Annotated in this window: 102 protein-coding genes and 3 riboswitches (1 of these 105 cut by a window edge); of the genes, 31 read left to right on the top strand and 71 right to left on the bottom strand. The window is 47.9% G+C overall.

Features of this window, described 5'->3' with window-relative positions; all coding sequences use genetic code 11:
* Positions 1–135: 135 nt before the first annotated feature.
* The 4 genes from ACFVS2_RS25010 to ACFVS2_RS24995 all read right to left on the bottom strand — a co-directional run bounded on the left by ACFVS2_RS25010 (position 136) and on the right by ACFVS2_RS24995 (position 3,269).
* A complete protein-coding gene (locus ACFVS2_RS25010) occupies positions 136–1,056 on the bottom strand; it encodes an RluA family pseudouridine synthase (protein WP_390238744.1) in 921 nt (306 codons plus the stop codon).
* 29 nt (positions 1,057–1,085) lie between these two features.
* Positions 1,086–1,397, bottom strand: a complete 312-nt coding sequence (locus tag ACFVS2_RS25005; protein ID WP_390238742.1) for a hypothetical protein — start codon at positions 1,395–1,397, stop codon at positions 1,086–1,088.
* 189 nt (positions 1,398–1,586) lie between these two features.
* A complete protein-coding gene (locus tag ACFVS2_RS25000) occupies positions 1,587–2,699 on the bottom strand; it encodes an aminopeptidase (RefSeq protein ID WP_390238740.1) in 1,113 nt (370 codons plus the stop codon).
* A 372-nt stretch (positions 2,700–3,071) separates the two neighbouring features.
* Complete coding sequence (locus ACFVS2_RS24995; protein WP_390238737.1) at positions 3,072–3,269, bottom strand: hypothetical protein; 198 nt, start codon at positions 3,267–3,269, stop codon at positions 3,072–3,074.
* On the opposite strand from ACFVS2_RS24995, the gene ACFVS2_RS24990 reads away from it, so the two are divergent.
* Both ACFVS2_RS24990 and ACFVS2_RS24985 read left to right on the top strand, forming a co-directional pair.
* Positions 3,268–4,515, top strand: coding sequence for an MDR family MFS transporter (locus tag ACFVS2_RS24990; RefSeq protein WP_390238735.1), 1,248 nt, complete (start codon positions 3,268–3,270; stop codon positions 4,513–4,515). The genes ACFVS2_RS24995 and ACFVS2_RS24990 overlap by 2 nt on opposite strands.
* A gap of 79 nt (positions 4,516–4,594) precedes the next feature.
* On the top strand, positions 4,595–5,242 hold the full coding sequence (locus ACFVS2_RS24985; RefSeq protein WP_390238733.1) for a hypothetical protein: 648 nt from the start codon (positions 4,595–4,597) through the stop codon (positions 5,240–5,242).
* Between the two features lie 54 nt (positions 5,243–5,296).
* Here the strand turns inward: ACFVS2_RS24985 and ACFVS2_RS24980 are convergent, their stop codons facing one another.
* Positions 5,297–8,011: a DUF4855 domain-containing protein gene (locus tag ACFVS2_RS24980; RefSeq protein ID WP_390238730.1), complete on the bottom strand. Its 2,715-nt coding sequence runs from the start codon at positions 8,009–8,011 to the stop codon at positions 5,297–5,299.
* Positions 8,012–8,174: 163 nt separating this feature from the next.
* Entirely contained in the window at positions 8,175–9,332 is a 1,158-nt protein-coding gene (locus ACFVS2_RS24975) for a THUMP domain-containing class I SAM-dependent RNA methyltransferase (RefSeq protein WP_390238727.1), read from the bottom strand.
* A 205-nt stretch (positions 9,333–9,537) separates the two neighbouring features.
* Here ACFVS2_RS24975 and ACFVS2_RS24970 point away from each other — a divergent pair, with 205 nt between their 5' ends.
* Complete coding sequence (locus ACFVS2_RS24970; protein WP_390238726.1) at positions 9,538–10,344, top strand: Fpg/Nei family DNA glycosylase; 807 nt, start codon at positions 9,538–9,540, stop codon at positions 10,342–10,344.
* An 18-nt stretch (positions 10,345–10,362) separates the two neighbouring features.
* Here ACFVS2_RS24970 and ACFVS2_RS24965 read toward each other — a convergent pair whose 3' ends face one another.
* Positions 10,363–11,271, bottom strand: a complete 909-nt coding sequence (locus ACFVS2_RS24965; RefSeq protein WP_390238724.1) for a GNAT family N-acetyltransferase — start codon at positions 11,269–11,271, stop codon at positions 10,363–10,365.
* Positions 11,272–11,414: 143 nt separating this feature from the next.
* Between ACFVS2_RS24965 and ACFVS2_RS24960 the strand changes: the two genes are divergently transcribed.
* Positions 11,415–11,825 carry a 2Fe-2S iron-sulfur cluster-binding protein gene (locus ACFVS2_RS24960; RefSeq protein WP_390238721.1) on the top strand — a complete coding sequence of 137 codons (411 nt, stop codon included), beginning with the start codon at positions 11,415–11,417 and terminating at the stop codon, positions 11,823–11,825.
* 33 nt (positions 11,826–11,858) lie between these two features.
* On the top strand, positions 11,859–12,500 hold the full coding sequence (locus tag ACFVS2_RS24955) for a thiamine diphosphokinase (RefSeq protein ID WP_390238719.1): 642 nt from the start codon (positions 11,859–11,861) through the stop codon (positions 12,498–12,500).
* Between the two features lie 84 nt (positions 12,501–12,584).
* Here ACFVS2_RS24955 and ACFVS2_RS24950 read toward each other — a convergent pair whose 3' ends face one another.
* Entirely contained in the window at positions 12,585–13,280 is a 696-nt protein-coding gene (locus ACFVS2_RS24950; protein WP_390238717.1) for a uracil-DNA glycosylase, read from the bottom strand.
* Between the two features lie 223 nt (positions 13,281–13,503).
* Between ACFVS2_RS24950 and ACFVS2_RS24945 the strand changes: the two genes are divergently transcribed.
* The 3 genes from ACFVS2_RS24945 (at position 13,504) to ACFVS2_RS24935 (ending at position 15,516) form a co-directional block, all read left to right on the top strand.
* Positions 13,504–14,019 (top strand): stalk domain-containing protein, encoded by a 516-nt coding sequence (locus ACFVS2_RS24945; protein ID WP_173619770.1) that lies wholly within the window; start codon positions 13,504–13,506, stop codon positions 14,017–14,019.
* 203 nt (positions 14,020–14,222) lie between these two features.
* Entirely contained in the window at positions 14,223–15,116 is an 894-nt protein-coding gene (locus tag ACFVS2_RS24940) for an arylamine N-acetyltransferase (RefSeq protein ID WP_390238714.1), read from the top strand.
* Positions 15,117–15,192: 76 nt separating this feature from the next.
* Positions 15,193–15,516, top strand: a complete 324-nt coding sequence (locus ACFVS2_RS24935; protein ID WP_017252444.1) for an antibiotic biosynthesis monooxygenase family protein — start codon at positions 15,193–15,195, stop codon at positions 15,514–15,516.
* 66 nt (positions 15,517–15,582) lie between these two features.
* Here ACFVS2_RS24935 and ACFVS2_RS24930 read toward each other — a convergent pair whose 3' ends face one another.
* The 4 genes from ACFVS2_RS24930 to ACFVS2_RS24915 all read right to left on the bottom strand — a co-directional run bounded on the left by ACFVS2_RS24930 (position 15,583) and on the right by ACFVS2_RS24915 (position 20,974).
* Positions 15,583–17,037 (bottom strand): sigma-54 interaction domain-containing protein, encoded by a 1,455-nt coding sequence (locus ACFVS2_RS24930; RefSeq protein WP_390238712.1) that lies wholly within the window; start codon positions 17,035–17,037, stop codon positions 15,583–15,585.
* A gap of 26 nt (positions 17,038–17,063) precedes the next feature.
* Positions 17,064–18,272 carry a trans-sulfuration enzyme family protein gene (locus tag ACFVS2_RS24925; RefSeq protein WP_390238710.1) on the bottom strand — a complete coding sequence of 403 codons (1,209 nt, stop codon included), beginning with the start codon at positions 18,270–18,272 and terminating at the stop codon, positions 17,064–17,066.
* Positions 18,273–18,494: 222 nt separating this feature from the next.
* Complete coding sequence (locus ACFVS2_RS24920; protein ID WP_390238708.1) at positions 18,495–20,216, bottom strand: GMC family oxidoreductase; 1,722 nt, start codon at positions 20,214–20,216, stop codon at positions 18,495–18,497.
* Positions 20,217–20,230: 14 nt separating this feature from the next.
* The gene (locus tag ACFVS2_RS24915; protein WP_452101558.1) at positions 20,231–20,974 is read right to left on the bottom strand and encodes a gluconate 2-dehydrogenase subunit 3 family protein; all 744 of its coding nucleotides are present in this window, start codon (positions 20,972–20,974) and stop codon (positions 20,231–20,233) included.
* 156 nt (positions 20,975–21,130) lie between these two features.
* On the opposite strand from ACFVS2_RS24915, the gene ACFVS2_RS24910 reads away from it, so the two are divergent.
* Positions 21,131–21,826: a hypothetical protein gene (locus ACFVS2_RS24910; protein WP_390238705.1), complete on the top strand. Its 696-nt coding sequence runs from the start codon at positions 21,131–21,133 to the stop codon at positions 21,824–21,826.
* A 39-nt stretch (positions 21,827–21,865) separates the two neighbouring features.
* On the opposite strand, the gene ACFVS2_RS24905 is transcribed toward ACFVS2_RS24910, so the two are convergent.
* From ACFVS2_RS24905 to ACFVS2_RS24870, 8 genes are all read right to left on the bottom strand, one after another.
* Positions 21,866–22,714, bottom strand: a complete 849-nt coding sequence (locus ACFVS2_RS24905) for an alpha/beta fold hydrolase (RefSeq protein WP_390238703.1) — start codon at positions 22,712–22,714, stop codon at positions 21,866–21,868.
* Positions 22,715–22,730: 16 nt separating this feature from the next.
* The gene (locus ACFVS2_RS24900) at positions 22,731–23,519 is read right to left on the bottom strand and encodes an energy-coupling factor transporter transmembrane component T (protein WP_390238701.1); all 789 of its coding nucleotides are present in this window, start codon (positions 23,517–23,519) and stop codon (positions 22,731–22,733) included.
* 1 nt (position 23,520) lies between these two features.
* A complete protein-coding gene (locus ACFVS2_RS24895; RefSeq protein ID WP_390238699.1) occupies positions 23,521–24,336 on the bottom strand; it encodes an energy-coupling factor ABC transporter ATP-binding protein in 816 nt (271 codons plus the stop codon).
* Between the two features lie 125 nt (positions 24,337–24,461).
* Entirely contained in the window at positions 24,462–25,358 is an 897-nt protein-coding gene (locus tag ACFVS2_RS24890; RefSeq protein ID WP_390238697.1) for an energy-coupling factor ABC transporter ATP-binding protein, read from the bottom strand.
* On the bottom strand, positions 25,355–25,960 hold the full coding sequence (locus ACFVS2_RS24885; protein WP_390238695.1) for a QueT transporter family protein: 606 nt from the start codon (positions 25,958–25,960) through the stop codon (positions 25,355–25,357). Before ACFVS2_RS24885 ends, ACFVS2_RS24890 begins: the two co-directional genes overlap by 4 nt.
* Positions 25,961–26,626: 666 nt before the next feature.
* Positions 26,627–27,961: an APC family permease gene (locus ACFVS2_RS24880; protein WP_390238693.1), complete on the bottom strand. Its 1,335-nt coding sequence runs from the start codon at positions 27,959–27,961 to the stop codon at positions 26,627–26,629.
* Positions 27,962–28,082: 121 nt separating this feature from the next.
* Positions 28,083–29,750 (bottom strand): glutamine--tRNA ligase/YqeY domain fusion protein, encoded by a 1,668-nt coding sequence (locus tag ACFVS2_RS24875; RefSeq protein WP_217367747.1) that lies wholly within the window; start codon positions 29,748–29,750, stop codon positions 28,083–28,085.
* A gap of 79 nt (positions 29,751–29,829) precedes the next feature.
* Positions 29,830–30,447 (bottom strand): SET domain-containing protein, encoded by a 618-nt coding sequence (locus tag ACFVS2_RS24870; protein WP_173619784.1) that lies wholly within the window; start codon positions 30,445–30,447, stop codon positions 29,830–29,832.
* Positions 30,448–30,696: 249 nt separating this feature from the next.
* Positions 30,697–30,785: riboswitch (cyclic di-GMP riboswitch) on the top strand.
* Positions 30,786–30,966: 181 nt separating this feature from the next.
* Here ACFVS2_RS24870 and ggt point away from each other — a divergent pair.
* Entirely contained in the window at positions 30,967–32,685 is a 1,719-nt protein-coding gene (gene ggt / locus ACFVS2_RS24865; protein ID WP_390238689.1) for a gamma-glutamyltransferase, read from the top strand.
* A 119-nt stretch (positions 32,686–32,804) separates the two neighbouring features.
* Positions 32,805–34,793 (top strand): methyl-accepting chemotaxis protein, encoded by a 1,989-nt coding sequence (locus tag ACFVS2_RS24860; RefSeq protein ID WP_390238686.1) that lies wholly within the window; start codon positions 32,805–32,807, stop codon positions 34,791–34,793.
* 64 nt (positions 34,794–34,857) lie between these two features.
* Here the strand turns inward: ACFVS2_RS24860 and ACFVS2_RS24855 are convergent, their stop codons facing one another.
* Genes ACFVS2_RS24855 through ACFVS2_RS24825 form a run of 7 tightly spaced genes read right to left on the bottom strand, consistent with a single transcriptional unit; the run spans position 34,858 to position 41,093 of the window.
* Positions 34,858–35,577, bottom strand: coding sequence for a glycerophosphodiester phosphodiesterase (locus ACFVS2_RS24855; RefSeq protein ID WP_390238684.1), 720 nt, complete (start codon positions 35,575–35,577; stop codon positions 34,858–34,860).
* Between the two features lie 30 nt (positions 35,578–35,607).
* Positions 35,608–36,936 carry an ABC transporter substrate-binding protein gene (locus ACFVS2_RS24850; protein WP_390238681.1) on the bottom strand — a complete coding sequence of 443 codons (1,329 nt, stop codon included), beginning with the start codon at positions 36,934–36,936 and terminating at the stop codon, positions 35,608–35,610.
* Between the two features lie 32 nt (positions 36,937–36,968).
* Entirely contained in the window at positions 36,969–37,796 is an 828-nt protein-coding gene (locus ACFVS2_RS24845; RefSeq protein WP_007720517.1) for a carbohydrate ABC transporter permease, read from the bottom strand.
* Positions 37,797–37,823: 27 nt separating this feature from the next.
* Complete coding sequence (locus ACFVS2_RS24840) at positions 37,824–38,780, bottom strand: carbohydrate ABC transporter permease (RefSeq protein ID WP_390238678.1); 957 nt, start codon at positions 38,778–38,780, stop codon at positions 37,824–37,826.
* On the bottom strand, positions 38,780–39,847 hold the full coding sequence (locus ACFVS2_RS24835) for an ABC transporter ATP-binding protein (protein ID WP_390238675.1): 1,068 nt from the start codon (positions 39,845–39,847) through the stop codon (positions 38,780–38,782). Before ACFVS2_RS24835 ends, ACFVS2_RS24840 begins: the two co-directional genes overlap by 1 nt.
* Positions 39,848–39,853: 6 nt before the next feature.
* Positions 39,854–40,516, bottom strand: coding sequence for an HAD family hydrolase (locus tag ACFVS2_RS24830; protein ID WP_390238672.1), 663 nt, complete (start codon positions 40,514–40,516; stop codon positions 39,854–39,856).
* Positions 40,494–41,093, bottom strand: a complete 600-nt coding sequence (locus ACFVS2_RS24825; RefSeq protein WP_007720024.1) for a glycerol-3-phosphate responsive antiterminator — start codon at positions 41,091–41,093, stop codon at positions 40,494–40,496. The genes ACFVS2_RS24830 and ACFVS2_RS24825 overlap by 23 nt, the downstream gene beginning before the upstream one ends.
* Positions 41,094–41,391: 298 nt before the next feature.
* Here ACFVS2_RS24825 and ACFVS2_RS24820 point away from each other — a divergent pair, with 298 nt between their 5' ends.
* Positions 41,392–43,116, top strand: a complete 1,725-nt coding sequence (locus tag ACFVS2_RS24820) for a SulP family inorganic anion transporter (protein WP_390238668.1) — start codon at positions 41,392–41,394, stop codon at positions 43,114–43,116.
* A gap of 24 nt (positions 43,117–43,140) precedes the next feature.
* Positions 43,141–43,467 (top strand): ArsR/SmtB family transcription factor, encoded by a 327-nt coding sequence (locus ACFVS2_RS24815; protein WP_005827573.1) that lies wholly within the window; start codon positions 43,141–43,143, stop codon positions 43,465–43,467.
* A 326-nt stretch (positions 43,468–43,793) separates the two neighbouring features.
* Here the strand turns inward: ACFVS2_RS24815 and ACFVS2_RS24810 are convergent, their stop codons facing one another.
* The 7 genes from ACFVS2_RS24810 to ACFVS2_RS24780 all read right to left on the bottom strand — a co-directional run bounded on the left by ACFVS2_RS24810 (position 43,794) and on the right by ACFVS2_RS24780 (position 51,950).
* Entirely contained in the window at positions 43,794–44,519 is a 726-nt protein-coding gene (locus ACFVS2_RS24810; protein WP_390238664.1) for a nucleoside phosphorylase, read from the bottom strand.
* Position 44,520: 1 nt separating this feature from the next.
* Positions 44,521–45,186, bottom strand: a complete 666-nt coding sequence (locus tag ACFVS2_RS24805) for a sulfite oxidase-like oxidoreductase (protein WP_173623282.1) — start codon at positions 45,184–45,186, stop codon at positions 44,521–44,523.
* A 41-nt stretch (positions 45,187–45,227) separates the two neighbouring features.
* The gene (locus ACFVS2_RS24800) at positions 45,228–46,142 is read right to left on the bottom strand and encodes an ABC transporter permease (RefSeq protein WP_173619796.1); all 915 of its coding nucleotides are present in this window, start codon (positions 46,140–46,142) and stop codon (positions 45,228–45,230) included.
* Positions 46,129–47,199: an ABC transporter permease gene (locus ACFVS2_RS24795; RefSeq protein ID WP_390238661.1), complete on the bottom strand. Its 1,071-nt coding sequence runs from the start codon at positions 47,197–47,199 to the stop codon at positions 46,129–46,131. Before ACFVS2_RS24795 ends, ACFVS2_RS24800 begins: the two co-directional genes overlap by 14 nt.
* Positions 47,174–48,703: an ABC transporter ATP-binding protein gene (locus ACFVS2_RS24790; protein ID WP_390238659.1), complete on the bottom strand. Its 1,530-nt coding sequence runs from the start codon at positions 48,701–48,703 to the stop codon at positions 47,174–47,176. Before ACFVS2_RS24790 ends, ACFVS2_RS24795 begins: the two co-directional genes overlap by 26 nt.
* Positions 48,704–48,841: 138 nt before the next feature.
* Positions 48,842–49,870 (bottom strand): BMP family lipoprotein, encoded by a 1,029-nt coding sequence (locus ACFVS2_RS24785; RefSeq protein WP_390238656.1) that lies wholly within the window; start codon positions 49,868–49,870, stop codon positions 48,842–48,844.
* Between the two features lie 200 nt (positions 49,871–50,070).
* Positions 50,071–50,193, bottom strand: a riboswitch (SAM riboswitch).
* Positions 50,194–50,474: 281 nt separating this feature from the next.
* Complete coding sequence (locus ACFVS2_RS24780) at positions 50,475–51,950, bottom strand: methyl-accepting chemotaxis protein (RefSeq protein WP_390238653.1); 1,476 nt, start codon at positions 51,948–51,950, stop codon at positions 50,475–50,477.
* 156 nt (positions 51,951–52,106) lie between these two features.
* Between ACFVS2_RS24780 and ACFVS2_RS24775 the strand changes: the two genes are divergently transcribed.
* Both ACFVS2_RS24775 and ACFVS2_RS24770 read left to right on the top strand, forming a co-directional pair.
* Positions 52,107–52,724, top strand: a complete 618-nt coding sequence (locus tag ACFVS2_RS24775; protein WP_017252478.1) for a DUF3298 and DUF4163 domain-containing protein — start codon at positions 52,107–52,109, stop codon at positions 52,722–52,724.
* A gap of 201 nt (positions 52,725–52,925) precedes the next feature.
* Positions 52,926–53,339, top strand: a complete 414-nt coding sequence (locus ACFVS2_RS24770) for a MarR family winged helix-turn-helix transcriptional regulator (protein ID WP_390238649.1) — start codon at positions 52,926–52,928, stop codon at positions 53,337–53,339.
* Between the two features lie 50 nt (positions 53,340–53,389).
* Here ACFVS2_RS24770 and ACFVS2_RS24765 read toward each other — a convergent pair whose 3' ends face one another.
* The 3 genes from ACFVS2_RS24765 to ACFVS2_RS24755 all read right to left on the bottom strand — a co-directional run bounded on the left by ACFVS2_RS24765 (position 53,390) and on the right by ACFVS2_RS24755 (position 55,594).
* Positions 53,390–53,665 (bottom strand): hypothetical protein, encoded by a 276-nt coding sequence (locus ACFVS2_RS24765; protein WP_390238646.1) that lies wholly within the window; start codon positions 53,663–53,665, stop codon positions 53,390–53,392.
* The gene (locus tag ACFVS2_RS24760; protein ID WP_390238644.1) at positions 53,640–53,978 is read right to left on the bottom strand and encodes a hypothetical protein; all 339 of its coding nucleotides are present in this window, start codon (positions 53,976–53,978) and stop codon (positions 53,640–53,642) included. Before ACFVS2_RS24760 ends, ACFVS2_RS24765 begins: the two co-directional genes overlap by 26 nt.
* Positions 53,979–54,160: 182 nt before the next feature.
* Complete coding sequence (locus ACFVS2_RS24755) at positions 54,161–55,594, bottom strand: NAD(P)/FAD-dependent oxidoreductase (protein WP_390238641.1); 1,434 nt, start codon at positions 55,592–55,594, stop codon at positions 54,161–54,163.
* 52 nt (positions 55,595–55,646) lie between these two features.
* A riboswitch (purine riboswitch) is annotated at positions 55,647–55,746 on the bottom strand.
* 301 nt (positions 55,747–56,047) lie between these two features.
* Between ACFVS2_RS24755 and ACFVS2_RS24750 the strand changes: the two genes are divergently transcribed.
* Positions 56,048–57,235, top strand: a complete 1,188-nt coding sequence (locus ACFVS2_RS24750) for an amino acid deaminase/aldolase (protein ID WP_390238639.1) — start codon at positions 56,048–56,050, stop codon at positions 57,233–57,235.
* The gene (locus tag ACFVS2_RS24745; protein ID WP_390238637.1) at positions 57,223–58,539 is read left to right on the top strand and encodes a D-arabinono-1,4-lactone oxidase; all 1,317 of its coding nucleotides are present in this window, start codon (positions 57,223–57,225) and stop codon (positions 58,537–58,539) included. The genes ACFVS2_RS24750 and ACFVS2_RS24745 overlap by 13 nt, the downstream gene beginning before the upstream one ends.
* Positions 58,540–58,611: 72 nt before the next feature.
* On the opposite strand, the gene ACFVS2_RS24740 is transcribed toward ACFVS2_RS24745, so the two are convergent.
* Together ACFVS2_RS24740 and ACFVS2_RS24735 are read right to left on the bottom strand one after the other, a co-directional pair.
* Positions 58,612–60,021 carry an amino acid permease gene (locus ACFVS2_RS24740; RefSeq protein ID WP_390238634.1) on the bottom strand — a complete coding sequence of 470 codons (1,410 nt, stop codon included), beginning with the start codon at positions 60,019–60,021 and terminating at the stop codon, positions 58,612–58,614.
* Positions 60,022–60,093: 72 nt separating this feature from the next.
* On the bottom strand, positions 60,094–60,858 hold the full coding sequence (locus ACFVS2_RS24735; protein ID WP_173619809.1) for a dimethylarginine dimethylaminohydrolase family protein: 765 nt from the start codon (positions 60,856–60,858) through the stop codon (positions 60,094–60,096).
* A 352-nt stretch (positions 60,859–61,210) separates the two neighbouring features.
* Here ACFVS2_RS24735 and ACFVS2_RS24730 point away from each other — a divergent pair, with 352 nt between their 5' ends.
* From ACFVS2_RS24730 to ACFVS2_RS24710, 5 genes are all read left to right on the top strand, one after another.
* The gene (locus ACFVS2_RS24730; protein ID WP_390238631.1) at positions 61,211–61,951 is read left to right on the top strand and encodes an IclR family transcriptional regulator; all 741 of its coding nucleotides are present in this window, start codon (positions 61,211–61,213) and stop codon (positions 61,949–61,951) included.
* 58 nt (positions 61,952–62,009) lie between these two features.
* On the top strand, positions 62,010–63,647 hold the full coding sequence (locus ACFVS2_RS24725) for a M20/M25/M40 family metallo-hydrolase (RefSeq protein WP_390238628.1): 1,638 nt from the start codon (positions 62,010–62,012) through the stop codon (positions 63,645–63,647).
* A gap of 94 nt (positions 63,648–63,741) precedes the next feature.
* The gene (locus ACFVS2_RS24720) at positions 63,742–64,125 is read left to right on the top strand and encodes an OsmC family protein (protein WP_007720051.1); all 384 of its coding nucleotides are present in this window, start codon (positions 63,742–63,744) and stop codon (positions 64,123–64,125) included.
* Positions 64,126–64,143: 18 nt separating this feature from the next.
* Positions 64,144–65,808, top strand: coding sequence for a helix-turn-helix domain-containing protein (locus ACFVS2_RS24715; protein WP_390238625.1), 1,665 nt, complete (start codon positions 64,144–64,146; stop codon positions 65,806–65,808).
* Positions 65,809–65,876: 68 nt separating this feature from the next.
* Positions 65,877–66,851, top strand: coding sequence for an ABC transporter substrate-binding protein (locus tag ACFVS2_RS24710; RefSeq protein ID WP_390238623.1), 975 nt, complete (start codon positions 65,877–65,879; stop codon positions 66,849–66,851).
* A gap of 47 nt (positions 66,852–66,898) precedes the next feature.
* Here ACFVS2_RS24710 and ACFVS2_RS24705 read toward each other — a convergent pair whose 3' ends face one another.
* Positions 66,899–68,248: a uracil-xanthine permease family protein gene (locus ACFVS2_RS24705; RefSeq protein ID WP_390238621.1), complete on the bottom strand. Its 1,350-nt coding sequence runs from the start codon at positions 68,246–68,248 to the stop codon at positions 66,899–66,901.
* 205 nt (positions 68,249–68,453) lie between these two features.
* On the opposite strand from ACFVS2_RS24705, the gene ACFVS2_RS24700 reads away from it, so the two are divergent.
* The gene (locus tag ACFVS2_RS24700; protein ID WP_390238619.1) at positions 68,454–69,434 is read left to right on the top strand and encodes a Rieske 2Fe-2S domain-containing protein; all 981 of its coding nucleotides are present in this window, start codon (positions 68,454–68,456) and stop codon (positions 69,432–69,434) included.
* A gap of 80 nt (positions 69,435–69,514) precedes the next feature.
* On the opposite strand, the gene cls is transcribed toward ACFVS2_RS24700, so the two are convergent.
* Complete coding sequence (gene cls, locus ACFVS2_RS24695; protein WP_390238616.1) at positions 69,515–70,963, bottom strand: cardiolipin synthase; 1,449 nt, start codon at positions 70,961–70,963, stop codon at positions 69,515–69,517.
* A gap of 82 nt (positions 70,964–71,045) precedes the next feature.
* Entirely contained in the window at positions 71,046–71,990 is a 945-nt protein-coding gene (locus tag ACFVS2_RS24690; protein WP_173619817.1) for an aminopeptidase, read from the bottom strand.
* Between the two features lie 291 nt (positions 71,991–72,281).
* Between ACFVS2_RS24690 and ACFVS2_RS24685 the strand changes: the two genes are divergently transcribed.
* Entirely contained in the window at positions 72,282–73,565 is a 1,284-nt protein-coding gene (locus ACFVS2_RS24685) for a haloacid dehalogenase-like hydrolase (protein ID WP_390238613.1), read from the top strand.
* Positions 73,566–73,603: 38 nt separating this feature from the next.
* Here the strand turns inward: ACFVS2_RS24685 and ACFVS2_RS24680 are convergent, their stop codons facing one another.
* The 4 genes from ACFVS2_RS24680 to ACFVS2_RS24665 form a co-directional block, all read right to left on the bottom strand.
* On the bottom strand, positions 73,604–75,067 hold the full coding sequence (locus ACFVS2_RS24680) for a DUF4179 domain-containing protein (RefSeq protein ID WP_390238610.1): 1,464 nt from the start codon (positions 75,065–75,067) through the stop codon (positions 73,604–73,606).
* Positions 75,060–75,632, bottom strand: a complete 573-nt coding sequence (locus tag ACFVS2_RS24675) for an RNA polymerase sigma factor (protein WP_390238608.1) — start codon at positions 75,630–75,632, stop codon at positions 75,060–75,062. Before ACFVS2_RS24675 ends, ACFVS2_RS24680 begins: the two co-directional genes overlap by 8 nt.
* A 533-nt stretch (positions 75,633–76,165) precedes the next feature.
* Complete coding sequence (locus ACFVS2_RS24670) at positions 76,166–76,630, bottom strand: hypothetical protein (RefSeq protein ID WP_390238606.1); 465 nt, start codon at positions 76,628–76,630, stop codon at positions 76,166–76,168.
* Positions 76,631–76,976: 346 nt separating this feature from the next.
* Entirely contained in the window at positions 76,977–77,696 is a 720-nt protein-coding gene (locus ACFVS2_RS24665; protein WP_390238603.1) for a hypothetical protein, read from the bottom strand.
* Between the two features lie 198 nt (positions 77,697–77,894).
* Here ACFVS2_RS24665 and ACFVS2_RS24660 point away from each other — a divergent pair, with 198 nt between their 5' ends.
* Positions 77,895–78,845 (top strand): hypothetical protein, encoded by a 951-nt coding sequence (locus ACFVS2_RS24660; protein ID WP_390238601.1) that lies wholly within the window; start codon positions 77,895–77,897, stop codon positions 78,843–78,845.
* 113 nt (positions 78,846–78,958) lie between these two features.
* On the opposite strand, the gene ACFVS2_RS24655 is transcribed toward ACFVS2_RS24660, so the two are convergent.
* The 4 genes from ACFVS2_RS24655 to ACFVS2_RS24640 all read right to left on the bottom strand — a co-directional run bounded on the left by ACFVS2_RS24655 (position 78,959) and on the right by ACFVS2_RS24640 (position 81,948).
* A complete protein-coding gene (locus ACFVS2_RS24655) occupies positions 78,959–79,510 on the bottom strand; it encodes a YjgB family protein (protein ID WP_390238598.1) in 552 nt (183 codons plus the stop codon).
* Positions 79,511–79,806: 296 nt separating this feature from the next.
* Positions 79,807–80,205 (bottom strand): hypothetical protein, encoded by a 399-nt coding sequence (locus tag ACFVS2_RS24650; RefSeq protein WP_390238595.1) that lies wholly within the window; start codon positions 80,203–80,205, stop codon positions 79,807–79,809.
* A 502-nt stretch (positions 80,206–80,707) separates the two neighbouring features.
* Positions 80,708–81,091, bottom strand: a complete 384-nt coding sequence (locus tag ACFVS2_RS24645) for a hypothetical protein (protein WP_390238592.1) — start codon at positions 81,089–81,091, stop codon at positions 80,708–80,710.
* Positions 81,092–81,570: 479 nt separating this feature from the next.
* On the bottom strand, positions 81,571–81,948 hold the full coding sequence (locus tag ACFVS2_RS24640) for a hypothetical protein (RefSeq protein WP_390238589.1): 378 nt from the start codon (positions 81,946–81,948) through the stop codon (positions 81,571–81,573).
* Positions 81,949–82,063: 115 nt separating this feature from the next.
* Here ACFVS2_RS24640 and ACFVS2_RS24635 point away from each other — a divergent pair, with 115 nt between their 5' ends.
* Entirely contained in the window at positions 82,064–82,252 is a 189-nt protein-coding gene (locus ACFVS2_RS24635; protein WP_390238586.1) for a hypothetical protein, read from the top strand.
* Positions 82,253–82,297: 45 nt separating this feature from the next.
* Here the strand turns inward: ACFVS2_RS24635 and ACFVS2_RS24630 are convergent, their stop codons facing one another.
* The 20 genes from ACFVS2_RS24630 to eutL form a co-directional block, all read right to left on the bottom strand.
* Complete coding sequence (locus ACFVS2_RS24630) at positions 82,298–83,050, bottom strand: hypothetical protein (protein WP_390238583.1); 753 nt, start codon at positions 83,048–83,050, stop codon at positions 82,298–82,300.
* 271 nt (positions 83,051–83,321) lie between these two features.
* Complete coding sequence (locus tag ACFVS2_RS24625; RefSeq protein ID WP_390238580.1) at positions 83,322–84,653, bottom strand: helix-turn-helix domain-containing protein; 1,332 nt, start codon at positions 84,651–84,653, stop codon at positions 83,322–83,324.
* 184 nt (positions 84,654–84,837) lie between these two features.
* The gene (locus tag ACFVS2_RS24620) at positions 84,838–86,169 is read right to left on the bottom strand and encodes a helix-turn-helix domain-containing protein (protein WP_390238577.1); all 1,332 of its coding nucleotides are present in this window, start codon (positions 86,167–86,169) and stop codon (positions 84,838–84,840) included.
* Positions 86,170–86,376: 207 nt separating this feature from the next.
* Positions 86,377–86,667, bottom strand: a complete 291-nt coding sequence (locus ACFVS2_RS24615; RefSeq protein WP_390238576.1) for an aspartyl-phosphate phosphatase Spo0E family protein — start codon at positions 86,665–86,667, stop codon at positions 86,377–86,379.
* 252 nt (positions 86,668–86,919) lie between these two features.
* Complete coding sequence (locus ACFVS2_RS24610) at positions 86,920–88,290, bottom strand: helix-turn-helix domain-containing protein (protein ID WP_390238573.1); 1,371 nt, start codon at positions 88,288–88,290, stop codon at positions 86,920–86,922.
* A gap of 488 nt (positions 88,291–88,778) precedes the next feature.
* Complete coding sequence (mdh, locus tag ACFVS2_RS24605; RefSeq protein WP_015893779.1) at positions 88,779–89,720, bottom strand: malate dehydrogenase; 942 nt, start codon at positions 89,718–89,720, stop codon at positions 88,779–88,781.
* 20 nt (positions 89,721–89,740) lie between these two features.
* The gene (gene eutC / locus ACFVS2_RS24600; RefSeq protein ID WP_390238571.1) at positions 89,741–90,676 is read right to left on the bottom strand and encodes an ethanolamine ammonia-lyase subunit EutC; all 936 of its coding nucleotides are present in this window, start codon (positions 90,674–90,676) and stop codon (positions 89,741–89,743) included.
* Between the two features lie 20 nt (positions 90,677–90,696).
* Positions 90,697–92,058 carry an ethanolamine ammonia-lyase subunit EutB gene (locus ACFVS2_RS24595; RefSeq protein WP_007720091.1) on the bottom strand — a complete coding sequence of 454 codons (1,362 nt, stop codon included), beginning with the start codon at positions 92,056–92,058 and terminating at the stop codon, positions 90,697–90,699.
* Positions 92,059–92,078: 20 nt separating this feature from the next.
* Positions 92,079–93,539, bottom strand: a complete 1,461-nt coding sequence (locus ACFVS2_RS24590) for an ethanolamine ammonia-lyase reactivating factor EutA (RefSeq protein ID WP_173619833.1) — start codon at positions 93,537–93,539, stop codon at positions 92,079–92,081.
* 142 nt (positions 93,540–93,681) lie between these two features.
* Complete coding sequence (locus ACFVS2_RS24585) at positions 93,682–94,278, bottom strand: ANTAR domain-containing response regulator (RefSeq protein ID WP_452101556.1); 597 nt, start codon at positions 94,276–94,278, stop codon at positions 93,682–93,684.
* On the bottom strand, positions 94,244–95,704 hold the full coding sequence (locus tag ACFVS2_RS24580) for a sensor histidine kinase (protein WP_173619835.1): 1,461 nt from the start codon (positions 95,702–95,704) through the stop codon (positions 94,244–94,246). Before ACFVS2_RS24580 ends, ACFVS2_RS24585 begins: the two co-directional genes overlap by 35 nt.
* A gap of 93 nt (positions 95,705–95,797) precedes the next feature.
* On the bottom strand, positions 95,798–96,241 hold the full coding sequence (locus ACFVS2_RS24575) for a EutP/PduV family microcompartment system protein (RefSeq protein WP_173619836.1): 444 nt from the start codon (positions 96,239–96,241) through the stop codon (positions 95,798–95,800).
* Positions 96,238–96,579, bottom strand: coding sequence for an ethanolamine utilization microcompartment protein EutS (gene eutS, locus ACFVS2_RS24570; RefSeq protein ID WP_007720097.1), 342 nt, complete (start codon positions 96,577–96,579; stop codon positions 96,238–96,240). Before eutS ends, ACFVS2_RS24575 begins: the two co-directional genes overlap by 4 nt.
* A 2-nt stretch (positions 96,580–96,581) precedes the next feature.
* Positions 96,582–96,869 carry a EutN/CcmL family microcompartment protein gene (locus tag ACFVS2_RS24565; protein WP_007720099.1) on the bottom strand — a complete coding sequence of 96 codons (288 nt, stop codon included), beginning with the start codon at positions 96,867–96,869 and terminating at the stop codon, positions 96,582–96,584.
* A gap of 4 nt (positions 96,870–96,873) precedes the next feature.
* The gene (locus tag ACFVS2_RS24560) at positions 96,874–97,698 is read right to left on the bottom strand and encodes a hypothetical protein (protein ID WP_390238565.1); all 825 of its coding nucleotides are present in this window, start codon (positions 97,696–97,698) and stop codon (positions 96,874–96,876) included.
* Between the two features lie 15 nt (positions 97,699–97,713).
* Complete coding sequence (pduL, locus tag ACFVS2_RS24555) at positions 97,714–98,490, bottom strand: phosphate propanoyltransferase (RefSeq protein ID WP_173619838.1); 777 nt, start codon at positions 98,488–98,490, stop codon at positions 97,714–97,716.
* Positions 98,491–98,499: 9 nt separating this feature from the next.
* Positions 98,500–98,787, bottom strand: a complete 288-nt coding sequence (eutM, locus tag ACFVS2_RS24550; protein ID WP_007720104.1) for an ethanolamine utilization microcompartment protein EutM — start codon at positions 98,785–98,787, stop codon at positions 98,500–98,502.
* A 49-nt stretch (positions 98,788–98,836) separates the two neighbouring features.
* The gene (locus tag ACFVS2_RS24545) at positions 98,837–100,330 is read right to left on the bottom strand and encodes an acetaldehyde dehydrogenase (acetylating) (RefSeq protein ID WP_173619839.1); all 1,494 of its coding nucleotides are present in this window, start codon (positions 100,328–100,330) and stop codon (positions 98,837–98,839) included.
* Positions 100,330–100,815 (bottom strand): BMC domain-containing protein, encoded by a 486-nt coding sequence (locus tag ACFVS2_RS24540; protein WP_106839573.1) that lies wholly within the window; start codon positions 100,813–100,815, stop codon positions 100,330–100,332. Before ACFVS2_RS24540 ends, ACFVS2_RS24545 begins: the two co-directional genes overlap by 1 nt.
* A gap of 35 nt (positions 100,816–100,850) precedes the next feature.
* Positions 100,851–101,501 (bottom strand): ethanolamine utilization microcompartment protein EutL, encoded by a 651-nt coding sequence (eutL, locus tag ACFVS2_RS24535; RefSeq protein WP_106839572.1) that lies wholly within the window; start codon positions 101,499–101,501, stop codon positions 100,851–100,853.
* Between the two features lie 330 nt (positions 101,502–101,831).
* On the opposite strand from eutL, the gene ACFVS2_RS24530 reads away from it, so the two are divergent.
* The 4 genes from ACFVS2_RS24530 to ACFVS2_RS24515 all read left to right on the top strand — a co-directional run bounded on the left by ACFVS2_RS24530 (position 101,832) and on the right by ACFVS2_RS24515 (position 106,316).
* Positions 101,832–102,692 carry a hypothetical protein gene (locus ACFVS2_RS24530; protein ID WP_390238559.1) on the top strand — a complete coding sequence of 287 codons (861 nt, stop codon included), beginning with the start codon at positions 101,832–101,834 and terminating at the stop codon, positions 102,690–102,692.
* Positions 102,693–102,977: 285 nt separating this feature from the next.
* Positions 102,978–103,832: a sigma-70 family RNA polymerase sigma factor gene (locus tag ACFVS2_RS24525; protein ID WP_390238556.1), complete on the top strand. Its 855-nt coding sequence runs from the start codon at positions 102,978–102,980 to the stop codon at positions 103,830–103,832.
* A 254-nt stretch (positions 103,833–104,086) separates the two neighbouring features.
* The gene (locus tag ACFVS2_RS24520) at positions 104,087–104,764 is read left to right on the top strand and encodes a response regulator transcription factor (RefSeq protein ID WP_390238554.1); all 678 of its coding nucleotides are present in this window, start codon (positions 104,087–104,089) and stop codon (positions 104,762–104,764) included.
* The gene (locus tag ACFVS2_RS24515; protein ID WP_390238552.1) at positions 104,754–106,316 is read left to right on the top strand and encodes a sensor histidine kinase; all 1,563 of its coding nucleotides are present in this window, start codon (positions 104,754–104,756) and stop codon (positions 106,314–106,316) included. The genes ACFVS2_RS24520 and ACFVS2_RS24515 overlap by 11 nt, the downstream gene beginning before the upstream one ends.
* 41 nt (positions 106,317–106,357) lie before the next feature.
* Here the strand turns inward: ACFVS2_RS24515 and ACFVS2_RS24510 are convergent, their stop codons facing one another.
* Entirely contained in the window at positions 106,358–107,254 is an 897-nt protein-coding gene (locus tag ACFVS2_RS24510) for a LysR family transcriptional regulator (RefSeq protein ID WP_390238549.1), read from the bottom strand.
* Between the two features lie 128 nt (positions 107,255–107,382).
* Between ACFVS2_RS24510 and ACFVS2_RS24505 the strand changes: the two genes are divergently transcribed.
* Positions 107,383–107,626, top strand: partial view of a YeiH family protein gene (locus ACFVS2_RS24505; protein WP_390238547.1) — the 5' end (the start) only. 824 nt of this gene lie beyond the right edge of the window; 244 of the gene's 1,068 nt are visible here — the first part of the coding sequence; its start codon is at positions 107,383–107,385; its stop codon lies off the right edge, out of view.

The following is a 107,626-nucleotide window of genomic DNA, read 5'->3' as shown; positions in this document are numbered from 1 at the left end:
AACCGGAAACGCTATCTTATTTTTGTCCTTCGGACCTAACTCCACACAAGTCTAATTTTGTCTTGAAACAAAAAGTAGTGTTTATCTACAACCTGGAAACCACCTATTAAAGGTGGTTTTATTTGTTGTCCATTCTTATTTAAACTCCGCTTGCATCAAGCGTTTCATATCTGATGGTATCGGTGCCTCGACTACAATCTCTTTTTCGAGAAGCGGATGCAAAAAAGACAACTTCGAAGCATGCAGAGCCTGTCGACGTAACAAACCTCTCGCTCCCCCGTACATCGTATCGCCAGCAAGCGGGTGTCCAATGTGGGCAAAGTGAACACGAATCTGATGGGTACGACCCGTTTCCAGCCAGACTCGCGCAAGCGTCATTCCCTCAGAGGTCTGTTGCACCTCGTAATGCGTGATGGCAGGATCGCCACTCTCCACGACACGGCGCTTCGTAGGATGACGCGCATCTCGGCCAATTGGCGCATCAATCGTTCCAGCTCCCTCTGAGAGCACGCCACTGGCAACGGCAAGATACTCGCGATGAATGCCCCCTTCGCGCAGTAGCCTGTCAGCCAATTGATGACCGTAGCTGCTTTTGGCTACGAGAATAGCTCCTGATGTATCTTTATCCAGACGATGCACAGGATGTACGCTCTTCTGCTCACCACGTGCAGCAAGTGCATGTACCAACGTGTCGGTCTCTTGTTTAATCGGGTGCACCATCATGCCTGCCGGTTTGTTTGCAATCAAGAGATGATCGTCCTCGTACAAAATATCGATGGACGGCATTGGTGTGATCGGTCCCTCTGGCTTCGTATCATGCTGGGGCTGCCTAGGTGCTTGCTCTTGTCTCTCGATGACACGAACAGCGATTGTATCTCCTGCTTTTACTTGTCTTTGCAGGAAGGGCTGCTTGCGATTGAGCAAAATCCCCTTACTTCTCGTCAGCCGCTGCATCATACGACCCGACACGTTGAGCTTTTGCCGGACGATTTGTTCCACGTTCATTCCCGTGTCTTGTTCACTGACGATGTATTCGATCCACTCTTTGCGGCTCACGTCTAATCCCTCTGTTCCATGCTTTTTTCTTATTGTAGCAAAAGGATGCTAGAGATGCTCGTCTGTAGTCGTCCTCTTACGTTTGGCGGTGGGGGAAGCACTGCCACATGTCTTCCAGTCGCCTGTATCCTCTCTTCGTTCGGGCGGTCTCCTTCCAGACATGTGACAGTGCTTACGAACAGCTTGTGATTACTTCGTGCTTTTAGAGCGTTTTGGTTGATATTCAGGGGAGAGTGTATGTAATGAAACAACAGCCCCGTAGGAAGAAGCGCATTTCCAGTCCAAGCGCCTCTGGAGCCCAACCCAGCTCCGGAATAAATGGCGGGGGTTTTCAGCTTCACTTATGAAACCCTTCCTCGAAACTTCTACGTTTGAAGCGCTCCCGCCATTTATTCCGGAGCGAACAGTCAATCCCCCTTGCAGGGCGTAGGCCGAAGCGTAGACTGGAAATGCGCTTCTTCCCTCATCGACAGCTACGTTAAAATGTGAAAAAACCACCACGCTAAGCATGATGGCCCTGTTATATCAACTTACCCTTTTAAGTTTTCCGGATTGAGTCCTTGCAGCTCTGGCAAAACAAACAAACCGTCTTTGCGAATCAGCACATCATCAAACCAGATTTCGCCGCCGCCGTACTCAGGACGCTGGATGTTTACCATATCCCAGTGAATTTGGCTGCGGTTGCCATTATCTGCGTTGTCGTATGCACGGCCTGGAGTGAAGTGGAAGCTGCCGGCAATTTTTTCATCGAACAAGATATCATTCATTGGATGCAGGATGTACGGATGCACGCCGATAGCGAATTCCCCGATGTAGCGCGCTCCTTCGTCCGTATCAAAAATTTGGTTGAGTCTCTCGGTGTTGTTAGAAGTTGCTTCGACGATTTTTCCGTCTACAAACTTCAGGCACACATTTTCGAATTTCGTACCCATGTAGCTTGTTGCTGCGTTGTACGTAATGGTTCCATTCACGGAGTTACGCACTGGGGCTGTAAAAATCTCGCCGTCTGGAATGTTGCGCAGGCCAGAGCAAATGATACTAGGGATGTCCTTGATCGAGAATTGAAGATCTGTTCCAGGTCCAACAAGACGCACTTTGTCCGTGCGATCCATCAATTGTTGCAAAGGCAAAAAGGCTTCGTGCATCTTTTTATAGTCCACGGAACATACATCAAAATAAAAATCTTCAAAAGCGACTGTAGACATGTTGGCATTTTGCGCCAAAGCCGTGGTCGGGTAGTTGAGTAGTGTCCAACGTACATTGTTGGTCAGGTAGTCATTCAATTCTTGCATCACACTTTGGTGTGCACGACGACGCTCTACCGGGACATCGGCCATCTCACTGTCGTTGGACGGACCATTGATGACGATATATGTATTCAAATCTTTGTACATTGGCTCTTCCCATTTTGCCAAATGAGTCGCACGCTCTGCACTTGCACCGAGCATCAGCTCACGTTGGATAGACGGGTCAATAATCCGTACGAACGGATAAGCTCCCAAGTCGTACGCCTGCTTAACCAATTCCTTCGCTAAAGCGTGGCCCTCGCCACGAACTTCAATCAACAAGCTTTCTTTTTCCTTCAGGCGTACAGAATGGCTCAGCAAGTTTGTAGCCAGCTTGACGATGCGTGTATCCAGCATGCGATATCCCCCACATTCCTAACATGATTGGTTATTGTTAAAAAATATTTTACCGAATGAAGGTACCTTTTTCAATTCTCGATGTTCTTGGTACTATTCAAAAAAAACCAAAAAATTATCTTGCATAAATTCGACTCTTTCGAGTATTCTAATCAACAAGAGTTTACCTATGTAAAAAATTTGAAAGACGGGAGTGCTGAGTTCATGGTGTTTTCTGTAGTTATCTTCGCTTAGGTGGGGCCTCTGTTAAGGGGCACTGCCTCTTACAACCCTATCAAAAGCTAGAAACTGCAGGATGCCTGAACCGCTTCCGTCTTTTTCTCGATATGAATTGCGGGCCATGTTCTCGGGTGAACAGTCGGTTTACTGTACCTAAAACCATAGGTAGGTAACCGTCTCTCTTTTGTACCCCGTTGAACTGGTGATTTCCCGCCACCCTTGTATCGTTTGATAAAGCGCAAGCGGAAGAGCAGTGTCTCTACCCCGTTTGCGCTTTTTTACGTGGAATTTTTCCAAGAAGCGAATCGAGGTCAAGGCACCTGCCGAAATGAATGGAGGAATTCGTGTCATGATTTGGCGTTCGTGGGATCTTAACTTGAAGGTACGTCTTTTTGGCGAATTGATTACGCACACCTTCTTTTGGATGTACTTTCCGTTTATGGCGATTTATTTTAGCGATACGTTCGGGAAGGATGTAGCGGGGCTTCTGTTGATGGTGCCGCCGCTGCTCGGGATGCTGTCCAACCTGTTTGGCGGATATTTGGCTGACCGGGTAGGGCGCAGGTTCACCATGCTGCTCTCGCTCTGTACATCGACCGTGATGTTCGCGCTGTTTGCTTTCTCCCCGTCCCCTTGGGTCGACTATATTGCCTTCATCGGGATCGGGATCGCTGGTGCTCTCTACTGGCCTGCCAGCTCTGCCATGGTGGCTGATTTGACCACAGAAGACGATCGACGAATTGTCTTTGCTACCTTTTACACAGCGATGAACGTCGGGGTGGTTGCGGGTCCCGTATTAGGTTCTGTCTTTTTCGTCCATTATCGCCCGCAGCTGTTGATGTTCTGTACCATCGTTGAGTTACTTTTTGCAATCACCGTCTTTTTCCTGATCAAAGAAACGCTACCTGAACACGTCCGTCAGGAGAAGGCGAAGGAGCGTTTTTCCCTGATGCAGCAATTCAAGAGTTACGCCATTATTTTCCGAGATAAAGCATTTGCCCTGTACATTGGCGCAGGGGTTTTGATCGCCATTGGATTCATGCAGTTGGATATTTACATGGCGTTGTACGTCAAAGAGCATGTTATGCAGCAACCATTATTTTCGTGGGGCAATTGGACTTATTCTGTCGGCGGAACCAGTGCATTCGGCTGGCTCATGGCTTTAAATGGTTTTTTGGTGGTTCTGTTTACACTGCCGGTCACACGCTGGTTTGAAAACTGGAGCGATCGCAACAGCCTCGTCATCTCCTCCATCTTATTCGGTCTCGGTCTGTTCTTGATGGCCTTTACGACGGATATTTGGCTTCTGTTCGGCTGTATGGCGATTTTGACATTCGGCGAGCTGATGCGCACACCAGTTGCCCAGAGCTTCATCAGTAAATACTCGCCGGAGGATGCACGCGGTCAGTACATGGGAGCCTCTTCGCTCCAATTCTCGATTGGTCGCTTCATCGCTCCCCTGACGATCGGTCTATCCCAATGGATCGCTCCTGTTGGCGTATTCGGTGTCATCTTGGGCTTAACCTTAGTCAGTGCGTATCTGTATATCATTTTGTTCCGGATGATTGGTGCCAAAGAAGTAAGCAAGAGTAGCTAGAGTAGAGCATGTCCGTTCTACCAAATCCCCTCCTCTCATATAAATGGGTCATAGATAGCTTGACCAGGAGGGGATCGTCATGAACCAGCCGAATGCCTTTGCAGCATTCAGAGAACAGCGAGGGGTCGTTTACCGAACTTCTACCTATCTTCAGTGGGGACCGAATTCAGAGGGCCATCGTTCTCTTGGGAGCTGTCTCTTATTGAACCCTGGTAGTGCCAAGCTTTTTCGTGAAAGACCTGCATCCGGCCATAGCATCATGGGTCAAACCACACTCGATCCCACCATGCGACAATTGATCCGGTTGGTGGAGGCGATCTACGGAAAACGGGCATTGGCAGGCAGATTTCATATTTACAACCTGTTTTCCGTACAAAATGCTGCTGCCGTTAGTGCCATTTCTCATTTCGAGCAACTCATTCACCAGAAAGAAACGACGCTCGAGGCTCAGCTCGTATCTACGCAGGAACTGCAAAAGCATCCGTGGCTCCTGCTCGGTTGGGGGCTTTCACACCACCATTCCTGGCAGCATTTTTCTTCGCTCAAGAAACTGTGGAAACAACGGATCGCAGCAGCAGGGGTACCGACTTTTGGCAAGCCCTGCCCCAAAGGAATCAATTACTACCATCCGAGTCCCCCTCTACATGCGACGAAAGAAATGATCGTGGAGGAACTGGTGGAGATCTATAGGAAAACGATTGGGCGAGAGTCTGCCCATCCGATTTAGATAGAAAAAAGAGTCTGTCTCCCTACAAAGAGGAAACAGACTCTTTTCCATTCACTACGGCATCTCGCTGCCCTCGAAAAATTCTGTTCTGTCAAAACGACCGCGCATCCACTTGTACGTATCCTCATAGATGGCGCGCTTGACAGGGTCCGTGCTCTTGACAGACTCTAGCAATGTCTTGGAGCCGAAGTAGTAAGCGTGTACGTTGTTTTTATCCATCCCCAGCTTGTGGGTGGCAACTAACTGATTGTAGTAGGTCTGATAGAACTTCGGATCATTGTACATCTTCCAGTCGCCTTCGATCTCGATGTCCATGTCGTACTTGTTGACGACGTCCAGTACCCCTTGAATACGGTCAATTCCTACCGGCTTGTCGCTGTAATAGCTCGGCTGCAGGAATGCCTTATCGAAATAAAGAGATTTCCACTCCGACACTCCCGGTGAACCGAAATACGGAATCCAATAGTATCGCAACGCCTCGTCATGCACCATGCTACCCATGTCACGAATCAGCTGGCGTTCTTTCGGTGCACTATCCTCTACCAGCTCATGGAACCAATAGATTCCTTCCAGCTTCAGATAAGCATATCCTTCCTTGTTCCAGCGCTTCATGAGCTCCTGGAAGTACCATTCCAGTGCAGCTTTGCGGTTCTGATACGCTTGCTCTTCCCCAATTCCCGCAGGGTTGAAGGAAAGGGATGGTTTCTTTTCATCCAGCTGGCCAAAATTGGTCTGACTGGCATTCGGATATGGCAGAGCCAACACGACATTTTCCTGCGTCGGTGTTGAATACAGCGTTCCGCGCAGGCGATTGTATTCCCGCATAGCTTGGTTAAGAGCATCCAGCTGCTTATTCGAGCCGAACAAATCATTCATATACTTTGTCCAGCTTTCCTTCGTAGCAGGAATAGTCTGATACGGCAGGAACAGAATCGTGTCAAACATCTGGTCACGCATATAACCATCTACGGTGCGGTAGCCAACCATCGGGAGGAAATCCTCTTTGGTCCATGTCCCGAGTTCGCCATGCTCTCCAGTATAAGCGAGCAGCATATTTTCCACACGACGCCCTGCTTGTTTGGCTTCTTCCAGCTTTGCCGGGTTTGGTGGCGGCAGCAAGACAGCGCCATTGTTCCACTCGCTATCCGTTTTTGCCCATACCTCCAGCTGGCGAGCGAACGTAAATACTTTCACCGGGAAGGATACCCGGACATAGCGAGTGTTGACGTCAGGCAAGGTCACGCTCAACGTGCGTGTAACCAGCTTGTCCTCTTTGGCGGAAACATCGTGAACGGCTCTTCCCGCATACGACCACACTTTCCCGTCGCGAGATACCTCGACTTCCATGTATTCTGGCATCGTGATGCCTGAAGTCTTCTGCTGCTTAAACGTCAGCGCAACTCTCTCCAATGGCTTCGCCTCGTCGAGCTCAACGGTCACCTTGCGCCCAAACTGACGGTGGTATCCCGTCCAGTCTTCTGTAGGCGTAACAAGCCCCCCTACTGGACCCGGATACTGCTTCTCCAGCTCTTGGAAATACGAGTCTGGCGCTCCAAAAGTAGTAACCGCTGTATAACTGCCTGGTGCGATATTGACCAGTTCGTCCTTCTTTGCTGGCTCCTCCGACTCTTCCTTTGGATCAGCAGGCTTCGTTGCATCCGTTTCTGTTGTAGCTTTGTCTGCTTCTGGTTTTTCTCCCTCTACTACCGTCTTGCTTTCATCGACTTTCGTTCCCGAGTCATTGGACGAAGTCACCGGTGCAGTCTTTGGCGTGTCCTCTGCCTTTTCGACAGCTGGCTTACCAGCGTCCTTGATCTCAACCGGAATTGTCGTCGTTTTGTAGCCGACTGTCACCGTGAGATTCCCTTTTCCCGCAGTGGGGCCAGCAACAAAGGTTCCGTCAGCTAAAATGGTTCCCAGCTCGGGACGATCAAAAGCGAAAATAGGTGTAAACGGCAGCTCATCACCGTTGATACTGTTTACCTTCAAGCGTTGGCTCGTGCCAGCAGCCAAACTCAGCCGCTCTACATCTACCTTGTATTTCACCTGTTCTGCTTGCTGGTAGCGTGCATCCAAGACGCGCTCAGCGATCACAGCAGCCTCCGCACGCGTGACGGTTCCTGTCGGATTAAACTTGCCGCCAGCACCTTGCATCCAGCGCTGATTCGTTACTTCTTCCACGGCCGTTTTGGCGTAGTCTGCGATTTCTTCTTCATCGCTGTATGCAACAGGAATCTGACCTGCCACTTTGGTCACAGAGCCCTCTTTCATCAAGCGAGACAGCATGACAGCCAGCTCTTGTCGTGTAAGCGGGTCTAGAGCACCCATGGCATGCTCACTTCTGCCGTTCATCACACCCAACTCAGAGAGTCCATATACGTACGGTGCATAAGGACTTTCCAATGGTACATCTTCAAAAGCGGCATCCTCGATTTCTGTTGGTTGAAGACCGATTACTTTTGTCAAAAGCACCGCAATATCCTGTCGAGAAATCGTGTTTTGTGGGTTGAAGCGGTTTTCTCCCTGACCACTGATCATATGAAGGGCTGCAAGTCTGTTTACGGCTTTACTGGCGTAGCTGTTGCCCAAATCTGTAAACTCCGTGTGCGCTTCTTCTTGTTTTTTGAACTGATCTTCCAGCTTCTTGGTGTCTACCGCCGGTTTCTCTGGCTCTGTCGCAGCATGAGTCAACGGCGTGCTTTGGACCAGTAATGTAGTCGCTGCCAATAAAGCAACCAGCATTCTGCTCCCGAATCGTTTCTTGCTCATTGCATTTTCTCCTCCAATTATGCCCCTTCTGTAGAGGTAGTTCAAAAAGTCATCTTTTGATCACGAAGTAGTCGTGGAAGCATATTCGGCATCGAAAGTAACGTTCACCTTCAGCTACTTTCTCGGTGCTGAAAAGACGACTTTTTGAACAATACCCTTATGTTTATTCGGTCGGGGTAACCATTGGCCCGCGCGGCGGTCTAGGTCCGAAAAACTGATAGTAATCTACCTTGATATTTCCGTTGTAGAGCTTGCGCTTTTTGCTTGCTGTACGACCAAAATGCTCCTCAAACTGTTCGTCGGACGTAATTACGTAGAATGACCACGTATCCATGGCAGCAAAGGTTTTCCCCATTTCGCCATACATCTTGGCAACCTGCTTCCATTCTCCCAAGCGCTCCCCATAAGGTGGGTTGCAAATCAAGTAGCCGTACTTGCGCTTGGTTCGCACATCCCGCACATCCATGCGCTGAAAATGAATCAGGTCATCTACACCAGCCTCAGTCGCGTTGTGGCGGGCAATTTTCAGAATCTCGTCATCCATATCTGTCCCGATAATCTCCAGCTTTTGATCATAGCGCGCCAAATCATGCGTTTCTGCGCGAGCTTCACGCCAAGCTGTTTTCGGAATGATAGGCCACGTCTCAGAAACGAATTCCCGGTTCATTCCCGGAGCGATGTTTTGTCCAATCAACGCCGCCTCAATCGGAAGTGTACCCGATCCACAGAATGGGTCCATGAATACCCGATCAGGCTTCCAGCGAGACAGCATAATCATCGCCGCAGCCATGGTTTCCTTCAGTGGCGCTTGTCCGATCAATTCCCGGTAGCCGCGCTTGTGCAGGCCCGGTCCTGACGTATCAATCGTCAGCGTCGCCACATCCTTGAGAAGTGCCACCTCGATCTTGTACAGTGGCCCTTGCTCATCGAACCACTCGCGCTTGTAGGTCTTTTTCAGACTTTCTACGACTGCTTTTTTCACGATGGCTTGGCAATCCGACACACTGAACAAGGTAGATTTGACCGATTTCCCTTCCACAGGAAACGTCCCGTCCTCTGTGATCCAATCGGCCCACGGCAGTGCCTTTGTCTTTTCAAACAGCTCGTCAAACGTAGTCGCTTTGAACTCCCCTATCTTTAGACGCACGCGGTCGGCAGTTCGTAACCACAAATTTGTGCGGGGAATTGCAGAAATATCTGCGGTGAACGTTACCTTGCCGTTTTCCACCTGTACCGGCCCGTAACCGAGGGCCTTTACCTCTTCTGCTACTACTGATTCCAAACCAAAAGTCGCCGTAGCGATCAATTCTACTTTTTGCATATGTAATCTCCTGTCCGTCCAATAATCCTTCGGGCAATGCCCTCATCCTACTACCTTACATATTATATTACCCCATTTCCTAATAGCGTTGGTAATCTTGTCTAAATTCAAAAGACCCATCACCGAAAAACAGTGACGGGTACAGCATGTGGATCATCCATATGGGAAATCCTACGAAAAACTTTGCATACGGGAGGGAGTCAGCGTGCCAGAATTACCTGAGATGGAGACCTATCGCCGACTGCTACAGGAGAAAATCGGTAGCGGAACGATTACAGCCGCACACGTTCAGCGGGAAAAAACGATCAATCTGCCGCCTGCGGAATTTGCTCGTCTTTTGCAAGGCAATCGCCTGACACTTGTCGACCGACGTGGCAAGCATCTGCTCTTCCATCTGGAAAGTGGACATGTCCTGCTGCTTCACCTAATGCTCGGCGGCTTTCTATACCTAGGCTCTGCGGAAGACAAGCTAAAGCGAACCGCCCAAGTGACTCTTGCCTTTGGAGAACGCATTTTATATTTTCACGGCCTCCGTTTGGGCTACCTGCATTTACTCACCAACGTTCAGATCGACGAAAGACTGGCTCCACTCGGTCCCGAGCCATTGGACCCGCTGTTTACCTTTACCCGATTTACGGAGCTGCTCGCTGACAAACGTAGTGTCCTCAAAACAGCATTAGTCAATCAGCATTGGCTGGCGGGCATCGGCAACTGCTATGCGGACGAAATCTGCTTTCATGCCGCCATCCTGCCTACCCGGACGATCCCGACGCTTTCTTTCGAGGAACAAAAACGACTGTATCATTCCATGCAAACCGTGCTTAAAGAAGCGATTCAATTCGGCGGTTACATGCAGCCACTTTTTCAAGGCGATTCACTGACAGGTGGCTTCGATGAGCGCTGCCAGGTATACGATCGAGGCGGAGAGCCTTGCCCGCACTGTGGACAACCTATCGAAAAGAGCGAGCTCTCCTCCCGCAAAGTATTCGCCTGCACGAACTGTCAGCATTGACAGAAGCGTATACACTCCCTAGACGACAGGAGACTTTGCGGCTTCCATCTGCTTGATCATAAACACCTGCTCCGTCTCGGAAGGATCGAATCCCGACGCTTGTAGTATTTCGACAAGCAAGGTATCAGCCGCGCGCAAATTAAACGTAGACCGGCGGCAATCGTGCTCAAGTGGCCCATACACATGCGCGAGTGCGGTTTTCAAAATGTCTTGTGCATCAGGATGCTCTGGCTGTGCTACACATTGACGTAGTACGATCCCACTCACTTTACCTTCTTCGTTTACTGAACACTTGTACATCGCATAGCCGACCGCCTGACCCTCTCTGTCTTCTACGAGCAGAGCTTGCGCATCTCGCAAGCTCAGCCAGTAATTTTGCCACGGGACATCGGTCACGTAAAACGGCACCAAGGCAGCTTCCGGGGCCAAAATGCGCCGAACCCGATAATTAGCCTGCACATTTGTCTGAAAGGCATTCTCCGCCAGCGGTCCACTCTGCTGCAAAAACAACAAACGATCCACGACGTCATAGCCTTTTTGCTCATACAAGGCAATCGCTTTGGTATTTTGACTCAATGCCTCCAAGGTGGCTACTTCCACCCCAGCTTCCCGGTACAAATCCAATGTCGCCTCAATTAGTTGCTTTCCTACTCCTTGTCGACGATATTCCGTGGCGACACCCGTTCCACCATTCCACGCGACTTTTCGCCCTGCAATGTTCCTCATCCCGCTGGCCACTACGCCAATCGGCTCCGTGCCGTCAAAAGCAACCACAGACAGGGATAGCACGTATCCTTCGCCCCCCAGTCGCTGGACAAGTATTTCTTCTGTCATCGTAAACTCGATAAAATAGCCTTCAAATCCTCTGTTCCACGCTTTGGTCACTTCTGCAAAGGTACAGTCGCTCATCCGTTTGATGGTAATCACGGTATCACCTTCCTAGTTTTTGATAAAATTATTTTAATCGATAAAATCTAAAAATCCAATCATTTCCATGCACTTTCTCTAGCTTTGTCACCCACACGCCTGACATGGTAATATGAAAAAAATCACTTACTCGGGAGGTTCCTATGCGCAAACAACTTACGGTCGGCTCGCTCATTCCTGGACGATCTGACGTACAGATGTCGAGTCCAGCTCCCGTTCCCGTGCATACGCATACGTCGTTGAAAAAAACAGAAACGAGCCCGGCTCGCCCCAAATCAGAGCAAAAGCTCGTACAGGTGAAGCAACGCTCACAAACGATGCCAGTCCGATACACTCCCTCTCAGACACTTTTACAAGCTGCGCTCACGCAAGATCAACCCATCGCGTACAAATGCCAACAAGGGCATTGCGGCAAGTGCAGTGTACAGATCGTAGCTGGTGCATCATTACTCGACACCCCAACCGGACAGGAAAAAGCAAAGCTGGGAGAAAAACTCGCTACAGGCTATCGCCTCGCTTGTCAGAGCACATTTCGATCTTCGATTCCTACATAGAGGATATTTATAAAAGAAAAAGGTGGCCGTAGCATGAATCCTACACGCATCCTACTATTCGCTGGGGGCAATCTGGGCAACTGGGCGATCCAAGAGATTCACGAAAATGATTGGCTCGTCGGCGTTGACAGAGGTGCCTTATTCCTCGTTCGCAACGGTCTTGTGCCAAGGTTGTCGATCGGGGACTTTGATTCTGTCAGCTCCGAGGAAATGGCAGAAATCGAAAGCCACAGTATGCACGTCTCCTCCTGCGATCCCGTTATGAAAGATTTAACCGATACAGAGATGGCCCTAACTTGGGCAATCGAGCAGCAGCCCGAGGAAATTGTGCTGCTCGGTGTGCTCGGCTCTCGTTTTGACCATATGCTGGCAAACGTACACTTGCTGAACAAAGCATTGCAGACGGGCACCAACTGCCGTATCCTCGATGAGACCAATGAAATCCGTCTGATTGACCGCCACAGTACGATAGAGCAGAATCATTTTGATCATATCTCTCTGCTGCCTTTTACACCGGAAGTCACAGGGATTACCTTAACCGGATTCCTCTATCCGTTGAAAGACGCCACCCTGCGGATCGGTGACACGCTTGGCATCAGCAATCTACTAACGGAACAGACTGGAACGATCACGATTCAAACGGGCAAGCTGCTCGTTGTCAAAAGCAAAGACTAATCGTTAGAAAAAGAAAGGATCTCCTTTGTATGATGCAAAACAATGGAGATCCTTTTCCTTTTACCTGCACAAATCAAATGCAGACTACTCTTCCTCTTCCTCTACCTGCATCGGCAACTGCCAATCAATCTCTTGAAGCCCGCGCGAACACAAAAATTCATTGGTCCGCGAAAAAGGACGACTGCCAAAAAAGCCGCGATTCGCCGAAAACGGGCTCGGATGCGGGGAGGCGATGACGAAATGCTTGTTTCGATCAATGAATGCCGCCTTCTCCTGCGCATGCTTTCCCCACAGGATGAAAACGAGTGGAGTCTCCCGGTCGTTCAACAAATGAATAATTCGATCCGTAAACGTCTCCCACCCAATGTCCTTGTGCGAATTCGGAGTGCCGCGACGAACCGTCAGAACGGTGTTCAGCATCATGACGCCTTGCTTTGCCCAATGGTTCAGGTAACCATGCTGGGGAATTTCAAAACCGACATCGCTTTTCAACTCTTTGTAAATGTTGACCAGAGACGGCGGAGGCTTGATTCCCGGCTTGACCGAAAAGCTCAATCCATGTGCTTGTCCCGGTCCGTGATACGGATCCTGCCCCAAAATTACAACCTTTGCATTCTGATATTCAGTCAGGTGCAGCGCTGTGAATATATGATACATATCTGGGTAGATTGTCTGCGTCTGATACTCTTCCTTCAACGTCTGACGAAGCTTTACATAATAGGACTTCTCGAATTCATCGGCCAATACGGGGGCCCAGTCATTTTGCAATATGGTAGTCATGTTCCTCACCTTGTCCGCTGTTTTTTTCTACCTTACCACAAACCTTTCAATCACTGAACCACTGATTCGAGAACTAGGACCATTCTGATTTAGTCCTATCTTTCTCATGATTCCTAGTCTTTGTTTCCTAGTACCCTCGTTTGATAGCTTTTCTCCTATGATCTTTGACATAATGATTGCTGGGAAGATTTAGACAAAAGAGAAAGGGAGAGGGTTTCACATCATGAAATGGGACATCAAGTCATTTTTAGGGGGCATTGTTGTAGGTTCGGTGCTCTTTTCCGGAATTGCCATTGCAGCACCCGCTTTTCCAGACGCGGAAGAAGGAATGAAAACACCGTTCACCTACTACTTTGACGGGTTGCCGAAATCACCAAGCAGCGACGTACAAGGCATCATGTACAAAAACTCCGTCTATGTGCCAATCCGCTTCGTAGCAGAGAACCTGAACAAACCGGTCATTTACGACGCGAGAACCAAATCGATTTTCATTGGTAAAATTCCAACAGCAAAAATGTACTCCAAAATGGAAGCGATCGAGCTGGTGAAAAAGAAATTCGCTGGCAAACTCTCGCCGACACATGTAGTCGAGTACGCTCACGACGACGAAAAAGGTCACTATGTCATTCAGGTGTACCAAACAGTCGTAAACAACTTCCAATCTGGCGACAGCTACACCAGTACGTATGGCTGGTTCGTAGTGAACCCGAATACCGGGGAAATTAAGTCGTTGTTATAATTTCTTCTGCACTTATCTATTCGTACGAAAAAGACAGCGGACTAGGGACCCGCTAGCACCGGAGGATATCCTTCCGGTGCCTTTTTTATTTTCTGGAAAAATTTAGATTGATTACCACTTGTCCCATGTGATAAGATCTCCCTACCGAAACTTAACAGACATTTTTATTTACTATTTATTTTATATAAGGAGTGAACTTGTTTATGTCTACCTTACCGAACTGGGCGAGTTTATACCTTCAACGTCTACAGCTAGATCACAAGTCCCCTAACCTCTCTTACCTCAGTGAGCTCTGTCGCGCGCATCTGCAGACCTTCCCTTATGAAAATGTAAGCAAGCTGCTCTTCTTCCGTGACGGAAAACATGTGGCACCTACCCCTGAGGAATATGTGTACAATGCGATTCACCATCATTTTGGCGGCACATGCTATACCACCAATCACAGCTTTCTCGCGCTACTTCGCTCCCTTGGCTTCTTCGGTCACCTCATCTTGCCAGGCGGTGGACATACTGCCATCCTGATCGACGGTCCGAACACAGGAGAGACACCCGTCTATGTGGATACGGGGGCTACCGCTCCTATCTTTGAGCCGATTCATTTTCTGGAAGACGGGAACCATTCCAGGCCTTTTGGCACTGTTTCGATGGAATTGACCAAAAGTCCCGATCATCCTGAACACTATCGCTTTACGCGGTATGAAAACGGAAAAGTGGCAATTCCTCCGTGGGATTTTCATCCGAATGAACGAAAAGAACTGTCCGACTTGTCGGAGGTCATCCGCTCCTCTTTTTTACCAGACGCCTTATTTTTGAATCGACTTCACATTCATCGTTTTCAGCTAGAGCAAGATCGCTTCGTGGTCCTCAAAAACAACACTCTCCACATCGGTTATTCAGATGGCACAGACCAGATAACACCACTCCACACTGTCTCTGATATAGAAGCTGCCGTAGCCGATGAAATGCAATTGCCACTTCTCCCTGTTCGCGAGGCGGTAGAAATCTTACTCGAACGTGGTATTGATATTTTCTCTGCCCCCAAGAAAGAAGAAGTCCCACTTGAAAACGAAGCTCTCGATCGTCCTACCATTTGCTAATATCTGGTTGACAATGATAATATTTCTCAATAATATGGAAAAGTAGGGAAATGGTATATAAGGAGTGTCGCACTTCATGATGATGGAAATAAAAACATACGTCGTCCAGGAAGGTCATTCTGACAAAATCGTACAAGGCTTTAGCGAGCCTGGTGCTGTTGAGAAGGCTCCTGGTTTTGTAGATTTGAGCGTGCTGGTACAGAAGCCACGCAAAGGTGAAGAAGAAGTGGTCGTCATAATCCGCTGGGAATCAAAAGAAGCGTGGAAGCAGTGGGAGCTGAGTGATGTTCATCTGGCAGGTCACCGCGAAGCGCGCGAAGAAAAAACTCCTGAGTGGTACATTAGCGGCAATACCGGCCATTACGAGCTGAAAGCGAAAAAAGAACCGCAGCCTTCGTAAATACAAACAAACCAGCCCGGACCTCGGAAAACTCCGATCAATCCAGGCTGGTTTTTTATTTTCCCTCTATCCTTTTTCCAATCCGTACTTCTCCATCTTCCGGTACAAGGTCGACAAGCTGATTTGCAGCTCATTGGCAATCGCAGCTTTGTCCTGTCTATACTTGCCTGCGTTCAAGTAGCGCTGGAGAATGGAGCGTTCATAATCTGCCACCAGCTTTTCCAATCCCAAATCGCTGCCTACTGTCGTCGGTTCATCCTCGAACAACAAATACTCAGGAAGCTCCTCGTTGCCGATGACTTGCCCCTCCACCATGTTGACCATATACTCGACGGCATTTTCCAGCTGACGAATATTTCCCGGCCACTCGTATGCCTGTAGTTGTTGGACGAGTTGGGCTTCGAGCTCCAGCCTGCCTTTTTGCAGCAATGTCCCGTACCGATACAGAAAATGCTTCAGGTAAAGCGCAATATCCTCCGTGCGTTCACGTAACGGCTTTAACCGCAAGGGAATGACGTTGAGTCGATAATACAAATCCTCGCGAAATGTCCCTTCCCTGACCATGCTCTCCAAATCTCTGTGTGTAGCCGCAATGACACGTACATCGACACCCAGCGTTTTTACGCCGCCTACCCGATCTACTGTTTTCTCCTGTAGGACGCGCAACAGCTTGGGCTGGAGGGACAACGGAATATCTCCTACTTCGTCCAGAAAAATCGTTCCCTTGTGGGCCAATTCAAATTTCCCCGGCTTCCCTTCGCGTCTGGAGCCCGTGAATGCACCGCCTTCGTACCCGAACAACTCGCTTTCTAACAAGGTCTCAGGAATCGCCGCGCAATTGACTGCCACAAATGGCTGTCTGCTGCGCCCGCTCTCGCAGTGAATGGCTTTTGCCAACAGCTCCTTGCCCGTTCCGCTCTCGCCCCGGATCAAGACAGTGGAAATGCTGTTCGTCACTTTTTTCGCTTTGGCAATCACATCGCGCAAGCCTGATTCTGCCCCAATTAGCTGGGCGAAATACACCGGATGAACCGAGGCCTGCGGCATTTCCTCTTGAATGTTACAACTCTTCTCCCGTTCCGCATCCAGCTCTAGCAGCTTGTGCTCAATCAAGGAGCTTGTATGCTGCAAAAACGGCATCCATTTTTCCGAATGGTGCAGCATTTTTTCTTTTTGCTCGGGGGAAAAGCCGATAATTCCGATGACCCCTACCGTCTTCTCCCTTTTGTGCACCGGAAATCCAATCGTCGCCAGCTCTCGGCATTGCTGCAAAAACTTGCAATTGCCGCACTCCGACTCGTTCTTTTTCATGTCAAAAATCATTCCCGGCTGTCCGGTTTGCAGGATCATTCGGAAAAACGATCCCTCCGGCGCAGGCAATCCAATCAACTCCTGATAGTAGCCGGTTCCGCTCACACGTATCCCTTGTTCATCCAGGATGGTGACATCGAGTCCCAGTACCTTGGAAATATTGTCGGCGTACGATTGAATGAAATCCTCAATCCGGGAAAACTCTGTCATGCCCAATCCTCCAGTTTCACGTTCCTTTATCCCCTAGACGCTGCCGCCATTGGCAGGCTAGCTAGCGCCTGCTCCAAATCCGCGATGATATCCTCCACATCCTCTAAGCCAGTCGATAAGCGAATCAGACCGTCCGTAATGTTGAACTTGATCCGCTCAGAGGCAGGAATCGAGGAATGCGTCATCGAGGCAGGATGCTGTACCAGTGTCTCGGGATCTCCTAAACTAAACGATATCATAGCCAAGTGCAGAGCGTTAATGAAAGATTTGGCTGCCTCATAGCCGCCCTTTACTTCAAAGGAAACGATCCCGCCCATTCCGGCCATTTGCCGTTTAGCCAGCTCATACTGTGGATGCGAAGGCAGACCAGGGTAGTAGACGTGCGAGATTGCAGGGTGCTGCGCCAAAAACTCCGCCACTGCCTGCGCGTTTTTCCCATGCTGTCTGACACGCAAGCCGAGTGTTTTCAGCCCACGTAAGATCAAGAAAGCATCCCAAGCATTCAAATTTTGTCCCAAGTCTCCCATAACGTTTTTGCGCATGAATTGGATATGTTCCTGCTTCCCGACGATGAAGCCCGCGATGACATCGCCATGTCCGTTCAAATATTTGGTGGCGCTATGCACGACGACATCCGCCCCTAGCTCAAGTGGTCGCTGCAAATACGGCGTTAAGAAGGTATTGTCGACGATTACTACAATGCCATGTGCGTGCGCCAAACGTGACAACGCCGAGATATCTAAAACAGTCAGACACGGGTTCGAGGGTGTTTCGATGTACAGGACTTTTGTGTTCGGCAAAAAAGCTCTCTCGACAGCTTGCAAATCGGTGCAATCGACGAAGTCTGTCGCAATGCCATAACGTGGGGCCATCGTTGTAAGAAACTTGTAGCTCCCCCCGTACACATCTCGCGTACACACGACATGATCACCCTGCTTCAAAAAGGCGAGCAAAGCTCCAGAAATAGCTGCCATCCCACTGCTTACGCCCAAGGCAGCTTCGCCATTTTCCAATGCGGCGATTTTTTGCTCCAAGGTGGTGATGGTAGGGTTGCCGTATCTTCCGTAGTACGTTCCTTCCCGCTCGCCAGCCACGCACGCCGCTGCGGAGTCTGCATCTGGAAACGCGTAGGCCACAGCGGGCACCACCGCGGATACAACTGCTCCTGTTTTTTGGCAAGGCGTTTGTGCGGTATGAATAATGGAGGTGTCCATCTTCCACTTGTTTGTCGTCATTTCTTCGTCTCTCCCTTTGGCTTTTGCTGTTACCAAAGTATGTAGCAAGGAACATGCCAAGATGAGAAACCGCATCATTCCAGTGCTTTTCGCTTTTTGCACTCATAGACATTCGCAATCATGCAAATGAACTTTTTCAGATCCACGCCAAAAAAGCCGTTAGTTGCCCCAACGACTTTTCGCATAGTTGCAATTGTGTTTTGCATAACTAAAAAAAACAGCTTATACGAGCATGCCGCCAGCGCTTTTCCTGTATTTCAAAATGCCTTCTGCTGCTCGATAGGAGAGAGCACCCATCGTTCCTGTCGGGTTGTAGCCGCTATTGTGCGCAAAGGCAGAAGCACCGACGACAAATACGTTCTCCGCATCCCACATCTGCAAGTAGTTGTTAACTGCCGACGTTTCTGGAGAGGCTCCCATGATGACGCCGCCTGTATTGTGCGTCGATTGGTATGGTGTGATATCGTAAGGTCCGAGCTTGCGGTTGATTTCGAGCTTCTCGTTTGCACCCATTTCTTTCACAATTTCTGCGCACTTATCTGCACAAAAAGCCGCCAGTTCCCTGTCCTGATCAACGAAATCATACGTAATACGCATCAACTGATCACCAAATGCGTCCTTGTATGTCGGATCCAGATCAAGGAAGTGCTGTCGAAATGGCATGGAGGCTCCTTGGGCGCCTACGGATATGAACCGATTCGTATATTTGATCGATGCAGCCTTGAAATCCTTGCCCCAGCTAGGCGTTCCCGGTGGCACCTTGTTCGTCCCGATTGGTCGGAAGCCGGTTTGTGTGACAGCAATATTCGCGCCATGGATAAATTTCAAATCAGCGTGATCGAAGTTATCACCGTTGTAGTCATCCAAACACATCCCCAACGAGCCTGCGCCTGCAAAATTGTTGAACTCCTTGTCGTCGAAGAAGCCGACCGCTCCTCCTCTCATGACCTGGTAGGCGTAGTTTTTTCCGATTACGCCTTTTCCCGTTGCTGGATCATACGGTTTCCCCAGCTTGGACATGAGCAAGATTCGCGCGTTGTTGAATACATAGCTGGTCATCACCACAATATCGGCGGGCTGTTCGAATTCCTCCCCTGTCGTGACATCCGTATACAAGACTCCTGTTGCCTTGTTCCCTGTATGTAAAATTCTGCGGACATGGGAATGCGTGCGAATTTCAAACTTCCCTGTCTTCTTCGCAACCGGGATCACCGTCACCACTGGATCGGCTTTTGCTCCGTACTCGCAACCAAACCTTTCACAAAAGCCGCAGTACTGACAAGCTGCCCGAGCCACCCCGTCTGGATTGGTATACGCTTGCGAGAGATTTGCTGATGGAAGGATGTACGGATGCAGGTTTTTCTTTTTCGCCGCATCCGCAAACATTTTCATACTCGGTGTAGTACGCATCGGAGGTATCGGATAAGGACTGGAGCGTTTTCCCCCCAACGGATTCTCCTCGCCTGCGATTCCCGCCATCTTTTCGAATTTATCGAAGTACGGCTCCAGTTGATCGTAGGTAATGCCCCAATCCTGGATCGTCATCCCCTCTGGAATTTTCTTTGCCCCATACCGTTCAATCGTCTTGGAGCGAATTTCGAAATCATACGGCAGGAAGCGGAAGGTCTGTCCGTTCCAGTGGATACCAGCTCCCCCGAGTCCTGTCCCGATCAAAAAGGAACCGTATGACCGCATGGGAAGCGCGCGAACGTTCATTTTACTGCGAAACGTAATCGTTTCCTTGGACAAATCTTGCATCATCTCGTAACGAAGAGCGTAACGCAATTCATCGTGTACCATGAAGTAGTCTTCGGTTTTGCGCTCCTTGCCTCGCTCTAGGCCCACTACTGTCAAACCTTGCTTGGTTAGCTCGGAAGCAATAATGCCTCCTCCCCAGCCTACCCCCACGATCACGACGTCAACCTTGGGCAGCTTTTTGGCCATATGTACAGTCCCCCTTAATGTTGTTGATGATCCCGCAGACTTAAGGGAGCCATCTTCACAAACTCAGGCTTATCGATCAGCTGTGTATACGCCATCTGATTACCTGGGAAATTCTTCATTTTCCAACCGTCCATATTTTTATTGCCTCCGTACAGAGGGTCTGCATAAACGCCTTCGATCGTACTGGCCCGCAGCATGTTGAAAAAGGTGCTTGCCGAAATGGTCGTCAATTTTACTTCATCGGTTTCAAAAGCCTTTAAAACAGCATCCTGCTGTTCCGACGGGAGTTCATAAAACCGTTTTCCGTGGGTACTGTTGCTATAGTTGTTCATCTCTTGAAGGCCGATATCGAATATTTCCCTACGTTTCAACCTGCCTTGATAGCCCTGTGTGATCTCACCCGGAAAAAAGGGCGCTTGCATGTATTCTCGAGCATTAAAGCCCCAATCACCCGCTAGCTGGTGGTCAATGAAATAAGCTGCACCGAGTGCCTTCGCGCCCGGACCCAGCTCATCCTCAGGATAAATGCGCTCACAAGCGGCATCCGCCACCTTAAATTGCTCAGGCGTAAAAAACATGAGCGCCTGATTGTAATCGGCCGCGGGGGGCGGTGCTGCTGGCTGCACCGGAGGTTCCGGTTTGCGGAGCAAGCTCCCTGCCACGCCACCCACGACCAAGCTACCGAGCACCAGGCCGGAGTTTTTCAAGAAGTTCCTTCGGGATACTGGCTGCTCCTTCACGTTGTTTGAATCTGCCAAATCTACCACCTCCAGTGATTTCCTTCCTTTGGTTTGTGCAATTTTTCCACAAGATAATCGTGTTCAACAGAAATTTTTCCAAGATGCTCCACTCATAACTTCATGCAGTGAACAAAGGATAAGTTTATCTAGGTAGGAAGACTTGGAGGGATCGTGATGAAGCACTTCCACACATGGGCTGGAACCGTAGGATTAGGGACTGTACTTCTAATGACAGCTTGTATGAATCAGGCTGCTCAGCCTACGAAGCCACATCCGCCAGCACGTACACAGTCCATTGCACAAGCTCCAAAAGGCGCAACGGTTATTCCAAGCGTAGATCGCAATAAGAAATTCACGACAAACGCGCACGGTCATACGTATAGCGGGATGGGCAATGCTCTCTATAGCTCCATGGGCAGCTCACACCTACACACGGGTGGTCCTTCCACAAAGCTGGAGGCCCAATTGAAGGCAGCGGGCGTTCACGGTGTCCAGGCGTTGATTGTGAATGATGCCATCTACTTGGCCCCTTCTACTGCCAATGCACAATCGATCAATCAAATGGACCCGATGCAGTCCCATCTCATCAGCAATTACTCCGGTAGCTCCAGTCGAGGACATGATGCCGCCCATACAAAATCAGGGAGCGGAACCGCAGGGACATTGGGTACGAGCGATCATCAGAGCACATTCGCACAAGCACGCTCCCAAATCGAGCGTATCTATGGAACGGATACACCCGTAAAGGTCGTGAGCTCGAAAAAAGGCATCAAAGCGCTAGAAACGGTGAAAAAGCACACGAGGGATCAAAAGGATCAGCAAGCCATGGCAGAACAGCTCAACGTGCTCATACGCGAAGCGAAGCGGTAAACAAAGAAAAAGGGACAAGCATACTCGCTTGTCCCTTCCTTATTTCGATAAAAAATCATGGATTTCGTTAACGGTCTCTTGCGGGTGCGTCACCATCAGCAAATGTTGTGCCTCCGGTATCATTTTCACCTTGGCCTGCTTCACAATCCTCTGGTAATTGGCGACTGCCTGTCGATGAAACTGCTGCTCTTCCTTTGACAATAAGCTGTCGTCAGCAAGCAGTAATAGCACGGGGCATCTCAGCTGTTGGAACAATTCCGGTTGGCTATAGACGCTGTACTCTTGGAAATAGGCCGAGAACGCCTCCCTCGGCAAACGGTATTCGTAGCTGCCGTCTTCCCTTTTCAAAAGCTCGTCTTGCATCCAGCCTTCTGGCATCACTCTCGTACCATACCGCTCTGCGAACTGCCTTTCCGCTTCCTCTACGGAAGAAAACCGCGTGGTAGCCAGCCGCTCAACAACCTTCTCCCTATTGAACCCGGGCACTTCTCCCAAGGAATAATAGCCTCCATCCAGCAATACGAGCGAAGCTACTCGCTTGAGCTCGCGAATCGCAAGCATCTGGGCAGGCACAGCAGAAAAGGACGCTGCGACAATCGTCACTTGTTCGAGCTGTTCTTTCTCCAAGAGTTGAATCAAATCCGTCACGATTTGCTCAAACGAAAAGGAACCCTGGCTCACAGAATTCCCATGACCACGGATATCTACCGCAATCACCCGATATCGCTCTGCCAATGCTGGCAGGATGGGTGCAAACAGTAGCTTGGTGTTACGAATGCCATGCAAAAGTAGCAGTGCAGGTGCATGTGGCTTTCCGGTGACGCCGTACTCCAGCGTGCCCCCTACTACCTGCAAACGATTGACATGCGAAAACAATGCTTCGTTCATTTTGCCTGCCTCCTTACTAAATACGCCCCGGAATCAGCACGCCAATATGATCTGGATGTAGCCTGGCGATGTAAAACAGTGCTGCGACGATACATACACCAGCCACTAGTGTAAGTACTTCTGTTTTTTTCCACCGTTTGCTGCGGTAAAACCGATGCTGACTGTTACGCATGCGAAAGCCTTTGGCATCCAATGCATTGGCGATCAGTTGTACACGCTTGAGTGAGTTGAAGATGAGCGGTACGAGCAAGTAGCTGTACTTCCTGATGCGTTCTGGAACATTTCCTTCGCTCGTCGACATCCCTCGTACCATCTGCGCTTCCCGAATGATCGCCAAATCATTTTTGACGAGGGGAATAAAGCGAAAAATGAGCGAGAGCAAATAGCTGATCGAAAACGGAACGCCAATCCCGCGAAGTCCCATCGCTATTTCTCTGGGCGAAGTTGTAAACATATAGTACATCGATAATAACGCGACATTTGCCAGTCGAAGTCCCATTCCCAATGCCCATAAGACACCGACATCCGTGATTTGCACGGGATAGTGGATCAACGGTATGGTGCTGCTCCAGTACGGAGTGCCTACATTGGTAAATGGGAGCCACGTAATCACAGCAAAGCACGAACCGATTCCACCAACCAATACGTACACCTTAATCATGGAGCGCTCCCAGCCCAGCTTGGCAATCAGTGCGATGTTTATCGCCAACAGAACAATTAGCGCACGTGGGTCCTGGAATAAAAAAGGGAGTAAGCCCAGCAGCACGAATACAAGCAGCGCGTAGCTCGGATGGGCATTCTTCATCTTAGATCCCCTCCCCCAGCAGCTGTTTTTTCATCGCTGTCAACGTGAGCGGAATCGGATCATGGACATCCACTGCTTTCCCGAAACGATACATGGCAGGCGCTTCTACTTGGGCAGCAGCTAATACTTGCGGCTGCGAAAATACGTGTTGTGGGTCCCCGTCGCATAGCAGCTTTCCTTTATGCATAACGATCACTCGCTGGGCGTACTCCGCTACCAGACGCATATCATGCGTGATGATGACAATTGTATGGCCTTCCGCGTGCAAATGCCGCACCAGCTCCATCATTTCTTGCATGCCTCGGTAATCGAGACCGGTCGTAGGTTCGTCCAGCACGATCACTTGCGGCTTCATCGCCAAGATCGAAGCCACCGCAATCTTTTGCCGCGTGCCTTTGCTCGAAAAATGGGGCTCTTCTTCGCCCTTGTCGGATAATCCCACTGCTGCCAACGCCTCCGCGACAGCTTGCTCTATTTTTTCAGGCGGCCAGCCCATGTTTTTGGGCCCAAATGCTACCTCTGCCTTTATGGTCGAATGAAAGATTTGGTGATCAGGATTTTGATAGCAGTACGCCACGATTCTCGATAGTTGGGCAACGCTCATCGTCTTGGTATCGAGACCATTCACTTTGACGGTACCCTGCGTCGGCTTGTATAGACCGTTACAATGCTTGGCCAACGTCGTTTTACCGGAACCGTTTCCCCCGATGATCGCGACGAATTCTCCCTGCTTCAATTGGAGCGAAACGCCATGCAGCACCGGCTTTTCCTTTTCATAACCATACCAGACCTCATCGAACTCAATGACGACACTCACATGCTTCCCTCCCGAACGAGCCGTGCTTCCTGGTAGTGGTTGTTCAAAAAATCGTCTTTTGATCACGAAGCAACTCTGAATGCTTCGTCACATCGAAAGTGACGTTCACCTTCGATGTCCGGTGCTCATGTAGGTGCCCCTACACTCCGCTCCTCCCTCTTCAGCTTCTCGTCACTTTCTCGGTGCTGAAAAGTCGATTTTTTGAACTCGCAATTGTAGTGGAGTACCAGCTCCTCAACAGTCAGAGGCACACCAGCAGAGGACGCCGACATGACGCCTTCCTGGCATAGCATGTGATAGAGTCGGATTACATCCGGGACCAATATGCCATGCTCGTCCAACACGTCCACTTGAGCAAAAAATTGGCGAGTCGGCTGGTCCAATACGATTTCCCCCTCGGCAATCAGAATCATTCGGTCGCAAAAGGCCGCAAGCTCTTCTGTCGCATGGGACGATACCACAATCGTCATTTCTTTTTCCTGCTTCAGCCGTGCAAGAAGCGAAAAGACCTCCCGCGCTCCCACCGGGTCCAGCTCGGAAGTAGGCTCATCCAATATGAGCATCTGCGGACTGTGGGAAAGAGCGGATGCAATTGCCACCCGCTGCTTTTCTCCCCCCGATAGCTCAAGAGGTGAACGATCAGCAAAGCCGTTCAATCCGATCAGATCGAGTACCTCTGCCATTCTTTTTTCAATTCGCTCGTCCGACCACCCGACATTCTCAAGCGAGAAGGCAAGCTCCTCTTCTACAGTCAGCCCGATGAACTGGGTTTCCGGGTCCTGAAAGACGATGCCTTGCTCGCTTGTGGACTCGACACTCCCCACGAAATGTCCACCGTAGTTAGATGGAATCAGACCTGACATCGTCAATAGCAGTGTCGTTTTCCCTGCGGCAGCAGGTCCAACTACGCCGACTACTTCCCCTGGATAAAGAGCCAGATGAATGTCAGTTAGCGCAGGCAGTGCTCCCTCTTCATAGTGCCAATAGACTCCGTTTACTCGCAGCAATGGTTCTGTTTTCACCTTGCGATCCTGCTTTCATTCCCGAGATAGTTGAATTCCTGCAAGGGACGGCCCCGATAAAGTCCAGAGCGCTTCACGAATGGGTACAACAGCTTCAAGAGGATTGGTCCCAGAATCGCGGTTGAAATGGCTTGGTTCAAGAACACGGTTGGGATGTACCAGACCGCCACTTCTTTTGGTGTTAGACCCAGTGCCACGTTAATCAAAATCGCGCACGCTACCACAATCGAGCTGATCATGACAACAAACACGATATATTGAAGAACGCTGCGTTTTGTTTTCAGTGCAGGGTGACTCACAGCAAGCAACCCGATAAAACCACCCATAAAATTAGAAAAGAAACCGACCGCAATCGCATGAGGCGGTGCGCTTCCGGTTAACAAATCACTAACCATATTTCCAAAGGCAAGACCAATGCATCCCGGCAAGCCGAATAACATGCCAAATACGGGCTGAAGGGCATTGGCCGGACGGATCGGTACGGAAGGAATGAGCTTGATATTGGCAAGCATAATAATGGCAACAGCGTAGAGCGCGGCAGTGACGACAATCAGGACGTAATCTACCGTCGTCCACTTCCGCCGAAACAGATTTGAGAGCATCAGAATAACCCCTCCTTGTGTCAAGTGTTAATGTTTGGAATATTCCTGTAGCCAGTTTACTCTCTCTTTTCTGGATCGTCTAGAAGAGGGTGGGTAAAACATCACATTGATCTGGCTGTAGTGGTGGGGAGGAAACAGGAGAAAACGCTCAGCTTCTAGGGCCACCCCCTGGGGGATTGACTGCCCGACTCCATGCAAAAAGCGAAACCGCGTCCAAAGTGGTCGGTTCAGGATGTGTTTCAGAGGTGGACGCTTAAGGGCGTGTTTCGCTTTTTGTATTCCGTCTCGGTCGGTGTCCCTAAGATCTTCGCTGTTTTCTCCTGTTTCCTCTGCGAGCTGCTTGCTGTTCTCTTGCTTTGATTAGGGAGAATCAAAATCAATAAAAAGAGAGAGAATCATTGTTCTCTCCCATCCTGAATTCACTTTCAAATATTGTTACCAAAGCCACGTAAGAAGAAGTGCATTTCCAGTCCAAGCGCCTCTGGAGCCCAACCTAGCTCCGGAATAAATGGCGGGGAATTTCAGCTTCACTTATGAAATACTTCCTCGAAACTTCTACGTTTGAAGCGCTCCCGCCATTTATTCTGGAGCGGACAGTCAATCCCTCTTGCGGGGCGGAGGCCGAAGCGAAGACTGGAAATGCACTTCTTCTCCACGACAGCCACTCTACTCCTCAAACTTCACCATTTCCAAATTGGTTTTCTTGACCTTTACCAAATACAACAAATAGATCAAGCCGACAAAGGTCCAGAGCAAGCCAAGCATCATGGACGTTGCTTCCAGGTTGACCCATAGAAAGGCGATGAACGTTGTCCCGATGAATGGAGACAACACGAAGCCCCACCAATCCTTGATATGCTTGTTCTTTTGTTTGCGGAAATAGTATGCCATTACGCTGATGTTCACAAAGCTAAAGGCGATCAGAGCGCCGAAGTTAATAAAGGAAGTTGCCGTTAACAAATCCATATACAAAGCGAGCAGCATCAACGCTCCGACCAGCAGGACGTTAAGCAAGGGAGTTCTCAGCTTCGGATGTACATAACCGAACCAGCGTCGCGGCAAAAATCCATCTCGTCCCATTGCGTACAATAAGCGCGTTACGCTCGTGACAGATACGAGCCCGGATGCTAGTGTCGAAGACAACGCTGCCGCTAAAAACACCAATTGAAAGATCGTCCCACCGATAAACAAAGCAATCTCCGCAGAGGCCGCTTCTGGATCAGACAATACCGAAACATCAGGAAATAATGATTGCATGAAATAAGATGCCGTAATAAACAACGCTCCTCCTGCGATTGCTACGAGCATAATCCCGCGAGGAATCGTCTTTTTTGCATCGACGGTTTCCTCCGTTAGCGTGGTTACTGCATCAAAGCCAAGGAAGGAAAAGCAAAGAATCGACGCACCAGAAAGCAGTGCAATGACAGACATATCCGGTGACACAAATGGACGCAGGTTGAATACTTGCCCAAGCCCGTCACCTTGCATCAGAACACGGATTGCCAATCCCGCAAATAACACGACGACCACGACTTGAAACAGCACCAGAATCGAGTTAACGGATGCAGTTACCGTTACGCGAAATACGTTTAACCCCGTCACCAATACAATGAAACCAATAATCCACCACGCGGTCGACACGTCAGGAAACACGGATGATAGGTATACTCCCGTCAACAAGGCGTTAATCATCGGTAAAAATAAATAATCCAGCAAAGACGCCCATCCTACCAAAAATCCTGCATAGGGATGAATCGTTTGTTGCGTATACGTATATGCGGTCCCTGCTGAAGGGAATAGCCGTACCATCTTTCCGTAGCTTGCCGCCGTAAACAGGATCGCAAGAAGTGTGACTGCATAAGCAGCAGGAACGTGCCCCCCCGTATCTCCAGAAACAATGCCAAAGGTGTCAAAAACGGCCATCGGGGCCATGTAGCCCAGTCCAATTACGACAATATGTCGCAACTTCAAACTACGTGTTAGTTCTGCTTTCCCGTTCACTGCCTGTCCCCCTTTTTGTAACAGAATAATTATACACGCTGATTTATAATCACGAAAGAAAAAAGCACTGCTGCACACGGGTTCTCCATGCACAGCAGCGCTTGATTTATATGGGTATTTCCTATGCTTTTGGCAGTTCAAAGGAACTCTTCAACGATACAATCCGGTTGAATACGAGCTTATCATCTGTCGTATGCTTCGAATCGACATTGAAATAGCCATGACGGAAAAATTGATACTTGTCTTGTGGCTTGGTTTCTTTCATATTTGGCTCCACATAGCCTTGCAGCACTTCCAACGAATTCGGGTTAACGTTGTCGAGGAATGTGCCCTCTGCGTCTTCATCATCCATAATCAATGGCTCGTACAGACGGAATTCAGCAGGAACTGCATTGGTTGCATCCACCCAGTGGATCGTACCTTTTACCTTGCGACCTGTAAAACCGCTGCCGCTCTTCGTCTCAGGGTCATACGTGCAATGGATCTCGATCACGTTGCCATCTGCATCCTTCACGATGTCATTGCACTTAATGAAGTACGCGTGCTTCAGACGCACTTCATTTCCCGGGAACAGGCGGAAATACTTGCTCGGCGGGTTTTCCATGAAGTCATCCTGCTCAATGTAGATTTCGCGGGAGAACGGAATTTGACGATTGCCCATCTCTGGGTTCTCTGGATTGATCTCCGCTTCAAGCATCTCGACTTGTCCTTCCGGATAGTTCGTGATGACGACCTTCAACGGATTCAAAACAGCCATCGTACGTGGTGCCTTCAGCTTCAGGTCCTCACGGATGAAATACTCCAGCATTTTCTCGTCAACCGTGCTGTTAGCGCGCGCTACCCCTACTTCACGAGCGAATGTACGAATCGCTTCTGGTGTATAGCCGCGACGACGGAAGCCTGCGATGGTTGGCATGCGCGGGTCATCCCAGCCGTCTACTACATTCTCATCGACAAGCTGTTTCAGCTTGCGTTTACTCATAACGGTGTTGGTCAGGTTCAAGCGAGCAAATTCGTACTGGCGTGGTACCTTCTCCATTTCGCACTCGCGGACTACCCAGTCATACAACGGACGATGATCTTCGAATTCCAGTGAGCACAGGGAGTGTGTCACGCCCTCAATGGCATCCTCCAACGGATGAGCGAAGTCGTACATCGGATAGATGCACCATTTGTCTCCCGTGTTGTGATGCGTTGCATGGGAGATTCGATACAGAACCGGATCACGCATGTTGAAGTTCTGAGAAGCCATATCGATTTTCGCACGCAGCACCTTTTCTCCGTCCTTGAATTCCCCTTGGCGCATCCGTGCAAACAGATCCAGGTTTTCCTCCACAGATCGATTGCGGAACGGACTATCTGTGCCTGGCTCTGTCCATGTTCCACGCATTTTACGCATGTCTTCGGGAGACAGATCGTCTACGTAAGCCAAACCTTTTTTAATCAACAGCACCGCACGGTTGTACATCTCTTCAAAGTAATCAGATGCAAAAAACAACCCGTCCCATTCGAAGCCCAGCCATTGAACGTCCCTTTTGATGGCCTCTACGTATTCGATGTCTTCCTTTACCGGATTGGTATCGTCAAATCGAAGGTTGGCCTTGCCGGAAAATTCACGTGCCAACTCAAAGTTGAGGCAGATTGCTTTTGCATGTCCAATATGAAGATACCCGTTCGGTTCTGGGGGAAAGCGGGTAATGATTTCCTTTACTTTGCCCTCTTGCAAGTCATCAATCATGATATTGCGGATAAAATTGGATGCCGCTACCTTGTTTTCCAATGAAATCAACCTTTCACTTCACCTTTACATTCCATAATACTGATTCTCTACTCAGAGTTCAACAAAATCGGGTCGTTGACCGACCCGCTCACGTCTTCCATTGCTGCCTCGTTTGCCATTGTGACCTGCAATACAGATGAATGACAGAATCAATGGCTAAGCGCTGCTCCGTGATCCCACGAATCGTTTCGAGATGCTTCGGGGAAATCAGATGCAGCAAAGGCTGTTCAACATGATTGAAACGTTGGAATGCTTCCGCAGCAATCCGATCCCACTGCGGGTAATACCGAAGCAAGTCATCGGGCATTACGCGGGAGCGGTCCGTGTCGGACTCGGGCAAACAATCAAAAGGTTCATCCAGATTCAACGTCCCATAATCATCAGTCAACTCTTCACCCGGCAAAACATCCCGTGCAGCCAATTCCAGATCATACATGGTCGGCACACAATTCGCATGAAAGCTGTGGTTCACGTACCTTGCCTTATCCCAACAAAGAATGTACTTTCCGAACTGGTTCTTAAAGGAGTATTTTTGTACGTCCTGTTTTCGTAATGAGTCAAGTCTTTCCACAAATACAGGGTCCAATACCTGGTCCAAATTATCCTGTGCCCATACAATCGTTCCTTTTGGGATAAACTTTGTCGCAAACACACCGTACCCGATCTCATCGTTGATATAGCGCAATTCTGTATCGGGATGCATCATGGTCTTTGTTTCACTCCTTGGCGAATGTGCCTTTTTATCATCATAAGCAGTTTTGCCCCAGGAGGTGTGTGAATGTCTGCGAAAAACAACCTTCCCCATAACATTTCTCACTATTTTTCTGGATTAAAATATTTTTTCTTATTTACCACAAATGGTAAATAGTCTATATTATTGGCAAACGGAGTTTTAGGAACATTTTCCCACAACGATCGAATCAGTATATGTGTCAATTTTCTACTTCATCCATTGATATCGAAACGGCATACCCGGGGAAATCCGGCGACGCAAAGCTACAGGGGCTACCTCCGCAACAGCGGACACGCTTGCCAGCTACCGAAGTATTGATGTAGGACGAGACCAATGATCCTATATCATTGGTCTTTTTTTGCGCTCATAATGTCTATTTTTGTCTATTTTTGTATGTTTGTGTATTTTTAGTTTTTAAAGGAGGTGAGGCAACAGCGGATAGCCGGTTTAATGAATTATTATTCTATTCATCATGAAGGAGGTTTCATAGGAATGTCATTCTGGAAGAAACTCTCGACCGTCGCGCTGACTGCTGTCATCGGGCTATCAACGTTCTCTGGAGCACAAGCTGCTAACCGTCCAACATCGATGTCACCGAACGCAATGGTGACGACTCCTCACTATCTGGCTACGGCTGCGGCCCTGAAGACATTGGAAGACGGTGGAAATGCAGTAGATGCTGCAATTACAGCCGCTTCCACATTAGCTGTCGTCTATCCTCATTACACAACCATTGGCGGAGATAACTTCTGGCTCATCTACAATGCCAAAACAAAAGAGCTGAAGGCGCTGAACGGCAGTGGTCGTGCAGGCGAAAAAGCAACCATCGACTATTACAAAAACAAAGGCTACGAAAAAATCCCGTCCCGCGGTTATGAATCGGCAAACACTGTCCCTGGTGTCGTCTCCGGCTGGTGGGAGGCGTACAACTACGCCCATAAAAGCATGGGCAACAGTAAGCTTCAATGGAACAGACTGCTGGAGCCTGCCATTGGATACGCCCAGAACGGATATCCAGTCTCCCCCAACCAAGTATATTGGACGAAATACGCAACAGATCCAACTGACAATGACTTGAAGAATCTTCAACGTTTTGATGGATTCCGCAAAACATTCCTGAAGCCCAACGGCGATCCCTATGCAGCAGGCGAGATTCTCAAACAAAAGGATCTTGCCAATACTTTGCGAATCATTGCAAAAAAAGGTGCTGACGGTTTTTATAAAGGAGAAGTTGCTAAAAAAATCGTAGCAGACATGCAAGCCAACGGTGGATTGCTCACGTTGAAGGATTTTGAGAAGCACACCTCCACTTGGGCAGATCCAATTTCGGTAGACTACCGTGGTTATAAAGCGTACAACGTTCCGCCTAACTCCCAAGGCATGGCTTCGCTCTCTATTCTTAATGTTTTGAACAATTTTGACCTCAAGAGCATGGGTGAAGGAACACCCGATTACTATCACACGATTGTGGAAGCTACCAAACAATCTTTTGCTGACCGCGATAAATGGCTGACTGACCCTGCCTTTGTGGATATCCCTGTGGATGAGCTGTTGTCCAAGCAGCACGGGAAAGATTTAGCAGCGCGCATTGATATGAAACAAGCCGCCAAATCCGTAGAACCGCTTGATCCAAAAGGCGATACAACCTGGTTCGGGATCGTCGACAAGGATGGAAATGCAGTGTCCATCATTCAGAGTCACTATTTTGACTGGGGTTCCGGTATCGTAGCGAAAGATACGGGCATCCTTTTGCAAAACCGCGGAAGCTATTTCTCTTTGGATCCTAAACACATCAATCACTTGGAACCAGGAAAACGCACCTTCCACACAATTAACCCAGCTATGCTCTTTAAAGGGGACAAGCCTTATCTTCTCTACGGAACACAAGGGGGAGAAGGACAGCCGCAAACGCAAGCCGCTCTCGTCACGCGTATCATCGACTTTGGTTTCAGCGTGCAAGACGCAATCGAAGCGCCAAGATGGCTGCATGGACGCAACTGGGGATCTGCTTCCAACAATCTCAAGGTGGAAAGCCGCATCCCTCAAGAAGTCCTGGACGAGTTAATTAAACGTGGACATCCAGTCGAAAAGCTGGAAGCAGCCTATACCGATACGATGGGACAGTCCGGCGCAATCCTGATTGACCCGCAAACTAATGTAAAATTTGGCGGTGCTGACCCTCGCGGTGAAGGCGCAGCAATGGGATATTGATATTTTGTCAGACTGCTGAGTTAATCTCAGCAGTCTACCTTTATTATATTTCCTGGTGGTAGACAGCTTTTCACAAGGAAAGAAATATCTTAATCACGGATTAGGAGTGGAACAATCCTATGTTTTTGTTCAACAAACTCAGGAACAAAATGATCCTTTGGTTTCTCATCGTGGCCGTCATTCCACTTACTGCCGTTTCGGTGTTTATCACGAACAGCTTTTCATCCATTCTGATTGATAAACAAAAATCATCCTATGTTGACCTTACTTCCAGTACGGCCATAGCTATGGATCAATATCTGGACCGGCGTATGACAGAAATTCAGATTTTAGCCCGTACCTCAGATATTCAATCCGATGATGCAGCGGCAAAAAATGAATTCATCCGCAAGTTTACCGAGGAAATGAAACTGTATGACGGAAATACGTATATCGCAAGCGATGGAAAAGTAACGGCTGATACGTTCCCCAAAAGCGTTGGAATCAATCTAAGCGAGCGCCAATTCTTCAAAGACGGTATGCAGGACAAACCCAGCTTCTCCGATGTTCTTGTTGCGAAGACAACCGGCAATCGCTCCATCATCGTCGCTTCCCCTGTAAAAGCAAAAAACAATGAGAAGCTTGGTGTCTTGACGGGGCTCGTCAATGTAGATGACTTCACAGCTACATTTCTCAAGAATTTGAAAGTAGGCAACGATGGTTATCCGATTCTCGTTGATAACAAGAACCAGATTCAGTACCATCCTACCCAGGATCTGATCGGAAAACCGCTTGAGGAATCCTCTCTGCCGCAACCATTAATGGAAATCCTTAAATCAGGAAAAACAGAAAAGGGCTCATACAGCTACTCGGACAATGGCGAGGAATACGTAGTCACCTATTCCCCCATTCCCAAGACCAACTTTGGTTTGTATCTGCATATCCCTGTCGAATCCATAACGTCTGCGGTTTCCTCCGTTACCACCATGGTTACGATCATTGTCATCGTTGTTGTTGCTGTCGTGATCGCAATCGCATACGCTGTTTCCCGGCAAATCTCACGCCCTATTGCGGCAGTTGCCTCTGTGGCTAACCGCATTTCCGAGGGTGAACTGACTGTACAACCCTTGCAAATTCGAACCAAGGATGAGGTTGGACAGCTATCCCAATCAGTAAACACAATGGTGCTCAACCTGCGAACAATTATTCAACAAGTAAATGATACAGCTTCAGATCTTGCTTCTTCAGCAGAGGAATTGTCGGTCAACGCCGACCATACGAGCAAGGCTACCGAGCAAATCGCAATAACGATTCAGGAAGTAGCTTATGGTGCGGAAAAGCAAGTGAAGAGTGTAGAGGAAAGTGTCACCGCCATTCAAGGCGTATCAACAGGGGCTCAGCAGGTTGCCACGAATGCACAGCAAGCTGCCGAATCGGCTTTGGACGCTTCCCAAATTGCAGTGGAAGGCAATCAGGCCCTTCAGGTCGTTATCAGCCAGATGCAATCGATCGAGAACACTGTCGGTAACATTGCTGATATCGTCAAACGATTAGGAAACAGCTCGCAGGAAATCGGACAAATCGTACAAGTCATCACCGCCATAGCTGAACAAACAAATCTGTTAGCGCTTAACGCAGCTATTGAAGCGGCGAGAGCTGGTGAACAGGGGCGCGGATTCGCCGTTGTGGCAGACGAAGTGCGCAAATTGGCTGAACAGTCCGCGCAATCCGCGCAACAGATCAAACTGTTGATTACGACGATTCAGCTCGAATCAAACCAGGCTGTCCTTTCGATGGAACAGGGCACCAAAGAGGTCGCCACTGGACTTACGGTTGTTAACAATGCAGGCAAGTCCTTCGAACAGATCCAAGATGCTGTCACGCAGGTGGCAAGCCAAATTCAAGAAGTAAAGGCTTATTCTGAGCAAATGTCTTTTGGCACCAAACAGGTGGTAGAATTGGTCAGTGTCATTGAAGGAGTAGCGGAGAATTCTGCTGACGGAACACAAAGCGTGTCGGCCGCTACAGAAGAACAGCTGGCAGCTATGGAAGAAGTCAATTCATCAGCTACTTCTCTGGCAAAAATAGCCGAAGAACTGCAATCGCATGTAAGCAAATTCAAGATATAGTCCAAACAACGAAAACATGGAAAGCCGCCTGGCATGTTGCCCGGCGGCTCTTTCCTGCTTGCGCTTACACAAACTCCCACATCCGGTCAGGATGGTTCGTGCAAATTTGAACCTGAGGATGCCACGAAATGACTTCGCGGATATGCTTCGGATCATCCAGCGTCCACGCGATGACTTTGAAGCCTTTTTCGATCGCGGCTACAGTTAGCTCACGAGTCAGGAACGGATATCCCATGGAGAGAATCGTAGCACCTGCTGCCTCCATCTGTTCCAGCATGAGTACAGGGCGGCCATATACAATCAGGCCTGTCTCTACTTCTTGATCGAGCGTGCGGACGTGACGGATCAAATCATGGTCAAATGAAGTCACATGCACCGCTTGCTTCATCTCATGCTTTTCCAAAAGCGCGAGCACCTTTTCTGCGATACCAGGGTATATGTCACTTGTTGCTTTCAACTCGATATTTAGCGTGCAGCGACCTTTTACTGCGACCAGGACTTCCTCTAGTGTAGGGATTCGCTCGCCCGCAAATTTGTCGCCAAACCAGCTCCCTGCATCCAGCTCACGCAGCTCCGCCAAGGTATGATTCATGACCAGACCGCGGCCATTGGTCGTGCGTTCCAGCGTAAAGTCATGAATCAGCACCGGAACACCGTCACGCGTCAGTTGAACATCAATTTCCATTGCTTTGATAGCTGGCTCTGCCAAAGCCAGTCGAATCGCTGTCATTGTATTCTCCGGGGCTTTGCCTGACCACCCGCGATGTGCCATACAAATGTTCATTTCGCCAGCTCCTCTATCGCTTCGATTCTGTTATTTTTTCAAAAGCTTGCTGCCTTTTTCCGTCGCCGCCTGCATCGCTTCATCTACAGTCGCTTGGCCGAGCATCGCACGCTGTAGTTCTTTTTGAATCACATCCTGCAATTCTTTGTAGCCTGGAGCCATTGGACGAGGATAGCCGTATTGCAGTTGCTCTACTGCGACCTTGAAGTTTGGATCTTTTTCGTAGAATGCCTTCATTTCAGCCGAATCAATTGCTTCTGTCGTGACAGGCATATAACCGGAAGCGATTGACCACGGAACTGTTTGCTTGGTATCCGTCATCCACTTCATGAACTCCCACGCTGCTTTTTTCTCCGCATCGGTCGACTTCGCCAGCATCACGAGATTCGCACCGCCCGTTGGCGTACCAAACGTTTTATTGGCTGGCAAGAAAGCTGCACCCATGTCAAATTTGGCATTTTTCTTCAATTCCGTCAAGGAACCTGTCGAGGTAAAAATCATGCCCACTTTTTGATTCAGGAAGTCTTGCTCTGCTACATCCCACGCATTGTAGTTCTCTCCTGGAGGGTTTTTCATGATGCCTTCCTTCACCATTTTGGACCAGAGCTCAAGCGGTGCTTTTCCTGCTTCGTTGTTGATCGTCAGCTCCTTGCCGTTCTCGCTCAGGATGTTGCCCCCGCCTTGGAAAACAAGCGCTTCGTAGAACCAGATATCAACAGGTGTCGAGAAGCCGTACCGGGTAATTTTGTCTCCTTCTTTTTTGCTCAGCTTTTGAGAAAAGCTGACGAGCTCATCCCATGTTTTCGGACCGTTTGAATCAAGTCCTGCTTCCTTTAACATATCACGGTTGATGTACAGCAGTGGAGTGGAGCGGTTAAATGGTACTGCGTACAGTTTGTCATTCCAATAAGAGTTTTTCATAAGACCAGGAATGTACTTCTTCTCATCCCCTTGCGAGTAGGGTGTCAAATCTTCCAAAACCTTTGCATCCGCAAATGCTGCGATCGAAGCGATCTCGACCATCGTGACATCTGGATTGTTACTCGCTGCTACAGATGCCAGAACTTTGGAGTGGTTCTCTTGATACGCACCTTGGTAGGTTGGTTTGACGATAATATCTTTATGTGTTTCATTGAATTTTTTGACCATATCCTCAATTGTTTTCCCACGAACGCCACCCAACGCATACCAGAAATCAATTTGGACAGGGCCGCTGGTTGCTGTAGACGCTGCTGGCTGAGAAGTGCTACCTGTACTTGTAGACTGTTCTTTACCAGATGATCCGCATCCAGCCAATACTCCTGACAAACCGATAGTCAATGCACATAGAATCGTACCAGTCTTTTTCATTGAAAACATGGTTTGATTTCCTCCCTAAGAGCTCTCTTTTATTATTTGGATTGATAGATGAACGCTTTGATAATATGCCGTTGTGCCACGAAGAAAATGACGAGAATCGGTAGAATGAGAATCATGTTGCCCGCCATCATGACGTTCCACAATGTGCCGCCGTCGGACATGTGCAAGCTGGATATTCCGATCGGCAAGGTGCGCACCTCGTCACTGTTGGTCATAATCAGCGGCCAGAAATAGTCGTTCCAGTGGTAAATAAAGCTGAATAGTCCAAAAGTGACTAGCACAGGTTTCGCCATCGGCACCATGATCGTCCACATGATCTTCCATTCGGACGCATTATCCAGGCGTGCTGCCTCGATCACTTCATCGGGCACCTGCATGAATGCTTGCCTGAGCAGGAAGATTCCGAATGCACTAGCTGCGTACGGCAGGATGAGCGACCATAGTGTGTTGACGAGTCCCCAGCCACTCAATTGCACGTAAATCGGCAAAAAGATGACTTGTCCGGGAATCATCAAGACAATCAAGACAAGACCAAACAACAGATTGCGACCGGGAAACTTGTAACGTGCGAAAGCGTAAGCCGCAGGCACCGCCGTTAAAAATTGGAGGATCAAAATGCCTACCGCAACCAGAATACTGTTCCACGTATACATAAGGAACGGACCTGATTCCCACGCTTGGGCGAAGTTGCTCCACTCCCACGTCTCAGGCAAAAGCGTCGGGGGAAATTGCCGGACCTCTGGCATCGTTTTGAAAGCCGTCGATGCCATCCACAGAAACGGGAAAACAAACAGGAAAGCCACGATCAAAAGCCCAATCCATTCCACGGTCTTGCGTGAAGCCAAAACCACTCGATACATGCTGCTCCTCCTTTCATCACGAGTTCATCAACGATAATGCACGCGCTTGGACATCACCAGAAAATGCACAGCTGTTAAAATCCCTACCAGTATCAGCAAAATGACAGAGGCAGCCGAAGCAATCCCGCCATTGTAGAAGTCCATGCCCTGCTCGTAAATGTAGTAGACAAGCATGTTCGTACTATTGATTGGACCACCCTGCGTCATAATGGCAATCGTGTCAAACGCTTGAAAGGATGAGATCGTATTGATAATGAGCAAAAAGAAAATCGTCGGCGACAGCATCGGTATCGTAATCCGTCTCAGCGTCCGCCACCACGGCGATTGATCGAGCGCTGCTGCCTCGTATATATCGCCCGGAATGCTTTGCAAGCCTGCGATGAAAATGAGCGTGTTATAGCCGACACCTTTCCAAATGCTGACGATAATCAGTGACAACAAGGAGCTTTTTGGGTCAGTCAGCCACGTATACGCAGGCAATCCGACCGCTTCCAGTCCTGCGTTCAACAGGCCAAACTGAGGGTCCATCAGCCACATCCACAGCATCGAGACAGATACCAACGAAATGATGTGAGGACTGAAAACAGTCGCCTGAATAATGCCGTACACCTTTGCCTTTTTGTTCAGCCAGAGTGCGAGCAGGAAGGATAGCGTCAGGCCGATCCCCACTGTCGCAATGGTAAAGACCGCGGTATTTCCCAATACTTGATGAAAATCTCCGTCTACCATCAAGTCCTGATAGTTTTGCAAGCCTACCCATTCCATTTGCTCCAAATTGATCAATGACCAGTCCTGAAAGCTCAAATAAATGATCGAGCCAATCGGGTAAAAGAAGAACAGGATAAAACAAATCAATGCGGGTGCCAGATACAAGTACGGACGTAGTCGGGATGCGAGCTCAGACCATGCAAATGCCGACGGACGCACTTCTGTTTTCGACTGCCTTACACCCGGCAACTCCTGTACAGTTGCCGCTTTTCGCATCAGCTATCCCCTCCTGCACGTGCCGATACAGGCTCTCGTCCGCTCATGCGACCCACTCGTTTTCCGTTCCCTTTTTCAAACACATATATGTACTCCCACGGTACAGTGACGGTGACCGAGGAGCCGACCTGCATCGCTACCTCCGAGTCCGCTTTAACGATGACCCTGCCTTTTTCCGTCTCTACATGCAGGAGCGTGTCTGAGCCAAGAATTTCTCTGGATACGACCTGACCTCGTGCGTTCCACATCTCTTCGCTCGTAATGGCAGATACAGCAGAAGGCAACAACACTGCTTTTTCCGGGCGGAATCCCCATACGTGCTCGCTCTTGCCCTCCGCTGAAACAATGTTCATCGGCGGAGAACCGATAAATTGGGCAACAAACAGATTTTCCGGCTCCTGATACAAATCCATCGGGGTCGCTACTTGCATAATGTGTCCGTCATTCATGACGACGATCTGATCGCCCATGGTCATCGCCTCTACCTGATCATGTGTCACGTAGATGAAGGTGCTGCCGAGCTGCTTGTGCAGACTGGTCAATTCCACACGCATCTGATTTCGCAGCTTCGCATCGAGATTAGAGAGCGGTTCGTCCATCAGGAAGACCTTTGGTTTTTTCACCATAGCCCTAGCGAGTGCAACACGTTGCCTTTGGCCACCGGAGAGCTGAGAAGGCTTGCGTTTGAGATAATCGGATAGCCCGACGATTTCCGCGATCTCCTCTACCAGCACCTGACATTCCTTTTTCGATGTTCCACGGTTTCTCAAGCCATAGGCGATATTGTCATACACGTTCATTGTTGGGTAGAGGGCGTAATTTTGAAAAACCATCGCAATATCACGCTTGCCAGGTGGCAATTGGTTCACCGTTTGATCACCGATTATGATTTTGCCGTCCGTCACTGTTTCCAAGCCAGCGATCATCCTGAGTGTGGTTGATTTCCCACAGCCGGACGGACCTACCAGAACCGTAAAGGAGCCGTCTGGAATGACCAAATCCAATCCTTTGACCACGCTTTGATTCTGAAAGGCTTTCGTTACCTGCTCCAACACCACACGTGCCATCTGTTTTTATTTCCCTCCTTGTGCTTTTGCGGCCAGCATTTCCGTAACAAATGTCTCGAAATCGGCGTAGCGGTAATCTGGAGAAGCGTAGAGCCATTTCTCTTGTCCGTACCACTCCAGCACGACAGATTGCACACCCGCTCCTACCGCAGCCAGTACATCGTAGCGACTGTCACCGATCATCATGGCTTGCTCGGGACTTTTACCTACTGCCCCCAAAGCTTTTTGTACAGGCTCAGCCGACGGCTTGCCTCGTGATACATCATCGACGGTGACGATGGCCTCAAACAGATGCTCAATCCCTGCCATCTCCAGACCAGCCAATGTAAACTCTCGTTGCTTGTTCGTGACGATCGCCATCGTAAAGCCCGCCGCCTTCAGCTTTTCCAGCCCTTCGCGAACAAACGGAAACAGTTTGACGTGTTCTTCATGATGCTCCCGTACATAGGCGAAGTATCTCTGCAGCACTTCTTTTTTGTCAGGGACACCTGCTGCTGTAGCAACTGCCGCCAAAAAATCATCAAATGATTCGCCAAAACGCGCAAGAAGCTCTTCCCTGCTAAAATGTCCCGGTGCGTACTGCTCAGCCGTAAAAGCAACGGCATCCACGACCGCATCCCGACTGTCCAGCAAGGTCCCGTCCAAATCAAATAACAACGCTTGAATCAAGGTTCTTACACTCCTTCCACAGCAGGGGACTTCCGACTGAAACAGCAGTCGCTCCATGCTTTAATACTTCCTCCATCTGTTCCCGCTTGCGAATCAGCCCGCCAGAAATGATCGGGGTATCGATCACACTTCTGAATTCTTCGATAAACTCCGGCAGCAAACCAGGCATCAGCTCAACAGCGTCAGGCTGTGTTTCCTGCAAGGAGGTTAGGCCTGATTTAATCGAGTCGCTATCAACCAAAAACAAACGCTGAATCGTCAGCAGGCCTTGCTTTTTCGCCAGCTTGACCAGTGTGTTGCGCGTAGTGACGATCCCGTCTGGCTTGACGTAATGCGCCAGAAATGCGATGCCTTCCCGGTCATGACTGATTCCGCCAATCCGCTCCAAATGAAGAAATACAGGGATATTTTTCGACTTGAAATAATCCACGTAGCCTTTGATCACACCAATGTTGCCAATCGAGAGTACCGCAGCACTCAAATTTGCCTCTGCCGCTTTTTCCAGGTGCTTCGCTTCTTTTACGGAAGCGATCAGCTTGTACTGTGCCAGTCTTGCATGAAATTGTTCCTGGTTCACTCGCTTTAAGCCTCCTTATGCCCAAGACAAAAAACCCTGCGACATGACAATACCAAAGAACTCTCGATGAAAGTGCTTGGAAAGGCTGTCGGGGGTTTCTCCATGGCTCCAACCGAAGGGATGTGTTCACTTGTTACTTTGAATACTACTGTACGAGCGTTAAGGAATCTTGAAGCGAATGTTAATAAACGGAAAAGTTCATGTAAGGATGGAATTGACGGAATGGAAGAGTGGATGTATGATCCATCTATATTCAAATAATCAAATATTCGAAAATACGAAAAGAAGGGTTGCAATCATGAAGTGGGCACCAAGATTCGAAGGCTACGATCTCGTTTCCTTTCGAAAAGACTGTGTATCAGGGTTAATCGTCGGCATTATCGCGATACCATTGGGGATGGCATTTGCTATCGCCTCCGGAGTAAAGCCTGAATACGGGATTTACACGACCATTATCGCCGGCATATTGATTTCTCTCTTTGGCGGTTCCCGCTACCAAATCGGAGGACCTACTGGCGCTTTTATCCCGATATTATTTGCAATCGTCATGCAATACGGTTATGCAGACTTGCTCCTCGCTGGATTTATGGCAGGGATTCTCCTTGTTCTCATGGGGATTCTACGGCTGGGCGGGCTGATCAAATTCATTCCGCGCCCTGTCATCATCGGATTCACTTCGGGGATTGCCGTTATCATTTTCTCAGGTCAAATTGCCAACTTTCTCGGTCTGGAGCAGTTGCAAAGACATGAGGATTTTTTGTCCAACATGAGGGAAATCGTCCTTCATCTGAACACGATTAATCTATACAGCGTAGCCATTGCGATTTTGAGTCTCGCCCTTATTTTGGTGACTCCCCGATTCTTCCGTAGCATACCGGCCTCTCTCGTTGGACTCGTAGTCGCTAGTGTCGTTTCCGTCCTCTTTTTGGAAGGAAAGGTAGCGACGATTGGCTCTACCTTTGGAGAGATACCGAGTACATTACCCGGCTTTCATTTTCCTGAAATCACATGGGAACGTGTCCAAAAGTTACTGAGTCCAGCCCTGATCATTGCTATACTAGGAGCGATAGAGTCTTTATTGTCAGCTGTCGTCGCCGATGGAATGACACGCAGTCGCCACAACAGCAACCGGGAATTAATCGGCCAAGGAATCGCCAACATCGCGACTCCGTTATTTGGGGGAATTCCGGCTACTGGCGCGATTGCGAGAACAGCCACTAACATTCGAACCGGGGCAACCTCCCCCATGTCTGGCATCATTCATGGTCTGGTTGTTTTGCTGATCCTCGTGCTGTTCGCCCCTTACGCCTCGCATATTCCGTTGGCGAGTATGGCGCCGATCTTGATGCTGGTTGCCTGGAATATGAGTGAGCGCAAGGAATTTGCCCACATGCTAAAAGCGAAGACGAGCGATTCTCTTGTGCTGGTGCTCACCTTCCTTTTGACCGTTTTCACCAATTTAACCGTCGCTATTGAAGTGGGGTTGGTGCTGTCTATCCTGTTATTTGTCAAACGAACGCGCGATAGCTTGCGGGTAGCTCAGGTGCTGCCTGATCCCTCTTCCAAGAACGACAAGGTCATGCCGCATATGGTTACCGAGGGGCACGATTGCCCGCAAATCAGCATCTACACGATTGAGGGTCCACTGTTTTTCGGGGATGCCGACTTGTTTGAAAGCTCCCTCATGCAAACCCTTCAGCGACATCCAAAGGTATTGCTGCTGCGGATGGGAAAAGTCCCCCTGATGGACATGACCGGGGAAGCGAATTTGTCCCGGATTGTGAAACAATGTATGGACCAAGGGACAACAGTCCTTATTTCCGGAATCCAATCTGGCCCCAAGAAAATCTTGCAGCGTACGGGGCTATATGGCCTCATAGGCGAAGCTCACTTTTTCACTCATACTGGAGACGCGATAGCGTATGCCCTCAGTCTACTGGATACCGGGAAGTGCCTCGGATGCAAGCATTTTGCCTTCCGCGAATGCGCGCGCCTGTCCGCTCCTACTGAAACTTCCACATGATGTTACGATCGGAGGAACCTATCATTGAATTTGGAACTACAACAATTTAAAGCGAATTTTTTCAAGGCGTTGGGACATCCCCTGCGGATTCGAATTCTGGAGCTGCTGGCGGAAGGTGATAAGAATGTAAACGAGCTTCAGACACTCATTGGGAGTGAAGGCTCCGCTGTTTCCCAACAGCTCGCCATTTTGCGGAACAATAATATCGTGTACGGAACGAAGGACGGAAACAAAGTCACCTACTCGCTGCGTGATCCGATGATCATCGAGCTATTGAGTGTGGCCAGACAAATTTTTAACAATCATCTGATTGATACGATCTCTATGCTGGATCGGTTTAACGAGGAATAATCTCTTGGGTCAACATAGGGGAGGAGAAGAAAAAGCACAGTTTTCTTCTCCTCTGACACGCCCGCAAGGGGGATTCACTGACCGTCTACACTGCAAAAAGGGGACCGTCGAGCCAAAGCCACCCTACGGGCGGAAGTTTCTCAAGGAAGAAGTGTTCGACAAGCGGGTCCCCTTTTTGCAGTTCCGACTGGGTAGGCGTTGTCAAGGTCTACGAGCTCTGTGCTTTTTCTTCTCGCCAGCTTTGTTGGTTCATCGATGCCTTTTAAAACTTAACCGCTATTACAAAAAAGCCCAGGACCTCCAAAACGTCCTGGGCTTACCTATTGTTACTGGGAAACGGCAATGACTGCATCCAGTGCGATCAACGCTTCTGCTTCAATGGCTTTTGCCATCACATCGGTATGCGGGTTATACGATTCGAGCAGGTCTGCATCTGCATACCCGTCGATTGCCAAAATGGAGCCTGCCTTCATACCGCGAAGCGCCGCAATCACGAAGAGAGCGGTGTTTTCCATCTCGACTGCCAAAACGCCAGCTTTTTGGTACAGCTTGTGCGGGAACTCCAACACTCCACTGTAGAAGACATCGAGTGTCAGCGTGATTCCTTCAAATACCTTCAAGTCTGATGCGTTTGCTCCTGCTGCTTGTACAAGCGCGTCCACGACATGGCGATTGGCAACAGCCGGGAAGCCCGCCGGAACCAACTGACTGGTCAAGCCGTCTTGGCGAACCGCTGCGGAGCTGATGACGAGGCTGCCTGTCTCGATTTCTTTTTGGTATGACCCGGCAGTTCCTACGCGAATGATGACCTGAACGTCGCCCTTCGCCAGCTCCTCGAAGCATACCGCTGCTCCAGGTGCGCCTACCCCATGACTCACTACCGCTACCTCGACGCCTTTCCAAGTACCCGCATAGCTGTGATACTCGCGGTTTTCCCCAATTTGGCGCTGATCGTCGAGTTTCGAAGCAATCAAGGCTGCACGTTTTGGATCACCGCACACAATGACGCGCTTTGGCAGTTGTTCTGGATCTACCTTTAGATTCGTCAACATCTCAATCGAACTCCTTTTTCTCCCACTCATCCTCTGGTATCGGCAACGCTTCACCGGAGAACCGCTCTTCGCGGAACGGGTCTGCGATCAGGTGAAATCCATTTTGCTCCCAGAAGCCGGGCTTGTTTTCCGTCATAAATTCAATTCCTCTGATCCACTTCACGCTTTTCCAGAAATACAGATGAGGAACAACCAGGCGAAGCGGCCAGCCGTGCTTGTCCGTCAGTCGCTCTCCATCAAAGGAGTGAGCCAGCAGCACATCATCACGCTCCAGATCAGCGAGCGGCACATTGGCAGTATAGTCGTGATCACCGTGCAGCATGACGAAGTTCGCTCGCGGAGTCACACCAATCGCCTGCAAAAAATCACGAAAACGCACGCCTGTAAACGCATTGTCAAAACGGGACCAGCGCGTCACGCAGTGAATGTCGCTCGTCACTGTCACCTGTGGCATCGCCATGATCTCTTCGTAGGAGAGTGTCACTTCCCGGTCTACCTCTCCAAAAACGCGCAGTGTCCATTCGTTCATGTCATACACCGGCACGTCTCCCTCATGCAAAATGGGAAAGCGCTCTGTCAGGATTTGTCCTGGCGGAAGTCGTCTGGCGAGACCCGGTCCCACTGGGGCGGGTACTTTCATTTTTTTGATCCGATCTGCCTTGTTCATATCGCATTTCCCCCTGTCTACGCTGTCTATATGGCCTGTGTTTAACGGGTGCTCTGCTGATTGTCACTGCCGATCTGACTCTTGTTCTTCAAGAAGAACATCGCCGCAATCGTCAGCACGTATGGCAGCATGGCCGTAAATTGCGTCGGAAGCGAAAAGCCCTGCAAACGAATACTAAGGGCATCCATCAAACCGAACAAAAAGCTCGAAGCCAAAATACCGAGTGGATGCGACTGCCCCATCATCATCGCTACCAATGCGATAAAGCCCCGGCCAGCCGTCATACCTTCTGTAAACATCGTGACTTGCCCCAGTGAAAGCTGCGCCCCTGCAATCCCGCACAATGCGCCACTCATCACAATCGCCAGCACCTGAAGTCCCGTCACTTTCAGACCGAGACTGCGCGCCGCAACGGGATTCAGACCAACTGCGAGGACGCGGAAGCCCGTAACCGTCCGATAAAAGAACACATACAACAGAATGGCAGCCAAAAAGGCAAAATACACGAGCGGCGAATGACCAGAGACAATGCCTCCGATGACCGGAATATCGTGAATGAAAGGAATCTCGACGGTTGGCAAGCCAGCCATATCCTTATCGTAAAACGCTCCTTTGACACCGAAGATCGCCCGCAGTGCAAATGTCGTCAACCCGAGCGCGAGAAAGTTAATCGCCACACCGACGACGATTTCATTCGCCCTAAGCTTGATCGTCATGTACGCGAACAAGAGCGAAAAGACAATGCTGACCAGCGCAGCAATCAAAACAGCCAGAATCAGATTCCCGGTAAAATGATTGCCGACAATCGCGGAAAAGGCACCGACCAGTACCAAGCCCTCCAGGCCTACATTAAAAATTCCGACACGTGCGCAGAGCGCTCCACCCAAAGCTGCCAACAAGATCGGCGTGACCATCCGAATGGTAGAACTGAGGAGGGACCAATCAAAGAGCTCCATGCGATTCCCCTCCTTTTGCCTTCCGCTTTTTCCACCAGTCGTAGCTGAACTTGGCAGAGATGAACAAAATCAATACGGCTTGTATAACACTTGCCAACTCCAACGGCACATCCGTATTGCGCTCTACACCCATGGCTCCTGTCTGAAAAGCAGCAAGCAGGATCGAAGTCACAATGATGCCAAGCGGGTGCGAGTTCGCAAGCAGCGCTGCCATCAGGCCCGTCCAGGCGAACCCAGGTACACTCAGGGCACCGTCAACAAAACGATAGTGCGCCCCCATTACCTCAACGGTTCCCGCCAAGCCAGCCAGTCCACCACTGGCAAACATCCCGGTCAGCATCACCCGAATGCGATTAATTCCTCCGTATTGAGCAAACAGCGAGTTTTGACCCAGCATCTTCACTTCATAGCCAAAAGGCGTAAACCGAAGTACCCAGAACAACAGCAGCGCTGCAACGATCGCAAACAAAAACCCTACATGCACGCTCATCCCGGCAAACAGCTTCGGAAGCCAAGCGCTTTTCTCCAGCATAACGGTCTGTGCCAGTGCCGCAGAACCCGACCGATCCCGGAACGGCTCTGTCACGAGATAGCTCGCAAACAATACCGCGATGTAGTTAAAGAGCAACGTAGAGATGAGCAACGGAATGCGAAAACGGGCTTCCATAAAACCTGGCAACAACGCCCAGAACCCTCCGACTGCCATTCCTGCAAAAATACCCGCCACAATTTTGATCATTCCCGGTGCTGGCAAGTAAATCGCGACTAACGCAGCACTGACGGCACCCAGCACCATTTGCCCTTCCGCCCCCAGGTTGAATACCCCTGCCCGAAATGCGAGGGAAAGACCCAGGGCAATCAGCATGATAGGCGTAGCTCTCGCTAATGTAGACGTAAAGAAATAAAAACTGCCAAAGGCCCCTTTCCACATTTCCTGGTAGGTGCCCAAGATCGATTCGCCAACTGCAGCAATGACCAGCGCCCCGGTCAACAAACCGATGACGACAGCCAATAACGGCTGAACCAATGACTTAGATAGCTCTTTGATTGCTGCCATGAATGCTTCCTCCCGCCATGATCACGCTGATTTTTTCTTCGGTTGCCTCCAGGCGTGAAAGCTCTCCAGCGATTCGCCCTTTATACATGACCAAAATCCTGTCAGACAAGGCGAGAATTTCGGACAGCTCGGAGGAGACTAGCAAGATCCCGTCTCCCTGATTGCGCTTTTCGATCAGCGCCTGATGGATGTACTCCATGGCACCGATATCTACCCCTCGCGTAGGCTCAGCCGCAATCAAAAACGGGGTTTCATGTCCCAGCTCCCTTGCTACGATCAGCTTTTGCAAGTTTCCACCTGACAGATTCCCTGCCAGCTCCTGCAATTGTCGGGAGCCTGTCTTGATGGCAAACTGCTCAACCCAGCCTTTTACGACTTGGCGGAATTTCTCCCGCAAAACAACGCCGCGACGGTTGTAAGCAGGCTTTCGCTGATAGCCCATCAACGCATTTTCCTCGACGCTTGAGAGTTTGGCCGTTCCCCACAGGTAGCGATCCTCCGGAATATGCGCCAAGCCGGCATCCCGAATGGTGGCAACTGATTTGTTCGTCACGTCGTTGCCGCCTAACCGCACCTTTCCCTCCTGTGCCGCTCGCAAGCCGCTGATCGCTTGCAGCAGCTCGGATTGACCATTCCCGGAAACACCTGCGATTCCTACGATTTCCCCGTGGTGCACGGTAAAGCTGACTTGATCAAGCAGTGTCTGCTTTTCTCGAACCGTGAGATTCTCCACCTGCAACAAAGGGCCTTTATCCAGAGGAACTCGCTCAGCTAGCTCCTGCAATTCACGTCCGACCATCAGTCTGGCTAAATCGTCCGCATTGGTTTCTGTACGGGATACCGTTCCCGTCACTTTGCCTCCGCGCAGTACCGTAATACGATCAGCTACCTCCATGACCTCCTGCAACTTATGTGTAATCAAAATGACGCTCTTGCCGCTCTCGGCCAGGTTTCGAATCGTTTGCAGCAGGTCGCGTACCTCCAGTGGGGTAAGTACAGCGGTCGGCTCGTCCAGCACGATAATATCCGCTCCCTGATACAGTACCTTCAGAATCTCGACCCGTTGCTGTTCCCCAATCGAGCAATTCGCTACCTTGGCCTGCGGCTGAATCGGAATGCGATACTGCTCACTAAGAGCCCGCACCTTGTCCTCCGCGTCATTTCTTTTGAAAAAACCCGCTTGATTCGGCTCGTATCCGATCACGATATTTTCAGTCACACTGAATTCTCCGAAGAGCATAAAGTGCTGGTGAACCATCCCGATTCCATTTCGAATCGCGTCCTCTGGTCCGCGAAAAACAACTGGCTTGCCGTTTAACACGATCTCTCCCGACGTCGGCTGCTCCATCCCGTACAGCATCCGCATCAGTGTCGTTTTGCCCGCTCCATTTTCCCCGACAATCGCGTGGACTTCTCCTGCTGCCAGTGAGAACGACACCTTGTCGTTGGCGGTAAAATCTCCGTACTTCTTGGTCATGGCCCTCATTTCCAAGCGATCGGTCATTCCCACTCCCTCATTTCTGTACGTCCTTTTATGAAAATGGAAGACCGACTACACAGCCGTAGTCGGTCACATCCATCACTGTGCACAAGCTATAAATAAACGTTCAAAAAGTTGGCTTTTCAGCACCGAGCTACCTTTTTAGAACTGGTCTGGTACTTTGCGAGTGCCAGCTACAATCTCATCGCTGATCGCTTTCACTTTATCCACCACTTCTTGTCCAATAAAAGCGTTCAGTGGCGTTTTGCTTTCGTGCGTGACATAGGTTACGCCAACACCTTTTTCTTTCAAGCCGTACGCCACAACACCTGGTTTGAACGTTCCTTCTACAAAGTTCTTCACCGTTTCATAAGCTGCCGCGTCGGTCCCTTTCAATTGGGACAGAACAATATGCTCTGGATCAATCGTGGTACGGTCAACGTCCTGACCTGCTGTGAAGAAGCCTTTTTCCTTCGCTGCTTCGAAAACGCCGAGGTCTCCTACTGCTGCTGCACCGTTAATGAAGTCAGCGCCTTTGGAAGCTTGGAGCAAAGCCAATTCCTTCGCTTTTGCCGGGTCAGTGAAGCTACCTACATAGTTGACCATCAGCTCTGCTTTTGGATTCGTCGCTTTCAAGCCCTCTTCGAAGCCAACTGTCCATTTTTTCAACTGTGGAATATCAAGAGCGACAACCATACCTACTTTGTTCGTTTTCGTTGCCAGACCTGCTGCTGCTCCCACCAGGTAAGCCGCTTCCTGCTCGCGGAAGGTAACACTACGAACGTTTGGCAAATCCACTACAGTATCAATAATCGCAAAATTACGGTCAGGATTTTCGGTAGCTACTTTTTTCAATGCATCCTCTGATGTAAAGGAAGAAGTGATGATCAAATCATAATTTTCTGCAACAGCCACGCGCAGATTCTCTTCAATCGCTCCATGGTCCGTAGATTCAATCGTTTTCACTTCTGCGCCCAGCTCTTGTGCGGCTTTCTTCGCACCCTCATCCATTTGTTGGAAGAACGGATTCACACCGATTTTCTCAGGCAAAATCAAGGCAATTCTCTTTTTGGCCGCGCCCTCTTGTCCCGCTGCTTGTCCTCCTGGCTGATCTGCAGGTGCGCTTGTGCCAGTCGAGCACCCTGTTGCCAATACTGCGAATGTCGTTAATGCCAGCAATAACTTCTTCATGATGTATCTCTCCCTATCCGAACTTTACGTTTTTCTTTATCCTATTAGGTAATGTACGGCTTTTTACCCAATTTTTCAATACTATTTACGAATATTATCTTATAAAATAAATTTATCGTTCGTTTATTACCTCCTTTTGTTTACAAATACAACAAAAAAACTCTTCCCGGAGGAAGAGTTTGCGTACGTAGCCGTTCTCTTCCTCATCTGTCAAAACCATGGTACAGGTTTTGCAGGAATTGGCACCTTTCTGTTCATGCATAGACATGATCAGTGGTTGCCGGGCATCATCGGGCCAGTCCCTCCGCCGCTCTAGATAAGGTAGGTGAATATATTTAGTTACAATGGAATTCATTCTAGCAGAACGGTTCAAAAATGCAATTCTTTTTTCTCAATTCCAAACACTTCTAAAAGTGAATCGAAGTTGAAGTTTAAAAAGTCGTCTTTTCAGCACCGAGAAATTGGCGAGAACCTGAAGAAGGAGGAGCGGAGTGTAGGAGACCTACATGAGCACCGGACTTCGAAGGTGAACGTCAATTTCGATGCCGAATCAGCTTTCAGAACTACTTCGTGATCAAAATACGACTTTTTAAACAATCTTTAACTAATTTACGTGAAAGGTTTGCTGGAGACGATGAGACAACGTATTCAGCTCGCCCAGCTCTTCCGTAATTTCACGCACTTTTTGATGCTGGTTTTCTGCTGTCGCAAACAGCTCTTCTAAGTTGGCTACGGATTCCTCGGTTACGGCTGTAATAGTCGACATCTCGATGGCAACTTCTCCGGAACGCACTTTTACCCGGTCCATGCTGGAGCTTACTTGATCAGCTGCTTCCAAGAAGGCCATCATCCCGGCACGCACTGCTTCAATGGAGGCCACTGTTTTCACGGCCAGCTCTTGGCCTTTTGCAACAGACGTTTCTCCATTGCTCATATGCTGCACCGCATTCTCACTTTCCTGATGGAGAGATTTCAGAATGTCGGTAATTTCCTGCGTAGCTGTCGCGCTTTGTTCCGCTAGCTTGCGTACCTCATCCGCTACAACAGCAAATCCACGTCCATGCTCGCCTGCACGCGCCGATTCAATCGCCGCATTCAGCGCCAAGAGATTCGTTTGTGTCGCGATCTGATTAATAGCGCCAACAATTTCTTCTACGCGATTCGCCTGTCGATTGAGCTGGTGAATCGTAGAGGCTGCTACATTGACTGCCTGCACAATTTGCTCCATCTGCGAGGACAGCTCATTCATCATCTGAACGCTTTCTGTCAGACGACGGTTGTTTTGTTGCGATTCCGATTTCATGGCGTTGGTCTGTGTTGTGACTTCCTCGATTTCCTGGTCGATGGATTGAACCTCTTCTTCGATTTTCACCGTAGAATTCGCCTGCGATTCCATACCTGTGGCGACTTCCTTGAAGGCTACCATCATTTCATCTGTATTGCGCTTCGTACCTTCCGCATGCTCATGCACATGATCGCTTGTACGATCCAGCTGCTCCGTCATTTGCTGGATGTTCAAAAGCATTTCTCCCAGACGGCGCTCTTTCTCTTCCGCTTCCTGCCTTGCGTCATCAGCTTTTCGCAAGGAGGTTTGTCCGGCGAGACACAGATACGTGACGGCTCCCATCATCATGAGAATCGTGACAATACGCATAAGCAAATTGAGCTCCGAAAAATCACCCTCGAAAATCTCGTAGGTCCCTGTGTAAAACCCAATAACCGTGACAATGATTTGGGTAATTCCCGCTGTTACGACTAGCTTCCAATCCAAATAGGCTGCCAAAAAGCCCATGACGATAAAGGCGAGGAAGGTAACCTCCTGGTAATCGGTAAAGTGATCGAAGGAAATAGCATAAAACATAAGTCCGATTGCAACCAGATAACGAATCACATGACTATCTTTGCGAATGAAATAATACGGCGAAACAATTAGAGTGACCAGCAATCCCAAGGACGTCACTTTCCAGAAGTTCACATCCACTTGGTAGGCAATGAGTCCCGCCATCCACAAATGATTCCATAGGATGAAAATCATAAAGCCTTCTTTGTCAGTCAAGGTATTGCGAATCAATTGAATCATAATTGCCCCCCTTTTCCATATTTACTTATGTATCGGATTCTTTCCCCATTATATAGCCAAACCTTTGCCAAATTTGTGAAAAAAGTAAGAACAGCCAAAAACAATTTCGAATAGGCTATTACACAACTCTTACGTACAGGAGGCAAACGGAGAAAAGTGGAACTCAATCAATTGCCAGCTACTGTGCTGACACGAACGATTAGCCGTCCGAACACCACGATTTACTATCCACAATTGGCAGGCCTAGCCAACCAACAAGCGGAAAAAGATATCAACCGGGCGATTTATCAAACAGTTCAAGGCTTAATTCACGAGCAACAACGGGTCCAGGTACCGGGAAATACAGAAATGCAAGGAAGCTACGAAATCAAGACAAACGAACGCGGTATTTTCAGTGTCGTGCTGAGCAACTACGCCTACACACCACAAATGGCTCACGGCATGACCTTCCTCGGGTCGATCACCGCAGATATCCAAACAGGCAAGCTGTATACGCTGCGTGAATTATTCAAGCCAGGAAGCGATTACGTGAAGGTGATTTCCGAAAACATCAAGCGTCAAATCAAAGAAAGAAGCATCCCCACACTCAATGGCTTTACTTCGATTAAACCCGATCAAGATTATTACCTCGCCGATAAAGCGCTGGTCATCTACTTCCAGTTGTACGAAATTACACCTTACTACGTCGGTTTCCCCATGTTCCCCATTTCGGTCTATGAACTGGAGCCGCTCATCAATGAAAAAGGACCATTGAGTATCTTGTCCGCAGATTAATCCTCCACCGTATTTTCCACCCAGGTGAGTGTCTTCTTCCATGACACTCGCCTGATTTTATTTGTGTCAGAAAATCCATTATTTCGCCATCGAATAAACGTTTACTTATATGCCCGAAACTGCTAGTATGTTATTGTACATATTTACTTAAGCAATAAAGTGTACGATATATCGGACCAGCTTTCCTGGAGGTATATACTCATGCAATATTATGGTCATCGAATTAGCCAAACCGCAAGAATATTCAGTAAATCATTAAATGGGACTATGTCTCCCATGGGATTATACAGTTCGCAATGGGGTATTATCCTTTGCTTGCATTATCGTGAATCGCTCACCCAGGTTCAATTGAGCAACTACCTGAATGTGGAAGCGCCGACGATTACCCGGACACTCACCCGATTGGAAGAGATGGGCTGGATTATTCGCTCAGAGGGTGATGACAAGCGTGAGCGCTATGTGTCCTTGTCTCCGCAAGCAGTCGAACGGTTCCCGGAATGGCTGGAAGCTGCCAAAGAGCAAGAGGAACTGGCACTCCGCGGCCTTGACGAAGCAGAACTCGCTATCTTTAACCGTGTATTGAAGAAAATGAACGATAATATGCAGCCTTCTTAACAAGTAAAAAATGACTTCGCCCAAGAGCAGTTTGGTGAAGTCATTTTTTGTTAGCCATTTTTCCTTGTGCTATGGATGATGGTGTTGAGCTCTTGTTCCAATTGAATCAGTTCAAGCTGTATCTGTTGCTTTTGCAATAGTTTTTTCTGTTGCAGCACTTGTTTTTTCAACTCATTAGATTCTTTATCATTTGCCTCTTTCGCTGTAGAAGTATCCTGGTCCGGTTCCACCTGTCCAGTCGAGCCTATAGCAGTGAGGAAGGCACCCAGAAGTGCGATCCACCCGCCTACCGCTACCAGCTCATTCGCCAGATTTTTGTCGATCATCCTTCTTCCCTCCATTCTTGGTTGGCTTCTCCTGCAAATTCTTCTTTATATCTTGCATACTGTCTCGTAATTGAGCCATTTGCTGTTCAATTCGTTTGAATTGCCTATCATCATCGTTATCATTGTCATTGCCATTCTTATTCTTCCCATTGGCTTTCTTGTTCGATTGGATCAGCGGTTGCGCCGAAGTCGCATTTCCGCAAGCAGGCTTTTGACTTAATTTCGTTGTTTTATCAATGGCGAGTATGACAAAGCCAATCGAAATAATCCAAAGTGCTATTACAGCGGTATCGTCATCATCACAAAAAAACATAGATACCTCCATGCCAACAAAAGGTCGTGGTTTGATTATTGGCCCTTCTATACAATACGCTTCTGCCTAGTTCCTCGTGACATCGGGATCATTACTTTCCTGATGTTGTTCTGTCATGAAAAAGGCTCCCCACCAAGCACAAGCGTGCCCGGTAAGAAGCCTATTTGTTATGATCGTATTCGTTATTGCATGCGCTTCGCGATATTGCGAGCCATCCAGACCCCAGCAGCTCCAGCCTGAGCCAGACCACGCGTAATTCCGGCACCATCCCCGCCACAGAACAATCCTTTGATTTCTGTTTCGAATTCCTCCGTCAGTTTTGGACGTGCCGAGTAGAATTTCGCTTCCACTCCGTAGAACAATGTATGCTCGGAAGCGATTCCCGGCGTTACCTTGTCCAGAGCTTCCACCATCTCGATCAGACTTTTCATCGTATTGTAAGGCAACACGAGTCCCAAGTCACCCGGTACCGCTTCCTTCAGAGTAGGCTCCAGGAAGCCTTCCTTAATACGCGCCTCTGTAGAACGGCGACCGCGCAAAATATCGCCGTACTTTTGCACGATGACCCCACCGTTTGACAGATCATTCGCTCGCTTGCAAATTTCTCTCGCGTACTCATTCGGCTTGTCAAACGGCTCTGTAAACGTATGAGATACCAAGAGAGCAAAGTTCGTATTCATCGATCCCAGCGCTGGGTCTTTGTAGGAGTGCCCGTTTGCCGCCATGACTCCACTGTGGTTTTCCACGACCACGTGACCGGATGGATTGCTACAGAACGTCCGTACACGCGTTCCGACAGATGTATTGAAAATGAATTTGCCTTCGTACAAGTGCTCATTGATTTCGCGCATGACGACATCGGACGTCTCCACACGTACGCCTACGTCGACTTGATTGTTGTACATTTTCAGGCGGCGCTTTTTCAAGATATTGGTCAACCATGCTGAGCCATCGCGGCCCGGTCCGATTACTACGTAATCAGCTTCAAACTCTTGGCCGTTTTTCAAGACGACACCTTTTACCTGATATCCGTCTGCTTCTTTCACCGTAATGATGTCCTCGACCTCTGTCTTAAACATCATGTCGATATGCTTCTTCAAATGCTCGAAGATCGACTGGAGAATCTCCAGGTTTTGCTCCGTTCCCAAGTGACGCACCTGCGCTCGCAACAGCTTGAGTCCTGCTGCATAGCCACGCTGCTCGATGCTCTTGATCGTCTCTGTGGTCGGGTCCGTAATCGATTGGGTAGCCCCATGCTCCAAATTGATTTCATCTACGTATTTGATCAGCCCAAGTACAGTGGAAGGGCTGAGATAGTCTGTCATCCAACCGCCAAATTCGGTGGTGATGTTAAATTTACCATCGCTATAGGCGCCTGCTCCACCAAAACCACTGGTAATCGAACAGGCCGGCAAACAGCCTGCGAAATCTTTTTTTCCTGCTGGCGGCGGGCAGAGCTTGATCTTTTCCTCCAAGATCGGACAGCGTCTGCTATAGATGTCATGCCCTTTATCAATCAACAGCACCTTGGCATTCGGTGCTTTTCGCATTACCTCGTAGCATGTAAAAATCCCTGCTGGTCCTGCTCCTACAACGATTACGTCATACTTATTCATTTCGTTCCCTCCCCGAAAAAATGCAAAAAATTCCCGGCCGACGAATAGGGTATACCAAACCTGCCCTATTCGTAGCCGGGAATTTACGGTTCCCTGTAGAGACCCTCAAACCATATTTCTGAGGATATACGAATACAAATCACTATTTCATTCGTCAAACCTGCGTTGTTCTTCACAACAATATGTATCGTAGCTTATAAGGTGAATCAAGTCAACCGGAAACAACATATTTATTCGTCTTTTAAAGTTATTTTTATCGTAAACATGCCTTTACAATTCGTAAATACAACAAAATCCGAACATTTAAAAACGAACATTCGTTATTTCTGTTCATGCCTCTCTTTTGTCAGGAAGGAATCAAACACAAACGAATAGAATAGATAGAATTTTATGAAATATTTACGGTTCTTTCTTTCATTCAAATTCGAATTCAAAAAAGGATGAGGCCTGTACATGCGGGATTATCGCTATTATCAGTCTGCCTTTGCCGGTGTTCCCAAGCCGTTCGCTTTCGTCGACCTAGATCTGCTGGAGGAAAATGCGGAGCAAATTAGTTTGCAAAGCAATGGAAAACCCGTTCGAATCGCGAGCAAGTCGATTCGAAGCGTTGCCATTCTCAAACATGTATTGCAGTTGGACGATTGCTTTCGTGGTCTCATGTGCTATTCCGCTCCTGAGGTGCTTCACCTGTGCGAGGCAGGCTTCGATGACCTGCTACTCGGCTATCCTCTCTGGGAAAAAAGCTGGCTTTTGGCACTCGCCTCTGAGATTAAGAATGGACGCTCCATTACTTTGATGATCGACTCTCTCCCTCATGTCGAACAGCTCGAACAAATCGCCCGGGAAACAGGAACCAGACTGCCTGTCTGTCTCGATATCGACATGTCGTCTGATGTGTTGGGACTGCATTTCGGCGTCTGGCGCTCACCACTTCGCTCTCTCGAGGCGTCCCTCTCCCTTGCAAAGCGCGTTACTTCCTCCGATCAGCTCTACCTAGATGGCGTCATGGGGTACGAAGCTCAAATTGCTGGCGTGGGTGATCGATACCCTCGTCAATTCCTGAAAAACAGCGTCATTCGTCTCCTCAAGCAATATTCCGTGAAAGAAGTGGCTGCTCGACGTGCCACACTGGTGCATGCCATTCACGAGCTAGGTATTTCTCCCCGCTTCGTAAACGGTGGAGGAACGGGCAGCTTGCACTTGACCGGGAAAGAAGACGCCGTTACAGAGGTTACAGCAGGCTCCGGATTTTTTTCGCCTGGGCTCTTTGACTACTTTCAAGATTTCCGGTTTCATCCTGCTGCCGGATTTGCTCTGGAGATTATCCGCAAGCCCACAGAGCATATCTACACATGTGCCGGCGGAGGCTACATCGCCTCTGGCTCTGCTGGACGTGACAGACTCCCCAAGCCATACTTGCCAGCGGGAGCAAAGCTGTTCCCCAACGAAGGAGCAGGTGAAGTACAGACACCGATTCACTACCAAGGCATGGAAACGCTGGAGCTGGGAGACCCGATCTTTTTTCGCCATGCCAAAGCAGGAGAGCTCTGCGAACGTTTTACCCGGCTGTATTGCATCTCTGGCGGAAAAATCATCGAGGAAGTGACCACCTATCGGGGGGATGGATTATGCTCACTGTAAAGAAGCACGCGAATCACTGGACCAATTGGACAGGAAATGTACAAAGCCAGCCAAAGCAAGTCGCGATGCCAGGGTCCGTGGATGAAGTCGTGCAGCTTGTCCTTGCTTGCAAGAAGGCAGGTACACGGATTCGAGTCGTCGGCTCCGGTCATTCCTTCACTCGGCTCGTCCAGACAGAAGACTGCTTGCTATCCTTGGATCATCTCCAAGGAATCGTCAGTGTAGACCCTGCCTCTGATACCGTTGAAGTCTGGGCAGGCACCAAGCTCAAGACCCTCGGACAACTCCTGCATCAAGCGGGCTACTCTCAAGAAAACCTAGGAGACATTAACGCCCAGTCCATTGCAGGGGCCGTCAGCACCGGAACACATGGCACAGGCATTCATTTTGGTAGCATCTCCACGCAAGTCGTCGGGCTGACATTCGTGACCGCAGCCGGGGAGGTTTTGGAAGTATCCGAGCAGACCCGGCCGGAGCTATTCAAAGCCATGCAAGTCTCTCTCGGTCTCTTGGGCATCATCGTACGCGTCAAGCTGCGTGTCCTCCCAGCCTATCGCCTGCGCTACCAAAGCCGTCGCATGCAGCTAGAGGAGTGCCTGTCCTCTCTGGAAACGTATAAAACCGAGCATCGGCATTTTGAATTCTTTATCTTCCCGTATTCGGACACCGTTCAGGTGAAATTCATGGACGAGACCAGCGATCCCCCTAGCGGCAATCAACGATGGAGCTATTTGAAAAAAATGGTCGTGGAAAATGGGCTGTTTTGGCTCTTGTCCGAGAGCTGCCGATTGCGCCCTTCTCTCACCAAAAGCGTCAGCAAGCTGTCCGCCCAAAGCGTTCCCTCTGTCCATGAGAGCGGCTACAGCCATCAGCTTTTTGCCACCCCTCGCCTTGTGCGTTTTTACGAAATGGAATACTGCATACCCGCTGAGCATATGGGCGATGCCATACGGGAGCTGTGTCAGGCGATTGAGCAGGAACGCTTTGCTGTTCATTTTCCGCTGGAATGCCGGTACGTCAAAAAGGACGACATCTGGCTCAGTCCCGCTTACGAAAGGGATAGTGCCTTCATTGCCGTCCACATGTACAAGGGCATGCCGTACGAAGCGTATTTTACCCGGATGGAGGAAATTTTCGCCCGTTATGGCGGACGTCCTCACTGGGGGAAAATGCACAGCATGACCGCCGAGCAGCTTCATCAGGTCTATCCGCGCTTGCCCGATTTCCTCGCCATTCGCTCTGAGCTCGATCCTGACGGCTTGTTCGTGAACCCGTATTTAGCCGAGCTGTTCGGCATCTCCTGAAGACCATCCTTACGCCACAAAATGCCCCGACCATATCATCATGGCAGGGGCATTTCTATTGAGCAGGAAGGCTTAGCCTTGCGTTGGGAGATTCGGTTTATGCGCCTTTTTGCGTCCATAGCGCACATAATAGAAGGTATAGAACAGCACGAGTGCACCAATTCCGTAGAAGAGTCCAATTCGCTGTGTAGGGTCAAACGCCGGAAAGATCAGAATGAATGTGCAAAGAGCCAGACACAGGAGTGGCATCACCGGGTAAAACGGTGCTACGAACTGTAAATCTTCTATTTTCCCACCCTCACGCAAGTATTGACGACGGAAATTGAATTGAGAGAGAGCAATCCCCATCCACGTGAAGGTAACCGCAATACCGGATACAGCCATGAGCAGCACGTATACCGTATCCGCTGCAACCACACTGGTTAACAGAGATAGAAGCGAGAACGCCAGCGTCGCCAAGAGCGCGTTCAAGGGCACTTTACGCTTGGTCAATTTTCCAAAAGCAGGATGAGCCATATTGCTATGGGAAAGGGACCACAACAAGCGAGTGGCTGCGTACAAGCATGAGTTGCCGACAGACAACAGAGCCGTCAAGATGACGAAGTTCATGATATCCGCTGCAAATGGAATCCCCACTGCATCAAATACCGTCACAAACGGACTTTCCAAGAGTCCCAGCTCACTTGAGGGAAAGAGGGCGGACAAGATCGTGACCGACGCCACATAGAACACGAGAATACGAAACACAACGTTGCGAATCGCCCGCGGAATGGTCTTTTGCGGGTTTTCTGCTTCCCCGGCTGCAATTCCGATCAGTTCAGAGCCTTGATAAGAGAATACGACGTTCATCATCGTCACAAAGACGATCGCAATGCCAAACGGGAATAGTCCCCCATCTCCCGAGAAATTGGAGAGAAACGGAGCGGGTCTTCCTTCCATACTGACAATACCGAATATAGCCCCTAGTCCGACAATAATAAAAATAAGAACGGCTAATACTTTAATTCCGGCAAACCAGTACTCGGTTTCTGCAAAACCTTTTGTCGTCAGTGCATTGAAGGTAAAGAGCAAAACGATAAAGAGCGCGCACCAAATCCAGATCGGTGTATCCGGGAACCACCGTTGCATGACCATGCCCGCGGCAGTAAACTCTACCCCTGCCGTTGTAGCTGACCCTAGCCAATACATCCATCCCAGTGTAAACCCGCTCGCCGGACCAATATACTTGCTGGCGTAGGCTTGGAAAGAGCCTGTTACTGGCATCTTTACAGAAAGCTCACCTAGGCACGTCATGACCAGATACAGCAAAATCCCGCCGATGATATAGGCGACAAGCGCTCCGCCTGGTCCAGCCTGATTGATCGTGAAGCCAGCGTTGAGGAAGAGCCCTGTCCCGATCACACCACCTAACGACAGCATAAACAGGTGGCGACTTTTCATGGAACGTTCTAGCTGTGTATCTCTTTCATTCCCAGTGTTCATATGATTCCTCTCTTTCACCAGCTTTTTAAGAGGTATATCAGAGGTCTATAAAAGAAGAGAGAACTGCCTGCACTAGAAACGCAGGGACAGGCAGCTCAATCCTCCGTCTTGTTTGCGGAATTCAGACATATCCAGCTCAATCACATTGTAGCCAGCGTCAGTGATTTGCTTTTTCGTGCTATCAAAGCCTTTTGGAATAATGACGTAGTCGTTGATATGGATGCAGTTCGCAGAGTACTCGACTTCTTTTTCCACGATCAGATGCTTGTATTGGCTAAATACTTCAGAATCGATGAATTCCCCAGCCAGAACCAGCAAGTCATTGCCAAGGTAGGCGATTCCTGTTTTCAGGTGGAAAAACTCTTTCAACGGAACAATGGTGACTTCATACCCGTATTTGGAGAGAATCTCGCGGAACTGGATGGCTCCTTCTTCATTGGTGCGTGTCGACAGACCGACATAGAAATGGTTATCTACCTGCATCACGTCTCCACCATCGAGGAATCCAGGGGCCTGAATATATTCAATCGTGTCATAAAAACGAGGAAGCACCAATTTCATATCCTCAATTTCACCATTGCGGCTTTCTGCACCGGGATTGGTAATGACGGCGCACTTTTCCGTGAGGACAGCTGTATCTTCCACAAACGTAGAATCCGGGAAACGCTCGTCCGCTTCCAGAACGGTTACATCCAGACCTGTCTGTTTCAGCGCTTCTACATAAGCGGCATGCTGTTTGAGAGCAAGTTCAAAATCAGGTGAACCCAAATCAGAAGTCGTCAAACCATTTACATAACTCTTTCCCGGTTTTCTTACAATCGCACGTGAAAATTTCATGATGATAGATCTCCCTTCTGTTTTCGAATCTTGCTTTTGTCTAACAGTGGGCGACGGAGAAACGAGCATGTAAACGCTTCCTCATCTGCTGCTTTTGCTTGTTCATCGCCACCATGTTGCATTCATTTTCCTCTGAGCAATCACTCAGAAATATTCCGCATTGTGGAATCGCTTCTGCAATACAAAATTACACTCTTAATGTAAAATAGTTTCAAATTTTTTGTCAACGAATTTTTATCTAGTCTGAATTATATTGATTCGGCTGAAAAATTCTGATAGATTGAGGTCATATTAAGCTGGCGTGACATTCAACGAGCAGTCACTATGCAACAAAGCCAGGAGGTAACCCACGTTGGTACAATCGATTGACCGGGCAATGAGCATCATCTCCGTCCTGGTATCAGATCCAAACAAGCAGCATTGGTCCATCTCGGAAATTGCTGAACAAACGAACCTACCACTGAGTACGGTACACCGTTTAATAAGCAGCCTCATCAAGCATGGACTCATCCTCCAGGTTCCTGAGAACAAGCAGTACAAGGTCGGCTATACGTGGATGGAAATCGGGCTGCGCATCCTGGACAAGATGGATATGCGCGCTGTCGCCCGAACTGTCATGGAGCGATTGGCAGCAGATGTACGAGAAACCGTCTATCTGAACATTCCACAGGGCTCTCATGCCATCGTACTCGAACGAGTGGAAGGTCCCATGTCTGTCAGAAGTATGGATAATCTGGGCGAGCGTATTCCGCTACATATCGGTGCGGCAAATAAAACGATTCTCGCCAGCATGAATCTGACCGAAGCAGAGCAAATCGTGACCGGTTTAATCCCGGATGCAGAAAAACGCCGTGAGCTGTTAGAACGGCTGCCAGAAATCAGACAAAACGGTTACGCAGTCAGCTACGGTGAAAAAACCGAGGGCACCGCATCCATTGCCGCTCCTATCTTCGGCGTCAACCAAAAGGTCGTGGGCGCTTTGAGTATCGGCGTTCCGAGCTATCGGATCAACGAGCAACTCTTGTCCTCACTCATTGAACAAACCCAACAAAGTGCCAAAGAAATTTCCCACAAGATCGGTGCCTTACCTTAATTTTTTTGCCCACTAACCGGAAACAGTTTTCACTATACGGAAAACGGAGGCGTTTTTTATGCAGAAATGGCAAACAAAAGAGCAACTCGTTGATCTCTTGTGCAATTTGGTAAGCATCCCAAGCATTACAGGATCATCTGCCGAGAAGGACTTGCCTGGCTACGTCGTCGATCAGCTGCGTACCCTGCCTTATTATCAAGCCAATCCCGATCATGTGCGTGCGAATCCGACCGGGGACGGGCGCCATTTTGTCACTGCTCTGGTTAAAAAAGAAGGGGTACGAGACACGGTTATTCTCGTCAGCCATTTTGATGTGGTCGATGTCGAGGATTACGGCGCCTGGATGAAGCATGCTTTTGATCCGAAGACCCTCACTCCTCTCTTCCAACAAAACCAAGCGGATATGCCAGCAGACGTTCAACAGGATATTCGTACCGGCAACTGGCTGTTTGGCCGTGGCACCATGGATATGAAATGCGGACTAACGCTGCACATGTCGATGATTGAGCAAGCGATTGCTGGAGAGTTCGACGGCAACATTTTGCTTCTGACCGTCCCTGACGAAGAGGTAAATTCTGTCGGGATGCGTGCAGCAGTCCCAGCACTGCTGAAAATCGCCGAAGAGTTCGACCTGAGCTACACGACCGTGCTCAACTCCGAGCCGATGTTTACCCGCTATCCAGGGGATACGAATACGTACTTGTACACAGGCTCTATCGGAAAAGTGCTGCCAGGCTTCCTCTGCTACGGCAAAGAAACACATGTCGGTGAGCCTTTTGCTGGGTTAAACGGCAATTACATGGCCTCTCAAATTACATGTGAACTCGAGCTGAACACATCCTTCTGCGAGGTCGTCGAGGGAGAAGCATCTCCTCCGCCAACGAACCTGATTCAAAAGGATCTGAAAAAAGAGTACTCTGTGCAAATTCCGCACCGTGCTGTGACGCTGTTCAACCTGTTCCTGCTGGAAAAGCAAATGGAGGATGTCGTAGAGCCGCTGCTGGAATCGGCAAAAAATGTCGCAGAGCGCATGAAGCAAAACTACCTCAAGCACGCGAGCCAGTTTGCCAACTTTGCGCCGTTTAGCCCGCGGGATCTGTCCATTTCCGTCATGACTTACGAAGAACTGTATGCCTATGCGAAGAAAACGTACGGGGAAGAAAAGCTTCGCCAGCTGGAAGCAGATGTGATCACCAATCGCGGCGACAAGGACGATCGCGACACCACGATCGAGCTGGTGGATCAATTAGCGATTCTGTGCAAAGAACTGTCGCCGATGATGATCTTGTTCTTCGCACCACCGTTTTACCCGGCAGTTAGCTCGCGCAATCAGCCTCTGATCCAGCAAACGATGGAAGAGATGAAAGCATACGCGAGAGATCAGCACCAGGTCAATTTGGTCAAACAAAACTACTTTGGCGGTATCTCTGACTTAAGCTACGTCGGACTCCAATATCCGGCGGCATCCATGAAGCCATTGGTAGCAAACATGCCTTTGTGGGACAACGGCTACTCCATACCACTTCAAGAGCTCGAAGCTTTTGATGTACCTGTCATGAACCTCGGGCCAGTCGGACGTGACGCCCATCAGTGGACAGAACGTCTGGACATCGACTATGCATTCGATACGTTAAAAGACATGCTTCCTCGTTGCATCCAGTCTCTCTTGCAAAATGGGAAAGCAGTGAAGGAATAGCAAAAGATAAAAGGTTCCTGTACCGATAGATTACTGTCGCGCGGGAGCCTTTTTCCTTATAATGAAGAAAAACCATTTCAGGGGAGGGTTACGCATGGAATTTCAAGCGAAAGAAAATGGCTTTGTCACTCAACTGTCCTACGGTGAGCTGCACGTATCAGGTGATGAACAGTATGGCTTTCGCCCCTACCAGCTCTTGGTCTCTTCTATCGCTGTTTGCAGTGGCGGTGTTCTGCGAAAAGTATTGGACAAGATGAGAATGCCGTGCACGGATATGAAAGTAACAGCAGATGTGCAGCGAAATGAGGCAGAGGCAAATCGGGTTGAAAAAATTCACCTCCACTTCATCATTACGGGTGAAAATATGAAAGAAGAAAAAGTGCAAAAAGCTATTGAAGCCGCGAGCAAAAATTGCCCGATGGTCCAATCTGTCAAGGGAAGCATCGTCGTAACCGAGTCCTTCGAATTGGTATCTTAATGGAAATGTGAGGTCATCATGCGCGACAATCGTGCTGCACATACAAGTACGTCTCTACCGCCAACTTCTTTGTTTCTTCTAAAAGACATACAGCAGATCACCTTGTCCCAAGCAGAAGAATGGCTATTTTCAGGGGAATCTACTCATGCCATACTCATCGTGACAAAAGGAACAGGTAGCATGCTGGACGAATCGGGTCAAGCCAACATGCCAGAGGGAAGTGTTCTCATCATTCCACGAGAATCTTCCAGACAAGTACGGGCTGATACAGAAGATCCACTCCGCTTCCTTGTGTTCTGTTTTGACGTACTGCAACAACAAGATCCGCTCACCAATGCCTATATCCCGAATCGTTCCTGGCAGCTTGACCAAAAACAAAATGTCTTCAGCCAGATCGACAACTGCACGGAGCTTGCCCTCACTTTGTACGCCCACCAGCACGCCAGTGAGCCATTGGAAGTGTTTCAAAATCAGATTCACTTTCAGCAATTGCTGCATCTGATATGGAGGCATGCAGAGCGACAAGCTGCTGTAGAGACGTCCACAGTCATCGATCAGACGATTTCCTACATCCATGCGAATTATGCGGAGTCCATCTCCTTGGATGACTTGGCGAATCGAGCTGGCCTGACCCCTCGGTATTACGCCGAGCTCTTCAAGAAAAAGGTAGGAAAAAGCCCGATTGATTATTTGACAAGCTGTCGGATGGAGCATGCGAAGACACTTCTGCGAGAATCGAATAAACGCTTGCGTGAAGTGGCACGCCTCGTCGGATATGCGGATGAGTTTTACTTCAGCAGACGTTTCAAGCAACAGATTGGGGTATCGCCCACTGTCTTTGTCCGCATGAACCAGAAGCAATTGGCTCCCATCACCTTCCACTATGCTGAGTATTTATTGGCTCTCGGAATCAGACCGATTGGCGCTCCGGAAGAGCAAGTCTTATATTTACGCGAGCAATTACGCGTGAAAGAAGCAGATGAAATCGTTAGCCTGCCCGAGAACACACCAGACTTGATCAAACCATTGCAACCGACGTTTATTTTGACGGAATCTACAAGAGATTGCGCTGCTTTCTCCAAAATTGCCCCTACCTTTGCACTTCCCTGGCTTGCGCAAGATGTATTCGGTCATTTGAACATGTTGGCCGATATGTTTGATATGAAGGATCGGGCACACTCGTGGCTCAAGCAACATGAACAGAAGGTTGTAAAGGCGAAGCAATGCATCGACGCTCATATTCAGAAGAACGAAACATTCTTGATCCTCAATGTGCGTCCTACGAGCCTATTGGCATACGGCGCAAGAAATATCGGACACGTGCTGTACAAATCTTTGAAGCTGACGCCGCCCAAAATGATTCAAGAGGAGCTGCAACGGAACCCAAATTTTTGGGCGACCCAAATCAACGAGGCTCAATTGAGTCAGTACGCCGCCGATTGGCTGTTTGTCCACATTTTCGATGATGATCTCTCACGGTCACATTTCAAAAAGCTGATGGAACAGGATGTCTGGCAACAGATTCCGGCTGTGCAAAAAGGCCAGGTAGCCGTACTCAACCCGATCTGGTTTTCGTACGACCCCCTCTCCCTCGACGTTCAATTGGAAGAGGCTGTCCATATTTTGACTCAATCAACCACCGCCACATTGTCCAAAGAAAAACGGAATATTCTCCATGGATAATAAGAGCAGGTTCAGGGTAAGATGATCCTTGTTATTGAGAATCATTTTCAACCTTGGAGGATATACGAATGAAACGATTACGCATACAGGCTTGGCTTCCCGGATTCATGATTCTTTCCTTGCTCTTGCTCACTGCATGCGGTCAGACAGCCAGCCCTAATCCATCGGCACCTGCACAAGAGAACAAAGGTAGCGAAACACGCGTATTGAAGCACGCGAAAGGCGAATCCACCATTCCCTTGAAGCCAAAACGTGTCGTAGCCCTGCAATATGTGGGCTCTATGCTTGCTCTAGGTGTGAAGCCAATCGGAGCACTGAAGGGACATATGGAAGGTGCCGACATGGCTCCGCTGGTCAGTGGCATCGAAGTCGTGGGAGATTATGATGCTTACAATCTGGAGAAAATCCTTGAATTGCAGCCTGACTTGATCCTGACAGGCTCCGATGACGAACAACAAGTATATGAGAAGCTGACAAAAATCGCTCCCGTTGTTGCCATCGATTTTGATCAACACGATGTCTTTGGTCATGTACAGAAGGTAGCGGAAGCACTAGGCATGGAGAAAGAAGGAAAGGCTTGGGAAGAAAAGTACAAAGCAAAGGTGGAAGAAGCTCGCAAGCTCGTACAAGCCAAGATCGGAAAAAACGAGACCGTCGCAGCTATGAACGTCCGTGCGAAAACAATCAAAATGTACGGCGCTCGTAATATGGGGCATGTTTTGTACAACGATCTACAGTTAACGCCACCTGCACTCATCAAAACCGAGATTGAAAAAGACCCGCTGTTTTGGTCAAATGACCTGTCAATGGAGCTTTTGCCAGAATATACGGCCGACCATATTTTCCTGATGCTGTTCCCAGGCGAAGATGCCACCCAATATCTAAAAGAAATCGAGCAAAGCAGTCTGTGGAAAAACTTGCCTGCCGTCAAAAATAACCATGTTTATGTTGTCGACGTGGACAGATGGCTAGGATACGACGCCATTCTAATTGAAAAGCAGCTGGATGAAGCTGTGCAATATTTGACCGGAACGAAAAAATAACCATGCAAAAACAGCCCAGAAGCTAAGCTTCGCGGGCTGTTTTTTTATCAATTGCTGACAGGCTGTTGTTCTGGAACCTTCGCTCGGTTCTTTTTGCCTTCTGGAATAAGCAGATTCAAAAGCACCGTTGCCAACGCCCCTACTGTAATACCTGACGATAAAATGTAGTTCACGAAATCTGGTACTCCTGCGAGTGCGTCCTTCGGCAGGACCGTTACCGCCATTGTCAGCAGGATCGGCAGACCAATGACCATCATCGTGCGATCATCAATCGTAATGTTTTGAATGACTTTGATTCCGTTCGCCACAATCGCTACACACACGATCCCAAAAATTCCGTTGATGACTGGCTCCGGTATACAGGTAATCGCCGCCGACAGCTTCGGCACCAACCCAAGGGCAATCAAGATCAATCCTCCAGCCATAATCGCCATCCGGCTTCCTACTCCTGTCACCGCGATCAACCCAGCATTGGAGGAATAGCCAGTCGTTGGTGTACCTCCGAACAATGCCCCAACAAAGCACCCCAAGCCTTCACCGACAGCACCGCGATTCAGTCGCTCCTCGGTCAAATCACTGTTCGTTACTGTAGAGACGACGAACCAAGTCCCTGTTGTTTCAATCATGATAATCAAATAAACAAAAAGCATCGTCAAAACAGCACTGAGATCAAATACAGGAGCTCCATACGGAAACAGCTTCGGCATGGACAGCCACGGTGCTTGTCCAACCGGACTAAAATCTACCGTTCCAAAAAAAGCAGCCGTTACCGTTCCGACGAAAATCGCAATCAGGACAGATACAAGTCTAAAAAACGCACCCGCAACCTTTGCTCTTGTGCCAAGCAGCATACAGATGACAAGCACACTAGCAGAAACGGCGGCAATTAAAATGTTTGTCCAAATATTTCCCGGGGAGTGATAAATGTTTCCCATCCCTGTTGGCATCAAGGCAATGCCCACGATGATGATCACCGTCCCGCCGACTAGCGGTGGAATGAATTTGCGAACCGCTTTGGCAAACCACTTCAATGGATAACCCATCAGGGCCACAAACAACGCTCCAGGAATCATGCTACCAATCATCGCACCCATCCCCAGCTTACTGCCGATCGCAGCCAGCGCACCGATGGGTACATAAGAAGGGCCTTGCACAACAGGCAAACGCAATCCAAACCCAGTCTGGATCAACGTCCCGATACCCGTCGCGAGAAAACACATTTGAATAAAGAAAGAAGTGCTTGAAGCGTCCATGGTCAGCAGCCCAGCAATAATAATAGGAGCAATGTACAAGTCCATAGCTAACACATGCTGCAAACCAAGTAAAAACGCCTTGCCCACACTGATTTTGTCATCGACGCCCACAACAAGCTGATTGCTTTCTCGATGTTGTTCCACTTTCAAAAGGCCTCCCTAGTGGTAATTTAGCTAATCACGAACGATATAAGTGGGATTATAACGGATAAATCCGTTTTTAGGCAACTATTCACGTAATAAATAGGTGATGACACTTAATAATGTTCGCGTTTTCTGTTGACTTCCCTTCTGATCTCCCGCTACAATGGGTGAATAACCGAAGTATCGACAAAGGAGTGTCTCATCAATGATCGTGCAAGATACCGTGCTGCGTAATGAGTGGATCGTCGCCTGTCGTTCGGTGGATGTGCAAGACCGCCCGATCCAGGTCACCATTATGGGCGAGCGGGTCGTCCTCTTCCGCAACGAAGAAGGAATCCATGCGTTTAAAGACCTCTGTATTCACAGAGGCGCTGCCCTGTCTCTGGGCTGTGTCCGAGATGGAAAGCTGGTCTGTCCGTATCATGGATGGGAATATGAAGCATCCGGCGCCTGTGTAAAAATCCCTCAGCTGCCTGCCGATCAAGCGATACCGGGCAAGGCCCGCGCTATTTTATACGGCTGTGCAGAGCGTTATGGATTCGTGTGGGTGAATCTCAACAACCAATCTCCTGAGTTTTTTGCCCTGCCGGAATTTGAGGATCATCGTTTCCGAAATGTCATTTGGGGGCCACAGACAGTAACGGCCAAGCCTCCACGCATCGTAGAGAACTTTTTGGATGTAGGCCATCTGGCTGTCGTTCATGAGGGTTATTTGGGTGTCGAAACACATATGGAAATCGGGGATTACCGCGTTCACCGCGACGAGAACGGTGTTATTCGCACGGATGAGATCAAGATTTTTCAGCCTGACCCGGACGGGACTGGTCAAGCGAAGCACGTCTATTACACCTACGAAATCCTCCGTCCACTCACGGTAAAATTCACGAAACGCGATGCAGAGAACGGCAATCTGATGTCTATTTTGCTTACTGTGATGCCGCTGGATGAAGAGCGAAGCGTAGCTTATGGTGTACTTTCTTTTAATTATGAGACGAACCTTTCCGATGAGGAAATCATTAGCTTCCAAAACCTCATCTTTGCACAAGATAAACCGATCGTGGAAAATCAAAAGCCTGAGGACCTGCCACTCGATCTGCAAATAGAGCTGTCCTTAAAATGCGATCGTGCGAGCATCGCTTACCGTCAATACTTGACGGAGATGGGTGTCACGCACGGTACCGCATAAAGCGTAAATAGTAAAGGACCTGCCAGCCCGTGTTTGTTCACATAGGCTAACAGGTCCTCTTTTGCTTTCCAGTCCCGCTATTATAAAAGGGGAGACAACAACCTCGTCAACGATTCCAGCAAGCGCAAACGGAGCGGTCGATTCACATATTCTCCCAATGTCATTTCCCGGCAATCAGCCAGATCGGAGACAAACAGTTCCTCCAGCTCCTCTGCCATTTTCGAATCGTACATAAACGCATTCGTCTCGAAATTCAGCTTGAAGCTGCGAATATCGACATTGGCCGTTCCCACAGACGACAACTGGGTATCGACCACAATGGCTTTGGCATGCATGAAGCCTTTTTCGTACAGGTAGCAGCGCACACCGCTCTTTAGCAAATCGCCGAGATAAGAGTGAGTCGCCCAGAATACCAACAAATGATCTGGCTTTCCCGGGACCATGACCCGCACATCTACCCCAGACATTGCCGCCATTTTTAGTGCGGTCAGCATACTTTCATCGGGAACGAAATACGGCGTCTGCAAGTAAATCTTCTTCCGTGCCTTGTAAATCATCTTCAAAAAAGCATGCTTAATTTGCTCTTTTTCCGAGTTTGGTCCGCTCGATACAATCTGAACGCCAATCGTGCCCTCGGCCTCATGGATTTCTGGAAAATACACGAGTGACTCATGCATTCTTTTCGGTGCAGACAAATTCCAGTCCAGGAAAAAGCGTGCTTGCAGCATGTACACCGCTCTTCCCTCTATCAGCAGATGGGTGTCACGCCAATACCCCAGCTTCTTATCCTTGCCCAAGTATTCATCCCCGATGTTGAAGCCTCCGATATAGCCAATCTTGCCATCAATAATCGTCAGCTTGCGATGATTCCTGAAGTTGACCCGAAAATTCAGGAACGGAATCTTCGCCGGGAAAAAGGAGGCGACTTCCCCCCCTGCTTCTACCAGTGGGCGCAGGAACCGGGATGAGACACCAGAAGAACCTACCGCATCATAGAGCAATCGAACCTCGACGCCCTCCTTTGCCTTCTTCGTCAACAGTTGAATGAGCTGTTTCCCTAAATCATCGTCATTCAAAATATAGTAGAGCAAATGTATATGCTCGCGTGCTTCCTCCATCTGTTTGAACATGAGGTTGAACAAACTATGGCCTTCCTTAAAAACCTGAATGGTATTATCCTGCGTATAATACGCTCCATCACTTACCACGTTCATGAAAATCATGTCGCAGTGTCTCTCCATCTCAGGGTCGTTCACCTGTAGTTCACCATGGGCAAGCAACTGCTTTTGTCTATCGACCGCAGCCCGAAAATGAGAAAATTCCCCTTCCTTGAGCCGATACAGCTTTTTCTTGCTTAGCTTATGTCCAAAAATCAGGTAAACGATAAACCCGATGCCCGGCAAAAACAGCAAAACCATCAACCAGGCCCAGGTGGCCGCAATGTTTCGCCTCTCCATGAAAATAAGAACGGCAGCCAAGATCAGGTTGCCTATTGTTATAATCGCAAATATTTTTTCAAACATTGCCATCACACCACATCCACCTCTAGGATTTCTCCCATATTACAACATTTACTATCGGGATTCATCCTTCCTATCCATCTAGTCTGTCCTATGTTGCCAATAGTTTTCCGCTCTTCATGATACATTTGTCGTCCAAATACACATCTGGCTCTTTGACAACCAGATCAATATGTACCCCCGCGACAATCGTCCCGCCAAACGTGTTGTTGCTACCAAAGGCTACGTGAATCGTTCCGTACACCTTCTCGTCCTCTAACACAACTCCCGTGATACGCGCCTTATCATTCGTTCCAATTCCGAATTCACCCAGCATCCGCCCGTCTTGGTCCCCAAGCATTTGCAGAAGGCGTTCACCCGCTGTTCCTTCTGCTTCTATGATCCGACCATTTTGGACCGTCAGTAGCAGGGGCGAATCAATTTTTCCGATACCCGCGATGGAGCCATCGACGAGGATTTGTCCCTCTGCTGTCCCTTCCAGTGGGGCAATGTACGCTTCCCCGGAAGGCAAGTTGCCCGATTCACCAGGATTGACGTACATACCCGTACTCGGCACCCCATTGCGATCTGCGATGGAAAACGTCAGGGACTTGCCCGCTTTTTCGATCCGCACGGTACTTGCTCGGGTCAGCATTTCGGTCACGCGCTCGGTGAGTGCCTTTACTTGTGTATAGTCAGCGGAAATCGCTCCCGCAAGGAACATGTCTTCCGTAATAGCTGGCATGGTAGCCAGTCTCGTACCATTCGCTGCTGCTTCTTTTCGTGCTTTTGTATGCGTCAAAGAGTGCTGGGTCACACATACCACCACATCTGCGCTCTTCATCGCCGCTGCAACAGCCGCAGGAGGCTCTTGACCGGACTTTTCCCGCTCCTTCATGACCATCAGCATCGCTTCTGCCCCGAGCTGTTTACCCGCTTCCCAGAGCGCCTCACCGATGTCCCGCTTCCTCTCGTCGGCCACCACCAAAAATGTCTCATTCGCCTGCAATGCCAAGCAATTCATCAAAATGCCTTTGCTGGATTCTATCAACGTCATGCCGCATCATCCTTCTCATCTATCTTATGGTTTAGATTATATCCACTTTTTTCTTGCAAACTCTTCTGTCTTCGCTAGATTGGATCGTTAGTCCTGCCCTTATTATGTTTATCGGAATCTTCTTGCTTTTGCTGTTAAATTTAGTATGATTAGAATACAAATGAAAACGCTTAAGACAATGAGGTCTTCTACCCGCGCTTTATTAATAGGCGCGGGGAAGGCCTTTTTCTTTTGAAAAAATGATAACGTTTTCATTTGGGGGATCGAGAAAAAGAAAAGGGGATGACAACCATGTCACACAGAAAAGCACAACCCAAAACGTGGTGGCTGACCATGCTGATGATCGTCGCTCTACTCGCGATGCAGATGCCAGCTTTGGCCAAGGACACCAACGTGCAGATGCTCGACAAGGGGAAATGGGCACCTGCAACTTATCAAGCTGTCCATGAATTGATTGAGAAAAACGGAATCAAGAGTGCCGCCTACAATGCCAAAAAGAAGCCGTATGCCGTTTTTGACTGGGACAATACGAGCATCATGCATGACACAGAAGAAGCGCTGTTTGTTTACCAGATTAACCACTTGGCTTACAAGCTCACACCAGAAGAATTCGGGAAGGTCATCCGCACGAATGTACCAGAAGGACCATTTTCCGACTCGTATAAAAATGTCGACGGCAAGCCTGTCACACTCGATGCCATCGCGACTGATCTCGTAGCCGACTACACGTACTTATATCAAAATTATCAAGGTCTTAAAGGAACGAAGTCGCTGGAGGAAGTAACAGCAACAGAGCAATTCGCAGATTTCAAAGCCAAACTGTTTTTCTTGTATGAAGCGATCAACGATACGCACAGCACCTCGATTGGCTATCCGTGGATCCTCTACCTCTTCACCAACATGACAGTGGAAGAAGTGCAACAATTGGCGGAAGCATCCAATGATCACAGCCTAGGCATGGCGATTGAAAAAGTAAGCTGGACGAGCCCGAAATCGTTGGCAGGCAAAGCAGGCGTGGTGAAAGCATCCCATACAACGGGTCTGCGCCTCACTTCCGAAGTCGCAAACCTGATGAACACGCTGCGTGCTAATGGCATCGACGTGTATGTCGTGAGTGCCTCCTTGGAGGATGTCGTTCGTGTCTTCGCCACTCTCCCGAAATATGGCTACAATCTCCCATCGGAGAACATCATCGGCATGCGTCTGAAAACAGAAAACGGACGGATCACGAATGTGTACCAGCCTGACTACCCGATCACGGTAGCCCACGGCAAGACGGAAGTGATCCAGGATGTATTGGTGAAAAAGTATGGTCATGGTCCTATCTTCATCGCGGGCGATAGCAACGGTGATTTCGAGATGATGACAGAGCTGGACAGCGTGCAGCTCGCTCTCGTCGTGAACCGCGTTAAGGGCGGAAAAATTGGGCAGCAAATTACCAAGGGTGCTGAACAGATGGGTAAGGCCAACCCAACGGTAGTCCTGCAAGGACGTGACGAGAACACAGGCATGTGGATTCCAAGCGAAGCCACGATCCGACTTGGGCAGAAAGAGCCGCAGTTGGTCGCGAAATAAACATGAAAAACCGCCCTTTGTACGGGGCGGTTTTATCTTTATGGATGGGTAACTGGAATTCGCCACTCGAGTGGATATTTTTTCTGAACAGCATCCAGGCGTAGCGTGAGCTGCTCCGGGAGCTTGGTTATTTCTCCTCCTTCCCAATCTCTGCTGTCCTCCAGCCGAATTTTGTACGTTGCTTGCTCGCGTCCTGACTGATCAACGGGTCCCTTGGATTGATGACCCATTTTAGCCCGGTAGGTTGTCCCCTGCCCATCTTGAAGTACCCACCAAGGCAAATAAATCCTCGTAATATCTTTGGATTGTACCTCGATCTCCATTTCCATTTGCTGTTTTTCCGAATCATCATCTTTTGCCAGCTTGATGCTTTTCAACGTAAAGATATCTTCTCCCACTTGTTTGATCGCTGGCTTCTTGTTCAATTCATCCGGATGGAAGGTGACACTCATATCGTACGGGATCGCCTTATGGAGGCTATTTATGACGAGTGTCGCTGCTTTGCCTTTTGGCAACGGATCGGTGTCATTGGTCCAACGGAAATGCCCATAGCGATCAATGGAATAAGAATTAGATATGATTCTTTCCTTCCCCTTGCTGCCATCTGCTCCCTCGTAGTAATATCCCAGCCTATATTGCTGATACGGAAGAAATGGAGCATAATCGGGGTTCGTGGTCTTTCCGGTTAGCTTTTTTGCTTCTTGTTCCAGTTGTTTTTTGGCCGCCTCTGTCCATTGTGTTTCCAGCTCAATTCGAGTAGCCGTTGGCGTGTTGACGATCTGGTGCAAGGTCATCTTCAATCCATGCTTCGTCACTTGCGTTTGTTTGACAGGCAGCACAGTTGTTGCGGCTGTTGTTTTTGCCATCGTGATCGGAACTTGCAGCTTCCAGTGTCCTTTTCTATCACCGATTTCATCAAAATGTATCGACAACGTCTTCGGAAGGAGCTCTTGTTCTTTTTCCCCGAGGATAAACCGGACGAATCCCACATTTTCTTCAAAGTTAGTTCCCCACTTGTCAGTCATGACCTCCCCATTGGCATCCAGCAATTCAACGGCATTGGATTCTGCGTTTGTCGCTGACGTATATGTAGGGAGCAACGGCTTGCCATCCGACTGCTTAATCATTAAAGCAACCATTACCTGCACCGGATCAGCAATGATTTCCTTTACCTCCAAGGTAATTCCCTGATCGGTAACAGAAAGATTCGATGTTTCAGAGAAGCCTTGTCTCGCCGCCTGTTGCAATCCTTCGTCGAACCCGTCTTGTGCAAAGATCGATTTGACATAGGCCGCAAATGTTGGGGACACTTGCATGGTTCCGAGCAGCCCGAGTACGACAGCGGAAGCGATGCCGATGGAAGCCCATCTTTTGCTTCGGTAAAACGGACGCCCTCTCACCTGCAATGCGTTATTCTGGCTTGGCATTTGAAAACTCGGTGTCTCGACAACTCCCGCTACTTTCCTAAGCGTCTCTTGGATCTGCCGCTCCTCGTTAGTCATGAGTCATTGCCCCTTCCCGCAAAAAATCAGATGGAATGCATTCCTTTTCCAATTGCTGCGCAATCAGCTTCCTGGCCTTATGCATGCGCGATTTGACCGTGCCCTCAAAGGAACCCGTAATTTTGGCGATCTCCGACACGCTGAAGCCCTCGTAATAGTAAAGAATAATAACCGCGCGATGCTCCGCCTTCATGCTGCGAACCGCCCGCCATATTTGCCGCTGCTCTTCTCGCTGGATCACGTTATCCAGCGGCGTTAGCGCCTCCTCCGGGATCATCTCCTCATATTCCACTACAGGCTTTTGCTTGCGTACCAGATTCAGAGCCCGAAACGTAATGATCCGGTATAGCCAATTGCGAAAGGCCACTCCCCGTTTTTTATCGAGTCGGTCTATGTGCTGATACGCTTCGATGAGCCCTTCCTGAACGGCGTCCTGTGCTAGATGCTTGTCATGAATGATCAAATACGCTGTCCGGTATGCCATCGCCAGATAGGGCTTGACCAATTGTTCAAAGGCTTCAGGCTCGCCCTCTTGGCATTTGGCAATCAACTCCCACTCATCCACAGCGTTCCCTCCCTTCGTTTTTGCTCTACTGTATATTCACGAGAACGCGGAGTTTGGTTCACGCTACATAGGCGAAAAAATACTGAACATAGAAAAACCCGTCCCCTGAACAGAAACGGGTGAATATTATGCGTAAGGAACTAAAATAAGAAATACAAAATGATAGTGACCACATACAATTGCCATACTTTCATTTTGAATTTGATACATACCTTTTCTAATACGCCCGATAAGTATTCACAACATTTAAGTAATAGCCAAAAAACTCCCATACCAACGACTATGGCGAAATCGAGCGGGCTGAGTCTGCTCTCGATGAAGTTATACACTTTTGTGATATGAAGGAAAATCACAAAGACGAGGAATGAATAGTATTTGCATTGAAAAAACCTCCCCCATGTAATTACAACGAAAACATGCCACTATCGGGATTAATTTCGAGGTCATATGTGACTGTGCTAGAAACAAAAAAAGATGCGAGAAATCGCGTCCTTAACGTGGGCTTCTTGTTACCTTGTTGGATAATGCCCCCTTTAAACCATTGGATACATGATGAAAACGGTACTGAAATATTGATTCCTTAGACTATCCTCTTGTATTATTGGGTCCAAATTTTTAAATTCTTCTGTTTCTAAATCTTCTTCATTTAAGACACCATCTCGCCAAAAACCTAAACCTATCTCAGGAAAAGCGTACCTGTTGCCCCACTTTGCACCTTCATCCCGCGTATAATTTGATATCTTATCGATTTTTTCCGCTAATTGTGTCACCTTCGTATGTACCACATCGATACCGTAAACAAAACAACTGAATCCTCCGCTGAAATTGTATGTATCTATGGGAACTTCGATAAAACTCACTTTGTTCTCCTCATACTGTATCAGAAATGTCACATATTTCAGCGGCCATTCTTGCTCATGAGCCTTTACTTCTTCCCTAGTCATTCCTAACTTTATGGGGCCAATCCCTATTCCCGGCTCTACGATAATGTCCTCCATTGCAATCCCTCCGCCATACTTTTATTTCGAACTCGAGATACATACCTTTTCCAATACGCCCGATAAGTATTCACAACATTTAAGTAATAGCCAAAAAACTCCCATACCAACGACTATGGCGAAATCGAGCGGGCTGAGTCTGCTCTCGATGAAGTTATACACTTTTGTGATATGAAGGAAAATCACAAAGACGAGGAATGAATAGTATTTGCATTGAAAAAACCTCCCCCATGTAATTACAACGAAAACAGGGAGCACCTAAGCCCCGATTTCCATTGTAATATCAGTTATCTTCTCTTCCTGTCCACTTCGTAATGATCTTGTAGTTGAGATAGACTTTGGGGAGCTATTTGGGAGGGGAAGAAAGGAGTTGTTCAACTTCGTTTCTAAGCTCAGAAATATTCTGCCCTGAATAATTTTCTTGCAGAAAATAAAGATTATTATGTTCTATTACTTCCGGTGAAACTTGGGATACAAGTGTGTTCTCGTCATTAATCTTTATTTTTCCTTGAACTGACCCTACTATGTTATAGACGTCATCTTTATCTTCTGTTAAGAAAACAAAATATTTATTTCCTTCTTTCATAGGAATACTTCCTTCAATCCCTACCGATGTCATTCTGGGTTCACCATTATCATCATTCACTAATTTAGGTCCTGGCTTTCCTGCGAAATATTTGGCCGCCTCTCTTTCATCGAATTCCCCTCCAGTTTCCAGTACAGATACTGTATCATCTATCTCTACATCACCTTTATAGACTTTTGTTAATCTTAATTCAGAGACTGTATACACATCTAGTCTTTCATAATTAGCGTTATTTTCTTGAGAAATAACTTCAGCTTCGGCTATGATATCTGCATTTTCAGCCAGACCCTCCACGTCAGTGAATGTCTCGGTTAACATTGCTTCACCAGAAACTATTCTATAATCTGAATCACTGGAATAAAGAAAATTTTGTTTTTTTAAGTCACCTATATAGTAAACAGCAAGTCCTGCAATTGTTATAAAACCAATAGTAGCTAATGCTATTTTTTTTGTGGATTTTAAATTCTTAATGCTAATCATTAGTATTCTCCTTCCTACAAAATGATAGACCAATTCCTTCGCTTGATGGGCATGGGGTCTGCTCACGATGCAAAAAAATAAGATATGAACCGAACCTTTTTCCGCTAAAGAGGCAATATAGTGTGTAAGCTGCTTATTCAAAGAACAAATAGAACAATCCTATCTCATTATTTACAACAAAAAAGGAGCGAAGTAATTATGAAAAAACGATTAATTGGTGGAATGGTTGCCACTGCGATTTTGATTCCAGCTGCAGCATTTGCGGCTTCTGCCGTGATTGACATGCCTACAAGAACACCGATGACTACTGAACAAGTCAAGGTGGATGAGGTTGGCAAATCAACGCTTGAGAAGCTGTATCTCGCATTTCCTGAAACAAAATCGTTTGAGATTATCGATGCAAGCAACGTTCAAGGTGATGTATCCAAAGGGGAAAATTTAATCAACGTGAACCAAACAAGCATCGCACTACAGGAAAAAGGAGGAACCGGCAAAAAGATTACCCTCCATACAAACGGTAGTACGGGTGAGATTGAACACGTGATTCAAGAGAATTGGGAGCCTAAGGAGAAGTCACTCATTACTTTAACCGATCAGGAAATCAAGGCGAAGGTGAATGATCTTATTGATAAAATGTATGGCAACGTCGAACAGTACGAGATTGCTATAGAGCAAATGGAGAATCCAAATCAAAAAACATGGATGTTGAATTACACCAATGAGATGTTCGATAAACCGGTCTACCAGGTTTTTGTTCAGGACAATACCATTAGTGTTACTAAGATCGTAGGCATTCCTACAGGTCAAAAACCTTCAAACATTAAAGTAGAAGGTCTATTCTCTTTAAATGGTAAGCCTGATTATACCGCGGATGCCTTTTTAAACGATGAAAAACTGTTTGCTTTACTAAAAATGAGCCCGACAGAATTAAAACAAGAATTAGCAAAAGGTAAAACTGTTGTGGAGATTGCAGCATCTAAGAATGTCTCGAAACAACAAGTGATTGATGTGATTGCAGAAACACAGGCTAGAGGACAACTTCAAGGTGATGGAGTACCGATCTCCGAGCATTCACTGAAACAAATGATGAAAGCAATTGAACCAAAATTATTGCCAATCATTGAACACAAAACAGAAACGGAATGGTAGAAAAACAGAGTTAACTGGGTTGCACAAGTAAAAGAGAAGAGGCGGGAAAACCGTCTCTTTTTTTATGGACTAATTTTTCAGAATTCAGGCCACAATAAGCTAGATAGTCTGGCTTATTGGACTCGAAGGGTAACATACTTTACTGGACTTTCTTTTGAATCAAACGTAAATCTTAGTAGGTTTCCATTGTTTTCGTATTCCAATATAAACGTATGATCACCTGAGTCATCCATAAACTCTCTAGAGGGTTCTCCTAATTTTCTCTTGATTTCCTCAGGTTTTCCAGTCATTCCTACAGTCTTTGGTTCGGCATTCATTAGGACGACTTTACTCGTATCCTTTACTTCATCAATTGAATTAGCATAGTCTTCGAATTGTAAATCAAAACCATCATAGTATATTGTGAATCCATACTCAGAATTTCCACTCTCGACGGGGGTTCCGATTTTATCCAGAACCTCTTTCTTTGTTGCTCCGATGCCAATTAAGACACCTTCTAATTGCCCATTTTTTACTTTCTCCAAAGTGTCCGATTGAGCAGAATTAACAGTAATATCTTCAGTTTTTTCAGATATATTGGAGCAGCCAAGTAGAGTCATTGAGCTAAGAACTACAACAAGCAAAGCATTACGACATATTTTAGACAGATCAAACACACTCCTCATAATTTGTTTAGTCAGTGGTAAGAGTCCATCCGAGATGCTGAAAAAATAGATCGTATGGCTAGTGATTTATGGGTAATTATATAAACGCACTTTAACACACTTTAATATGGATGCCACAAGAAAAACGAAAATGTGGGTTTACAAGGCTAAGGAGTTTTAGACACAAAAATAGCCGGTTACGCTGCTAGTGATAACCGGCTATCTGGAAGCAAATTCAAATTATTCTTCCTTTTCGTAATCTCATGTTCCATTGTTTTCATTAATCTTGAATTAAAAGTAACAACAAAATACTTTGATTATATTTTTTTGTTGTATTGTTTAAATTCAACTAATGTATTAGGCATATTTAATGGCCACATTCTTCCCTCAATGAAAATATAGCCAAAAACATACTTACCATTTTGTTCGATTTGATCATATGCCTCTTTAGCGCTAAGTGTTTTACTCTTTACAGGAGAGGAGCTTAACAAGCTTACCTCCTCTCCAATTCTAATTGTCTTCTCATTGCTACAAAATTCAGTTTCGTTATTTATACAAAAATGCTTGATACTAAGAAAATATTTGTCATTTTCTACCCATTTGTTTGTTACTATAACCCACCCATACGTTTTACCATGTGCCTGAAAATTCATATATAACCCAATCATACTAAGCAAAAACAGGAGCATAATACCTAGTACTACTTTTTTTTTCATGATACATCCGCCCCTTACTAAAAATACAATTAGAAGGGAAGGAAGCCCTCCCTAACGTTTTTTTCCAGAAGCCGCAATTCGTCGGCGTACTCCCCTGATTTGTTCCACTTTTGCAAAGCAAAACAAACCCGTGCTAATTGGAATAAAGCATCGAGGCTCCATTACTTGGTTTACCTACCTAATTTGAGCTGTGGAGTTGAGTATTAAACAATTAAACTTCTTTTAATCCCGCTTCCGCTTTTGTCTTTTATTATCCATTTTAAAGATAATGCTAAGGCCATAAAAAATGATGCCCCCTGATACAATCATGAAGATATAATAAATTATATCCGTAGTGGTAAATGATGTCGTATCCACCAGTTCAAATAAATAAAAATTTAGAATCATCAAAATACATCCTAATGACAGAATAATGCCTCCAAAAAAACTTTTCATCTTCTCACCTCGAATAGTGATAAAGGTTAAAGCGAACATTACTGTCCACTTTAACCTAAGCTGTTACTTATCCCATATCAATATCATCTTGTGAATCTTCAAATATAATATCATAACGAATATTCCATTCACTAGTATCATTGAAGTCAACGTTAAAGTCAGTCCAGCCTTCATAAAATACATTCATCCTAAATCCGTCATTATCGTCATCTGATTCAATATAAACCCCCTTAGTGAAATCAAAATCTTTGTTGTCGTTAGATATAGGGAGGTTTGAAGAAAGTGAATAATTCTCAACTTCCCATACCGCATGATCAGTATCAAGTTCAAAATCAAGATTGATATCTAAATTAGGTTCAAGATATATATCCCATGAAACTCCACCTGGAATACCTATTGTGATCTTATCTTGATTAGAATCACTTTTGGGTTCTGGATCCAATAAATCCATGCCACTTTGATCAGCCCACCATTGAGCTTTAAAACCTGTTAAATCGTTAATAGAATTCGGAAGATCTTGTCCATCAAAGTCATGATCAGCTCTTAAGTAATAATAATCTAAATATCTATCACTCTCACTACTTTCATATACACGATACTCAGTATACCAAACTCGTATTTGAGAACTCTTACTGTCGATTTTTTTCCAAATCGAAATGACAACTTACATCTTTTACGATTTCCTTGATGGTACACTTGCTTTTAGTGGCCTTTAGTGACCCTGCGGCCCCCTTTTTAGTTATGTTCCTAAATCGCTTAATATTCATGCAATATTAACCATTTTTCACCACCTTATTTTTACATCTAATTACAAATTTACCATAAAACGTTATGCATATTTTTACCGACTGCAAAAAATGGAATAAAAAAACATCCTGCCAAAGGATGTTTCATCAATCTACGATAAATTCACAATGACCTAACAAGATGCTAGCCACCTGACTCATTTTGGTTACCAATTCGCTTATTCAAATTCCCTAACCATCCAAACAATGCTATATATGTGAGAGCCTCGTCATGTCGATTTAACAAATCCGCTAGAGAAAGGCAATATATCGTTTCTTCAATTCCTCTCTCAATCCGCCCTTTTCCATACTCATAAATAGCCATCTGATATCGGAACCGAAGATGTCGATCCAATCCAATTGCTTCTGTAAATTGATCGAAACTAGCAATTTGGGATGCAAAGCGCTCTAAAATCTCATCCACGCAAAAATGGTAGGTGTTAGCGGATTTCATAATGGCATTTAAACCAGCAAGAACTTCATTGGTGAGAAGACTACCGAGATAGTCTGCATACTCTTCCATGATGCTTGTATTGCCAGACTAATGCGTCAAGCAAAGTTTACAGTGAGGAGATCTATTTGCATTTGATCAAATGGTGTATAATGGTATAAAATCAACTTTATAGGAGGTAAATAAGTTGTTAGATTACGGAGAATTAACTGTGAATTCAGGAAGCCTAGTAGTCCAAATTGTAGGTTTGCTTATAATCTTGTTAGTTCTAGTGGTTATAGTAACAGTGTTAAATAACCATAAAAAGTATATGAAGAAATTGAATGAAATTGATGAGAAGATTTCTATCATTGATAAAAAAATGAAAGATAAATAAAAAAATCGCTGATCCCATATGGATCAGCGATTTTTTATTTGGGTATTACCAAGATGCAGAGGAATAATAACTATCATTTTCTACATTAAGCCTAAGTTTCATGGTAGAAGAACCAACGGCACTCCATGTGAATTTTAATGTTGCAGCTGCTGGCGCACTACCTTCCAATTCTGTTCCACGGTTAATATCCAGGTTCTCATTTGAAGAGCTACCATAAAGGGTATAGATGTAATAATCCCCTACAGATGTAATCTTATCAGCACCGCCATTAATAATGTTAACTGTAGCCATAAAATAAGCTTCGACTCCAGCTCTATCATGGTAAACCTTTAATGTGTAAATGCAATATCCAGATCCACATTTGCTTTTAATGATTTCCTCGCTAGAAAGTGTACCAATTTCACCAGCATTTCCTTTGTTATACTCTGCCAACACATTTCCATCTTTATCAAATTCAGTTTTAGAAATAATCTCTATACCATTCTCAATCACAGAGCCATCAGGGAACGTGTATCTTTTGACCGGGTCGTCCAAACTTGGAGTTAATGCGTCTTCAGGAACCTTTGATAGTTCTTTAGGATTTTCAGAGTCTAACATCTGACCATTTTGTAATTTGTTAATAAGCTCATCTTGAGTTTGTATATCAATATTTAGTTTGTTCATGCTGTTCTTCAATGAACTTCCACTACTTTTAGATAATTCAACCTTTTGTTCCGCCATTGCAAAAGTTGGAACAACAGCTAAGCACAATACTAATGCAGAAAGTGCAGTGACAAAACTATTTCTTATCTTGTTCATAAATATCCTCCTTATAAAAATAGACTATCCACACCCTGATCGTACACTTGCTTTTAGTCGCATCTGCGGCTCCTCATTTCAGAAACACTCTTACATTTCTAATATTCATATAAAAACATCGCTTTAAAACCTCCTTATTTTTGTTATAAGTTACATAATTAACCATAAATTATTATGCAGGTTTTTACCGATTGAAAAATTTAGCATAAAAAAACATCCTGGCAGAGGATGTTTCATCAATCTACGATATATTCAATGACCTAACGGGATACTAGCCACCTAATTCATTTTGGTTACCTATTCGCTTATTCATATTCCCTAACCATCCAAACAATGCTATGTATGTAAGGGTCTCGTCGTGTCGATTCATCAAATCCGCTAGAGAAAGGCAATATATCGTTTCTTCAATTCCTCTCTCTATCCTTCCCTTACCGAACTCATAAATAGCCATCTGATATCGAAACCGAAGATGTCGATCCAATCCAATTGCTTCTGTAAATTGATCGAAACTAGCAATTTGGGAGGCAAAGCGCTCTAAAATCCCATCCACGCAAAAATGGTAGGTGTTAGCGGATTTCATAATTGCATTTAAACCAGCAAGAACTTCAATGGTGGGAAGAATATCGAGATAATCTGCATACTCTTCAATGATGCTTGTATTGCCAGACAATACCTCCAATGTGTAGGAGTTCGCCTTTGCCCATACTTTGAATCTTTCTACATCTTTACGTCCGTTTTCATCAAGTAATTCAAACCATCCTAAATCAGCGTAAACTTGCACATACTGCTTCGCCTCTTCATACAGTCCTTGCATTTCCAGTGCTGCGCCTTTATATAAATGTCCCATTCCGTAATAATAGACAAGATGGCGCTCTGTTTTCAGGGGTTCCCCTTTTTTGTTTCTTTTCAACCTGTCCAATTCATGTATGCAAACAGTTTCTGCCAGAAGCCGCAATTCGTCACCGTACTCCCCTGATTTGTTCCACTTTTGCAAAGCATAACAAACCCGTGCTAATTGGAATAAAGCATCGAGTTGGTAGTTTTCTGAAAGCCGATTTCGATACGGAGAAAACCGAATTACATTCTCCCAATTTTCTTCCGCATTTGTCCCCAATACAGCACGAAATAACCGATACTGACTCATCACGAAGTGGTTCGAATAACTATCTTTTTCATTCTCAATCACATATTGATAAAAGGGCACCGACTCTTGCAGTTGCCCTTTCTCATATAGTTGCTCTGCAAGGGCGAACAGAATCGAGATGTTCTTCGGATTCTCCAGCAATATGGAAACAGCAGCCTCTATGCAATCCTTTCTCCCAACCTCCACGCATCGAATCAAGTATGGTATTAATCGAGGGCGGGAAATTCTTTGCTCTGACAAACATTCTTCTGTATACAGTTCGTATAACCAACCCGGATCGTGGCCAAATACCTTAGCTAGCGCGTCTAATTGACCAATGGTCATAGCCCGCGGCGGATTTCCATTAAGAATCTCACTCAAGCTTCCAGGGTTAATGCCTGTTAATTCACCCAGCTTGCTTAATGTATAACCATACTTTCTCCGACATTTTTCAATTTCTGACCGCAGCGACCGATGCATTGCCTCTTGCAGCCCCCCATAAAGGATTATACTTTCGTCTCTTTCCTCTATTTTACAGTTTTGATCGTTTTACTAAAATACACTACTTGACCTTCCTATCAATTCGTCATTCAGTCCGGAACGTTGACTCAGAATTGTTGACCAAAACCTTCTACACTATATTTACGAGGACCTTGACGAGATACTAGTCACCTAATTCATTTTGGTTAGCTATTCGCTTATTCAAATTCCCTAACCATCCAAACAGTGCTATGTATGTAAGAGCCTCATCATGTCGATTCATCAAATCTGCTAGAGAAAGGTAATATATACTTTCTTCAATCCCTCTCTCAATTCGCCCTTTACCAAACTCATAAATGGCTGTCTGATACCGAAACTGGAGATGCCGATCTAATCCTATTGCTTCTGTAAATTGATCGAAACTAGCAATTTGCGAAGAAAAGCGATCCAATATCTCATCTACACAAAAATGGTAGGTATTTGCTGATTTCATAATAGAAATCATACCAGCAAGTATTTCATTGGTGGGAAGACTATCGAGATAGTCTGCATACTCTTCAATGATGCTAGTATTGCCAGACAACACCTCCAATGTGTAGGAGTTCGCCTTTGCCCATACTTTGAATCTTTCTACCTCTTTACGTCCGTCTTCATCAAGTAATTCAAACCATTCTAGATCAGCGTAAACTTGCACATACTGCTTCGCCTCTTCATACAGTCCTTGCATTTCCAGTGAAACGCCCTTGTATAAATGTCCTATTCCGTAATAAAAGACGAGAGAGCGCTCTGTTTTCAGAGATTCGTCTTTTTTGTTTCTTTTCATCCTGTCCAATTCATGCCTGTAAACAGCGTCTGCCAGAAGCCGTAATTCGTCACCGTACTGCTCTGATCTTTCCCACTTTTGCAAAGCGAAACAGATCTTCGCCAATTGGAATAAGGCGTCGAGTTGGTAGTTTTCTGGAAGCCGGTTTCGATAAGGAGAAAACCGAATTACATTCTCCCAATTTTCTTCTGCATTTGTCCCAAGTACAACACGAAATAACCGATACTGACTCATCACAAAGTGGTCAGAATAGCTATCTTTTTCATTCTCAATCACATATTTATAAAAGGGCACCGACTCTTGCAGTTGCCCTTTCTCATATAGTTGCTCTGCAAGGGCAAACAGAATCAAGATGTTTTTCGGATTCTCCATCATTTGGGGAACAGTAGCTTCTATGCAATCCTTTCGCCCAACCTCCACGCATCGAATCAAGTATGGTATTAATCGGGGGCGCGATATTCTCCCCTCTGATATACATTCTTCCGAGTATAATTCATACAACCAACCCGGATCGTGACCAAACACCTTAGCTAGTGCGTCTAATTGACCAATGGTCATTGCCCGCGGCGGATTTCCATTAAGAATCTCACTCAAGCTTCCAGGGTTGATACCCGTTAATTCACCCAGTTTGCTTAATGTATAACCGTGCTTTCTCCGGCATTTTTCAATTTCTGACCGTAGCGACCGATGCATCGTCCCTTGCAGCCCCCTATAAAGGATCTTCCTTTCTATCATTTCCTAACTTTACAATTTTTGTAGTTTTTTTAAAATGCACTAAATGACCTTCCTATCAATTCATCATCCAGTTCGGAACTTCGACTTAAATATGTCTATAGTCGGCGAATACCTAGATAATAGTTAATGGAAGGGTCTTGGGGGGCCTTGAGGTGTGAGAAGGACTTACTTTTCCATTTTCAATCTGTTTTGAGCAATGACAATATATTTATCTAATTGTTCGCTTACAGCCAAAACCTTATCATGTGAGAGACCATACTTTCCTGCCAATTCCATCATTTCCCGTCGTAGCTGTTCGATGCTATTATCCAACTCTAAATGGCAACCGATTTCCTTTACCATACCCCTGATCGTACACTTACTTTTAGGGGCTGATGCTGCTCCTCTTTTGGGGGAGTTTTCAGGGTGAAAAGAAACATCCATATCTAAAATACTTGCGATAGCAGTAATATCCAACGCCCCCTCTCTTTTACAATTTATTACATATAATTACTATACATGGATGTGCAGAAATTCACCGATTAAGAAAAATTGAATAGAAAAAAACATCCCTCTGATGGGATGTTTTTGAGGTACGATCTATTTAACCACCTATTCCATGACCATAATTAGCGACTACTACAGCGTTTCCTATCTTTGCTGGTTCACTTACAACATTGACACCTAAACCCAAAACGAGAGCAAGTGAGAGTAAAATCCCTTTCATCACTATACAGCCCCTTTCGTAAGGATAGTTTGATACTTGCCTTTCTGTTGATCAGACGCATATTGCAGATGCATCCAAAACAGCGCTGTACATTTTTTGAAGTTATCGTAATCTTTCATGGTATCAGACAAACTAAGGCATCGAAGCGTTTCATTAAGCCCCTCTGCATACTTCCCTCTTTTAAACAAGTAAATCGCCATTTCATTCCGAAACTGAATATGTTCACTCATGCCGATAGCGTCCAGACGATCTTCAAAACGATCAATATTTTCTGCAAACTGCTCAAATACCGAATCGATCGAAAAACCGTATTGATTGGCTGCACTCACAATCGTTACTAAACCTGAAAGGACCTCTTTCGGATGATCAGAAAGGAAATGAATATAATCAGGGATGACATCACTATTTCCCATTAGGATGTTCAGCGTGTACAAATTAGCTGTCGCCCATGATCGAAATTTCTGCACTTCGATTTGACCAATTTCGTCCAGGAGTTCAAACCAGCTTAAATCAGCGTATCCATCAAGATATCGCTTCGCTTCTTCGTACATCACCTGTTTTTCTAATGCTATACTTTTAATGAGAAATGCTTGTCCATAGTACACAACCAAATGACGTTCAGTTGAAAGCATTTCACTAGCCTTGTTGCTTCTTCGTCTACGCAACTCATCCTCATAGATAATAGTAGCCAATTCCTTTAATTCGTCGGCATATTTATCCATTTCTCTCCATTTGTGGATAGTATAACAAACATTTGCTAATTGTAGTAGTGCATCTAACTGGTTATTTTCCGGTAGGCGCCTTCGATAAGGATCAAATCGAATGACAGCCTTCCAATTTTCTTCAGAATTCGTACCTTGCACTACTACTCGAAAAAGTCTGTACTGACTCATCACAAATTGGTTAGAGTAACTATCTTTTTCGTTTTCAATCACGTATTCATAGAAAGGTACCGACTGTTTCTGTTTCCCTTCCTCATATAGCTGCTCTGCTACGGCAAAGAGGGTCGAAATATTCTTCGGATTCTCCAACAGTTTAGGAACTACCTCGTCTATGCAATCCTGCCGCCCAACCTCTGCACATCGAATCAAATAAGGTATCAACCGAGGGCGCGATATTCTCCCCTCTGATATGCATTCTTCCGTATACAATTCGTACAACCAACCAGGCTCGCGACCAAACACCGCAGCGAGCGCGTCTAATTGACCAATGGTCATAGCCCGCGGTGGATTTCCGTTCAAAATCTCGCTCAAACTCCCATGGTTGATGCCCGTTAATTCACCTAATTTACTCAAGGTATAGCCGCACTCTCTACGGTGTCTTTCAATCTCTGACCGCAGTGACCAGTGCATTGTCCCTTGCAGCCCCCCCATAAAGAATCAACTCCTAAATTTTTCCTTAATTTTACAATAAAATATATTTTTTTGAAAGATTTTTCTTTACAATTCTTAACATTCCAGTAATCTAGTTCGTCACTCTTCGCACAATTCCTCCAATGTCTTACAGGTGTTTGCACTTCGTGACAATTACAGCCAATTGACTCAGTTGAATCAGCATTCATGCGAATACAGCCTCGTAGGAAGAAGCGGATTTCCAGTCCTAGCGCCTCTGGAGCCCTACCCAGCTCCGAAATAAATAGCGGGGGTTTTCAGCTTCAACCTCTGCGAATACATCCTCGAAACTCTACTTTTGAAGCGCTCCCGCTATTTATTTCGGAGCGAACAGTACCTGCCCTCAGCAGGGCGTAGGCCGAAGCGTAGACTGGAAATCCGCTTCTTCCCCACCACTACAGCTACTATAACCACATTGTAAAAAAAGCTCCGCCAAGATATCTGGCGAAGCTTTCATTTTAAATCCGTGCTTATGGCATAGCTACTTTCATAACCGCACGAACGGAATCTGCGGATTTATCCAATGCTGCTTTCTCAGCAGCAGTCAGATCCAGCTCGATGACTTGCTCGATACCGTTTCCACCCAAGAGAGTTGGTACACCCAGGTAGATATCGTTGTAGCCATACTCGCCTTGGAGTAAAGCGATGGATGGCAGGATGCGCTTCTGGTCTTTCAAGATCGCTTCTGCCATTTCTACCAGAGCTGCCGCAGGTGCATAGTAAGCGGAACCGTTACCCAAGAGAGCTACGATTTCGCCGCCGCCTTTGCGTGTACGCTCTACGATAGCATCTAGACGATCTTGTGGGATCAATTTTTCGAGTGGGATGCCACCTGCGTAGGAGTAACGCAAGAGTGGTACCATGTCGTCACCGTGACCGCCCAATACGAAGCCTGTTACGTCATTTACGGATACATTCAGTTCCATCGCTACGAACGTACGGAAGCGAGCTGTATCCAGTACGCCGGATTGACCGATAACGCGGTGTTTCGGGAAGCCGGACGTTTTGTAGAATGTATAGGTCATCGCATCTACCGGGTTGGACAGGATGAGTACGATGGAGTTTGGTGCATATGTTTTCACTTGCTCAGCAACCGAGCGCATGATGGCTGCATTCGTTGCTACCAAGTCGTCGCGGGACATGCCTGGCTTGCGGGCAATCCCTGCTGTAATGATTACGATATCGGAGCCTTCGATGTCTTTGTAGTCAGAAGTACCTGTAATGCTAGCATCGAAGCCGAGAACTGGGGAAGCTTCCATCATGTCGAGTGCTTTACCCTTCGTTGGGTTTTCCAATTGAGGGATATCGACCAAAACGATGTCAGCCAGCTCTTTTTGCGCCATGATGAACGCAGTTGTCGCTCCTGTAAAACCACTACCGATGACGGCTACTTTTTTTCTACGAAATGTCATGCTGAATCCTCCTCGTCATGTTACAAGACTAGTTTCACACCACTTGCTTTTTGCTCCAGCATTTTGGAGAGAATGGTCCCAATGTGGGCACCCGCCTCAACCGGAGAAGTACCTTGACGATGAATATTCGAGATCACTGTACGCTCTGATTCTACCATACCTTTGCGTGGACGGTAGCACATGTACGCACTCATGGAATGTGCTGTAACCAATCCTGGACGTTCTCCGATCAGGAGCACCAATACTTCTGGCTCCAAGATCTCGCCGACGTGATCCATGCTGGCTACGCGTCCGCCCTTGATAAAAAACGGAGTGCCGCAGGTCAGTCCGTAGCTTTTCAGAGAGTCCATCAGAGATGGAAGTACGTCTTTCAGGTTTGCATCCACCGCAGCAGCACTCAAGCCGTCTGAAACGACGATTTGTACCTGTGGCTTCTTTTGGCCGCGCTCTTGCAGCAAGCGCACGCCTTCCTCAGTGAGGATACGTCCCATATCCGGACGCTTTAGATAGTTTTCGGTGTTGTCATACTGTGTTTCCACTGTGAACAAGGAGTACTGATCGAGTACCGCTTGACTGACTTCACCGTATACAGCATCTACAGCCGCAGCATGGTCGCGACGCAATTCGAGCATCGTTTTGGTCAAAGGTCTCACACCTGTACGCCAAACTCCGATGCGCGCTGGCGTGCTGGACAGCAGTTCATCCAAGCCTTCCTTGTACTTCGGATTCGGTACATGTGTGGTTCTCTCTGGTTCTGCTGATGGAGCAGGCTGCTCGTTCACTACAGGAGCTTGCGCCGTCGTCGCATTCGCTACCGGCTCTGCCTTTGACTCCGATCTCAGTTGAATCAAGCCCGTCTCTGCTTTTGGTGACGGAGCTTGTTCTGTAGCCTCACCCAGCTTCTTTTGCAGTTCTGCTACTACTTTATCTACCAAGAAATCTAATTGTTGTTCCATCCGTCTTTCACCTCCTGATCTTACATGAAGATTGTCGGATCGCCTGCTTTTGCAGTCAGCCTACCGTTTTCCATGATGCCCATTTTCTCCAGCCATTTTTCAAAATCAGGAGCAGGGCGCAGTCCCATTACTTCACGGAATGCCGCAATATCATGGAAGCTCGTCGATTGATAGTTGAGCATGACGTCGTCAGCCATCGCTACGCCGATGACAAAGTTAACGCCTGCCGACGAGAGCAAAATACCGAGATTGTCCATGTCGTTTTGATCGACCTTCATGTGGTTCGTGTAGCATACGTCACAGCCCATCGGCAAACCGTGCATTTTGCCCATGTAATGGTCTTCCAGTCCAGCACGGATCACTTGACGGCTGTCGTACAAATACTCAGGTCCAATGAAGCCAACTACTGTGTTCACGATAAACGGATTGTACTTGCGAGCAAGTCCGTAGCAGCGTGCTTCCATTGTTACCTGGTCCATGCCGTGATGCGCCTCGGCAGACAGCTCAGAGCCTTGGCCTGTCTCGAAATACCAGAAGTTCGGCCCGTAGGAAGTGCCTTGTTTGCGCATCAGCTCATCTGCTTCATCCAACAGTGCTACATCAATACCAAATGCATTGTTTCCTTTTTCACTACCCGCCAAACTTTGGAAAATCAAGTCTGCTGGTGCCCCATTACGGATGGCACGCATTTGCGTGGAAACGTGAGCCAATACGCAGTTTTGCGTCGGGATATCAAACTTGGTCATCACGTCTTTGGTCATGTTCAAAATATCCTTCACGCTGTCGGCTGTATCGATAACCGGGTTGATCCCGATTACCGCATCGCCGATTCCGTAGCTCAATCCTTCGTACAGGGATGCCTTGATTCCTTGTACGTTATCGGATGGATGGTTCGGCTGTACACGAGAAGCCAATACGCCCTTATGACCGATTGCCGTGTTGGCATGCGTCACAACTTTGATCTTGGACGCAGCCGTGATCAAGTCCAGGTTGCTCATGAGCTTGGCAGTCGCTGCGATCATCTCACTAGACAAGCCGCGGCTGATTCGCTTGAGTTCATTATCGCCAGCTTGATGGCTCAAGATGTACTCGCGCAGCTCAGCTACACTCCAGTTTTTGATTTCGCTGTAAATCTTTTCGTTGATGCCTTCTTCGATCACACGCGATACTTCGTCTTCTTCTGCCGGAACCATCGGATTGTTGCGGATATCCGCCAATGTCAGATCAGCCAAAACCTGCTTGGCAGCTACACGTTCCCGGGAATCAGCAGCGGCGATACCAGCTAGCTGGTCGCCTGATTTATCTTCATTTGCCTTCGCGAAAATCTCTTTCAAATCGCGAAATTGATAGGTCTGTCCAAGCACAGTCGTTTTCGTGTTCATCACGTCCACCCCTTCTTACGTTACGGCCTTTCATCAAACGCCAGTGTTTTGACGACGACGGGAATGATTGTTCCCGAGATCGGCTCACCGAGATCGATGTAATCGCCGTATTCCACACGCACCTGATCGATGCAAATGATTTCCGGTGCCCCTTTGCAACGCAGCGCCAAGGCCTGCCCGAGCGCTTTCGCCATATCTGTTTCACAGATTACGACCATGGTTTGGCTCTCGGGGAAAGTTGCCCGGTATTGCTCCGACAGCTCCTGGGACAGCGTCTGCAGCAGAGCGTACGAGCAGTACCCGATGCCGGAGATCGCGAGTGCGAAAGGAATCCCTGTCGTTTTTTCAAACAGACGCTCACCCAGTTGGTAGATCGAAGCCACTTCCTGTCGCAGTCGTGTGGCATCTGCCAATTGTTCCTCGGTAAGCTCCAGCTTGAGAATCGGAATATTTTTGATCGGCAACAGCTCCGGCTTGATATGCACGGTTGAACCACTAATCTCCGTGCTCTGCATCCCCGCGCCAATTACCGTTGCCCGTACCGTTTGATCCGGGTCTAGCCACTGTACCGGATACGTTCCTTTTTCGCGCTCCTGCTGGAGTACATATCCGAGCAGTGGGCCAAAATCGCCATATCGGCTCGCATCCGAAATATTTTGGACGGGAGGTCCGCTCATGAGCAGACCCACACCACCTGAGACAGTCAATTCAGCAACAGGGATGGAATCGCGCAAATGCGGTCCCACTACGAGCAAGCCCGATACTTGACGCTCTTTGCCCGTCAAATAATCGAGCATGCTGCGTCCTAGCTGTTCGGCAACCTCTGTGAGCTGCGCAAATCCGATTTCCTGTCCGACTTGAATATGCAGTCCTTTTGCCGACAGCCATTGTTGAATGTTCGGCGACACGTATTGAACGACACCTTGCGGACTGAGACGGATCAGCCTTCCTCCGACGTGGAACGTAACCGTCGCAATCGCTCGGCCACGTTGGAAGTAGGCTGCATTCGCTGTTCCTCCGCCAATATCGACATTGACGATCACACCTTGCATGGCTTGCGAGCGTTTTTCTGCACCAGCGCCCTTGCCCGCCAGCACGCCCTCGAGGTCAGCACCTGCTGTCGCTACCACGAAATCCCCGGAGCGTTCAGCCAGCAGATGAACGATATGCTGTGCGTTCTTTTTGCTGGCTGTTTCTCCGGTAATGATGACCGCCCCGGACTTGATTTGAGACAAGCTGATTTGTGCCTTGTCGTACTCGGCTGCAAGAATCGATCCGATTCCGTCAGCGTCGATTTCATCAAATCCGATGAGCGGTGTGGAATGTACTTCACTCGCATACAGCAATTGTCGCTCCACGATCTGATAACGCGGCAGCGAAAACGTGCTGGACATGCGACCCAATCGCAATCGGCTTACGATCATTTTGGTCGTGCTTGTTCCCACATCGATCCCGACGCTTTGGATCCATTGTTCGTCCATATGAACCTCCTTGAACCATTGGCGTGTCAGACGGGCCTTACGAAAAAACGCTTGAACAGCCGGATCCTTGCTTCCGGTCTGATTCAAGCGCCTTTGCTCTCTTCGTATCTACTTGTCACTGCTTTTTATGATAACGTCAGTACTAACCTTGTATAAAAATGGCCTGCTCGCCCGACAAAATTTCCTCTGCCAGCTTCACAAGCGGCATGCGCCGTTGCATGCTTACTTGCTGCATCCATTTGTATGCCGCATCCTCTTCCAAGGATAGGGCACTCATCAGCTTTCCTTTTGCCTTTTCCACTGCCTTGCGATCCTCGATCTTTTGCTTCAGATCATTTATATCCTTCTTCAGTGAAACGACTTTTTCCTTTTGACTGAGTGCGATTTCTACTGCGGGAATCAAGTCATCCTCCGACACCGGCTTTACCAAGTAAGCCGTCACACCCGCTTTTCTGGCATCCTGGACGAGTTCCTTTTGGCTATAAGCCGTCAAGAGAAGAATGGAACTGTCTGAAAAGGAACGAATGATACTGCTTGCCTTGATTCCATTCAAGACAGGCATTTTCACATCCATGATAATCAGATCGGGCTTGTGACGATGGGCCAGTGAGACTGCCTCTTCTCCGTTTTTCGCCTCGGCAACCACTAAATACCCTTCATTTTCGAGCATCTCACGCAAATCCATGCGAATTATCGGCTCGTCATCAACCACCATAATCTTCGGCTGTGTCATCTTCATCCTCCTTTTGGATCGGATAGAGTATGGTAACCTCTGTTCCGTTCCCAGTGTTGCGGAAATGCATGGTGCCTTCGAGGTCTTCCCTGACCAGCGTATCGACAATTTTCAGGCCGAGATGGCCCTTTTTGTGGATTTGCTCCATGTCCTCGATGCCTACTCCGTCATCTGTCACAGACAAACTAACGAAGTCTTCCTTGGCAACCAGTGCAATAGAGATTTTCCCTTCTTGCTGCTCATGGAAACCATGAATCATGCAATTTTGAATCAGCTCGGTGACGATTAAGGCAAATGATGTTGCTTTGTTGGACGGTAGATACACTGACTCGCCCGTCACCACAACGTGTATAGCTTGCTCAGAACGTCTCATCGAAGAGACGATTATTTTCGATATTTTGGTTAAAATCTCTTTGAAGTCAATCTGCTCCAGACCATCCTGTGCCAAGTATTCGTGAATAATGGCGATGCTGTTGATGCGATTGATGCTTTCCCGGTATACCTTTTCAATCTCGTTGGACTGCGAACGCCGCATTTGCAGGCGCAGCAGACTAGAGATGGTTTGCAAATTGTTTTTGACCCGGTGGTGAATCTCTTTGATCACCGCGGATTTGATCATTAATTGCTTTTCTTTTTCCCGAATGTCCGATATGTCTCGCAGGAGAATGAATCCCCCAATGATGTCTTGTTTGCGGACGGACGAAACCGCTTTCATCATGATAAAATGTTTGCCTTTTGACAGCTCCTCCTGAATATAACCCCCGTTGCGTACAAAATTCTCCGGGGTAACTCTCCAGGAAAAAATACGTTCGATGCTCTCGCCTTTTTCCGGCCGTTCAAAACCAATCAAGGAGAGCAGCTTGTGGGCACGGCCATTGGCGTACGTGATAACCCCACTCTGATCAAACAAAATCATGCCCTCGTGCAAAAGCGACGAAATGGGCAAATCAGGCACAGCGAACTGGATGAGCGTCTCGCTTAATTGCTCCGTTGTTTCCTTGAGCATTTCAACGTTCTTTTCCTGTTCCACCTGTTTGGATATATCTTGTTCAGTTATCAAGGTCCCGATTGTTTTTCCAGCTGCATTCGTGATGGGTACGACGCTTTGTCGCATCACGACTTGCTCCTGTGAAACCCCACGTGAACCGATGACGGGCTTGCCTGTAGTCAGACAATACATAACGGCCGGCTCATTAATCGCCGTCGCCAAATGCCCTACGACCGATCCACTGTACATAGAGCGTGCCGTACTCGGTGCAGCTTGTGCGACTACCATCGCAGCGCTCCGATCTACCGTCGGACAATCGATAAACATGTCCGCTTGAGACAGATCAGCAAAAATCTGAAGCTTGGAAGCCAGATCCTCCACAATCCGAATGTCGTCATCACTCAACGTCGTGGACGCTTTGCACACTTCTCGTATTGATTGCATGTGAACCTCTTTTCACCTGCTAGGAGTTGATATGACCTCATTTTCTCACAGACACGCTACGGCGGAAAGGGGTGTAATACTGGTTAATCACTCTTACTCGTTTACAATTTCTTGCAAATACGCTCGCAATTCTGATACTCCCTCACTGGTGAGCGAGGAGGTCCGGAAAATTCTCGCATTGCCGAGCGATTGACGCAGGAATTGTTCTGCTCTCTCCACATTTGCATCAGGATGATCCATTTTGGTAATGACCCCGATGCACGATTGCGGAAACCCTTGCGAAAAGCCAGGAGGGAAATAATTGCGTTCCCGCGTAGCATCCTGCACCATCACAATGACCTTCGCCTCAAGAGAGGTAGCCATAAGCGTGCGGTAAAACATCGGGTTTTCGCTGTACTCACCCGGAGTGTCGATCGCCCAGTCCCGATATTCGAGCGCTTGAGTCTTCCGGGCAGGCTGTTCGTCATTGAACAGCGCCCGCACCAGAGAAGACTTTCCTGCTTCAATTGCACCGATAATCATTACACGGCCGGTCATGATTTCGTCACCAAGGCCGGTGTAAACCGCAGTTTTTCGCTCAGCACCTGATTGACCGCTTCGACTGCCATTTCAACAGCGGATACATCTCCTACGACAATCAGTGAACCTGTAAAACGATCGAGAAACCCAAGCTCGACGCCAGCAGCCTTTGTCGCAATATCCGCGGCAATAATGGCTGTTTCGGTAGGCGTCAAAGTCAAGATGCCGATCGCACCAGCCTCATTGATACCTAGCTTGGTATAGAGCATTGGGTCAGGGTTTGCGATTACATGAGCCAACGTGACCTGTTTCCCTGGTACGAATTCCTGGATGACTCGTGAACGTTCCTGTTCCATTCCTATTCCTCTCTTCCTGCGGCACCCGGCACCTCAAACGAATCCACAATGCCTACGATGATCGCATCGATCGGCACACTGGTGCCGGAGAAAAGGATTCGGGCAGGCGTCCCACGAGAGACGATAACCTGCTCCCCGATTCCCGCACCGATCCTGTCCGCTGCGATAACGGTTTGTCCGCCTTCTTCGCCACGCCAATCAATCGGCTGAACCACCATGAGCTTGAGATTTTCCATACCTGCTTCTTTTTGCGTGGCCCAGACGCTGCCGATCACTTTTCCCAAAAACATGCGATCACCCTTTTCCTAAATAGCTGACCGTAATGCCGCGTTCTCTCATGCTGTCATAAGCAAGCGGAGAAACAATTGCACCTTTTTTCACGATCAAAGTCGTATCGCGAAGTTCAGGCTGAGATCTGATCCAATCCGCTGTCAACAGCTTCCCGGAAAAGACGGCTTCTTGCTCATCCAATGGAGTCAATGTCGGTTGTTCTGTCTTGGTAGTAGTCTCCACTTTTTGCAGCTGAGACTTCAGCTTAGAAACTACGCGATCAGCCAGACGGCGTTGCTCTGCAAACTCTACACCCAGCTCTTTCATGCCCTCAACGTGACGGTTGAACAGCTTTTCATAAGCAGGTGTCAGTGTCAATGTTTGCAGGGTACGACGGTCTGCGCGCTTGATCCCTGGCACATCGGAACCAGCGATGACGAATTTACCCGTCACCAATGCGGAAAAGACGATTTCCGCTTTAATTGTTCCTTTTAGACCGGAAGCAATTCTCGCTGCATTATCCAAATCGATTTCAGGAATCACGATACCGACATAATCTTTCGGCACTTCCAACGGAGCAGGAGCGTACTCATCTGCTGTAAGAATTTTGCCTGCTCCCCCACATTCGATCTTGTGCATTCCCAACCAAGAAGAGGTTTCTCCGTCCAGGAAGAGAATGTCATGGCAGATCCCGTGGTTTTTCAGTTGGATAAAATGATCCTGAAACGCCTCATGAGCCTGGCTGTCGCAAAAAACGTACAGGACACGAGGCGCTGTGCTTTGCTTTTCCGTATTCATCGACTGCAAAATTTCTTTTGTAATCGACGCCACCATTTCTCTGATGTCCATCAAGCTCAACCTCCGTTAGCCGGAGTAAAATTGCCCGTTCTTGCCGATCACTTTTACCCGGTCGCCCGTTTTCAAATTAGCGGCATTTCCTTCATCCGTATCAACGTGGAAATCAAGTGCAAACTGCGGATGTACACGAACGACTACATCTGGATAGATGATAGGACGATCGCTTTGCGTCGCCAGAATCAGCGAATCGCCATCCTTCACTTGATATTGCTCGGCATCTGCCGGAGACATATGAACGTGGCTCTTCGCTACGATTACGCCTTTGTCCATCACGACTGTCCCTTTTGCCGTAACGAGTACCATACCTGGTGTTCCTTCAATATCTCCAGACATACGCACAGGTGCCTGAACACCTACTGCAAAACCGTCTGTTCTGGAAATTTCCACTTGTGTCGCGCCACGAGCTGGTCCCAAAACGCGAACCCCGTGGATGCTGCCTTTTGGTCCCACGATGGTGACTGTTTCTTGGCAGGCAAACTGGCCCGGTTGCGACAAATCACGCATTGGCGTCAATTGATGTCCGGCTCCGAAAAGCTTCTCGACATCTGCTTGCGACAAATGAATGTGACGGTTAGATACGCCCAAAGGAATTTCTCGCACTGCCTCGGCAGCTTGATTGGTGGAAGGCTGCTGGTTCTGATCAACTTGTTTCACTTGAATCCCTCTTCCTTTCAAGAAATCTGCCGCTGCTGGTGTTATTTTATCCCCTTTCTCAACGAGAAAGGGGTTTGGAATACCTGACTTATGCATCGCTCTCAAGGATGCTTCTGTAATCACTGCCATAGGGATTTATTATCCTTCGAGTTTAGGCAGGATCAGTTCAATGTCTCCATGAGGGCGTGGAATTACGTGAATAGATACGAGCTCTCCTACTTTTTCAGCAGCAGCGGCACCTGCGTCTGTGGAAGCTTTTACTGCACCTACGTCACCACGTACCATAACAGTCACGAGACCGCCACCTACGTGTACTTTACCGATCAGTTTTACGTTCGCTGCTTTTACCATTGCGTCAGCAGCTTCAACTGCTCCTACCAAACCTTTTGTTTCTACCATTCCCAATGCGGACATTTCTCCAGCCATTTTCATTTCCTCCTTAATTATATCTCCAAAATTTTAGTGTTTTACGACTCTAAGTCGTCATTTCTGTTAACACGGATTTGATGATGTTTTTGATCTCATCGCGGCTCAAGCCAACGTTCATAGAAGAGACAGCCTGTAGGACAGCTTCTTCCGCTTGTGTCGCAGGAGCTGCTGGTGCTGGCGTTGATTGCGGCATTTCTTTGATGCCAAACGCAACACGCTTGATGTTGAACATATGCTTCGCACCGATGTTATCGGAAGTGACGTTGCCCCCTAAAGAACCGCATCCAAGTGTGAACGCTGGTTGTACGCCAGTCGTTGCACCAATTCCTCCGAAGGTCGTACCCGTATTTACCGGAATTCTAGATGCTGGCATTGCTTGACCATACGCTGCGATGACATTGTCATCCTGGGCGTGAATACCCGCTGTATGTCCAAGACCACCATGCTCCAGCAATTCGCGGCAACGGGCAAATGCTTCGCTGTCGCCTTGAACCGTGTAGAGAGCAAGGACCGGAGCCAGTTTTTCAACGGACATCGGATATGCTTTACCTACATTGTTCTCCTCCGCAACCAGGACACGCGTATCAGCTGGGATGGTAATACCCGCCATTTGAGCGATCACATGCGGAGAGCGGCCTACGATCTTCGCGTTCAGCGAGCCGTTTATCGTGACGATGGCAGCTACCTTTTCCTTCTCTTGCTCGTTCAGGAAGTAGGCGCCTTCACGCTTCAGGGCAGCAATCAATTGGTGCTTCATGGATTCTTCCACTACCAATGCTTGCTCAGAAGCGCAGATCGTACCATAGTCAAACGTCTTGCTCTGCACGATGCGCTTGGCAGCAGCAGCAAAGTCTGCACTGTGGTGGACGTAGACTGGAACGTTACCAGGTCCCACACCGTATGCAGGCTTACCGGAGCTGTACGCTGCGCGTACCATCGGCGTTCCGCCAGTCGCGAGAATCAAATTGGTCAGCTTGTGCTTCATCAATTCGTTTGTCGCTGGAAGCGTAGGCTTGGTAACGCAATGGATCAAGCCTTCTGGTGCTCCAGCCGCTACTGCCACCTGCGCCATCAGTCGCGCTGCTTCCAGCGTACACTTGGCTGCCGACGGATGCGGGCTGAAGACAATCGCATTTCTCGCCTTGAGGGAGACCATCGATTTATAGATAACCGTGGACGTCGGATTGGTGGAAGGTACGATACCAGCTACAATTCCGAATGGCTGCGCCACTTCCCACACTTTGTTCTCTTCGTCCTTACGGATGATGCCAACTGTTTTTACATCTTTTACAGATGCGTACACATCTTGCGCAGCAAACAGATTTTTCATCCGTTTGTCTGGAACGTTACCAAAGCCCGTTTCTTCTACAGCCATAGCTGCGAGTCGATCCGCATGCTCCACGCCCGCTTTGGACATGGCTTCGATGATCCGGTCAACTTGCTCTTGGCTGTAAGTAGCGAACTTGGCCTGTGCTTCCTTCGCTTGTGCGAGGTAGGTACGCACTTCTTGTATGGAATACAGATCAGCGTCGAGTGTCATTAGGCTTTGTCACCTCCGCCTTGTTTCTCTTCCAACAGACGAATGAGATCTTCTTTCTTCGCCATGTTGATTTCGTTCGTTGTCAGCGGGAAGTCCGCATACGAACGCGCCATTTTGCGCAGGTCATTGATGGATTGATCTTGCAATCCGGACACTGGCGCTTTAGCCGGCTCTGCCTTAACCTCTTCTTTCACTTCCGGTTTTAGCAGGTTTTTAATCATTCTTGGAACATTTTCGTCAGGACGTGGAATCACGTGTGAGTGCAGCAATCTTCCGACACGTCGAGCTGCGTCGGCGCCAGCATCTACTGCTGCCATAACCGAAGATACATCCCCGATCACGTATAAAGTGACGATTCCTGCGTCCGCTCCTTCATAAGAAACAACTTTGACGTCTGCCGCCTTGGCAGCAGCGTCTGCGGCAGCGATGAGAGCAGGCAAGCCCAGCGTCTCGATCATGCCGAGTGAATATGTTGTAGCGCGCATTTACATTACCTCCCCTTCAAGAGGAAAAATCCCTATTATCGTTTGACAGGCTGTTTGGCGACACTTCTTACGGCCTCGGCAAAAGCATCGGCGGCTGCCGTGCAGGCCGATTGGCTGCCAGTGAGTAGTGCTCCCCCAAAGTTCGTTTCTGTCGGTGGACCAAAAAATTGAACCATTTGTACATCTGCAGCCTTGAGGGCGGCATCAATACCATACATGGCCTCCAGCGGCGGAGCGATCAAGTAAGCAAGCGGCTCACCTTCGCGAATTCCGGCGGTTTGAGACAAGTAGCTGCCCGTCCGCGACACAACATGGGCGTAATACGCATGCGTCCCTTCATCATTCAAAGAGTAAAAGCATGCTCCGCTTTCCATAAATGCAACGGCTGCATCCAGTCCGCTCTGCACCTCCGATGGCGTCGCGCCTCCGATCATCCCGATGAACTCCCCGGACAACGGTCCAGACGCATGGCCTGAGCCTGCATAAAACGACTTGGCATACACAACTTCCACCGCTGCACTTTTGGTCGCTTCATCAATGGCCGTATACCCCACATCGTCAATCGTTGAGGTCAAAAGACCCAGACTGCGAATATGGGAAGGCAGGTTCAGCTTCTCCGCAAATTGAGGATCGACATTGGGAATCAGTCGGATCGCAAGCGGCGTCGCTCGAATTGGTTTTTCCATGCGTGTCACTCCTTTCAAGACAACATCCCTGATCAAAAGTAAAAAAAGGTGCCTAAACACGAAAAAATAAGCCGTGTTCAAGGGCACCTTTGCCTTTTGATTATTCACTTGTGGATAGAAGATTACACGCTATTTACGTGGTCTTTTACCTGTCTCTAATGTAGAACAAGGCAGGGGAAAATGCAAGCGTTTTCGGCATTCCGTCATTTTTCCATATTCCGGTCATATTACGGACACACTCCCCCGTTACATTTGTGTTGTAGCCGAGACGGGCAAGCCCACAAACAAGGCTCACCACAATCTAAAAACCCCTCAAGGAGGAATTTTACAATGAAAAAGAAAATGGCAATGACAGTTATGGCTTTGGCAGTATCCGCAATGGCAGGTTCCGCGTTTGCGGCAAATGAACCAGCGCAAACGACCGGTTCTTATGCTCCACTGAAAATGGTGACCAAAGATGGTACAGATGCTCTTAACAAACCGATTCTTAACCTGGAGCAAATGGCAAAGGAAAAGGGCATCACTGTGGAAGAGTTGATCAAGCAGCTTGAAAAAGAAGGCAAACTGACGAAAGGAGCAGCTACTATCACGAAAGACGGCGATCTGACAACTAGCTTCTCCTTCATGAAATTCGATGCTAACAGCGATAACAGTAAGCCGATCGACCTGAACGAAATGGCGAAAGAAAAAGGCATCTCTGTAGAAGAGTTGATCGAGCAGCTGAAAAAAGAAGGCAAGGTGACGACAGGAGTTGCTACCAGCTCCCCAGACGGCACCACTCCGGGCCTCACAGTCATTTCTCTCGATCCTGAAAACAAGGACGGCGGAGCATTCATCGCTCTGGACCCTGCTATGAATCTGGAAGAAATGGCGAAAGAAAAAGGCATCTCCGTAGAAGAGTTGATCGAGCAGCTTAAAGAAGATGGCAAGCTGGCAATGTATGCTTCCACGGCAGTTATCAATCTGGAAGAAGTAGCGAAAGAAAAAGGCATCTCTGTGGAAGAGTTGATCAAGCAACTTGAAAAAGAAGGCACGATCGCCACTGGTGAAGCAGCTTCCTTTACTCACCCTGCAATCAGTTTGGAGCAAATGGCAAAAGAAAAGGGCATCTCCGTGGAAGAGTTGATCAAGCAGCTTGAAAAAGAAGGCAAAATCACACGGGGCGAAACAGTAGCACCTGACTCCCTATAATAAACCGTACCTCAATTGTGATACAGGCACACTGTCACATAACGAAAACATATACCTCTGACGCGATGTTGTCAGAGGTATTTCTACATGCATTTCAATTTATAGCGTATGTCCACCGTCTCCAGCCATTATTGTATGCAAGTGTTTTCGGCATTCCGTCACTTTTCCATAATCCGGTCATATTACGGACACACGCCCAGATTATCTTTAGGTTGTAGCCAAGACGGGCAAGCCCACAAACATGGCTCACCACAATCTAAAAACCCCCCAAGGAGGAATTTTACAATGAAAAAGAAAATGGCAATGACAGTTATGGCTTTGGCAGTATCCGCAATGGCAGGTTCCGCGTTTGCGGCAAATGAACCAGCGCAAACGACCGGTTCTTATGCTCCACTGAAAATGGTGACCAAAGATGGTACAGATGCTCTTAACAAACCGATTCTTAACCTGGAGCAAATGGCAAAGGAAAAGGGCATCACTGTGGAAGAGTTGATCAAGCAGCTTGAAAAAGAAGGAAAACTGACGAAAGGAGCAGCTACTATCACGAAAGACGGCGATCTGACAACTAGCTTTTCCTTCATGAAATTCGATGCCAACAGCGATAACATTAAGACGATGAACCTGGAAGAAATGGCGAAAGAAAAAGGCATCTCTGTAGAAGAGCTGATCGAGCAGCTTGAAAAAGAAGGCAAACTGACGAAAGCAACAGCTACCAGCAACCCAGACGGCACCATTCAGGGCTTCGCAGTCATTTCTCTCGATCCTGAAAACGAGGACGGCGGAGCATTCATCGCTCTGGATCCTGCTATGAATCTGGAAGAAATGGCGAAAGAAAAAGGCATCTCCGTAGAAGAGCTGATCGAGCAGCTTAAAGAACAAGGCAAGCTGGCAACCACGGCATTTATCAATCTGGAAGAAGTAGCGAAAGAAAAAGGCATCTCTGTGGAAGAGTTGATCAAGCAGCTTGAAAAAGAAGGCACGATCGCCACTGGTGAAGCAGCTTCCTTTACTAAACCAGCAATCAGCTTAGAGCAAATGGCAAAAGAAAAGGGCATCTCCGTGGAAGAGTTGATCAAGCAGCTTGAAAAAGAAGGCAAAATCACACGCGGCGAAACAGTAGCACCTGCTTCCCAAAAATAAACCATACGTCAATTGTGATACAGGCACACTGTCAAATAACGAAAGCAAATACCTCTGACGCGATGCTGTCAGAGGTATTCCTACATGTATTGGCGAAGCGAGGAAGGCGGCCGCCATGTAATGGACACACAATTCCTTTTTGATAGATAACCGATGCTTTTACAAATGATGTCAGTCCATTTTCCATGCATCATTGCTATGATAGATAACGACAGATTACGTTCGGATTCATTTTAGAAACGAGGTGATGCCTGGTGAAACGAATTCTACTCATTGAGGATGAGATACCGATTGCGCGTCTTATCAGCGTCTATCTGGAACGAGCAGGCTACGAAGTAAAGTGGAACGTCGGTGATCACGAGGCGATTCCGACTTTCCTGTCCTGGAAACCTGAACTTGTCCTGCTTGACTTGATGCTGCCTGATCACGACGGTCTGGACATACTCGACCAGATTCGCCAATACGGCAGTTGTCCCGTCATCATTATCACTGCGCGCGGTACCGTGCCAGACAAGCTCCAAGGGCTGGCACAAGGTGCAGATGATTACATCGCCAAGCCATTTGATCCAGAAGAAGTGCTCGCCCGTGTACAAGCTGTGCTCCGCCGTTCCTCTTATATCGCCGAAGCAGATACGATCAGACTCGGGACACTTTCCATAGATGTTACTGCCCAAAATGCCTTGATCGGGAAAACACCCCTTGCCTTGATGCCACGGGATTGGCAGCTGCTCGTTTTCCTGGCGCGACATCCCAACCAATGCTTCAGCCGCGATCAGTTGCTGGATCAGGTCTGGGGAATGGATTTTGAAGGGGGCGATCGCTCTGTGGATACCGCAGTGAAGCGCTTGCGCAAAAGCTTGCTACCTTGGCCGACTTCCGAAGGGGAAATCAGCACAATCAGAGGAATGGGGTATAGCCTGCGTGTTTACTAAACGATCTACTTCTACTAGAACTGCTGTGCCGCTCTTGCGTTACTGGACGTGGCGCTATGCCTTGATATTATCGGTCATTCTTTTTGGTATCGGCTTTTTTGGCATCTATTGGATTAATAAAGCAGCTACAGAACAACAGTTTCAAGTATTGGAAGCAAGAACAGAGTTGCTCGCTGATTCGTATACCAAGGTGTTGCTTGCCAAGGACACCTCGACTTCTTCTGTAAAGATAGAGGATTTCGCACAAACAACTGTTGGTATCTCCAATCAGGCTGTCACTGGTGTGGCTGGCCCTGCGTCTCCGGCTATTCCTGACACCTCAGCACCCGCAGCCAATACCGCCATGATCGCATTTCGAGTCATGCCGACTGTCCCAATCGATCACGTGGTACAGATTTACGATGATGCGGGCAAGACGTTCAAGAAGGATATGCTGAATCAGACGACGACCGTTACCGTTGCGCAGTTGCCTACTCCTGCCCAGCCTGTGGACAAAACAAAGGAAATACGGGAGGTCGTTGCCACAAAGGGAGCTACCTGGCTTCGTGTAGGTGTCCCTTACTATGAACACAATGCAGTCGCAGGCACTTATTACGTCAGTACCCCCCTTAACAATGATTTGGTCCACACCTATATCACGATCATGGTTTCCATCGGAATCATCACTTTGTGCGGTTGGGCCATCGTCTATGTACTTTCTCGCTCGTTAACACAGCCCTTGCGGCAGTTGGCAATAGCGGCAGAGCAAATATCCAGCGGGAATTACACGCCGTCCTTGCCCAATTCTTCCAAAATCAAAGAAGCGGAAATCAGTCAGCTGATTCATTCCTTTGACGATATGGCGAAACGGCTTGGACAACTAGAGCGGATGCGCACCGACCTTTTGGCTGGTGTTTCCCATGAGCTACGTACCCCTGTCACCTCGATCCGCGGGATGATTCAAGCGGTCAAAGACGGCGTCGTGAAAGGTGCAGATGCGGATGAATTCATGCAAATCAGCATGGACGAAGCCAAGCGACTCCAGACAATGGTCAATGACCTCCTCGACTTTTCTTCAATGGAAGCAGGTGAGGTATTCGTCGAAAAGCAATCCATTCAAATCGACAGCACGTTAAATCAGATAGTCGCACAGGTGCAAACCTTGCCTTCATTTGCAGACGTATCTGTGACAGTTAACCCGACTGGACCAGAAATCGTATGGATCGGCGATGAATCACATGTTAAACAAATTTTGCTCAATTTATTAGGGAACAGCGCTGCTGCAAATGCAACGCAGATCGAGATCGGTGTCCATAATCAAAGCGACTTCCTCTCCATCGACGTGACCGACAATGGAAAAGGGATTCCTGAGTCAGAGGTTCCATTCATTTTCGAACGGTACTATCGCGGCGATAGCAAACGCAAAAAGAAACAGGGATTGGGGCTTGGCCTGACGATCTCCCGACTATTAGCAAAAGCACACAACGGAAATGTCGAATTGATTCGGACTTCTCCAGAAGGAACAACCTTTCGTCTTTCACTCGCCCATCCAGACCTCGTCCGCTTGAAATAAAAAAGAGGAAGCAGCACGTACCGATCGTGCCGCTTCCTCTTTTATGTATGGGCCCCCTCCGGCACATGTGTGCGGATAAGATCCATGAAAATGTCCAATGCTTTGGTATGAAACTCGTCGGATTTCGTGACGAGCGAAAAATCACGGGTAACCGGTGTCCCCGCCACCTTCAATGTACAGAGCGTGCCGAGCTTGCGTTCTTTGCGGATGGCCCAATAAGACAGTAAGCTGATTCCCAAGCCAGCCTCCACTGATTCCTTGATCACCTGTGTACTGCCGAACTCCATTCGCTTTTGCGGTGTGAATTGCAGCTGGCGAAACATTTTCTCGGCCGCTTCCCTCGTGCCTGACCCTTCTTCCCGCACAATCCACGTTTCCTGCATGAGTTCATCAACGCTAACCTCAGTCTGCCCAGCCAATCGATGCTGTGGAGAAGCAATCAAATACATACGATCATCAGCAAACGGCTCCACGCACATTTTTTCGTCCACATACTCCCCCTCAACAATCCCGACGTCGAGTTGTCGCTTCGCCACCAGCTCAGCAATGACTGTGGAATTGTGAATCGTAATCGTGGGGGTAATCATTGGGTAATACTGACGAAGACGCGCAATGACATGAGGCAGCACATACTCTCCATATGTGTAGCTGGCGCCAATAGTCAAATGCCCGCTTGGCGTATTCATCAAATCATCCACGAGGCTCTGCATCCGCGTGTACAAGCCCAAGATCTCCCGAGCGTGATGATAGACAATCTCCCCTGCTTTATTCAAGCGAACATATTTGTTGCTTCGCTCCAGGAGCTTTGTCCCTATCGTGCGCTCCAGCGCATGAATATACTGACTAACGGCAGGCTGCGTCATATGGAGCTCTTCTGCGGCTCGGGAAAAGTTCTGTCTGTCTGCAACGGTCACGAACACAAGCAAATGCTGATCCAACTGCCTTCACTCTCCTTTCCACCACTAACCATTCATTTCACTTATGATGATCATCGCAATGATTTATTTTTCTTATTATAACAGTTGCCGTATGCTGAGTTTGTAAATCTTTTCGAGGAGTGATGGCAATGGCAACTCCGATCAAAAGCAGCGTGCCATTGAATGAAAGCAATGCCGGCGTACAGCCCGCAAAAAACAACGAAAGCACCCCCGCATCCTTCTCACTGTGGATGGCTGGAATCGCTTTTACTTTTTTCATCGCCCTGACAGGCTACGGCTTAGCGAAAATACCTGGCTTTCAACAAGTCGGCCCCCTCGCCTGTTCGATCCTGATCGCGGTCGCATACCGGCATTTTCGTGGATATCCGGAAG

The organism is Brevibacillus sp. NPDC058079 (assembly GCF_042885155.1).
Lineage (GTDB): Bacteria > Bacillota > Bacilli > Brevibacillales > Brevibacillaceae > Brevibacillus.
This window is presented reverse-complemented; position numbering and strand designations above follow the sequence as displayed.

Coding starts and splice junctions, on each gene's coding strand:
- ACFVS2_RS25000 (WP_390238740.1), bottom strand. CDS start 2,699: ATGCTGGATACACGCATCGTCAAGCTGGCTACAAACTTGCTGAGCCAT.
- ACFVS2_RS24990 (WP_390238735.1), top strand. CDS start 3,268: ATGATTTGGCGTTCGTGGGATCTTAACTTGAAGGTACGTCTTTTTGGC.
- ACFVS2_RS24995 (WP_390238737.1), bottom strand. CDS start 3,269: ATGACACGAATTCCTCCATTCATTTCGGCAGGTGCCTTGACCTCGATT.
- ACFVS2_RS24985 (WP_390238733.1), top strand. CDS start 4,595: ATGAACCAGCCGAATGCCTTTGCAGCATTCAGAGAACAGCGAGGGGTC.
- ACFVS2_RS24980 (WP_390238730.1), bottom strand. CDS start 8,011: ATGAGCAAGAAACGATTCGGGAGCAGAATGCTGGTTGCTTTATTGGCA.
- ACFVS2_RS24975 (WP_390238727.1), bottom strand. CDS start 9,332: ATGCAAAAAGTAGAATTGATCGCTACGGCGACTTTTGGTTTGGAATCA.
- ACFVS2_RS24960 (WP_390238721.1), top strand. CDS start 11,415: ATGCGCAAACAACTTACGGTCGGCTCGCTCATTCCTGGACGATCTGAC.
- ACFVS2_RS24955 (WP_390238719.1), top strand. CDS start 11,859: ATGAATCCTACACGCATCCTACTATTCGCTGGGGGCAATCTGGGCAAC.
- ACFVS2_RS24950 (WP_390238717.1), bottom strand. CDS start 13,280: ATGACTACCATATTGCAAAATGACTGGGCCCCCGTATTGGCCGATGAA.
- ACFVS2_RS24945 (WP_173619770.1), top strand. CDS start 13,504: ATGAAATGGGACATCAAGTCATTTTTAGGGGGCATTGTTGTAGGTTCG.
- ACFVS2_RS24940 (WP_390238714.1), top strand. CDS start 14,223: ATGTCTACCTTACCGAACTGGGCGAGTTTATACCTTCAACGTCTACAG.
- ACFVS2_RS24935 (WP_017252444.1), top strand. CDS start 15,193: ATGATGATGGAAATAAAAACATACGTCGTCCAGGAAGGTCATTCTGAC.
- ACFVS2_RS24930 (WP_390238712.1), bottom strand. CDS start 17,037: ATGACAGAGTTTTCCCGGATTGAGGATTTCATTCAATCGTACGCCGAC.
- ACFVS2_RS24925 (WP_390238710.1), bottom strand. CDS start 18,272: ATGACGACAAACAAGTGGAAGATGGACACCTCCATTATTCATACCGCA.
- ACFVS2_RS24920 (WP_390238708.1), bottom strand. CDS start 20,216: ATGGCCAAAAAGCTGCCCAAGGTTGACGTCGTGATCGTGGGGGTAGGC.
- ACFVS2_RS24910 (WP_390238705.1), top strand. CDS start 21,131: ATGAAGCACTTCCACACATGGGCTGGAACCGTAGGATTAGGGACTGTA.
- ACFVS2_RS24905 (WP_390238703.1), bottom strand. CDS start 22,714: ATGAACGAAGCATTGTTTTCGCATGTCAATCGTTTGCAGGTAGTAGGG.
- ACFVS2_RS24900 (WP_390238701.1), bottom strand. CDS start 23,519: ATGAAGAATGCCCATCCGAGCTACGCGCTGCTTGTATTCGTGCTGCTG.
- ACFVS2_RS24885 (WP_390238695.1), bottom strand. CDS start 25,960: ATGCTCTCAAATCTGTTTCGGCGGAAGTGGACGACGGTAGATTACGTC.
- ACFVS2_RS24870 (WP_173619784.1), bottom strand. CDS start 30,447: ATGATGCATCCCGATACAGAATTGCGCTATATCAACGATGAGATCGGG.
- ggt (WP_390238689.1), top strand. CDS start 30,967: ATGTCATTCTGGAAGAAACTCTCGACCGTCGCGCTGACTGCTGTCATC.
- ACFVS2_RS24860 (WP_390238686.1), top strand. CDS start 32,805: ATGTTTTTGTTCAACAAACTCAGGAACAAAATGATCCTTTGGTTTCTC.
- ACFVS2_RS24855 (WP_390238684.1), bottom strand. CDS start 35,577: ATGAACATTTGTATGGCACATCGCGGGTGGTCAGGCAAAGCCCCGGAG.
- ACFVS2_RS24850 (WP_390238681.1), bottom strand. CDS start 36,936: ATGTTTTCAATGAAAAAGACTGGTACGATTCTATGTGCATTGACTATC.
- ACFVS2_RS24845 (WP_007720517.1), bottom strand. CDS start 37,796: ATGTATCGAGTGGTTTTGGCTTCACGCAAGACCGTGGAATGGATTGGG.
- ACFVS2_RS24840 (WP_390238678.1), bottom strand. CDS start 38,780: ATGCGAAAAGCGGCAACTGTACAGGAGTTGCCGGGTGTAAGGCAGTCG.
- ACFVS2_RS24835 (WP_390238675.1), bottom strand. CDS start 39,847: ATGGCACGTGTGGTGTTGGAGCAGGTAACGAAAGCCTTTCAGAATCAA.
- ACFVS2_RS24820 (WP_390238668.1), top strand. CDS start 41,392: ATGAAGTGGGCACCAAGATTCGAAGGCTACGATCTCGTTTCCTTTCGA.
- ACFVS2_RS24810 (WP_390238664.1), bottom strand. CDS start 44,519: ATGTTGACGAATCTAAAGGTAGATCCAGAACAACTGCCAAAGCGCGTC.
- ACFVS2_RS24805 (WP_173623282.1), bottom strand. CDS start 45,186: ATGAACAAGGCAGATCGGATCAAAAAAATGAAAGTACCCGCCCCAGTG.
- ACFVS2_RS24800 (WP_173619796.1), bottom strand. CDS start 46,142: ATGGAGCTCTTTGATTGGTCCCTCCTCAGTTCTACCATTCGGATGGTC.
- ACFVS2_RS24795 (WP_390238661.1), bottom strand. CDS start 47,199: ATGGCAGCAATCAAAGAGCTATCTAAGTCATTGGTTCAGCCGTTATTG.
- ACFVS2_RS24790 (WP_390238659.1), bottom strand. CDS start 48,703: ATGACCGATCGCTTGGAAATGAGGGCCATGACCAAGAAGTACGGAGAT.
- ACFVS2_RS24785 (WP_390238656.1), bottom strand. CDS start 49,870: ATGAAGAAGTTATTGCTGGCATTAACGACATTCGCAGTATTGGCAACA.
- ACFVS2_RS24780 (WP_390238653.1), bottom strand. CDS start 51,950: ATGATTCAATTGATTCGCAATACCTTGACTGACAAAGAAGGCTTTATG.
- ACFVS2_RS24770 (WP_390238649.1), top strand. CDS start 52,926: ATGCAATATTATGGTCATCGAATTAGCCAAACCGCAAGAATATTCAGT.
- ACFVS2_RS24765 (WP_390238646.1), bottom strand. CDS start 53,665: ATGATCGACAAAAATCTGGCGAATGAGCTGGTAGCGGTAGGCGGGTGG.
- ACFVS2_RS24760 (WP_390238644.1), bottom strand. CDS start 53,978: ATGTTTTTTTGTGATGATGACGATACCGCTGTAATAGCACTTTGGATT.
- ACFVS2_RS24755 (WP_390238641.1), bottom strand. CDS start 55,594: ATGAATAAGTATGACGTAATCGTTGTAGGAGCAGGACCAGCAGGGATT.
- ACFVS2_RS24750 (WP_390238639.1), top strand. CDS start 56,048: ATGCGGGATTATCGCTATTATCAGTCTGCCTTTGCCGGTGTTCCCAAG.
- ACFVS2_RS24745 (WP_390238637.1), top strand. CDS start 57,223: ATGCTCACTGTAAAGAAGCACGCGAATCACTGGACCAATTGGACAGGA.
- ACFVS2_RS24740 (WP_390238634.1), bottom strand. CDS start 60,021: ATGAACACTGGGAATGAAAGAGATACACAGCTAGAACGTTCCATGAAA.
- ACFVS2_RS24735 (WP_173619809.1), bottom strand. CDS start 60,858: ATGAAATTTTCACGTGCGATTGTAAGAAAACCGGGAAAGAGTTATGTA.
- ACFVS2_RS24725 (WP_390238628.1), top strand. CDS start 62,010: ATGCAGAAATGGCAAACAAAAGAGCAACTCGTTGATCTCTTGTGCAAT.
- ACFVS2_RS24720 (WP_007720051.1), top strand. CDS start 63,742: ATGGAATTTCAAGCGAAAGAAAATGGCTTTGTCACTCAACTGTCCTAC.
- ACFVS2_RS24715 (WP_390238625.1), top strand. CDS start 64,144: ATGCGCGACAATCGTGCTGCACATACAAGTACGTCTCTACCGCCAACT.
- ACFVS2_RS24710 (WP_390238623.1), top strand. CDS start 65,877: ATGAAACGATTACGCATACAGGCTTGGCTTCCCGGATTCATGATTCTT.
- ACFVS2_RS24700 (WP_390238619.1), top strand. CDS start 68,454: ATGATCGTGCAAGATACCGTGCTGCGTAATGAGTGGATCGTCGCCTGT.
- cls (WP_390238616.1), bottom strand. CDS start 70,963: ATGGCAATGTTTGAAAAAATATTTGCGATTATAACAATAGGCAACCTG.
- ACFVS2_RS24690 (WP_173619817.1), bottom strand. CDS start 71,990: ATGACGTTGATAGAATCCAGCAAAGGCATTTTGATGAATTGCTTGGCA.
- ACFVS2_RS24685 (WP_390238613.1), top strand. CDS start 72,282: ATGTCACACAGAAAAGCACAACCCAAAACGTGGTGGCTGACCATGCTG.
- ACFVS2_RS24680 (WP_390238610.1), bottom strand. CDS start 75,067: ATGACTAACGAGGAGCGGCAGATCCAAGAGACGCTTAGGAAAGTAGCG.
- ACFVS2_RS24670 (WP_390238606.1), bottom strand. CDS start 76,630: ATGGAGGACATTATCGTAGAGCCGGGAATAGGGATTGGCCCCATAAAG.
- ACFVS2_RS24665 (WP_390238603.1), bottom strand. CDS start 77,696: ATGATTAGCATTAAGAATTTAAAATCCACAAAAAAAATAGCATTAGCT.
- ACFVS2_RS24660 (WP_390238601.1), top strand. CDS start 77,895: ATGAAAAAACGATTAATTGGTGGAATGGTTGCCACTGCGATTTTGATT.
- ACFVS2_RS24655 (WP_390238598.1), bottom strand. CDS start 79,510: ATGAGGAGTGTGTTTGATCTGTCTAAAATATGTCGTAATGCTTTGCTT.
- ACFVS2_RS24650 (WP_390238595.1), bottom strand. CDS start 80,205: ATGAAAAAAAAAGTAGTACTAGGTATTATGCTCCTGTTTTTGCTTAGT.
- ACFVS2_RS24645 (WP_390238592.1), bottom strand. CDS start 81,091: ATGGATTTATTGGATCCAGAACCCAAAAGTGATTCTAATCAAGATAAG.
- ACFVS2_RS24640 (WP_390238589.1), bottom strand. CDS start 81,948: ATGGAAGAGTATGCAGACTATCTCGGTAGTCTTCTCACCAATGAAGTT.
- ACFVS2_RS24630 (WP_390238583.1), bottom strand. CDS start 83,050: ATGAACAAGATAAGAAATAGTTTTGTCACTGCACTTTCTGCATTAGTA.
- ACFVS2_RS24625 (WP_390238580.1), bottom strand. CDS start 84,653: ATGCATCGGTCGCTGCGGTCAGAAATTGAAAAATGTCGGAGAAAGTAT.
- ACFVS2_RS24620 (WP_390238577.1), bottom strand. CDS start 86,169: ATGCATCGGTCGCTACGGTCAGAAATTGAAAAATGCCGGAGAAAGCAC.
- ACFVS2_RS24610 (WP_390238573.1), bottom strand. CDS start 88,290: ATGGGGGGGCTGCAAGGGACAATGCACTGGTCACTGCGGTCAGAGATT.
- mdh (WP_015893779.1), bottom strand. CDS start 89,720: ATGACATTTCGTAGAAAAAAAGTAGCCGTCATCGGTAGTGGTTTTACA.
- eutC (WP_390238571.1), bottom strand. CDS start 90,676: ATGGAACAACAATTAGATTTCTTGGTAGATAAAGTAGTAGCAGAACTG.
- ACFVS2_RS24595 (WP_007720091.1), bottom strand. CDS start 92,058: ATGAACACGAAAACGACTGTGCTTGGACAGACCTATCAATTTCGCGAT.
- ACFVS2_RS24590 (WP_173619833.1), bottom strand. CDS start 93,539: ATGGACGAACAATGGATCCAAAGCGTCGGGATCGATGTGGGAACAAGC.
- ACFVS2_RS24585 (WP_452101556.1), bottom strand. CDS start 94,278: ATGAAGATGACACAGCCGAAGATTATGGTGGTTGATGACGAGCCGATA.
- ACFVS2_RS24580 (WP_173619835.1), bottom strand. CDS start 95,704: ATGCAATCAATACGAGAAGTGTGCAAAGCGTCCACGACGTTGAGTGAT.
- ACFVS2_RS24575 (WP_173619836.1), bottom strand. CDS start 96,241: ATGACCGGCCGTGTAATGATTATCGGTGCAATTGAAGCAGGAAAGTCT.
- eutS (WP_007720097.1), bottom strand. CDS start 96,579: ATGGAACAGGAACGTTCACGAGTCATCCAGGAATTCGTACCAGGGAAA.
- ACFVS2_RS24565 (WP_007720099.1), bottom strand. CDS start 96,869: ATGTTTTTGGGAAAAGTGATCGGCAGCGTCTGGGCCACGCAAAAAGAA.
- ACFVS2_RS24560 (WP_390238565.1), bottom strand. CDS start 97,698: ATGGACATCAGAGAAATGGTGGCGTCGATTACAAAAGAAATTTTGCAG.
- pduL (WP_173619838.1), bottom strand. CDS start 98,490: ATGGCAGTGATTACAGAAGCATCCTTGAGAGCGATGCATAAGTCAGGT.
- eutM (WP_007720104.1), bottom strand. CDS start 98,787: ATGGCTGGAGAAATGTCCGCATTGGGAATGGTAGAAACAAAAGGTTTG.
- ACFVS2_RS24545 (WP_173619839.1), bottom strand. CDS start 100,330: ATGACACTCGACGCTGATCTGTATTCCATACAAGAAGTGCGTACCTAC.
- ACFVS2_RS24540 (WP_106839573.1), bottom strand. CDS start 100,815: ATGCGCGCTACAACATATTCACTCGGCATGATCGAGACGCTGGGCTTG.
- eutL (WP_106839572.1), bottom strand. CDS start 101,501: ATGGAAAAACCAATTCGAGCGACGCCGCTTGCGATCCGACTGATTCCC.
- ACFVS2_RS24530 (WP_390238559.1), top strand. CDS start 101,832: ATGAAAAAGAAAATGGCAATGACAGTTATGGCTTTGGCAGTATCCGCA.
- ACFVS2_RS24525 (WP_390238556.1), top strand. CDS start 102,978: ATGAAAAAGAAAATGGCAATGACAGTTATGGCTTTGGCAGTATCCGCA.